Origin of the sequence: Gelidibacter salicanalis, assembly GCF_016469035.1 — a bacterium.
GTDB classification, from domain to species: Bacteria; Bacteroidota; Bacteroidia; order Flavobacteriales; family Flavobacteriaceae; genus Gelidibacter; species Gelidibacter salicanalis_A.
In genome coordinates this window covers 1-115343 of sequence record NZ_JAEHJZ010000004.1, presented here as the reverse complement: position 1 = coordinate 115343, position 115343 = coordinate 1, and the positions used below count along the sequence as shown (strand labels likewise).

General features: G+C 38.2%; 103 protein-coding genes and 1 tRNA gene (1 of these 104 running past the window's edge). 68 read left to right on the top strand and 36 right to left on the bottom strand.

Going from position 1 to position 115343, the window contains the following annotated elements:
• The 14 genes from accB to JEM65_RS02490 all read left to right on the top strand — a co-directional run.
• A protein-coding gene (gene accB / locus JEM65_RS02555; RefSeq protein ID WP_199596985.1) for an acetyl-CoA carboxylase biotin carboxyl carrier protein crosses the window boundary here: on the top strand, positions 1-166 show its 3' portion. The gene continues 311 nt to the left of window position 1, outside the view; only the last 166 of its 477 coding nucleotides appear in the window; its start codon lies off the left edge, out of view; it ends in the stop codon at positions 164-166.
• 99 nt (positions 167-265) lie between these two features.
• Positions 266-1618, top strand: coding sequence for an acetyl-CoA carboxylase biotin carboxylase subunit (gene accC, locus JEM65_RS02550; RefSeq protein WP_199596984.1), 1353 nt, complete (start codon positions 266-268; stop codon positions 1616-1618).
• 168 nt (positions 1619-1786) lie between these two features.
• Entirely contained in the window at positions 1787-2902 is a 1116-nt protein-coding gene (locus JEM65_RS02545; RefSeq protein WP_199596983.1) for an NAD(P)/FAD-dependent oxidoreductase, read from the top strand.
• A gap of 79 nt (positions 2903-2981) precedes the next feature.
• Positions 2982-3680: a monofunctional biosynthetic peptidoglycan transglycosylase gene (gene mtgA / locus JEM65_RS02540; RefSeq protein ID WP_199596982.1), complete on the top strand. Its 699-nt coding sequence runs from the start codon at positions 2982-2984 to the stop codon at positions 3678-3680.
• Entirely contained in the window at positions 3670-4131 is a 462-nt protein-coding gene (locus tag JEM65_RS02535; protein WP_199596981.1) for a 3-oxoacyl-ACP synthase, read from the top strand. Before mtgA ends, JEM65_RS02535 begins: the two co-directional genes overlap by 11 nt.
• A gap of 238 nt (positions 4132-4369) precedes the next feature.
• The gene (locus tag JEM65_RS02530) at positions 4370-5479 is read left to right on the top strand and encodes an NAD(P)/FAD-dependent oxidoreductase (protein WP_307810538.1); all 1110 of its coding nucleotides are present in this window, start codon (positions 4370-4372) and stop codon (positions 5477-5479) included.
• Complete coding sequence (locus JEM65_RS02525) at positions 5476-6195, top strand: methyltransferase domain-containing protein (RefSeq protein ID WP_199596980.1); 720 nt, start codon at positions 5476-5478, stop codon at positions 6193-6195. Before JEM65_RS02530 ends, JEM65_RS02525 begins: the two co-directional genes overlap by 4 nt.
• Before the next feature lie 259 nt (positions 6196-6454).
• Complete coding sequence (locus tag JEM65_RS02520; protein ID WP_199596979.1) at positions 6455-7507, top strand: type III polyketide synthase; 1053 nt, start codon at positions 6455-6457, stop codon at positions 7505-7507.
• Between the two features lie 42 nt (positions 7508-7549).
• On the top strand, positions 7550-8347 hold the full coding sequence (locus tag JEM65_RS02515; protein WP_199596978.1) for an SDR family oxidoreductase: 798 nt from the start codon (positions 7550-7552) through the stop codon (positions 8345-8347).
• 39 nt (positions 8348-8386) lie between these two features.
• A complete protein-coding gene (locus JEM65_RS02510) occupies positions 8387-9616 on the top strand; it encodes an ElyC/SanA/YdcF family protein (RefSeq protein WP_199596977.1) in 1230 nt (409 codons plus the stop codon).
• A 66-nt stretch (positions 9617-9682) separates the two neighbouring features.
• Positions 9683-10132 (top strand): 3-hydroxyacyl-ACP dehydratase FabZ family protein, encoded by a 450-nt coding sequence (locus tag JEM65_RS02505; protein WP_199596976.1) that lies wholly within the window; start codon positions 9683-9685, stop codon positions 10130-10132.
• Complete coding sequence (locus tag JEM65_RS02500) at positions 10125-11393, top strand: beta-ketoacyl-[acyl-carrier-protein] synthase family protein (RefSeq protein ID WP_199596975.1); 1269 nt, start codon at positions 10125-10127, stop codon at positions 11391-11393. Before JEM65_RS02505 ends, JEM65_RS02500 begins: the two co-directional genes overlap by 8 nt.
• Positions 11394-11426: 33 nt before the next feature.
• The gene (locus JEM65_RS02495) at positions 11427-11678 is read left to right on the top strand and encodes an acyl carrier protein (protein ID WP_199596974.1); all 252 of its coding nucleotides are present in this window, start codon (positions 11427-11429) and stop codon (positions 11676-11678) included.
• Positions 11678-12259, top strand: a complete 582-nt coding sequence (locus JEM65_RS02490) for a 4'-phosphopantetheinyl transferase family protein (RefSeq protein ID WP_199596973.1) — start codon at positions 11678-11680, stop codon at positions 12257-12259. Before JEM65_RS02495 ends, JEM65_RS02490 begins: the two co-directional genes overlap by 1 nt.
• Here JEM65_RS02490 and JEM65_RS02485 read toward each other — a convergent pair.
• The 6 genes from JEM65_RS02485 to JEM65_RS02460 all read right to left on the bottom strand — a co-directional run bounded on the left by JEM65_RS02485 (position 12240) and on the right by JEM65_RS02460 (position 19080).
• Positions 12240-13166: an ABC transporter ATP-binding protein gene (locus JEM65_RS02485; protein WP_199596972.1), complete on the bottom strand. Its 927-nt coding sequence runs from the start codon at positions 13164-13166 to the stop codon at positions 12240-12242. The two genes, JEM65_RS02490 and JEM65_RS02485, sit on opposite strands and share 20 nt — an antisense overlap.
• A gap of 73 nt (positions 13167-13239) precedes the next feature.
• Entirely contained in the window at positions 13240-15408 is a 2169-nt protein-coding gene (locus JEM65_RS02480) for a prolyl oligopeptidase family serine peptidase (RefSeq protein ID WP_199596971.1), read from the bottom strand.
• 143 nt (positions 15409-15551) lie between these two features.
• Positions 15552-16541, bottom strand: coding sequence for an aspartate-semialdehyde dehydrogenase (locus tag JEM65_RS02475; RefSeq protein WP_199596970.1), 990 nt, complete (start codon positions 16539-16541; stop codon positions 15552-15554).
• Between the two features lie 126 nt (positions 16542-16667).
• Positions 16668-17069 (bottom strand): large conductance mechanosensitive channel protein MscL, encoded by a 402-nt coding sequence (mscL, locus tag JEM65_RS02470; RefSeq protein WP_199596969.1) that lies wholly within the window; start codon positions 17067-17069, stop codon positions 16668-16670.
• A gap of 276 nt (positions 17070-17345) precedes the next feature.
• Entirely contained in the window at positions 17346-18452 is a 1107-nt protein-coding gene (alr, locus tag JEM65_RS02465) for an alanine racemase (RefSeq protein WP_199596968.1), read from the bottom strand.
• Positions 18445-19080: a thymidine kinase gene (locus JEM65_RS02460; protein WP_199596967.1), complete on the bottom strand. Its 636-nt coding sequence runs from the start codon at positions 19078-19080 to the stop codon at positions 18445-18447. The genes alr and JEM65_RS02460 overlap by 8 nt, the downstream gene beginning before the upstream one ends.
• 103 nt (positions 19081-19183) lie before the next feature.
• On the opposite strand from JEM65_RS02460, the gene JEM65_RS02455 reads away from it, so the two are divergent.
• The 7 genes from JEM65_RS02455 to JEM65_RS02425 all read left to right on the top strand — a co-directional run bounded on the left by JEM65_RS02455 (position 19184) and on the right by JEM65_RS02425 (position 26745).
• Positions 19184-19951, top strand: a complete 768-nt coding sequence (locus tag JEM65_RS02455) for a hypothetical protein (protein ID WP_199596966.1) — start codon at positions 19184-19186, stop codon at positions 19949-19951.
• A 3-nt stretch (positions 19952-19954) separates the two neighbouring features.
• Positions 19955-20632 carry a 16S rRNA (cytidine(1402)-2'-O)-methyltransferase gene (gene rsmI / locus JEM65_RS02450; RefSeq protein ID WP_199596965.1) on the top strand — a complete coding sequence of 226 codons (678 nt, stop codon included), beginning with the start codon at positions 19955-19957 and terminating at the stop codon, positions 20630-20632.
• A gap of 80 nt (positions 20633-20712) precedes the next feature.
• Positions 20713-22071: a dihydrolipoyl dehydrogenase family protein gene (locus JEM65_RS02445; protein WP_199596964.1), complete on the top strand. Its 1359-nt coding sequence runs from the start codon at positions 20713-20715 to the stop codon at positions 22069-22071.
• Between the two features lie 8 nt (positions 22072-22079).
• Complete coding sequence (locus JEM65_RS02440) at positions 22080-22673, top strand: uracil-DNA glycosylase family protein (RefSeq protein ID WP_199596963.1); 594 nt, start codon at positions 22080-22082, stop codon at positions 22671-22673.
• Between the two features lie 479 nt (positions 22674-23152).
• Complete coding sequence (locus tag JEM65_RS02435) at positions 23153-23575, top strand: OsmC family protein (RefSeq protein WP_199596962.1); 423 nt, start codon at positions 23153-23155, stop codon at positions 23573-23575.
• A gap of 83 nt (positions 23576-23658) precedes the next feature.
• Positions 23659-25350 (top strand): single-stranded-DNA-specific exonuclease RecJ, encoded by a 1692-nt coding sequence (gene recJ / locus JEM65_RS02430; protein ID WP_199596961.1) that lies wholly within the window; start codon positions 23659-23661, stop codon positions 25348-25350.
• A 114-nt stretch (positions 25351-25464) separates the two neighbouring features.
• Positions 25465-26745, top strand: coding sequence for an MFS transporter (locus JEM65_RS02425; protein ID WP_199596960.1), 1281 nt, complete (start codon positions 25465-25467; stop codon positions 26743-26745).
• Here JEM65_RS02425 and JEM65_RS02420 read toward each other — a convergent pair.
• Positions 26742-27494 carry a UDP-2,3-diacylglucosamine diphosphatase gene (locus JEM65_RS02420; RefSeq protein ID WP_199596959.1) on the bottom strand — a complete coding sequence of 251 codons (753 nt, stop codon included), beginning with the start codon at positions 27492-27494 and terminating at the stop codon, positions 26742-26744. The two genes, JEM65_RS02425 and JEM65_RS02420, sit on opposite strands and share 4 nt — an antisense overlap.
• Positions 27495-27620: 126 nt before the next feature.
• Positions 27621-28070, bottom strand: coding sequence for a 6-pyruvoyl trahydropterin synthase family protein (locus JEM65_RS02415; protein ID WP_199596958.1), 450 nt, complete (start codon positions 28068-28070; stop codon positions 27621-27623).
• Positions 28071-28186: 116 nt separating this feature from the next.
• On the opposite strand from JEM65_RS02415, the gene JEM65_RS02410 reads away from it, so the two are divergent.
• Entirely contained in the window at positions 28187-28828 is a 642-nt protein-coding gene (locus JEM65_RS02410) for a 2OG-Fe(II) oxygenase (RefSeq protein WP_199596957.1), read from the top strand.
• Between the two features lie 127 nt (positions 28829-28955).
• On the opposite strand, the gene JEM65_RS02405 is transcribed toward JEM65_RS02410, so the two are convergent.
• Both JEM65_RS02405 and JEM65_RS02400 read right to left on the bottom strand, forming a co-directional pair.
• Complete coding sequence (locus JEM65_RS02405) at positions 28956-30290, bottom strand: MATE family efflux transporter (protein ID WP_199596956.1); 1335 nt, start codon at positions 30288-30290, stop codon at positions 28956-28958.
• Entirely contained in the window at positions 30287-30787 is a 501-nt protein-coding gene (locus JEM65_RS02400) for a GNAT family N-acetyltransferase (RefSeq protein ID WP_199596955.1), read from the bottom strand. The genes JEM65_RS02405 and JEM65_RS02400 overlap by 4 nt, the downstream gene beginning before the upstream one ends.
• A gap of 42 nt (positions 30788-30829) precedes the next feature.
• On the opposite strand from JEM65_RS02400, the gene JEM65_RS02395 reads away from it, so the two are divergent.
• The 5 genes from JEM65_RS02395 (at position 30830) to JEM65_RS02375 (ending at position 34981) form a co-directional block, all read left to right on the top strand.
• On the top strand, positions 30830-31627 hold the full coding sequence (locus tag JEM65_RS02395; protein WP_199596954.1) for a universal stress protein: 798 nt from the start codon (positions 30830-30832) through the stop codon (positions 31625-31627).
• 215 nt (positions 31628-31842) lie between these two features.
• Positions 31843-32085, top strand: a complete 243-nt coding sequence (locus JEM65_RS02390; protein ID WP_199596953.1) for a GIY-YIG nuclease family protein — start codon at positions 31843-31845, stop codon at positions 32083-32085.
• 94 nt (positions 32086-32179) lie between these two features.
• Complete coding sequence (locus tag JEM65_RS02385) at positions 32180-32422, top strand: GIY-YIG nuclease family protein (RefSeq protein WP_199596952.1); 243 nt, start codon at positions 32180-32182, stop codon at positions 32420-32422.
• A tRNA-Ala gene (locus JEM65_RS02380) sits at positions 32413-32486 on the top strand. The genes JEM65_RS02385 and JEM65_RS02380 overlap by 10 nt, the downstream gene beginning before the upstream one ends.
• 122 nt (positions 32487-32608) lie before the next feature.
• The gene (locus JEM65_RS02375; RefSeq protein ID WP_199596951.1) at positions 32609-34981 is read left to right on the top strand and encodes a hybrid sensor histidine kinase/response regulator; all 2373 of its coding nucleotides are present in this window, start codon (positions 32609-32611) and stop codon (positions 34979-34981) included.
• Here JEM65_RS02375 and JEM65_RS02370 read toward each other — a convergent pair.
• The 4 genes from JEM65_RS02370 to JEM65_RS02355 all read right to left on the bottom strand — a co-directional run bounded on the left by JEM65_RS02370 (position 34978) and on the right by JEM65_RS02355 (position 43662).
• Complete coding sequence (locus JEM65_RS02370) at positions 34978-37737, bottom strand: PD-(D/E)XK nuclease family protein (RefSeq protein WP_199596950.1); 2760 nt, start codon at positions 37735-37737, stop codon at positions 34978-34980. The two genes, JEM65_RS02375 and JEM65_RS02370, sit on opposite strands and share 4 nt — an antisense overlap.
• A gap of 66 nt (positions 37738-37803) precedes the next feature.
• A complete protein-coding gene (locus tag JEM65_RS02365; RefSeq protein ID WP_199596949.1) occupies positions 37804-39165 on the bottom strand; it encodes an OmpA family protein in 1362 nt (453 codons plus the stop codon).
• 124 nt (positions 39166-39289) lie between these two features.
• The gene (kbl, locus tag JEM65_RS02360) at positions 39290-40486 is read right to left on the bottom strand and encodes a glycine C-acetyltransferase (RefSeq protein WP_199596948.1); all 1197 of its coding nucleotides are present in this window, start codon (positions 40484-40486) and stop codon (positions 39290-39292) included.
• A gap of 23 nt (positions 40487-40509) precedes the next feature.
• Entirely contained in the window at positions 40510-43662 is a 3153-nt protein-coding gene (locus JEM65_RS02355; RefSeq protein WP_199596947.1) for a UvrD-helicase domain-containing protein, read from the bottom strand.
• A 210-nt stretch (positions 43663-43872) separates the two neighbouring features.
• Here JEM65_RS02355 and JEM65_RS02350 point away from each other — a divergent pair, with 210 nt between their 5' ends.
• Positions 43873-44481: a superoxide dismutase gene (locus JEM65_RS02350; RefSeq protein ID WP_199596946.1), complete on the top strand. Its 609-nt coding sequence runs from the start codon at positions 43873-43875 to the stop codon at positions 44479-44481.
• Between the two features lie 553 nt (positions 44482-45034).
• Here JEM65_RS02350 and JEM65_RS02345 read toward each other — a convergent pair.
• From JEM65_RS02345 to purN, 4 genes are all read right to left on the bottom strand, one after another.
• Complete coding sequence (locus tag JEM65_RS02345) at positions 45035-46933, bottom strand: amidophosphoribosyltransferase (RefSeq protein WP_199596945.1); 1899 nt, start codon at positions 46931-46933, stop codon at positions 45035-45037.
• Between the two features lie 277 nt (positions 46934-47210).
• Positions 47211-48143 carry a PfkB family carbohydrate kinase gene (locus tag JEM65_RS02340; protein WP_199596944.1) on the bottom strand — a complete coding sequence of 311 codons (933 nt, stop codon included), beginning with the start codon at positions 48141-48143 and terminating at the stop codon, positions 47211-47213.
• A gap of 87 nt (positions 48144-48230) precedes the next feature.
• A complete protein-coding gene (locus JEM65_RS02335) occupies positions 48231-48872 on the bottom strand; it encodes a ribonuclease H1 domain-containing protein (RefSeq protein ID WP_199596943.1) in 642 nt (213 codons plus the stop codon).
• 18 nt (positions 48873-48890) lie between these two features.
• On the bottom strand, positions 48891-49466 hold the full coding sequence (purN, locus tag JEM65_RS02330) for a phosphoribosylglycinamide formyltransferase (protein ID WP_199596942.1): 576 nt from the start codon (positions 49464-49466) through the stop codon (positions 48891-48893).
• A gap of 268 nt (positions 49467-49734) precedes the next feature.
• On the opposite strand from purN, the gene JEM65_RS02325 reads away from it, so the two are divergent.
• The 6 genes from JEM65_RS02325 (at position 49735) to JEM65_RS02300 (ending at position 54581) form a co-directional block, all read left to right on the top strand.
• Entirely contained in the window at positions 49735-49968 is a 234-nt protein-coding gene (locus JEM65_RS02325; protein WP_007647141.1) for an acyl carrier protein, read from the top strand.
• A 12-nt stretch (positions 49969-49980) separates the two neighbouring features.
• Positions 49981-51231 carry a beta-ketoacyl-ACP synthase II gene (gene fabF / locus JEM65_RS02320; protein ID WP_199596941.1) on the top strand — a complete coding sequence of 417 codons (1251 nt, stop codon included), beginning with the start codon at positions 49981-49983 and terminating at the stop codon, positions 51229-51231.
• 7 nt (positions 51232-51238) lie between these two features.
• Positions 51239-51985, top strand: coding sequence for a ribonuclease III (gene rnc, locus JEM65_RS02315; RefSeq protein WP_199596940.1), 747 nt, complete (start codon positions 51239-51241; stop codon positions 51983-51985).
• A gap of 128 nt (positions 51986-52113) precedes the next feature.
• Positions 52114-52593: an IPExxxVDY family protein gene (locus tag JEM65_RS02310; RefSeq protein ID WP_199596939.1), complete on the top strand. Its 480-nt coding sequence runs from the start codon at positions 52114-52116 to the stop codon at positions 52591-52593.
• A gap of 3 nt (positions 52594-52596) precedes the next feature.
• On the top strand, positions 52597-54039 hold the full coding sequence (gene pyk / locus JEM65_RS02305) for a pyruvate kinase (protein ID WP_199596938.1): 1443 nt from the start codon (positions 52597-52599) through the stop codon (positions 54037-54039).
• A gap of 146 nt (positions 54040-54185) precedes the next feature.
• Complete coding sequence (locus JEM65_RS02300; protein ID WP_199596937.1) at positions 54186-54581, top strand: hypothetical protein; 396 nt, start codon at positions 54186-54188, stop codon at positions 54579-54581.
• A gap of 27 nt (positions 54582-54608) precedes the next feature.
• On the opposite strand, the gene dinB is transcribed toward JEM65_RS02300, so the two are convergent.
• Complete coding sequence (gene dinB, locus JEM65_RS02295) at positions 54609-55718, bottom strand: DNA polymerase IV (RefSeq protein WP_199596936.1); 1110 nt, start codon at positions 55716-55718, stop codon at positions 54609-54611.
• Between the two features lie 43 nt (positions 55719-55761).
• Here dinB and JEM65_RS02290 point away from each other — a divergent pair, with 43 nt between their 5' ends.
• Genes JEM65_RS02290 through JEM65_RS02280 form a run of 3 tightly spaced genes read left to right on the top strand, consistent with a single transcriptional unit; the run spans position 55762 to position 57435 of the window.
• Positions 55762-56430, top strand: coding sequence for an NAD(P)H-binding protein (locus JEM65_RS02290; protein WP_199596935.1), 669 nt, complete (start codon positions 55762-55764; stop codon positions 56428-56430).
• Complete coding sequence (locus JEM65_RS02285; protein WP_199596934.1) at positions 56414-56893, top strand: CYTH domain-containing protein; 480 nt, start codon at positions 56414-56416, stop codon at positions 56891-56893. The genes JEM65_RS02290 and JEM65_RS02285 overlap by 17 nt, the downstream gene beginning before the upstream one ends.
• A gap of 23 nt (positions 56894-56916) precedes the next feature.
• Positions 56917-57435, top strand: coding sequence for a YciI family protein (locus JEM65_RS02280; RefSeq protein WP_199596933.1), 519 nt, complete (start codon positions 56917-56919; stop codon positions 57433-57435).
• Positions 57436-57564: 129 nt separating this feature from the next.
• Here JEM65_RS02280 and JEM65_RS02275 read toward each other — a convergent pair whose 3' ends face one another.
• The 3 genes from JEM65_RS02275 to JEM65_RS02265 all read right to left on the bottom strand — a co-directional run bounded on the left by JEM65_RS02275 (position 57565) and on the right by JEM65_RS02265 (position 61686).
• Complete coding sequence (locus JEM65_RS02275) at positions 57565-58011, bottom strand: heavy-metal-associated domain-containing protein (RefSeq protein ID WP_233530491.1); 447 nt, start codon at positions 58009-58011, stop codon at positions 57565-57567.
• A gap of 252 nt (positions 58012-58263) precedes the next feature.
• Positions 58264-60339, bottom strand: coding sequence for a M16 family metallopeptidase (locus JEM65_RS02270; protein ID WP_199596932.1), 2076 nt, complete (start codon positions 60337-60339; stop codon positions 58264-58266).
• Between the two features lie 27 nt (positions 60340-60366).
• Positions 60367-61686 carry a M16 family metallopeptidase gene (locus JEM65_RS02265; RefSeq protein ID WP_199596931.1) on the bottom strand — a complete coding sequence of 440 codons (1320 nt, stop codon included), beginning with the start codon at positions 61684-61686 and terminating at the stop codon, positions 60367-60369.
• 190 nt (positions 61687-61876) lie between these two features.
• Between JEM65_RS02265 and JEM65_RS02260 the strand changes: the two genes are divergently transcribed.
• The 4 genes from JEM65_RS02260 (at position 61877) to rpmA (ending at position 64916) form a co-directional block, all read left to right on the top strand.
• Positions 61877-62362 carry a DUF4199 domain-containing protein gene (locus tag JEM65_RS02260; protein ID WP_199596930.1) on the top strand — a complete coding sequence of 162 codons (486 nt, stop codon included), beginning with the start codon at positions 61877-61879 and terminating at the stop codon, positions 62360-62362.
• A gap of 42 nt (positions 62363-62404) precedes the next feature.
• Complete coding sequence (locus JEM65_RS02255; RefSeq protein ID WP_233530490.1) at positions 62405-63643, top strand: ATP-binding cassette domain-containing protein; 1239 nt, start codon at positions 62405-62407, stop codon at positions 63641-63643.
• 240 nt (positions 63644-63883) lie between these two features.
• Complete coding sequence (rplU, locus tag JEM65_RS02250; protein ID WP_199596929.1) at positions 63884-64627, top strand: 50S ribosomal protein L21; 744 nt, start codon at positions 63884-63886, stop codon at positions 64625-64627.
• A 28-nt stretch (positions 64628-64655) separates the two neighbouring features.
• A complete protein-coding gene (rpmA, locus tag JEM65_RS02245) occupies positions 64656-64916 on the top strand; it encodes a 50S ribosomal protein L27 (RefSeq protein ID WP_199596928.1) in 261 nt (86 codons plus the stop codon).
• A 113-nt stretch (positions 64917-65029) separates the two neighbouring features.
• Here rpmA and JEM65_RS02240 read toward each other — a convergent pair whose 3' ends face one another.
• From JEM65_RS02240 to JEM65_RS02215, 6 genes are all read right to left on the bottom strand, one after another.
• Positions 65030-66799, bottom strand: coding sequence for a MutS-related protein (locus JEM65_RS02240; RefSeq protein WP_199596927.1), 1770 nt, complete (start codon positions 66797-66799; stop codon positions 65030-65032).
• A gap of 17 nt (positions 66800-66816) precedes the next feature.
• Entirely contained in the window at positions 66817-67749 is a 933-nt protein-coding gene (locus tag JEM65_RS02235; RefSeq protein ID WP_199596926.1) for a M28 family peptidase, read from the bottom strand.
• Positions 67750-67850: 101 nt separating this feature from the next.
• On the bottom strand, positions 67851-68597 hold the full coding sequence (locus tag JEM65_RS02230) for a succinate dehydrogenase/fumarate reductase iron-sulfur subunit (RefSeq protein WP_199596925.1): 747 nt from the start codon (positions 68595-68597) through the stop codon (positions 67851-67853).
• Between the two features lie 66 nt (positions 68598-68663).
• Complete coding sequence (locus JEM65_RS02225) at positions 68664-69041, bottom strand: four helix bundle protein (protein WP_199596924.1); 378 nt, start codon at positions 69039-69041, stop codon at positions 68664-68666.
• A 33-nt stretch (positions 69042-69074) separates the two neighbouring features.
• Complete coding sequence (locus tag JEM65_RS02220; RefSeq protein WP_199596923.1) at positions 69075-71072, bottom strand: fumarate reductase/succinate dehydrogenase flavoprotein subunit; 1998 nt, start codon at positions 71070-71072, stop codon at positions 69075-69077.
• Between the two features lie 12 nt (positions 71073-71084).
• Positions 71085-71756 (bottom strand): succinate dehydrogenase cytochrome b subunit, encoded by a 672-nt coding sequence (locus JEM65_RS02215; protein WP_199596922.1) that lies wholly within the window; start codon positions 71754-71756, stop codon positions 71085-71087.
• A 270-nt stretch (positions 71757-72026) separates the two neighbouring features.
• On the opposite strand from JEM65_RS02215, the gene JEM65_RS02210 reads away from it, so the two are divergent.
• The gene (locus JEM65_RS02210; RefSeq protein WP_199596921.1) at positions 72027-73319 is read left to right on the top strand and encodes an aminopeptidase P family protein; all 1293 of its coding nucleotides are present in this window, start codon (positions 72027-72029) and stop codon (positions 73317-73319) included.
• Between the two features lie 69 nt (positions 73320-73388).
• Here JEM65_RS02210 and JEM65_RS02205 read toward each other — a convergent pair whose 3' ends face one another.
• Entirely contained in the window at positions 73389-74711 is a 1323-nt protein-coding gene (locus tag JEM65_RS02205) for an aspartate kinase (protein WP_199596920.1), read from the bottom strand.
• Between the two features lie 104 nt (positions 74712-74815).
• Here JEM65_RS02205 and JEM65_RS02200 point away from each other — a divergent pair, with 104 nt between their 5' ends.
• Complete coding sequence (locus JEM65_RS02200) at positions 74816-75472, top strand: hypothetical protein (protein ID WP_199596919.1); 657 nt, start codon at positions 74816-74818, stop codon at positions 75470-75472.
• Here the strand turns inward: JEM65_RS02200 and brnQ are convergent.
• On the bottom strand, positions 75450-76733 hold the full coding sequence (gene brnQ / locus JEM65_RS02195; RefSeq protein ID WP_199596918.1) for a branched-chain amino acid transport system II carrier protein: 1284 nt from the start codon (positions 76731-76733) through the stop codon (positions 75450-75452). The genes JEM65_RS02200 and brnQ overlap by 23 nt on opposite strands.
• 81 nt (positions 76734-76814) lie before the next feature.
• Between brnQ and JEM65_RS02190 the strand changes: the two genes are divergently transcribed.
• Positions 76815-77591, top strand: coding sequence for an alpha/beta fold hydrolase (locus JEM65_RS02190; protein WP_199596917.1), 777 nt, complete (start codon positions 76815-76817; stop codon positions 77589-77591).
• 61 nt (positions 77592-77652) lie between these two features.
• On the top strand, positions 77653-77916 hold the full coding sequence (locus JEM65_RS02185) for a hypothetical protein (RefSeq protein WP_199596916.1): 264 nt from the start codon (positions 77653-77655) through the stop codon (positions 77914-77916).
• A 418-nt stretch (positions 77917-78334) separates the two neighbouring features.
• Here JEM65_RS02185 and thiL read toward each other — a convergent pair whose 3' ends face one another.
• A complete protein-coding gene (gene thiL / locus JEM65_RS02180) occupies positions 78335-79384 on the bottom strand; it encodes a thiamine-phosphate kinase (protein WP_199596915.1) in 1050 nt (349 codons plus the stop codon).
• A gap of 172 nt (positions 79385-79556) precedes the next feature.
• Here thiL and JEM65_RS02175 point away from each other — a divergent pair, with 172 nt between their 5' ends.
• From JEM65_RS02175 to JEM65_RS02110, 14 genes are all read left to right on the top strand, one after another.
• Complete coding sequence (locus JEM65_RS02175) at positions 79557-79886, top strand: HesB/IscA family protein (RefSeq protein WP_199596914.1); 330 nt, start codon at positions 79557-79559, stop codon at positions 79884-79886.
• Positions 79887-80015: 129 nt separating this feature from the next.
• Positions 80016-81464 (top strand): Fe-S cluster assembly protein SufB, encoded by a 1449-nt coding sequence (gene sufB / locus JEM65_RS02170; RefSeq protein ID WP_199596913.1) that lies wholly within the window; start codon positions 80016-80018, stop codon positions 81462-81464.
• A gap of 121 nt (positions 81465-81585) precedes the next feature.
• On the top strand, positions 81586-82338 hold the full coding sequence (sufC, locus tag JEM65_RS02165; protein WP_199596912.1) for a Fe-S cluster assembly ATPase SufC: 753 nt from the start codon (positions 81586-81588) through the stop codon (positions 82336-82338).
• Between the two features lie 36 nt (positions 82339-82374).
• Positions 82375-82764: a four helix bundle protein gene (locus tag JEM65_RS02160; RefSeq protein ID WP_199596911.1), complete on the top strand. Its 390-nt coding sequence runs from the start codon at positions 82375-82377 to the stop codon at positions 82762-82764.
• A 57-nt stretch (positions 82765-82821) separates the two neighbouring features.
• Positions 82822-84135, top strand: a complete 1314-nt coding sequence (gene sufD, locus JEM65_RS02155) for a Fe-S cluster assembly protein SufD (protein ID WP_199596910.1) — start codon at positions 82822-82824, stop codon at positions 84133-84135.
• A 146-nt stretch (positions 84136-84281) separates the two neighbouring features.
• Positions 84282-85496: an aminotransferase class V-fold PLP-dependent enzyme gene (locus tag JEM65_RS02150; protein WP_199596909.1), complete on the top strand. Its 1215-nt coding sequence runs from the start codon at positions 84282-84284 to the stop codon at positions 85494-85496.
• 190 nt (positions 85497-85686) lie between these two features.
• Positions 85687-86730 (top strand): zinc metalloprotease, encoded by a 1044-nt coding sequence (locus tag JEM65_RS02145; protein WP_199596908.1) that lies wholly within the window; start codon positions 85687-85689, stop codon positions 86728-86730.
• Positions 86731-86856: 126 nt separating this feature from the next.
• Entirely contained in the window at positions 86857-87507 is a 651-nt protein-coding gene (locus JEM65_RS02140) for an META domain-containing protein (RefSeq protein ID WP_199596907.1), read from the top strand.
• 44 nt (positions 87508-87551) lie between these two features.
• Positions 87552-88010: a hypothetical protein gene (locus JEM65_RS02135; protein WP_199596906.1), complete on the top strand. Its 459-nt coding sequence runs from the start codon at positions 87552-87554 to the stop codon at positions 88008-88010.
• A 40-nt stretch (positions 88011-88050) separates the two neighbouring features.
• Positions 88051-88473 (top strand): SufE family protein, encoded by a 423-nt coding sequence (locus tag JEM65_RS02130; RefSeq protein ID WP_199596905.1) that lies wholly within the window; start codon positions 88051-88053, stop codon positions 88471-88473.
• Between the two features lie 86 nt (positions 88474-88559).
• Positions 88560-88883 carry an iron-sulfur cluster assembly protein gene (locus JEM65_RS02125; RefSeq protein WP_146891890.1) on the top strand — a complete coding sequence of 108 codons (324 nt, stop codon included), beginning with the start codon at positions 88560-88562 and terminating at the stop codon, positions 88881-88883.
• A 204-nt stretch (positions 88884-89087) separates the two neighbouring features.
• A complete protein-coding gene (locus JEM65_RS02120; protein WP_199596904.1) occupies positions 89088-90923 on the top strand; it encodes an ABC transporter ATP-binding protein in 1836 nt (611 codons plus the stop codon).
• 204 nt (positions 90924-91127) lie between these two features.
• The gene (locus JEM65_RS02115) at positions 91128-91637 is read left to right on the top strand and encodes a DUF2480 family protein (RefSeq protein WP_199596903.1); all 510 of its coding nucleotides are present in this window, start codon (positions 91128-91130) and stop codon (positions 91635-91637) included.
• A 79-nt stretch (positions 91638-91716) separates the two neighbouring features.
• Positions 91717-92658 carry a DUF3078 domain-containing protein gene (locus JEM65_RS02110; RefSeq protein WP_199596902.1) on the top strand — a complete coding sequence of 314 codons (942 nt, stop codon included), beginning with the start codon at positions 91717-91719 and terminating at the stop codon, positions 92656-92658.
• 71 nt (positions 92659-92729) lie between these two features.
• Here JEM65_RS02110 and hflX read toward each other — a convergent pair whose 3' ends face one another.
• Positions 92730-93947, bottom strand: coding sequence for a GTPase HflX (hflX, locus tag JEM65_RS02105; RefSeq protein ID WP_199596901.1), 1218 nt, complete (start codon positions 93945-93947; stop codon positions 92730-92732).
• Positions 93948-94020: 73 nt separating this feature from the next.
• Here hflX and JEM65_RS02100 point away from each other — a divergent pair, with 73 nt between their 5' ends.
• Positions 94021-95016, top strand: a complete 996-nt coding sequence (locus JEM65_RS02100) for an endonuclease/exonuclease/phosphatase family protein (protein ID WP_307810537.1) — start codon at positions 94021-94023, stop codon at positions 95014-95016.
• Positions 95017-95043: 27 nt separating this feature from the next.
• On the opposite strand, the gene JEM65_RS02095 is transcribed toward JEM65_RS02100, so the two are convergent.
• The 3 genes from JEM65_RS02095 to JEM65_RS02085 all read right to left on the bottom strand — a co-directional run bounded on the left by JEM65_RS02095 (position 95044) and on the right by JEM65_RS02085 (position 99814).
• On the bottom strand, positions 95044-95418 hold the full coding sequence (locus tag JEM65_RS02095; protein ID WP_199596900.1) for a hypothetical protein: 375 nt from the start codon (positions 95416-95418) through the stop codon (positions 95044-95046).
• Positions 95419-95611: 193 nt separating this feature from the next.
• Positions 95612-97036 carry a DUF5689 domain-containing protein gene (locus JEM65_RS02090; RefSeq protein ID WP_199596899.1) on the bottom strand — a complete coding sequence of 475 codons (1425 nt, stop codon included), beginning with the start codon at positions 97034-97036 and terminating at the stop codon, positions 95612-95614.
• 15 nt (positions 97037-97051) lie between these two features.
• Positions 97052-99814, bottom strand: a complete 2763-nt coding sequence (locus tag JEM65_RS02085; protein ID WP_199596898.1) for a carboxypeptidase regulatory-like domain-containing protein — start codon at positions 99812-99814, stop codon at positions 97052-97054.
• 209 nt (positions 99815-100023) lie between these two features.
• Between JEM65_RS02085 and JEM65_RS02080 the strand changes: the two genes are divergently transcribed.
• Together JEM65_RS02080 and JEM65_RS02075 are read left to right on the top strand one after the other, a co-directional pair.
• Positions 100024-101076 (top strand): endonuclease/exonuclease/phosphatase family protein, encoded by a 1053-nt coding sequence (locus JEM65_RS02080; protein ID WP_199596897.1) that lies wholly within the window; start codon positions 100024-100026, stop codon positions 101074-101076.
• 131 nt (positions 101077-101207) lie between these two features.
• Positions 101208-102110: a transposase gene (locus tag JEM65_RS02075; RefSeq protein ID WP_199596896.1), complete on the top strand. Its 903-nt coding sequence runs from the start codon at positions 101208-101210 to the stop codon at positions 102108-102110.
• Positions 102111-102185: 75 nt separating this feature from the next.
• Here the strand turns inward: JEM65_RS02075 and amaB are convergent, their stop codons facing one another.
• On the bottom strand, positions 102186-103739 hold the full coding sequence (amaB, locus tag JEM65_RS02070; RefSeq protein WP_199596895.1) for an L-piperidine-6-carboxylate dehydrogenase: 1554 nt from the start codon (positions 103737-103739) through the stop codon (positions 102186-102188).
• Between the two features lie 119 nt (positions 103740-103858).
• Here amaB and JEM65_RS02065 point away from each other — a divergent pair, with 119 nt between their 5' ends.
• The 6 genes from JEM65_RS02065 to JEM65_RS02040 all read left to right on the top strand — a co-directional run bounded on the left by JEM65_RS02065 (position 103859) and on the right by JEM65_RS02040 (position 115025).
• Positions 103859-104944: an isoaspartyl peptidase/L-asparaginase family protein gene (locus JEM65_RS02065; protein WP_199596894.1), complete on the top strand. Its 1086-nt coding sequence runs from the start codon at positions 103859-103861 to the stop codon at positions 104942-104944.
• Between the two features lie 69 nt (positions 104945-105013).
• Positions 105014-110593 (top strand): alpha-2-macroglobulin family protein, encoded by a 5580-nt coding sequence (locus JEM65_RS02060; RefSeq protein ID WP_199596893.1) that lies wholly within the window; start codon positions 105014-105016, stop codon positions 110591-110593.
• 181 nt (positions 110594-110774) lie between these two features.
• On the top strand, positions 110775-111242 hold the full coding sequence (locus JEM65_RS02055) for an endonuclease domain-containing protein (protein ID WP_199596892.1): 468 nt from the start codon (positions 110775-110777) through the stop codon (positions 111240-111242).
• 88 nt (positions 111243-111330) lie between these two features.
• Positions 111331-111699: an endonuclease domain-containing protein gene (locus JEM65_RS02050; protein WP_199596891.1), complete on the top strand. Its 369-nt coding sequence runs from the start codon at positions 111331-111333 to the stop codon at positions 111697-111699.
• A gap of 245 nt (positions 111700-111944) precedes the next feature.
• Positions 111945-114296, top strand: coding sequence for a penicillin-binding protein 1C (gene pbpC / locus JEM65_RS02045; protein WP_199596890.1), 2352 nt, complete (start codon positions 111945-111947; stop codon positions 114294-114296).
• A gap of 291 nt (positions 114297-114587) precedes the next feature.
• On the top strand, positions 114588-115025 hold the full coding sequence (locus tag JEM65_RS02040) for a hypothetical protein (RefSeq protein ID WP_199596889.1): 438 nt from the start codon (positions 114588-114590) through the stop codon (positions 115023-115025).
• Positions 115026-115343: the final 318 nt, after the last annotated feature.

The following is a 115343-nucleotide window of genomic DNA, read 5'->3' as shown; positions in this document are numbered from 1 at the left end:
AGTAGGTACTGCAATAAAAGAAGGTGATGTCTTATGTGTTATTGAAGCAATGAAATTATTTAACGAAATTGAATCTGAAGTATCAGGTAAAATCGTGAAAATTTTAGTTGATGATTCTTCTCCAGTTGAATTTGATCAACCATTGTTTTTAGTAGATCCATCATAACCAATTGGAAATTCCAATAAACAAATCCCAAAATCCAATACATGGAATTTGGTACTTGGTCTCGATAGCTATCGGGAGAAATTTTTAATTTGAAATGTTATGTTTAAAAAAATATTAATAGCCAATAGAGGTGAAATAGCATTGCGTGTTATTAGAACCTGCAAGGAAATGGGCATAAAAACAGTAGCGGTGTATTCTACAGCTGATGCAGAAAGTCTACATGTAAAGTTTGCTGATGAAGCCGTTTGTATAGGACCTCCTGCAAGCAGCGAGTCTTATTTAAAGATGTCCAACATTATTGCTGCAGCAGAAATTACAAACGCTGACGCCATACATCCGGGTTACGGGTTTTTATCTGAAAATGCTAAATTTTCAAAAATATGTGAAGAGCACAATATCAAATTTATTGGTGCTTCTCCAGAAATGATTGAGAGAATGGGAGATAAGGCATCGGCCAAATCCACCATGAAGAAAGCGGGTGTCCCTTGTGTGCCCGGAAGTGAAGGTATCTTGAAATCTTTTGAGCAAACCGAAATTTTGGCTACTGAAATGGGGTATCCTGTGATGTTGAAAGCCACTGCAGGTGGTGGAGGTAAAGGAATGCGCGCCGTATGGAAGGCAGAAAACCTTAAAACAGCCTGGGATTCTGCGCGTCAGGAAGCTAGGGCAGCTTTCGGAAATGATGCGATGTATCTCGAAAAACTTATTGAGGAGCCACGTCATATCGAAATACAGATTGTTGGTGATTCTCGCGGAAAAGCGTGTCATTTATCAGAACGTGACTGCTCCATTCAGCGCCGTCATCAAAAGCTGACTGAAGAAACGCCATCTCCATTTATGACCGATGAACTTCGTACTGAAATGGGATTAGCCGCAGTAAGAGCAGCAGAATATATTAAATATGAGGGTGCAGGAACTATAGAGTTTTTGGTGGATAAACACCGTAATTTCTATTTTATGGAGATGAATACCCGTATTCAAGTAGAACATCCAATTACAGAACAGGTGATTGATTTTGACTTGATTAGAGAGCAAATTATGGTGGCAGCAGGCATCCCAATCTCTGGAAAAAATTATACTCCAAAATTACACTCTATAGAATGTCGTATCAATGCGGAAGATCCGTATAACGATTTTAGACCTTCACCAGGAAAAATAACCACACTTCATGCCCCTGGAGGCCATGGTGTGCGATTGGATACACACGTATATTCAGGATATACAATACCTCCAAACTACGATTCTCTGATTGCGAAGTTGATAACCACGGCGCAAACGCGTGAAGAAGCTATCAATAAGATGAAACGTGCGTTAGATGAATTCGTGATAGAAGGTATCAAAACAACCATTCCGTTCCATAGACAATTGATGGACCATCCAGACTATTTAGCTGGTAATTATACCACCAAATTTATGGAAAGCTTTAAAATGGAAGCACCGGTTGAAGAATAACATTAAAACTCCGAAAGTCATTTTCGGAGTTTTTTTATGCTCGTGTGCCAACGTTGAGAAATAAAATTCTTACTAAATTTCTAACCTCCTAAACTATCTAATAAGTACAATGATTTTTTAAAGAGCGAGTTTATAATTCTTACTTTTATAACCTTAAATACTACCACTATGAATCTTTCCTATTGGGAAATAAAGAGCTATCTCTCCAACATTGATTACACTATTGTGGGCAGTGGCATTGTTGGACTCAATTGCGCATTACGATTGAGACAACGGTTCCCGAAAGCCAATATTCTCATTTTAGAACGAGGCTTTTTGCCTCAAGGCGCGAGTACAAAAAATGCAGGATTTGCCTGTTTTGGAAGTCTCAGTGAGATTCTGGATGATTTAAAATCGCATTCAGAGGAAGAGGTTGTGGATTTAATCCGAAAACGACGTAGCGGTTTAGACCTGTTGAGACAAAGCCTATCAGATATTGCTATTGGTTACAAACAACATGGCGGCTATGAGTTATTCGACCATAAGGATGATGAAGGCTATCACCGTTGCATGTCGCAAATGGGAAACGTCAATGCAATATTGAAACCTTATTTTAAGGGTGATGTGTTTGAAGTTAAAGAAAATACGTTCAACTTTAAAAACATTCAGAAACAACTTTGTTTTACACCCTTTGAAGGGCAAATTGATACCGGTAAAATGATGCGCTCACTTACGGATTTGGTGTTGCGTAAAGGGGTATTAATTCTTAATTCAGTGTCTGTTGAGCATTTTGAAGAGTTGAATAATCGAGTGCAGATCAAAACCAATCACTTCGAATTTCAATCGAAACAACTGTTAATCTGTACCAATGGTTTCGCATCAAAACTAATTGACGTCCGGGTAAGACCAGCCAGAGCACAAGTTTTGATTACAAAACCTATCAAAAATCTACCTATTAAAGGCACATTTCATCTCGATGAAGGGTATTATTATTTTCGTAATATTGATGATCGAATTTTATTAGGTGGCGGACGTAATCTGGATTTTAAAACTGAAGAGACAACAGAAATGGCCCAAACGGAACTTATCCAAAACAAATTGATATCACTTCTAAAATCAACAATTTTACCACAGACTCCGTTTGAAATTCAGCACCAGTGGAGTGGAATCATGGGAGTTGGTAGCACTAAAAAACCTATTGTAAAACCCTTAAGTACAAACGTCTTTTGCGGCGTCCGTTTAGGAGGTATGGGTATTGCCATAGGAAGTCATGTGGGAAGGGAATTGGCTGACTTGGTGAATTGACGGGTTATTATACTTGCCTAAATTTTTTAATTATTGGTCGTAATAGTTCCACACAAATCGTTTGAATCCATTCATTATTATGATAAAAAAGACACTCAAATTCTTCTTTAAAGTTATTTTATGGCTTTTGGCTATACCACTCATGGGGGTTGTCATTTACAAATGGGTGCCTGTACCTGTAACACCTTTAATGGTGATCAGATATATTGAACAAAAGGGAGCAGATACCAAAACCGTTTGGAAACATGATTGGGTGCCCATTGAAGAAATTTCTAAAAACTTACAGTTGGCGGTAATTTGTAGTGAAGATCAAAATTTTGTAAAACATAATGGTTTCGATATGGAGGCCATTGAGAAAGCTTTTGATAATAACCAAAAAGGAAAGAAGGTGCGAGGTGCCAGTACCATCAGTCAACAAACGGCCAAAAACGTGTTTTTATGGCCGCAACGGAGCTGGGTCAGGAAAGGAATGGAAACTTACGTCACATTTCTAATCGAGTTGATTTGGACCAAGGAGCGTATTATGGAGGTATATTTGAACAGTATAGAAATGGGCAACGGTATTTATGGTGCTGAAGCGGCATCGCAGTATTGGTTTAAAAAATCGGCTTCAAAATTAACCAAGAGTGAGGCAGCTGCTATTGCGGCAATTCTGCCACGACCTTTAAAATACCGTGCCAATCCAGCCACACCTTATATTGCGGGGCGTAAATTATGGATTGTTAGACAAATGGGTTATCATGGGGGTTTAAATTATGATTTAAAAGATGAAAAGTAACTCCCCACTGAAGCAAGAGCTATACGCCCAATGCGTTGATTTTGTAAAAGCACGCTATACGAACATACACACCCAGATCAGGGAAATTCAAGCAGCGCTGACTTCGGAAACCAAGAGTAGTGCCGGGGATAAGCACGAAACGGGAAGAGCAATGCTACAATTGGAGCGTGAAAAAGTGGGGCAGCAATTGGCGGAGATAGAAAAAGTTATGGAAAATTTATCTAAGATTGATATTACCAAATCAACAGAACTTGTCAGTTTAGGAAGTATTGTGTTCACCTCTCAATCCAACTATTTTATAGCAGTTAGCGCAGGACAATTTAGAGTTAATTCCGACTCTTTTTACGCCATCTCACCCAATACACCAATTGGTTTAGCACTTACTGGAAAAAAAGAGGGAGACCAGATTATTTTTAGAGACCAACAATTTATTATAGAGGCTATAGAATGAACAACCTCGACCCAGGGTACGAGGTATCAAGTATAAGTTCNNGCTTCGCAACTTTTAAAAATTCAGTTTCACTAATTAAAATTCAGCTCGCATTTGTCTTCTGTTCTAGTGATTTGAAACTAAAATAAAACACTATTCTCTGACTATCACAGTATCTTTTTTAGTAAAAACCCTTTATCTTTAATAAAAATTAATTGCTAAATCATCTTGTCTGGAAAATAAAGGAACCACTTTTGATGTGCTGATTATTGGAGGCGGATTAGCCGGTCTTACAGCAGCGATCCATTTACAAAAAACAGGAATTAGTGTCGTTCTCATTGAAAAAAATACCTATCCCAAGCACAAAGTTTGTGGGGAGTATGTTTCCAATGAAGTGCTGCCGTATTTACGTTTTTTAGGGATTAATGTCTTTGATTGTGGAGCGAAAAAAATCAACAGACTCCAAGTGTCGAGTGCCAAAAGTCAATTAATTTCAGCTGATTTGCCTTTGGGCGGATTTGGAATCAGTCGCTACGCTTTGGATGAGGCACTATTTTTAAAGGCTAAAGAAGAAGGTGTGCATATGGTTCAGGATACAGTAGTGCAAGTGCAGTTTTTGGATGAAAAATTTACTGTAGACACCAAAGAAAACGGACGCTATAAAGCGAAAATCACCATTGGCGCCTACGGCAAACGCACTAACCTAGACGTTAGTTTAAATCGTACGTTTATCAAAAATAAATCGCCTTATTTAGCCGTAAAAACGCATGTAAAAGGCGACTTCCCTGATGATGTGGTGGCGTTGCATAATTTTGAAGGGGGTTACTGTGGGGTGTCTAAAGTGGAAGATGACAGTATTAATGTGTGTTATATCACCAATTTAGCAGCGTTTAAAAAATATAAGGACATTGAGGAGTTTCAACAACAGGTACTTTATAAAAACAACCACATAAAAACGATTTTTGAAAATACCACGCCAGTGTTTGATATCCCATTAACCATCAGCCAGATTTCGTTTGACCGCAAACCACCGGTAGAAGAGCATATGATCATGTGTGGCGATTCCGCGGGAATGATTCACCCTCTTTGTGGCAACGGCATGAGTATGGCTATTAGAAGTGCTCAAATAGCCTCAGAACTTATTCTTGACTATTTTAAACATACCATTTCCAGAAGCACTTTAGAAGTATCCTACGCGAAAGCTTGGAATCAAAATTTCAAAAATCGGTTGAAAGTTGGTCATTTCGTTTCTAAATTATTCAACAATAGTACACTTTCAGAAACAGCGCTTATTACACTAAAAAAAATGCCCTTCTTGATGCCTTTTATTATTAAGCAAACCCACGGAAAACCGATGCTTGTAAAATGAGTTTTTTAATCGACACTAGGCATCGGACTGAAGCGGAAGAGATCATGGATGATTTTTCCATTCATGGCCCTGTACTTAATGATACGCTAAACAAATTGGCAACGATTAATAAATTTTTAGGTGGGAATGCGGTGACTATTAATGGACTGAAAATACTTTTGAAAGACCAACCAAAAACGCAGCCTATCACAATTATCGACCTGGGTTGTGGGGGTGGTGATATGTTGAGAGCCATTGCAAAATATGCTAAAACCGAAGGGTATCGGTTTCAGTTGATAGGCATAGATGCCAATAAAAACACTACGGATTATGCTAAAACTATTTCTGCAGAGTATGAGAATATTGAGTTTCTTAATATTGATGTGTTTTCTGAAAGATTTAAAACGCTGCATTATGATATTGTGATTAGCACGTTATTCCTGCACCACTTTAAGGAACATGAATTGTTGCAACTATTACGTCACCTATTTAAAATAGCAACGATTGGCATCGTGGTTAACGATTTACACAGACACCGATTGGCGTTTTATTTGTTCAAGCTGATCACAATTCCTGTAAACAATAAAATGATTATTGAAGATGGGTTGACGTCCGTATTGCGGGGCTTTAAAAGAAAGGAACTGGTTGAATTATCATCACAACTAAATAGTAAGTATCAACTCAAATGGAAATGGGCGTTTAGGTATCAGTGGGTGCTTAGGAGGTTTGAGGTTTGAGGTTTGAGGTTTGAGTTTCAGGTTTGAGGTTTCAGGTTTCAGGTTTGAGGTTTCAGGTTTCAGGTTTCAGGTTTCAGGTTTCAGGTTTCAGGTTTCAGGTTTCAGGTTTCAGGTTTCAGGTTTCAGGTTTCAGGTGAATGAAAAAGACATTGAAGTTAAAACAAAAATGTGAAATTTTGGCGCATTTTAACTTCATAAAAATCAGTTTAATCAGCAGTATCAGCGTCATCAGCGTTCCATTAAAAATTGTATCAAACACATGAAAGTAAAAATAACATCGGTTGCCAAGCAATTGCCAAAATATTCTAGAGACACAAAGGACATCATTCCGTATTTAAACGTGTGGCTAGATGGGCAGGAGGAGCGCTTTCAACGTAAAGTGATCAAATTGTTTGAAAATGCAGGGGTAGATAAGCGGTATTCTATTATGGATGCGGAAGAAGTGTTTTTGAATAGCTCTTTCGAAGAAAAAAATGACATTTATATCCGAGAAGTTATAACCTTAGGAGAACAAGCCTTATTGAAATCGCTAGAAAAAGCCAAGCTTCAGCCAACTGATATTGACTATATTATCACGGTCAGTTGTACAGGCATTATGATTCCGTCCTTAGATGCCTATCTGATCAATCGGTTAAAAATGCGACAGGATATTATCCGTTTGCCAGTAACTGAAATGGGTTGTGCCGCAGGAGTTTCAGGGATTATTTATGCCAAGAACTTTTTAAAATCCAATCCCAACAAACGTGCAGTGGTCATTGCGGTTGAATCGCCTACCGCTACCTTTCAGCTTGACGATTATTCCATGGCGAATATTGTAAGTGCCGCCATTTTTGGTGACGGTGCCGCAAGTGTAATTTTGTCTTCGTATGAAGATGATAAAGGTCCGGAAATTCTCGATGAGGCCATGTACCATTTTTATGATGCGGAGCAAATGATGGGATTTAAACTCGTCAATACGGGGTTGCAGATGATTTTGGATAAAGCAGTCCCTGAAACCATTTCAAGCCATTTTCCGCAAATTGTCCATCCGTTTTTAGAGCGCAACCAGATGAGTATTGAAGATTTAGACCATCTTATCTTTCATCCTGGAGGTAAAAAAATAGTACAAACGGTGGAGGAGCTGTTCGGTACTTTGGGAAAAAATATTGATGATACCAAAGAAGTTCTTAAATTGTATGGCAACATGAGTAGCGCGACGGTGTTATATGTGTTGGAACGTTTCATGGAAAGAGACTTGCCCAAAGGCGATATCGGATTGATGTTAAGTTTCGGTCCAGGATTTTCAGCGCAGCGGATTTTACTGAAATGGTAGTTGATAACCAAGTAAATCGGAATAATTTACAGAACAATTGATATGATTAATGAGTTTCAAAATAAAAATTATTGGGCCCTTATTTTGGGCGGCTCTAGTGGTTTGGGTTTGGCTACGGCCAAAACTTTAGCCCAACACGGCATGAATATTTGTATCATTCATCGTAATCCGCGAGCCCAAAAAGACAGTATTGAAACAGAATTTGATACCATTCGTAACACCGGCGTACAGTTTAAAGCCTTTAATGCAGATGCTTTTAAAATTGAGAAACGAAACGAATTAATCTCAGAATTAAAAGAGCTTTGTGGCGCAGAGGGACGTATTCGGACCTTGGTACACAGTGTTGCCAAAGGCAATTTAAAACCGATGCTTTCAGAGGATCAGCCTATTTTAAGTACTGACGATTTCAATTTGACTATCAATGCCATGGCCATTAGTTTGTACGACTGGACGCAAGCAATTTTTGAAGCAAAATTATTTGCTAACGATGCCAGGATCATCAGTTTTACGAGTGAAGGCAATACCAAAGCATGGAAGAATTATGCGGCAGTATCGGCTGCTAAAGTGACCTTGGAGGCGATTACAAGAAATATTGCTTTAGAATTTGCACCTTTCGGAATTCGGGCCAATTGCATACAAGCAGGCGTGACAGATACAGCATCTTTACGAATGATTCCAGGTAGCGAAGAACTAAAGGCACATTCCTTAAAAAGAAATCCTTTCAAGCGATTGACCACACCAGAAGATGTAGCCAACGTTGTATATCTGTTAAGTAAAGACGAAGCAAGCTGGATCAACGGCTGCGTGATTCCTGTGGATGGTGGCGAACATATCTCATAAACGGAGCTTATTGATTAAAATAAAAAACACCTTATGATTATGAAGTTTTTAATTGATAGAATCTGGATTGTAACACTGCTGTGTTCTCTGGTAAGCCTTGGTCAATCCATTGAAAATGACACTTCAAAAACAATACTACTCATACTGGGGTCTGGGAATTTAAATACGTCTATAGAACGGGCAGAAGTTGGTTTTAATGTTTATAACTCAAAAAAAGACGTCGACTATATTATTGTGTCGGGTGGTTGCGGGGCGCATAGTTCCAGTATTTGTGAGGCTACCATTATGGCTGATGTTTTAATCGCCAAAGGGGTTCCTGAAACTATAATTTATAAGGAAGAAAAGTCGAAAAGTACGGCTCAGAATTATTGCTACAGTCGCAACCTAAAACATTCAGATGGCACGAAATTAATTAATGACGGCGATCGGCTTTTTGTAGTGTCCAACCATTGGCATGCCATGTCGGTGTCAGGATGCTTTAGTGACAAAGATTTGGTGCATTCAAAGTATATCATTGAAGGTGATATTACTCCCAAACCAGATCATAAAACGGATTATGGCGCTATGTATGAAAACTGCATGAATAACCCAAATTACTGTAAATCTGTGCTTTGGCCTAAAATTGATGCTGCGTACAGTTTAAAAGACAAAAGGCGAGGTGTAGATATCCACAGTAAGTTTATTGAAGATATTCTGATAAGGGGTCAAGACTCTAGTGCTAGCTATTCCACAATAGCAGCCGCCCTTCCTGAATTTCTGGAAGATTGGAACTCAAATTTTGACGCAGCGTACTATAACAAATTCGAAAATCTTATTTATATATTTAAAGGTGAGCACTATGTCGCTTTAAAACCGGGATCTTCAACTATTGAAGATGGGTATCCCAAGCCGCTAAACACGTTATTTCCTGATCTATCAAATTATTGGCGGATGGGCCATTGGGATGCGGCCTTTTTTAATCCAAAAACAAAACATAGTTATGTTTTCAAAGGGGACCAATATCTTAAAATACCTTATAGAAAGAACAAATTACAAATCGTTGAAAGCCCTAAAATGATTTCAGATTTAGTTGTGAATTGGCCTTTTAATTGGGGGAAAGGAGATATTGATGCAGCCCTGTATACTGAAGCTACAAATGAAGTTTTGCTCTATCGAGGGCAAGAAATACTCAGACTTAAATTTGAGGGGGATCATTTGATCATTTTAAATACATCACCTCAAAAACTAAGTTTGGAATGGCCAACCGAATTTTTGGGAAACAGAAATTAAGTATTTTGTTAGGAAGCCTTAGAAAGTTGTGAATTCACCTTTTACAAAGAAAAAATAAAACTATAAATGACCTCAAAAGACATTATATCTTTATTGCCTTATGCAGATCCGTTTCTGTTTGTAGATGGTCTTTCCATAATTTCAGGAGAAGGCGCCACTGGGTACTATACATTTAAAGAAGCGGAATATTTTTTTAAAGGTCACTTTAAATCACATCCCATTACCCCAGGTGTTATTTTAACGGAGTGCATGGCGCAAATTGGTGTGGTATGCTTGGGGATATATCTGCTGAAAGATGATATAACTGAAAATTTTAAACCGCAAATTGCATTAACGTCAAGCTACGTGGACTTTTATCTACCCGTTTTTCCGGGGGAAACGGTGACCGTTATTTCTGAAAAAGAGGTGTTCCGATTCAATAAATTAAAATGCAACGTAAAACTTTTTAATGAAAAAGGCGAATTGGTATGCAGAGGCACCATTTCAGGAATGCTAAAATCTAAAAACCATGACTAGAGTTGTTATTACAGGAATGGGCGTTGTGGCACCAAACGGTGTGGGCTTAGAAGCGTTTAATGAGGCGATTAAACTCGGAACCTCAGGGGTTACCTATCACGACAATTTAAAAGCTGCTAATTTTTCGTGCTGTATTGGTGGGATTCCGCAGGTTTCAGAAGAAAAAAAATTGGAATATCTCACGCCTTTACAACTCCGAGGGTTTAACAGTTCAGGCATTTTGTATGGTTGTATGGCTGGAATGGATGCTTGGAAGGACGCCGGTTTTGAGATCGATCCTGATAGTGACTTGGATTATGAGTGCGGTTGCATTTTTGGTACCGGTACTTCAGGCGTTGAAAAATTCCGCGAAGCCATTTATAAAGTGGATGCCGGCGAGGTGAAGCGTATGGGTAGCACGGTCGTACTGCAAACCATGGCCAGTGGCATCAGTGCCTATCTTGGTGGGATTCTGGGTTTGGGTAACCAGGTTACAACCAATTCCTCAGCTTGTACAACCGGAACGGAAGCTATTTTAATGGGATTTGAGCGGATCAAGAACGGACATGCCAAACGAATGTTGGTAGGTAGTTGTAGTGATGATGGCCCTTACATTTGGGGCGGATTTGATGCCATGCGCGTCATGACTTATAAACATAATGACTCACCACAAAAAGGATCGCGACCGATGAGTGTTTCAGCAAGTGGTTTTGTGCCCGGAAGTGGCGCCGGTGCCATGGTTTTAGAATCTTTAGAAAGTGCTATAGAGCGTGGCGCGTGTATTTACGCGGAGGTTTTGGGAGGTCATGTTAATTCTGGTGGCCAACGCAATGGGGGTACGTTGACCGCGCCCAATCCGGAAGCTGTACAGCGTTGCATAACAAGTGCCATTGAAAATTCAGGAATTGAAGCCAAGACTATTGACGCGATAAACGGGCATCTGACCGCCACTTCAAAAGACAGTCTCGAAATTGAAAACTGGACCAAGGCCTTGGGTCGGACTGGGGCTGATTTTCCGTATATCAACTCGTTGAAATCGATGGTGGGTCATTGCCTCGCTGCTGCGGGAAGCATTGAAAGTGTAGCTACCGTGTTACAATTAAAGGAGCAGTTTGTGTTTCCAAACATCAATTGTGAGGATGTGCATCCTGAAATTCTGGAATTGATTGCTGATGAAAAAATTCCGAAACAGCTGTTAAAAAAAGAGTTGACCATCGCCGCAAAAGCTAGTTTTGGTTTTGGTGATGTCAACGCATGTATTATCTTTAAGAAGTATAACTAAATTATTCAAAAGGCTCTAGAGCTTATAATTTGTATGAAAAACGAAGAATTAATTGCCAAAATGAAAGCCATCGTCCAACCTTATGTTCAGGATGAAGGCGCTTTTAATGAGCTGTCAGAAGAGACGACATTTGTGGGCGATTTAAAAATAAATTCAGCCAATTTGGTAGACATTATTTTGGATGTGGAGGACGAATTTGATATCCGCATTGACAATGAGGAGATGGAGCAAATGCTTTCCGTAAAAGCGGCCATGGCAATTGTCAATTCCAAAATCGCTACCTAATGATTGGTAACGATATTGTCGATTTAGAATTTGCAAAATGCAATTCCCGTTGGCAAGAACAACGCTTTTTAGATAAGCTATTCAATACTGATGAACAGGATTTCATTCGTTCTGACGACCAGCAATTTCAAAATATCTGGCGTTTATGGACAATGAAAGAAAGCGTTTATAAAATCACTTCCAGAGCCGGTGGAAGGGTTCGGTTCAATCCGAAGGATTTTAAATGTGCTGTCATAAATTCCATCCAGGGACGGGTCTTTTATAAGAATGTTTCAGTGTCAACATTCACAAAAACACATCAGAAATTTATCCAAACTACTGCTTTTTTAAAGTCGCAGTGGACTTCAAAAATATTTCAATTTTCAAGTGCTGATTATAATGCCCAACACTCTGAAAGTGTTAGACATGCTTCAAAAGCGTATGCTGCTTATAAAAATGTTCCTAATAAGTCTGTTACGATTATTAAAAACCCCACAGGCATCCCACAATTTTATATTAATGGAGAAGTGCAAAAAGAACAACTCTCACTTACGCATCATGGCCATTATGGCGCGTGTGCATTTAACGTTCTAAAATCTTAAGAAAAACTTTCAAATCTACTTCTAAAGCTGTGGGATGCTCAAACCTTAGGATCGCATCCTCGTGTTCAGCTTCAATTAAATAATTCGGCCCTTTAAAATAATTTTGAACTACGCGTGCTTTAAGATCAGAATCTGCAACAGCCTGTAATTGGTGTGCATAAATGATTTGATCATTAAGCATATTTACTTCGCCAAAGAAAGACGCAATTAATGGGGTTTCTGGGTTGCGATACAACTCTTGAGGAGAATCATTGGCGATGATTTTAGAATCGTGAAGTACCAGCATTCTATCCGCAAAACCTAACACGTCTTCCTTATCATGGGTGGCGACAAGGCAGGTGATTTTCTTTTCTTTCAGGTATTTAAAAACACTTCGGCGTAAGGATTGCTTCTGGAAATTATCAATGTGGCTAAAAGGCTCATCCAAAAGGATAATCTCCGGTTGTTTTGCCAAGGCTCTTGCCAAAGCCACTCGTTGCTTTTGCCCCCCACTTAAAGTTTTGACTTTCGTTTTTGCAAAATCTTGGAGTTCTACAACATTTAAAAGCTCTTTAATACGCTCCTTCTTCTCTTCCGGAAAAAAGTTGGACAGGTGTTTGCCCACATTTTCTTCAACGGTGATAAAGGGCATCAAATCAAATTCCTGAGCCACATATTTCATATACTCGTAGCCAACTACAAGATTGTATTTAGGACCTAAGATCTCATTGTCTTTCCAGAAAATCTGTCCTTCATTTAAGTCATATTCGCCGTAAATCAATTTTAGGAGTGTTGATTTTCCAGAACCACTTTCCCCAATAATGGACAAGTGATCGCCTTGTTCTACCGTAAAGTCTAAATCTTTTAACACAGGAGTTTCCGTGTGTTTGGGGTTGTATGAAAAAGTGATGTTTTTTACGTTTAACATAGTGTAGATAAAAGAAAACCTTTCAATCCGTAAAACATCAGACTGAAAGGTTTTTATAGTTTAAAAATTGATGTTATTTGCCTTTAACCTTCGTCATGGTTTTATTTGGTAACTCTTTATAGCCCATATTGTAAAGCGTGAAACCGAAAATATCAGCATACTGCTCAATGGTTTTGCTTACAGGAGTTCCTGCACCGTGGCCTGCATCAGTTTCAATTCTGATTAAAGTTGGATTCATGCCAGTTTGCTTACTCTGTAATTCCGCTGCAAATTTAAAACTATGCGCAGGAACCACACGATCATCATGATCTCCAGTAGTAATCATAGTTGCAGGATATGCCACGCCCTCTTTCACATTATGGACTGGCGAATAGCCTTTTAAATAGTCAAACATTTCTTTGTTATCTTCAGACGTTCCGTAATCATAAGCCCAACCTGCACCTGACGTGAATGTATGGTAACGTAACATATCCAACACCCCAACTGCTGGGATGGCAACTTTTACTAAGTCTGGACGTTGCGTCATGGTCGCACCAACTAAAAGTCCGCCGTTTGATCCACCACGAATGGCTAAATAATCTGATGAGGTATACTTGTTGTCAATCAAATATTCTGCAGCAGCGATAAAATCGTCAAACACATTTTGCTTTTTAAGTTGAGTACCGGCATCATGCCATTTTTTACCATACTCTCCACCCCCACGAATGTTAGGAACGGCATACACACCACCTTGCTCCATCCAAACGGCATTGGCAATGCTAAACGATGGCGTCATTGAAATGTTGAAGCCGCCGTAACTGTATAAAATGGTAGGATTTTTACCGTTAAGTTCCGTACCTTTCTTATAAGAAATAAGCATCGGAATTTTTGTGCCGTCTTTTGAAGTGTAAAACACTTGCTTGCTTTCAAAATCCTCAGGATTATATTTAATTTCTGGTTTTTTATACACCCCAGAAGCCCCAGTTTTAGGATTGAGTGTGTAAATTGTGCTTGGTGTGATGTAATTAGAAAACGAAAAATAAACTGTTTCATCATCCTTTTTGCCTCCAAATCCACCGGCACTTCCTACGCCTGGAAGTTCAATTTCTCTCACCAATTTACCATCGTAATCGTATTGTTTTACTTGAGATACAGCATCCACCATATAACTTGCAAAAATATACCCACTACTTGTTGAAGCGCTTAATACATTTTCTGTTTCAGGAATAAAATCCTTCCAATGTTCTGGACTCGGATTTGAAGCATCTACAGTGACTACTTTTTGGTTTGGTGCATTTTTATTGGTGATGATATATAAAGTGCTGCCCACATTTTCCATAACAGAAGAATCCGTATCAAAATTGTTTAAAATCGTTACGATTTTACTGTTAGGTTTTGACAAGTCTTTCATTAATAATTTTGAACCAGACGTTGAACTTCTAGGGTAGATAAACAAATATTTTCCGTCTTCAGTAACGCTTCCGCTTACATAACGGTGTTTTTCTTCTGGTGTCCCACCGTAAATCAACTGGTCTTGCTTTTGAGACGTTCCTAATTTATGATAGAAGAGTTTATGTTGGTCAGTTTTTGCAGAAAGTTCACTCCCTTTAGGTTTGTCATAACTTGAGTAATAGAACCCATCGTTATTTTTCCAGGAGATGCCGCTGAATTTAACATCAACCAGGGTGTCTTCAATCTGTTCTTTGGTTTCAATATTCATTACGATGACCTTACGCCAATCGCTCCCACCTTCTGAAATGGAATAGGCCAAAATTTTGCCGTCTTTAGAGAAACTGATGCCGCCTAAAGAAACAGTGCCATCATTACTGAAGGTATTTGGATCTAAAAAAACCTCTTCTTTATCATCGTCATTCTTCTTTCTGTAAATCACTGATTGATTTTGAAGTCCGTCATTTTTATAGAAATAAGTATAATCGCCTTCAATAAAAGGGGCGCCAACTTTTTCATAGTTCCAAATCTCTTCCAAACGGTCCTTAAGCTCTTGGCGGTATGGAATATGAGCTAAATAATCGCCAGTAACTTTATTTTGGGCTTTTACCCAATCCCCGGTTTCTTCACTTCTATCGTCTTCGAGCCAGCGGTACGGATCATTTACTTGTTCTCCAAAATAAGTATCTACACTGTCCACTGTTTTTGTTTCAGGATACGTCACAGCAATTGCATTGGAATTTTTGAGTTCATTTTCGTTTTTGCAGGCGGTAATTGTAGTGAGAATTATTATAGCCAGCGCTAAGTTTTTCATAGGAGTAACGGTGTTTAGTGTTGTGTTCCAAAAATAAACAAAAAAGCCCCTACAAACGGATGTAGAGGACTTTTTAATATTTTCTTAAGAAATATCTTAATACGTTTAATCTTAAAAGTATTCCTTACAATTAGAGGCTAAGGCTAAAGGAGTTTATTAGCCATCAGGTATTCAGCAATCTGAATGGTATTGGTAGCGGCACCTTTTCTTAAGTTGTCACTTACAATCCATAAATTAAGTGAGTTTGGCTGTGATTCATCACGACGGATCCGTCCCACAAAAACATCATCTTTTCCATTAGCGTAAATTGGCATTGGATAGGTGTTTACATCAATATTGTCCTGAACTACAACACCTGGGGTCTGACTTAGGAGTTTACGGATTTCCGTCACATCAAAATCATTTTTAAACGCGATGTTTACCGATTCACTGTGACCTCCTTCTGTAGGGATTCTCACTGCAGTTGCAGTAACTGCAATAGAACGGTCGTCAAGAATTTTTTGAGTTTCTCTGACCAGTTTCATTTCCTCTTTGGTGTAACCGTTTTCTTCAAATACATCGCAATGTGGAATGGCATTTTTATGAATTGGGTAAGGATAGGCCATCTCACCTTGGACACCTGCCAATTCGTTTTCTAGTTGTTTAACAGCCTTCAATCCAGTGCCTGTAATAGATTGGTAGGTAGAAACCACAATCCTCTTGATACTGTATTTTTTATGAAGCGGTGCCAAAATCATCACCAACTGAATGGTAGAGCAATTGGGGTTCGCGATAATTTTATCTTCTTTGGTCAGCTGATCAGCATTGATCTCTGGTACAATTAACTTTTTAGACCCGTCCATTCTCCAAGCGGAAGAATTGTCAATAACGGTGGTACCCACTTCTGCAAATTTGGGAGCCCACTCTAAAGACGTGTCTCCTCCTGCAGAAAAAAGTGCAACGTCTGGCTTATTGGCAACAGCTTCCGCCAAACCAATTACCTTATAGGTCTTATCCTTAAACTTAATTTCTTTACCCGCAGACCTTTCTGAGGCTACGAGCATCAATTCTGTAAATGGAAAATTACGTTCTTCAAGAACTTTTAACATTACTTCGCCAACCATTCCAGTGGCACCAACAACGGCTACTTTCATAATTCAAAATTATTTAAGGAGCTAATGTAACCATAAATTGAGAGCGATTAAAGAAGATTTTAAAAAAAAAAGAACCCGATCCATTTGAGGAATCGGGTTTAAGTTAGGATATGAGGTGTAGCGGAATTATTTTTTTAATGCGTCTCTGATTTCCTTCAGCAAGTCAATTTCAGTTGGTCCTGCTGGTGCAGGTGCGGCTTTTGGTTTTTTAGTTTTATTATACGCTTTAACAATTATAAACAATACGAAACCAACAATTAACAAGTTAATGATAGAGTTGACCCACTTCCCATACATAATTGCATTTTCTGGTTTGGTGATTGTGCCATCAGCAGCAATATCAGCTGGAGATAAGACATATTTCATATCGGCAAAATCAACGCCTCCCGCAAAGTTACCTACAATAGGCATCATAATGTCAGTTACAAATCCATTTATCACTAAGCCAACGGCACCTGCAAGAATAACGGCTACGGCTAAATCTATAACGTTGCCAGTCATAATGAAATTTTTAAATTCTTTCCACATAATACATTGATTTAAGTTAGTTGTTAATTGCTAATGTATGAAAAATTGAGAAATGTTAAATTTCTAGGAATGTTTTATTCTCTAGTTAAAGGTTAAAGCCCTGCAATTCCATTGCAGTTACTTTAGTTTCTATAAATATTTTAGCCACGAACCTGCCCGTCCGTTCAGGCGGGTACACAAATAATTATGTGTTTTTTCCTATTCTTTATCGGCTATTTCACGAAACAGACTTTCAGTCTGCAAATATAAAACTATGGATTTCCAATTCATAGTGGTTTATTTTATGATGATGCGCTTTACCCGTTGCGAAATTGCGGTAACAAGCTCATAGGAAATGGTGTTTGCGGTATTGGCTAGGTGTTCTGCGGTATGCGACGTATCAAAAATAATGACTTCATCACCCTCTTCACAGACAATACCCGTAATGTTGACCATGATCATGTCCATACATACATTGCCAACAATAGGTGCTTTTTGGCTCTTAATAATCACATATCCTTTGCCTTGTCCGTATTGCCGTCCAATACCATCAGCATGACCAATAGGAATGGTGGCGGTGGTAATTGCTTCTTCACTTTTAAAGGCCCGATTATAGCCTACCGTTTCTCCTTTTTCAATGTGATGGATTTGAGAAATGACCGACTTTAATGTTGCTATCGGTTTAAAATTTTTATTTTCTTTTTCAGAATTACCGAAACCGTAAAGACCTATTCCGCTTCTGACCATATCGAGATGAGCATCAGAATAATTTAAAATTCCTGAGGTATTGCTGAGGTGAAGCAAAGGTTTATAATCAAAAACTTTCTCAAAGGTTTCGGTGATGTTCTTAAACGACTGTATTTGTTGCTCTGTAAATGCTTTTTCGCTTAAATCTTCACTCGCTGCCAAATGCGAAAAGATTGATTTTATATGTATCGTTTCTGACCATTGTAGTTTAGAATGTATTGTTTGGATATCCTCAAGATCAAACCCCAGTCTATTCAGGCCGGTATTAAATTTGAGATGGATGGGATACTGCTTTTGATTTTTAGCGGTAGCAACTTCTAAAAACGCGTTTAACACCTTCCAATTGTAAATGCTGGGTTCTAAACAGCGCTCTATAATGGTATGGAAACTTGTTGGTAACGGATGCAGTACTAAAATGGGTTTGGTAATCCCCGCATTTCTTAGGGCAACGCCTTCACCGGTATAGGCCACCGCAAAATAATCAACACCCAAATCTTGAAGATAGAGTGCTATAGTATCCGCATCATTGCCATAAGCAAAGGCTTTTACAACGGCTAAAAATTTAGTATCCTTTTGGAGTTTTGATTTGAGATATTCAAAATTGTGTTTTAGAGCAGAAAGATCAATTTCGAGTACAGTTTCTTGCGCTTTAGGCATTGGAATCTTTTAGTTTTTCAGTATCATTCACTTTCTTGGGACTCATTTTGTCTTTTGCCATGGCCTTGTAAAAAGCACCACGACTTAAAGGCTCATATTCATCCACTTGGCCCAACATAACCAGCGCATCATTTTGAGATTTTCTGTAACTGTATTGTGCCAAATTTCCGGTGCGGGTGCAAATAGCGTGCACTTTGGTAACATACTCGGCAGTAGCCATTAAATTGGGCATGGGGCCAAACGGATTGCCCTTGAAATCCATATCTAATCCCGCAACAATTACCCGAACGCCTTTGTTGGCCAAATCATTGCACACACGAACAATTTCATCATCAAAAAACTGGGCTTCGTCAATCCCAACCACTTCACAACCATCAGCCAAAATAGGAATATTTGCTGCGGCGGGAACTGATGTCGAACGAATTTGGTTAGCATCATGAGACATTACCATGTCTTCGTCATAACGTACATCAACAGCGGGTTTAAAAATCTCCACTTTTTGTTTTGCAAACTGGGCACGTTTAAGACGCCTGATCAATTCTTCGGTCTTACCAGAAAACATTGATCCACAAATAACCTCAATCCACCCAAATTGTTCTTTAGGATTTACTGTATTTTCAAGAAACATTTCGTAATTTTAACACTAAAACAAAGCTCATCCTCGTTTTATATAAAGGTGGCGTAAATTTATTAAAAATCATAAGCATAAATTAGAATTAAAGTTAAAAGTTATGAAGAAGAAGTTGGAGTCGGAATTAATGAGCATTGCGCATAGAATTCTTAAATTGAAGGGGAAAGAGAATGTTGCCGAACTGCATCGTGAAACAGGTCTTTTATATGAAAAATTGAGTGTTTTGAAATTTGCCAATGAAAACCTGGAACAAGGCTTACCTACTATAGGAGTGGATTCTTCATTCTTTGATATGTTAGATGTTGCCTTCAATAATAAAATAAGTGATAACATTGAACGTGGTGATAAAATATATGTCAATCTTGATGAAATAGAAGATGACGGCATCATGGAGCCCGTGATGGAGAAAATTAAAGATTTGGTGGCACAAATGCCTCACGAAACGCATGAAGTTGATGCCTTTTTTGAGCAGACACCGCCTCCAGCATCCGCTCCTACATCTCCTCCCCCAGAGGCGCTAGAGCCTAAGGACGATTTTGATGAATTGACTGCAGGTTTTAAAAATATGCCGGTGTTTGATCCTGTATCTGCATCCAAGTCTAAAGAGCAACTGAGAAAAACTTTGAATGATAAACTCAAACATGGCCTTAATATTGGTCTCAATGATAAAATAGCGTTTATAAAACATCTTTTTGATGGCCAGCGTGAAGATTATGAACGCGTCCTGTCTCAAATCAATACCTCTAGTTCTTTTGAGGAGGCACGGAATTTAATCCAGAATATTGTCAAGCCAGATTATAACAATTGGGAAGGTAAAGAACCAATTGAAGAGCGTTTTATGGGGATTATTGAAGGTAAGTTTGATTAATAGATGAGTAAATTATTTATTGTACCAACCCCTATCGGTAATCTCAAGGATATGACCTTTAGAGCTGTTGAGGTGCTAAAGGAAGTCGATCTGATTTTGGCTGAAGACACGCGCACGTCTGGAAAACTCCTGAAACATTTTGAAATTGCTACCCGTTCGCAATCGCATCATATGCACAATGAACATAGAACGGTAGAACATTTAATTGAAAAAATTAAATCCGGGACGACCATTGCTTTAATTAGTGATGCGGGTACGCCTGCCATTTCAGACCCTGGATTTTTATTGGCACGTGCCTGCATTGAGCACGGTATTGAAGTAGACTGTTTACCGGGAGCCACTGCATTCGTCCCTGCTTTGGTGAACAGCGGTTTGCCCAACGACAAATTTGTTTTTGAAGGGTTTCTTCCGGTCAAAAAAGGCAGGCAAACACGATTCTTACAACTTGCAGAAGAAACACGAACCATGATTTTTTATGAGAGTCCGCATAAACTCATCAAAACCTTAGCGCATTTTTGCGAGTATTTTGGTGAAGATCGGCCTGTTTCCGTCTCTCGGGAATTGACAAAACTCTATGAAGAAACCATAAGAGGCACCGCTAAAGAAGTGCTGGAGCATTACACTCAAAAACCTCCTAAGGGCGAAATAGTCATTGTAGTAGGTGGCAAACCTAAGGAGTAATCAATTTCTTATAACTTTTAGATTTTCCCTAACATATTCTGGTAAGAACTTTAGTATCTTATTAGCCATATATAGAGATTATGAAAAACAAACATTACAACGTTTTTATCATTGGTAGTGGTGTTGCCGGGCAAACGGCAGCTGAGATATGTGCCGAAAATGACTTGAGTGTCGCCATTGCTGACAATAGAGAATTTGGAGGCACCTGTGCGAATAGAGGCTGCGATTCCAAAAGAATAGTATTGCAGTTTTCAAAACTGATTTACCAAAGTCGGAATTTGAAAGGGTCAGGAATTCAAAAAATGCCCAAATTGAATTGGAAGAAAGTCCAAAAATTTAAACGCTCATTCTCTAATCCCATTCCGCCAAATACTGAAGAGAAAATGAAAGGCTTCGGCATTGCAATGTACCATCAATCGCCAAAATTTATCAGTAAAAATGAAGTGGAAGTCGAAGGTAAAGTGGTTTCTGCAGATTATTTTGTGATTGCCACAGGAAACATTCCTAGACCACTTGATATTGATGGGAAGGAGTACCTAAAAGTAAGTGAAGATATTCTGAATTTAAAGAAAATCCCAAAATCCATCACATTTATTGGATCAGGATATATCACCATGGAGTTTGCATGTATGTTGGCCACATTGGGTTCAAAAGTTACCGTTCTGGAAAGCGCTGAAACGGCGCTGGGAGACTTTGATCAATTTCTGGTTAAAAAATTGATTGCGAAGTTGGAAAGCTTAGGTGTGAAATTTGTTTTTAATGCTGAGGTTACAGCAGTTGAGAAATTGAAGAAGAATAAAAAGGTTTTTTATAGCTATAATGGGAAAACCAAAACCCAAAAATCCAGAATGGTCATTAATGCAACGGGAAGAATTCCTGCCATTGAAGCTTTAGAACTGGATAAGGCCGGTATTGATGCTGATAAAAATGGTATTGTAGTCAATGATTATTTACAAAGTAAATCCCACCCAAAGGTTTATGCCTGTGGAGACGTTTCTAATAAATCGCCGTCATTAACCCCACTTTCGGGATTGCAAGGTTATATTGTTGGGAACAATGTGATAAAAGAAAAATCAAAGACCTTAGATGTCCCTTGTGTGCCGTCCACAGTGTTTACAACTCCAAATTTATCTTCAGTAGGGTATGGTGAAGAAGACGCCAAGGCGCGTTACAAAAATATCAGGGTCTATCAAGGCGATTCTAGTGGTTGGTATAATGCCAAAAAAGAGAACGAAGACACCTATGCGTATACCATATTGGTGAATGAGCGCACGGATGAAATTGTGGGCGCTCATATTTTAAGTTCGGAGGCGAATGAAAGCATCAATGTATTTGCAGCCGCTATTTATAATAGTATGACCAGCAAAGAATTTAAGCGGATGATGATGACCTATCCGTCGTTTGGTATGGACATGAAAAAGATGATGGAAAATAAGTAATCATTGGGATGCAAGATTTACGTCAAAGCATAAAAAACTGCATGCTGTGTAAAGCGCATTTACCGCTAGGACCAAGACCGGTTGTTACCTTCAATTCCACTTCTAAAATTGTGATTATTGGACAGGCGCCGGGTACCAAAGTGCATGCCTCTGGAATTCCTTGGGATGACGCCAGCGGGAAGCAACTGCGAAGTTGGTTAGGCGTAACCGCTGAAGAATTTTATGATGAAAGGAATTTTGCCATCATTCCGATGGGCTTTTGTTATCCAGGACGAGGGAAGGGCGGCGATTTACCACCACGACCAGAATGCGCCCCGCAATGGCATACTCAACTTTGGGAGGTGATGCCAAATGTAAAATTGGTGTTATTAATTGGAATGTATGCCCAAAAATATTATTTAAAGAAAGACGCTAAAAAGACCTTGACGGAAACGGTGGATAATTATCAAGAGTATTTGCCCAGATTTTTTCCGTTGCCGCATCCCTCACCGCGAAATCGGTTTTGGTTGACGCGGAACCCTTGGTTTGAGAAGGAGGTTGTGCCGGAATTGAAGCAATCCATACAATCCATATTAACGAATAGTATTCAAGATGGAGATTAGTTTATCTGTTTGAAAAACTATAAGATAAAACAGACCGCAGGACATCGGGAGTATAACCCAAAACACAAAAAATTTGAGACACTTTAATGTGTGCTTTCCTTTGAGGTTTATTGTAATTAGTCCCATGTTTAGGTTATTTAATATCAAAATAGAGTTTTGCTTGACTGTGTTTCTTTTATCGGAATGACTATTAAAAAATTCTTTCTATTCATTTGTTAAGCAAATCTACCTTCATTGATAATTTTCTCTCGTTACAAATAATAAAAATAAGGATTTCGTCATAAGTTAAATTATCGAGGAGTCTGGTTTCAAATGAACCTCTTCTTCATGGGATTGGAAGCAAACTTTGTTAGGTTTCTCAAAATTATGTATTCTATCGGGACTCAAATTTATTGCCATCTACCAAAGAGGTAATCTTGATATTTAGTAGTATTTTTGGATAACGAGATTAAGAACATAAAAATTTAAAATACACATACATGGATCATAAAGTTATTACCCATTGGAAAGGAAATTCTCAATTTGAATCTGATAATCCGAGCGGAAAAACCCTATTAATCGACACTTCAGAAGAAGATGGCGGCAACAATTCTGGTTTACGTCCAAAAGCGATGATGCTTTCGGCTTTGGCGGGGTGTTCAGGTCTGGATGTGGTTTCTATCCTAAAGAAAATGAAAGTTGACATTTCAGATTTCAGAATGGATACTTATGGCGAATTGACGGAAGAACACCCGAAAACGTATCACACGGTGTCTGTAGAATATCACTTTTATGGTAACGATTTAAATGAAGATAAAATCAAAAAAGCAGTGGATTTATCTATTGAGAAATATTGTGGCGTTATGGAAATGTTTAAAAAGTTTGCCAAAGTGAACACGTCTATTCATTATCATAATAACTAAGTTTTATACCAAGACCTCACAGGTTTTTAAAACCTGTGAGGTCTGATCTATTATAAATCATCCAACCATAAATCATTCCCAACATGCGCTGGACCTTAAAACCCAAACCAGAGCTTTCCAAAATAAAGGATCTAGCGGAAGCCCTTCAAGTGGGGGATTCTATTGCGTCTTTATTGCTGCAACGAGGCATTGAAACCTATGAGTCCGCCAAACAGTTTTTTAGGCCAAGTCTAAGCGATCTTCACGATCCCTTTTTAATGACTGATATGGACAAGGCTGTAGCACGCATTGAGCAAGCCTTTGCCAAGGGTGAGAATATATTGGTTTTTGGCGATTACGATGTGGATGGCACCACCTCAGTAGCCTTGATGTCGTCCTATTTAAAAACGAGAATCGATACTGTGGCTACCTACATTCCGGATCGGTATGGAGAAGGTTATGGGGTGTCTATAAAAGGCATCGACTTTGCGGATGACAATGACTTTTCTTTAATCATCGCGCTAGATTGCGGGATTAAAGCCATTGATAAAGTCGCCTACGCGAAAGAAAAAGGAATCGATTTTATTATTTGCGACCATCACAGGCCCGGTGCTCAACTCCCGGATGCCGTTGCCATCTTAGATCCTAAACGTGATGATTGTAACTACCCCTATGACGAGTTGTGTGGTTGCGGGGTTGGTTTTAAATTGGTTCAGGCCTTAGCGTCAAATGATGGTAAATCTATTGAAGATTTGATAGCCTATCTTGACTTGGTGGCCACTGCTATTGGCGCGGATATTGTTCCAATTACGGGAGAAAATAGGACTTTGGCGTATTTTGGCCTACAAGTAATTAATGAGCATCCGCGTGCGGGCATCAAAGCAATTATTGATCAAACCAAGAAAACCGAAATGACCATTACTGATGTGGTTTTTATCGTCGCGCCAAGAATCAATGCTGCAGGGCGGATGAAACACGGTAATTATGCTGTCACTTTATTAACAGAGGAAGACCAGGAACTTGCACAAACCTATGCCGCACAAATTGAACAATTCAATTCTGATAGAAAAGAAGCCGATCAACAAATAACCCAAGAAGCCTTACTCCAAATAGAGGAATTTAAAGAACAAGAACGGCTCACCTCTGTGGTATATCATGAGTCTTGGCATAAAGGGGTGATAGGGATTGTGGCGTCTCGATTGATTGAAACCTATTACAGACCTACCTTGGTGTTTACCAAAAGTGGCGATAGATTAGCTGCTTCGGCACGCTCAGTTAGTGGTTTTGATGTGTATAACGCGCTTGAAGCCTGTAGCCATCATATTGAACAATTTGGGGGTCATAAGTATGCGGCAGGGTTGACCATGAAATCTGAAAATTATGACGCGTTTAAGCAAGCTTTTGAAGATGAGGTTTCCAACACTATAGATAAAGCGCTATTGACTCCAGAAATTAGAGTAGATATGGCGATCGACTTCAAAGATATTACCCCGAAATTTTACCGAATTCTGAAACAATTCGCTCCTTTTGGACCCGGAAATATGGCGCCGATTTTTATGACCGAAAACTTACAGGATACTGGCTATGGTAAATGCGTGGGTGGCGATGATAAGCATTTAAGAATTACCGCCAAGCAAGGACACTCCCAACAAATTGTAGGTATTGGGTTTAATTTGGGTGATAAATGTGAACTCATCACTGATAAAAAACCGTTTAAGGCCGTGTATTCCATTGATGAGAACCATTGGCAGGGTAATGTGAGTTTGCAATTGAAGTTAAGGGATATCAAACTCTGATTTTAATTTATTCGCTTCCAGAAATTAAATTAATGGCAGTTTGTTTTATTTTTGTGTCAAACTTCAATCGCCTTTCAAGATGCACAAGCCTGTATTGCGAAAGGACTGACACTTATGGAACAACAACCAATTAAGAAAGATCCGTACGCCGCACTCCGCATCAAGGAATTCAATATTTTTTTATTAGTTCGTTTTGCACTCGTCTTTGCCTGGTCTATGCAATTTATTGTGATTGAATGGCAAGTGTATTCCATAACAAAAGATCCGTTGTCATTAGGACTTATCGGACTCATGGAAATTGTTCCGGCCTTGTCCATGGCACTTTTTGCAGGACATATTGTGGATCAAAGTGAAAAACGCGGACTGCTTATCAAATGCATTGTTGGATTCTCAATCATCAGTTTAGGACTCTTTTTATTGACTTGGCCTTTAGTGGTGGACAATTGGTCCACCACTATGGTACTCTATAGTATTTATGCCTTAGTATTTATGGGAGGCTTGGTGCGGGCGTTTATCGGACCCACGGTGTTTTCATTAATTGCTTTGATTGTGCCTAAAAAATTATATCCCAATGCGGCCACTTGGAGCAGTTCTACATGGCAAGTGGCGTCGGTTTTAGGTCCAGCTTTGGCGGGTTTTAGTATCAGCTGGATTGGTGTGCATTGGTCCATGTGTCTAATTTTGGCGTTCGCCTTGTTGGCTTTGGTCAACTTGCTTCGTATTCCTAAAAAGCCGATTTTAAATCCTAAAATTGGCGAACCTGTCATGCAAAGCTTAAAGGAGGGTGTCAAATTTGTGTTTAAAACAAAAGCGGTATTGGGAGCTTTGACGTTGGATATGGTCGCGGTGCTTTTTGGAGGTGCTATTGCCCTATTGCCCATATTTGCGCAGGATATTCTTGAAGTGGGCTCTGAAGGATTTGGTGTGTTACGGGCCGCACCGGCAGTAGGTGCATTTCTTACAATGTTAATTACAGCCTATATCCCGATCAGTAAAAATGCAGGAATGAAACTCTTGGCGGCTATTTTTGGTTTTGGGGTTTGTATTATCGTGTTTGGTCTGTCTTCCATCTTTTGGGTGTCCGTTGTCGCCTTGTTTTTCAGCGGGGTGACGGATGGCGTTTCTATGGTGATTCGTCAAACCATCTTGCAGTTAAAAACACCGGATCATATGCGTGGGCGGGTAGCTTCAGTAAACTCCATGTTTGTAGGATCTTCCAATGAGCTTGGCGCTTTTGAAAGTGGCGTGACCGCAAAGCTGATGGGAACTGTGACTGCCGTTGTTTTTGGAGGTACGATGACCATACTGACAGTGGTAACTACAGGGCTTGTTTCTCCGTCATTTAGAAAATTGGATCTGAGAAAAGATTTGGAAGCGCACGAAAAGGAAGTTTAGTAGGTTTTTAACTCAAATGTCTCACCGTCAAAAACACCATAGGTAAAATACTGAATCCAATCGCCTAAGTTGAGGTAGGTTGAATGGTCATTTAACTTTATTTCCAGAGGTAAATGGCGGTGACCAAATACAAAATAGTCGCGGTGCTTATCTTCTAATTTTCGTTTGGAATACTGAACCAACCACTCTTTTTCTTCGCCTAAAAATTTGGCATCGCCATCTCCCGAGATCAATTTATTTTTTACAGAGAGATGTTGGGCAAGTTTCACGCCTAAATCAGGGTGGAGCCATCTGAAACACCATTGAAAAAACGGGTTGGTAAACACTTTTTTCATACGTTTATAGCCTTTATCGTGAGGGCCCAAACCATCACCATGACCTATAAAAAAGAGTTTGTCATTAAAAATGAACTCCTTCGGTTTATGAAATACCTCAATATTAAGCTCTTCCTCAAAATAGCCATGCATCCACAAATCGTGATTGCCCACAAAATAATAGATGGGAATGCCAGAATCACTGATTTCGGCGAGTTTCCCTAAAGTCCGTGTAAACCCTTTCGGGACAACGGTTTTGTATTCAAACCAAAAATCGAATAAATCGCCCAGAAGAAATATAGCTGCTGCATCATCTTTGATGTCGTCTAACCAAGCCACAAATTTCTTTTCACGCGGAAACGATTGTGCATTGGTAGGCGCTCCCAAATGGTTGTCAGAAGCAAAGTAAATTTTTTTTCCTTTGGGAATATTCATCAAACAAAGATATTAATTCCTGCCAAAGCAAGAATTTCATAATTAAACACTAGAGACTGAAGACTGCCAACTTTAGACTGCCAACTGATTACTGCCAACTGTAAACTGAGCACTGCCAACTAAACACTAGTTATCACTCGCAAACCATTCTGCAAAACTGGTATCAGTTTCCTGAAGTCTCAAAGCATACAGTTGTATGGTTTCTGGTAAATGTTTTTTAATCTTTTGCGCAAAATCAATCACCATCATTTCACTGGTAGGCTGGTAATCGACTAAAAGCACGTTGTGGTCTCTATCTGCCAATTCTTTCGCCAATTCTACATGTGGTGTGTTTTTATTGAATACAGTGGCATGGTCAAAAATATCCACAATTTCGGATTTAACAATTTTTTTCAAATCAGAAAAGTCAATCACCATCCCGTATTTAACGTTAGAAGGATCACTTATTGGCGTACCAATAACGGTAACCGATAATTTATAACTGTGTCCGTGCACATTTTTGCACTTGCCATCATAACCATAAAGGGCATGGCCGGTTTCAAAAGAAAATTGTTTGGTAATTCGGATTTTGCTCATATAGCGTCAATTTACTGCAAAGATATTCAAATTGTAAAAGGAAACCGTTTTTAGATTACATTTGGTCGAGAATCGTCACGTATTTATTTGAATTTCTCCTTTTAATTTGCTTTTAAATGAATCAACTTTTTGAAGAGATTGCCTTTGTTGAAAATCCTTTATACGAAAAGATCATAGAGGATATTATTGCGCAAAAGTATGCCATTGTTGAAGATTTTTTTACTGATGAAGAGGTCCAAATGTTGCGGCAATCTTTAATTGACAAACACGAAGAAGATGTGTTTAAAAAAGCCGCCATTGGCAATAGAGTCAATGAAGTTATCGTAAAATCCATTAGAGGCGATGTCATCTTATGGATTGACGAGGCGCATACCAATGCTGCAGAACATCTATTCTTTAATAAAATTAATAGTTTGATCAATTATCTTAATAAGACCTGTTTTTTAGGAATTCTTCGTAAGGAATTCCACTATGCCGTATATCCTCAAGGCACGTTTTATAAACGTCACTTAGATACGTTTCAAAATGACGACCGTCGAAAACTTTCGTTTGTATGTTATCTGAATGAAGCGGGTTGGTTGCCAGAAAATGGTGGCGAATTGGTGTTGTATTTAGATGACAACGGCAAGGAAGTGGAAAAGGTAATTTATCCGTTTCCAGGTAGGGTGGTTATTTTTGAAAGTCAAATCCTTGAGCACGAAGTAAAACCCGTCCATACCCAAAGATTGAGTATTACAGGATGGTTAAAAACGCGTTAAGATTATTTGTTTTTTCTGCGGTTATAAACATAGACCACAATCAACACAATAGCTAAGATTAAAAACAAGCCATTACCACCTAAAAAATTTAGAAATTCCATAGTTTTTTAATTATTCGTTGTCAAAGTTAATCGTTTTGAGGAGTTGGCAAAAAGAGTTGTCTAAATTTTATGATCAATGGTAAGCCTCTTGCAAGCATCCAAAAGGTCATCGCTATAAAAATGGCGTAGAGTTGATATTCCAAATAATCTAAATAGAGGAGGATTGGTAAAAAGACTAAGAATGTCGCACCTAACAAGACATTCCGTAGGTATTTCATACGCCCTAATCCTTTAAACATGCCATCAAAAATAAACGCTAAGGCACAAATGGGCTGCATCACAAGAACAATCCAAAACACCTCATAAAAGGCTTCTAAAACCGCAGGATCATTAGAAAATAAATTGCCCAAAGGATAGTATAATAGTGCTCCAATGGCCGCCAACCCAACACCTACCAAAATCCCATATTTTATAAGCTTATTACTTAGGGCTATTAATAAGTCTGGTCTGTTTGCTCCAAACAATTTTCCTGAAAGAATATTTCCTGCACTGGCATAGCCATCAATAATAAATGCGCCCAAAAACCATAAATTAATAGCAATGGTATAAGCAGCAATGTATTCTTTTCCGTAGCTGGTAGCATAGGCGTTTGCAAAATATAGGGTGACGTTTAAGGCTAAGGTTCTGACGAAGAGGTTGGCAATCATCAATAAAAATCGGTTGATTTCTTTATTGAATGGAAAGGTTATTTTTAGAGGAATAACCGTTTTTGTGAGTAAAAAATAAGCGGAACATAGAGCCATTAGAAATTGGGCAGCAACACTGGCATAGGCGGCACCTTCAATATACATGGGCTCAACGTAGCCACTTACGCCATACACGAGTATGATGTCTAAAATAATATTTGTAGAGGCCCCTATAATAGCAATAATCATAGGGTAGAAGGTGTTTTGTAAACCTCTAAAAGCTCCAAATACGGCAATGGTAAACAAGGTAAATGGAAAACCAAAGACGCGAATTCTATAATAGGTAACGCAATACTCTAAAATTAAATCGGAGGCATTATAAAGCTTAAAAATAAATTGCGCAAACGGGTAGGTGCCCAAAATAATCAAAACGCTTAATGACGTAATGATGAAAATGGCCTGTGCCGGCAAGGATTTGATGTCGTCCAATTGGTCTGAGCCCACATATTGCGAGACAATTGACGAAATAGCGCTGCGGGTTTGGCCCAACACCCAAATGAGCATGGAGATGAAGGCGCCAACAATGCCTACGGCTGCTAAAGACTCTGTGGCATTTACATCAATATTGCCCACAATTGCCGTATCTGTGATTGACAAGATTGGTTCTGATACCCCGGCAATAAGGGCAGGTATGGCAATGCGGTTGATATTTTTTAAACTGATGGTGGAATTCACAGGATGTATTCGTAACAATAAAATGGATGTTCACTTTGTTTAGGAAAATAAATGGATCCTAAACGCTTATAGCCGCGAAGTTCGTAAAATTTTTGGTTTCTATGGTTCTGGGAAAAGGTATCCAAGCGTATAGAAGCAAAACCATTTTCTTTACCAAAATTTTCAGCAAAATCCATCAGTTGCTGTGCATACCCTTGACCTTGATAATCTGGATGCACGGACAGACGGTGGATATATAAATTGTTTTGGTTGGGAGTTAACCACACTATCGGTTCATATTCCGTGTCCATCAAGGTAGAAATCACAATCGATCCAATAACAGTCTCTTCATGAATTAAAACATAGAGTTCATCTCTTTGGATATCTTTTTCAAAGGCAGTGCCGCTTGGGTAATGCTCATTCCATTGATAAATACCTTTGTGTACCATCGTGATGGCGCAAGCCTTAGTAACAACTAATATTTCGTCAATATCTTTAGAGGTTGCTTTCCGAATCATTTTAATGTCTATTTTTGCCCAAATTTAGTATTAAAATTACACATGAAGACTATTTTAGTTCCAGTAGGATCGTCAAAAAATGCCGTAAGCCATTTGCAATATGCAGTTGATTTTGCCCGAGCATTTGGCGCTAAGTTATATGTTGTACACATCTTTAATGTCACTACCAAAACGGGTGCCAACATAAAGGGTGAAGCCCTCATTGAGCGCGAAAGTATGGATTTTTTAAAGGCGCACGTCGCTAAAGTTGATACCACCGGTGTTGCCGTGGTTGTAAAAACCTTTAAAGGGAAATTGATACCAACATTAGAACTTGTTTGTCAGACTGCGGATATTGATTTAATCTTGGTGGAACCAAGAACAAATTCTATTAAGGAGGAAGTGTATTTAGGTAAAACTTCTGGTAAAATTATTAAACAAACTAATATTCCAGCTCTAATAGTACCAGAGGAATTTACGTTTAAACCCATAGACACTATTTTAATTGCTTTAAAATCAGCCGTCATTAAAAAAGATGATGTGTTTACGCCATTAATTTCAATAAAACGGCAATTCAATTCAAAAATTAATTTACTTTTGATCCAGACTCCGTTCTATAATGAAGGCGACTTTGTTATAAATAAAGAGTTGGCAGATTTGTTAAGCCACACAACATATAGTACAAATGCTACAACATTTCAGGGCGTTTTGGAAAATTATAAGGATAGTAAACCCAATATGCTATGTGTGGTAAGACGAAAAAGAGGATTTTTTACGAAGATTTGGGAGAATAATACCATTCTTAAAAAAGATTTTAATAGCTCCACACTGCCAGTGCTGGTTTTAGGTGGTTTAAAATAAAATTTCAAACCATAAAAGCGAGAAGAACGAGAGAAAAGTATTTAAAATCTGCCGCTGGTCGAAGGTGGCGTAAACATAATTTGGGGATGTAGCCCGCCTAAACGAATTTTATTCGGGCAGGCCCGCCTGAACGAATTCATTGGGGCAGGCTCAGTTGGCTACCCGCCCGAACGTACCGTTCGGTACGGGCGGGGAGCGCTTTAAGGCTGGACATTATGTATGTTGTTTATATCATATATAGTATTAAATTTGACCGCTATTATGTTGGTATGTCATCAGATTTCAAAGAGAGACTGAAAACACATAATTCTGGACAAGTAAAGTCAACGAAGGCATTTCGGCCGTGGGATTTGTTTCATTTAGAAGAATTTGAAACGAGAACAGAGGCTAGAACGAAAGAAAAGTATTTAAAATCTGCCACTGGTCGAAGGTGGCGCAAACATAATTTGGGGATGTAGCCCGCCTGAACGAATTCATTGGGGCAGGCTCAGTTGGCTACCCGCCCGAACGTACCGTTCGGTACGGGCGGGGAGCGCTTTAAGGCTGGACATTATGTATGTTGTTTATATCATATATAGTATTAAATTTGACCGTTATTATGTTGGTATGTCATCAGATTTCAAAGAGAGACTGAAAACACATAATTCTGGACAAGTAAAGTCAACGAAAGCATTTCGGCCGTGGGATTTGTTTCATTTAGAAGAATTTGAAACGAGAACAGAGGCTAGAACGAGAGAAAAGTATTTAAAATCTGCCGCTGGTCGAAGGTGGCGTAAACATAATTTGGGGATGTAGCTCAGTTGGCTAGAGCGCTTGGCTGGCAGCCAAGAGGTCGTCGGTTCGAGCCCGATCTTCTCCACGGGAAAAGCAATGCGAAAGCGTTGCTTTTTTGTTTTTATGTTGTTCTAACGCTATTTAATCTTACATTTAAACCATATCTATTGTTTTTTCGTAAGTTTAAAGTGTTTAAAGGCCCCAACCATGAAACAAAAACTACTCCTACTTTGTGCCTATTTTATATGTGCTGGCTTGTCAGCTCAAAATCTTATTTATAATTCTTCAACCAGCAAGGGAGAACTTTATGAATACGCTGATTTTATCAACGTTGGAGAAAATGATTACAGCCTAGCTGAGTTTCTTCAACAACAGGACACATTTACAGGATTCAACAGTCTGAAATCTGAAAATCACAGTGTTGGGTTTACATCTGACCATTATTGGATGCGTTTTAAAATGCAGAACATCACTGATGTCCCAATTGTTTATTATTTGGAAACGGCACGTCCTGTCACTGACAAAGCTGATTTGTATCAAACTTTAGACTCTGGTATCATCCATTTTCAAAGTGGTGATCAAATTAAGTTTGAAGACCGCCAAATACCACATCGTTCCACGGTTTTTAAAATTATGTTATCCCCTCAAACAGTACAGCAATTCTATATTCATTTAAAGAGTGATGGTGAAACAATTAATTTACCATTGGCTCTGTATTCAGAAACAGCATTCTGGATCATGAACTATAAGCAACAGTTATTTCTTGGACTGTTTTATGGTATGCTTTTTTTAGCGGGAATCATCTACTTATTTTTTTATATAAGTTTAAAAGCTAAATCTTTTTTGTACTATGGCATTTATGTGTTTTCAATCGGCTTATTGCAAAGCACATTGGACGGCTTTATTTTTCAGTATATATTCCCAAATGGTGGCTTTTTTAATGATAAAGCTGTGTTGTTTACGGCATTGGCCACCAATTTTTTTCTCCTAAAATATTGCGAGCATTTTTTAAGTGTCCAAACACAGCTCAATTCTTCCTATAAATGGTACAAATTTTTCTATGTAGTGATAGGGATTTTACTTCTAATGGTACTTATAAGCCCAAAAATGATGGCTTTTGTGTATCCGTTGAGTAATATAAACGGATTGATAAGCTTGTCTTTAATTCTGACAACGGTTTTTGTGATGCGCTACAAAGGTATGGCAGTTGATTCATTTTTTTCTATTGGAATATTCTTTTTAGTAGTAGGGCTTTTAGGATTTGTCATGAATAATTTGAGTTTGTTGCCGAATAATTTTTATACGCTTAACAGTGCTAAGTTTGGAAGTGGTTTGGAAGTTATATTTTTATCGTTATCCATGACGAATCTTATCAAAAGGTTGAGAGAAGAAAAAGAGACTTCCCAAGAAGAAGCTTTGACAAATTCAGAAGAAATAAGCCAACTAAAAACGTATTTCATGTCAAATATGAGCCATGAATTACGAACACCTATTAATGCCATTATGGGTATTGCAGAAATGCAATTAAGTAGCCGTTCTGACCAAGAGCATAAAAAGAATTATGAGATTATCAAAAACGCATCGTTGAGCTTATTGAGCAACATCAATGACATATTAGATTTTGAAAAAATTGAGACTAATGCACTGGAGTTAACCATGGAAGATTTTGATCCTTCAATTGCGCTTAATCAGATTAGCCGTAATTGGAAACTGGAGGCAGAGAGAAAAGGGTTAAAGTACCACTTTGAGATTGATCCTGAGATTCCAGCAATTGTTAAAGGTGATGCTGTACGGTTTGTGCAAATTATCAATAATGTATTGTGCAACGCTGTAAAATTCACAACTATAGGGCAGGTAAAGTTCACTCTAAAATGTACCTTTCAGTCCAAAAATCACTCGCGCTTTTCTTTTCATATTGCGGACACTGGTATTGGAATCAAAGATGACATGAAAAGGTATATGTATGACAGTTTTAGTCAAATGCGTTTAGATCATAAACGCCAAATTGGGGGCATTGGCCTTGGGCTTACGATTGTAAGGCAGCTAGTGGGCCTTTTTAAAGGAACAATTAAATTTGAAAGCAAGGAAGGAGAAGGCACTAGTGTTTTTATCGACTTGCCTATTGAAGTGGTTGCTAGACATAGGGAATATGCGGACGAATCAGTCTTAACAATAAGCTTATTCCCAGAAATGCATATCTTGGTTGTAGAAGATAATGTGCTCAATCAAATGGTGATGAAAAAGTTGTTAGGGTGTTCGCAAAACATCAGTTTTGTTGTTGTAGACAATGGACAGAAGGCTGTGGAAGCTCTTGAAAAAGATGCTTATGATCTTATTTTAATGGATTTGCAGATGCCTATTATGGATGGTTATGAAGCGACACAAATTATACGCAGCGGGATCTTGGGATCCGAAATTGAAGACATCCCCATAATTGCAGTTACTGCAGACGCGATGCAAGAAACACGTCAAAAAGTGTTAGAAATTGGGATGAATGATTATATGACCAAACCTGTTGATAAGGAAGTGCTTATGAAAAAAATTTACCAGCTACGAAGTTTAACATCCAAAACGGCCTAATGTTCAACATCTTTTTCAATAAAATCCAGGTCAGAATTACAAATCTCCAAAATCAATTTTTTAAGTTCTATATAAAACGCCTCTAATGTTTCTGGTGAGATGTTGTGTTCTTTGTCCCTGCTTCTCGCCGATGGTTTTTTTCCAAATTTTAAAAAATAGTCGCCCTGAAGGTTCTTGAAAGAAATAATCCCTGCTTCAATAGGTTGGGCAAATCTTTCAGTTTCATTGAGCATATAGGCATAAGCCAAGATTTGAAAACTTTTACTGTATTTCGTATAATCTGAAGTCATGTCTTCCCATTCGACTATTTCTACTTGCCCTTGGCTGACTTTTCCTGTCTTATAATCAATAATCCTCAGCGTACCATCAAACTCGTCAATTCGATCTACAGAGCCTCTTAAATGAACAGGAAATGCCAGTTCAGGAATGTTGAGTTCAATGTTCAGTTTTTTTTCTAGATCGATAATCTTAATTTGATGTCCCGCTTTTAAGGTTTCCATTTCCTTACTGATAAAATTGGACACATAGCGTTTTGCAACTTCAAGAATGATCAGATTCTTCCCTTTGGTCATGTCGCCTTCCTTATACAACGACTTAAAATGATGTGTGACGCTTTCATTAATCAAGGTTTTCATTTGCTTTAAATGGGCTTCTGTCAAGAATTGACCTTTATAAGGGGTATAAAAGTCCTCCAAAGTTTGATGAATTACACTTCCTAAGGTGTTGGCTGCAACTGTTTCTTCTACATCTTCAAAGCTCTGAATCTTCAGCACCTTTTGATAGTAAAAGTCGATAGGATTTCTGATATAATTGGTGAGAGAGGATGGCGAAAATCCGTTGGTCGCAACTTGCTGTAATTGTTGGGAAACGGATTCGGTTTTTGTAATAATTATGGGCGATTTTTGGGCCACCTCCACTTTAGGAACCACGATACTATGTTTGATGGCGTGGATATTTTCTATTTGAAGCTGCGTGATAAAACGACTTTTCTCACCACCGTTTAACACATCAGGTTCTGTATTATAAATGATATACACGTTTTTGGCACGTTGTAAGAGTCGGTAAAAATGATAGGTATACACCGCATCTTTTTCTTTATAGGTGGGTAAGCCATTCTCAAGTTTAACATCAAAAGGAATAAACGAATTTGTACTTTTTCCAGCCGGAAGGATGCCTTCGTTAACGGAAGAGATAATCACCGTTTCAAAATCGAGCACACGAGATTCCAACATTCCCATAATTTGAAGACCTTGTAAAGGTTCTCCTTGAAAATCTAAGGTTTCACTGCTTAAAAGTTCTCTGTAGAGATAGTAGAGGGTGGTACTGTTGCTAATGAGTGCGTACTTGGTATTGTAACGTTGGAGTTCATTGAAAATCTGGTTGAATCGATACAGGTATTCCAAGGCCAATAGATGTTTTGATTTATCTACATCGAGATGCGCTTTTAGGGTTAAGATGAGTTGAGAGCAGTTTTTAAGTGCTTTTTCTGGGTCATTATGCCAAGATTGAAATAAGAGCCTCATAACATCTTGCTTTGACTCTGCCAACCCAATTAGTTTCTCAACGGTTATGGTTACAATATTGTTGCTCTGGATGTAATTGATAATCTGACTGCTGTAATTGATGTTGTTGTGCGTTAATACAGATTGTATAGAGGCGTGCGATAAAATGGCAACCACATCCTTATAATAAAGTTCATTGGTATGATTTTTTTGAACCTTAAAAAGGGCATCAAATAAGGAAGCCAGAGGCACGGATTTCAAAGGAAGGCCCATGGTAATATTAATGGCCTCTACTTTTTCAGGTATAGAATTGAGTAGTGGCATTAAAAGCGTTTCATCTCCTAACACAACTGCGGTCTTTTTTAAATCGGCCAGTGGTAAACTATCTAACAACGCTCCAATATATTTAACTTGGCCAATGTTTTTTGGAACAGCAATGGTATGAATGTCCTTTGCTACACTGTAATTGTTACCTATCCATTGAATGTTATGATGTTTAAAATAGGGCCAATTTTTAAGATGTTGTCTTATAAATAAGCCGGCATCATGGATCGGGTTGTTTATAAATGCCTGGTCAATATCCCAATAAATGCTGGCTAATTTGTGTTGCAGCAATTCTTGGATAATGCGTTCTTCAGCTTTATTTAGGGCGTTAAAGCCAATAAAAACATGTTGTTTGTTTGGGTTGGAAGCTATGTAAGGTTCAATGCCGTTTACTGCTTCTCTATAGACTAAGCCTTGATATCCTTTTTTGTTTAAGATTAACTCGGCTTTAAATTTAGTGTAGTAAACTTTAAGACGGTTCCAAAAAGATAGATAGTTCTCAATATACGGCGTCTGCGGCTCTGATAACGACCAATGATTTAGTTCTTTAATCGATTTTAGGTATTCAAAAATATAGTCTGGTTCTATAAGGAACCGATCGATTTCATTAAAATCTTGAAGTAGGAGTTGGCCCCATTTAGAAAACTGATCAAAGGTTTCTTGTTGAGGTTCTGGTGTGAGTTCTTTGTAAATCTTGTAGAACTCAAAAAGGAGCTCGGTGTTGGTGGCGTAATTAAGTTCAGACAATTCTTCAACGAATTCTTCAATTGATAAAATTTCTGGCGCAAAAATAGTTTTCGAGATGCTTTGGGAAAGAATGTTCTTTAAGAATGTGCCCGCCCTTTTACTGGGCAAGATAAAGGTCAGATTTGCTATATCCGTCTCTTCTTTTTGTATGTGGTCTATTACTTCTTTTAGAAAACTTGTCATGTTATAAATATAAAAAACGCCCCGAATATCGGAGCGTTTTTTCTAAATATTATTAGGTGTTAAAACTTAGTTTGTAAGTTTTACTTCTACACGTCTGTTGTTAGTTCTACCAGCAGCAGTTTTGTTAGAATCAATTGGATTCTCTTCACCAAAACCTTTCGCTGTTAAACGCTCTGTTTCAATTCCATTTGCAATTAACCAATCTTTTACTGCAGTAGCTCTTCTTTCTGACAATAATTGGTTAGATCTTTCTGATCCAACACTATCAGTATATCCTTCTAGAACGAAAGTTGCTTCTGGATATTTGTGGAAGATAGCATGCATAGACTCTAACGTTTGGATAGATTCTTTTTTGAAGGTAGATTTACCTGTATCAAATAAGATTGTTCTAGCGTACTCGTTAAGAGTTTTCATTTCTTCAACAGTTGGCTTAACTTCAGGACAACCATTGTTTGCTACTGTGCCAGCTTCGTTAGGACATTTGTCATCTTTGTCTAATACACCGTCGCCGTCTGTATCTTTCCAAGGACATCCTTTGTTTGCAGCAGGACCAGCTTCATTAGGACATTCGTCATCTTTATCAGCTACACCATCGCCATCAGCATCAGGACAACCGTTTAATGCTTTCAAGCCAGCAACTGTAGGACATTCGTCTTTGTTATCTGGAACACCATCACCGTCAGTATCAGGACAACCGTTAAACTCAGCTAAACCAGCTTCGTTAGGACAATCATCTTTAGAATCTTCAATACCATCGTTGTCAGAATCTGGACAACCATTAAAAGCTGCTAAACCAGGAACATCCGGACAAGCGTCATCTTTGTCATATACACCGTCTCCATCAGTATCTTTTCCACCGAATTTAAGAGCTAAACCAACAGTATGTTGGAAATGTGTAGCTAAATAGTCTTCAAATGAATGCTTGTAAGCAGACTGTACAGTCATACCGATATTTTCAGAAAACCATAAGTTAAAACCTAAAGTTCCGTTTAAAGTACCTGCACCAATGTCGTCAACCCATGTGTAACCACCACCTACGCCTAAATAAGGCTCAAAAACAGGAGAGTTTACAAGACTTGCAAAACTGTATCTAACTGTACCATCTAATCCATAGTAAGATAAATCATCAGCTGAACTATCTCCAATTTTACTGATTTCGTTGATAGTACCTGCTGCGGTTAATGTAAATCCGTCAGATAGGTATCTAGAAACAGAGATAGAAGATAAAGAAGGCAAGACGTTGTAGTGATCTCCAAAATTGAAGTATTCATCAAAGATTTCACCTTGGCCGTCTTCGCCTGTTGGATAAAAGTCAACTGCGTTCACACCAACCCCAATTGCCCAAGGGTTGTTTTCGTCTTGCGCGTTGGCGTTGCTAAAGCTCAATACAAGCAACATAGCGAAAAATAATCTGCTAAGATTTTTCATATTCTAATAATTTAATTTTAAGTGTTAATTAATGGACAAAAGTAAGTTGTAAAATTTTATTAACAAAGACAAATATATAAAATATTATAGTAATTTTCTTAAAATATCAGTGTTTGGACTGAATTTAAATAATCTCCAAGCTTTTGCCAACCTTAATAAAAGCTGCAATGGCCTTATCTAAATGCGCTTTTGTATGAGCGGCTGAAAGCTGAACTCTAATTCTGGCTTTGTCTTTTGGAACCACGGGAAAAAAGAATCCTATTACATAAATTCCTTCTTGCAGAAGCATGTTTGCCATGGTTTGAGATAATTTTGCGTCATACAACATGACCGGTACAATTGCTGAATCTCCATTGATAATGTCAAATCCTGCTTTTTGCATGCCTTCTTTAAAATAGGCAGTGTTTTCTGCCAGTTGATCTCTTAGCGTGGTATCGTTGGCCAGCATCTCAAATACCTTAATAGAAGCACCAACAATAGCAGGCGCAAGAGAGTTAGAGAACAAATATGGTCTTGAGCGTTGACGCAATAAGGCTATAATTTCTTTTTTACCTGTAGTATAACCACCCATGGCGCCTCCCATAGCCTTACCTAAGGTGCCTGTAATAATGTCAATACGATCCATCACTCCCTTCTCTTCTAAGGTGCCACGACCTGTTTCGCCAATAAATCCAGTAGCATGACATTCGTCAATCATGACCATCGCATCATATTTATCAGCTAAATCACAAATTTTATCCAATGGTGCTACGATACCGTCCATAGAAAATACGCCGTCTGTTACAATAATCTTAAATCGGGCGCCCTTTTCATTGGCAGCGATAAGTTGTTGTTCAAGATCTTCCATATTGCTATTTTCATAACGATATCGAGCTGCTTTGCACAAACGCACCCCATCAATAATGGACGCATGGTTTAAAGAATCTGATATAATAGCGTCATTGGCATCCAATAAAGGTTCAAACACACCACCATTGGCATCAAAGGCCGCAGCATACAAGATGGTATCTTCAGTACCGTAAAATTCGGCAATTTTTTGTTCTAATGTTTTATGGATGTCTTGTGTACCGCAAATAAAGCGTACTGACGACATTCCAAAACCGTGTGAGTCCAAAGTGTCCTTGGCAGCCTTCACGACTTCTGGGTGTGAGGAAAGACCTAAATAATTATTGGCACAAAAATTTAAGACTGTCTCACCAGTGTTCAGTGTGATTTCTGCACCCTGAGGAGAGGTGATAATGCGCTCTTCTTTATAAAGTCCAGCTTCTTTAATGTCTTTAAGTTCTTTTTGTAAGTGTTGTTGTAGTTTGTTGCCGTACATGATGTATTTGATTTTATGCAAAGTTAAAATTCTTTTATTTGAATGTCCTCATTTATGTAAACAAGTATTTTTTTTGCCACACTAAAACCCATTTCTTCGAGAATAGTTTGGTATTCGTTAAGTTGATTATGATGGTTTATATGGGCAGTGCCCGTTTTGTAATCAATGATAACCGCTTGACGCGCGTTGTTGACTACAATCCGGTCTGGCCTTAAAATAAGACCTCCGGAGGCTAAAATGTCTTTTTCATTATAAACCTGCAATCCTGACTTAAAATACGCTTTTAATTTGTCATGGTGAACAATGCTGAGTATTATAGGTCTTAGTTCCACACATTGTTGAGCGGTTAAATCGCCTTTATTTTGAAACGCTTCAAAAACCACATCGATATCTGTGTCTGACTCTATTTTTGACATGATCAAATGGACCAGATTTCCTTTTTCTATAGCCGCTTCTTGTTGCGTATCCCATAAGTATCCGGCATTGGTGACAATCTTTAAATCATGATCTTCTTTGGCGACAGAAATAAAATGCTCTTGAGTTGTTGAAGTTTCTATTTTTTTGGGAGACAAGATGCGCGTGGGAGAGCCAAACGTATAACTCTTTTTGGAACTATCCCAAACGCCTAAAGATTTAAGGTAACTGATGAACAATCCTGAATACCACCCAAGCTTTTCGTTTTGTGCTTTATCAACATCATATTCTGAGATAACGTAAAGTTGCTCTACGGCGCGAGTGAGCACTACATATAACAGGTTCATACTGTCCAATTCTAATTGCGTCCTATATTCAGTGTACATGTTTTCACCTAAGGGGCCCAGCTCCTGCAACTCTTTATTGAGGTTAATAAAAACGTTAGAAAATCCGTTAAAAGCTTCTGGTGCTACGGGGAACCACACTTTTGGAGACCTATCAAAATAAATGTCTTGGTTAGCATAGGGGAAAATAACAATCGGAAATTCCAAACCTTTTGATTTGTGAATGGTCATAATCTGCACCGCATTATTGCCTTGTGGAGAGGTTATGGAAAGTTTCTCTTTTTTAATGTCCCAATGGGAAGTGAAACTTGAAAATCCCGCATTGTATTTCTGTGAAAAATCTAACACTTCATCCAGAAAAAATTGAATGTATGCATTGGATGTCTTATTGAGGTGAAACTGCCTCACTAAACTCTCTACTGCCTCATAAAAGGGCAATTGTAAAAATTGATTGAAATTGAAATACAAGTCGTACTCTTGGAGTCTTTCAAACATGTCAGAAGCCTCCAAATGCACCAGACCGTTAAAAAACAAATGTTTATCATTCAGATGAAGTTGGTGGTCTGCCAAATAACTCAGCGTTTCAATTTTCAACATGTCATTATAAGGCTGTGAAGCCAAGGCGATGATGCTGGTTAAAAATTGTACTTCAGGCGAATTTTTGAGCAGTAACGATTCCGAAGAAATGATAGGCACACCTTCAATACTCAAATATTCAGCAAGCGCAATGCCTTCTTTAGCTTTTCTTGTAATGATGCAAATGTCGCGCAATTCAAATTTGTTGTCCTGCGCTTTTTTGATCGCTTGCAGAACGTTGAATCCGTAGGTTTTATCCTTTTCTTCAGGTTCAAACTCTAATAAGGACAATTCTATATAGCCTTCTCCCTTTAAAAACGGCTGCTGATGGCTGGCTTCATAAATTTGGCGATGGGAAGGGTTCGTAACCACGAAGGAAGACAAATGCTTAAATAAACTATTGTTGAAATTTACAATGGTTTCTAAACTCCTATAATTGGCGGGTAGATTTTCAACGTTCTGTGGTGTTTGAAACGGCTGCTGCTTGGCTGTATATAAATCTATAAATTGTTCTGCCTTTCCGCCGCGCCATCTATAAATGGCCTGTTTGGCGTCTCCTACCAACATTGCGGAGCCGGTTTCGCCTTTTAAGTTTTGACCAGAGATGGCATTGTCTATTAAAGGAATTAAATTTTCCCACTGTTTTACGGAGGTGTCCTGAAACTCATCAATAAAGTAATGCTTGAATTTTTCACCCATCCGCTCATAAATAAAGGGCGCTGGTTGCGACTTTATTTCATTGCTGATTAAGCTGTTGAATTCTGAAATGAGTACCAGATCTTCATCGGCCTTAATATCTTGAAGACTATTATAAATAGCATTCAAAACGGATAAGGGAGTGATGTTTTTGAGAACATTCCTCAGAAATTTAAATTGGACAATGGCTTGCTTGGTTTCTTCAAACGCTGTATTGATGCTCGGTTGAAGATTGTCAATGGCAGTCATTTTATAGGCATCCAATCGTTTTTTGGGATACAATGGATTTCCGTCGCTTAGATCCTGTTGCCACTTTAAGCCAAAACTGACCTCAAAATTGCTTTCAGATAATTTTAAAAAATGTTTGGGTAGATAGCTGCTCGAGAAATCAGTAAACTGCAACCCATTGGTTTCAAAAAGCGATAAGGTTTCTTGTGCAGTTTGGGCAATAGCAGTTTCTAATTGACCAATTTGCGCAATAAGTTGTGTTTTAAGATTTTTAAAATCATCTAGCGTTTTATCTTTTAACAATTCAATATACGGGAGGTCATTTTCATTAATCAGTAATTGTGCAATCTGATTAAAATCAAAAGCCACATCCCAGCTTTTATCATCGTCAGCCTTTTCAATCGCAAAATCGACTAATATTTTGGTGAGTTCCTTTTCCGTTCCCGCTTTGTCAATAAGTTGATCTACCGCTTTGGCGAGAATTGTTTTGGTGTCTAACTCTACTTCAAAATTTAGCGGCAATTTTAAGTCATGCGCAAATGTCCTGATCAGTCTATGGTTAAACTTATCAATGGTAGAAATGTCGAAGGCCGCATAGTTATGGGCAATAGTATTTAAAATAATCTTGGCCTTTTCATGCAGTTCTTTGGAATCCATTTGGAGTTCTTCAGAAAGTATAGTGAACATTGGCGTAGGCTTCTCCAAAATGGATGGATTTGCAAAAGCAATAAGCATGTCTACCACACGAGCCTTCATCTCAGCAACCGCTTTGTTGGTAAAAGTTAGGGCCAATATGTTTTTAAACGCATTCTTTTGACTGGAGGTCAATAAGATTTTTAAATACACTTTTACAAGTGTAAAGGTTTTGCCACTTCCTGCCGAAGCATTATATATTGAAAACGGATGTTGGATGTCCATGTTTTGGATTTTGAGACAAGATAAAAACTAAAGCTGATTTATTTGGATAATTTTAAAGAATTCCATGGGTATGGACTAACTATACCTTACTGGTTGCCAACGTTAAACTTTTCTTAACTCTTAGATACGAAGCGGTTAATATTTTTAAATGCACAGTATTATGTGTAAATTTGGGTAGAATAAATATTAACACTTAAAAACATATACATTATGGCTTTCGAATTACCGAAATTAAAATATGCTTATGATGCTTTAGAGCCTCATATTGATGCAAAAACAATGGAAATACATCATACTAAACATCATCAAGGTTATACAGATAAACTGAACAGCGCTATTGAAGGAACTGATATGGCTGGAAAAACTATCGAAAATATTTTGATCAACTTAGATATGGATAATAAAGCCGTTAGAAATAATGGTGGTGGCTTCTATAACCACTCTCTTTTTTGGGAAGTGATGAATCCAGAAGGTAAAGGACAGTTGTCTGGAGACCTAAAAGCTGCAATTGAGTCTGAGTTTAAATCCGTTGATGCGTTTAAGGATGAATTCAGTAAAGCAGCTGCAACCCAGTTTGGTTCTGGTTGGGCTTGGTTGTGCGTACATAAAGGTGGAAAAGTTGAAATATGCTCCACACCTAATCAAGATAATCCATTAATGCCTGGTGCTGGGTGTGGAGGAACGCCAATTTTAGGATTGGATGTTTGGGAACATGCTTATTATTTAAAATATCAAAACAAAAGACCAGATTATATTAATGCATTTTTTAATGTGATTAACTGGAACGAAGTTGAAAGACGTTACGCAGAAGCGAAATAAGTTTCAATTATATCTTATAGAAGAGCAAACTCAAAGGGGTTTGCTTTTTTTTTTGGTTTAGATGGAATGTAATTGGGGTTCTAAATTAGAGATACCTGCGTTCGCAGGTATTCATGAAAAAAGGTGGACGAGTGTCCACCTTTTTTGCCCCAAATCTACCATAAACTTAACCTACTTATGTTATGGTGAAACAAATATAGGTAGACTAAAAGAGAATTCTTACATATATTAGATCAACGGCGAATAAATTAGGCTGAATGAAGTTTTAGGTTACAATTATATTATTAATTATACTATGATATTTATCAGTATTTTTTGAAAATATTATGTGGAACTTCATCAAACTAAATTTAAAAAGTAGGAGCATAAAAAAAGGTAAACCTAAGTTTACCTTTTTTTGCCCCAAATCTACCATGAACTTAACCTACTTATGTTATGGTATTGCTAATGTATATTGAATTTTAATAACTCTAATATTTTTTAGATTAACTGCGGAATTATCCGATTAAAAGAATATATTTCGGGCAATCCGCATAATCATCTCGTTTTCAAACTAGTAGGCACGGGCATTATTTCCTTCATAGAAATTGATAAATGCTTTATTGACTACACGATTTCCTCCCGGTGTTGGATAGTTTCCTGTGAAATACCAATCTCCAAGATTTTTTGGACAAGCCAGATGTAAATTTTCGATGGTTTGAAAAATGGCCTTCACCTCAGTTTTAACAGATGTATCGCAAATAAGCACTGCAATTTTATCTGAAATTTGTTCCGCAGTAAATTGACTGTAGAGTTCTTTAACAAAATTCCGAACCTCTTTATCTTCCAAATGCACCTGTGCAATACATTTAGTATACACTTCTTTTATAAGATGATATTTGTTGTTTTCTTTTAGTAGCTCAAGCATGGCTCTGAAAGCAATAAGATCTTCCAGTCTTGCCATGTCAATACCATAGCAATCCGGATAACGAATTTGTGGAGCAGAGGAGACCACCACTATTTTTTTAGGGTGTAGTCTGTCCATCATCTTAATAATACTCTTTTTAAGTGTGGTACCGCGTACAATACTATCATCAATAATCACCAAATTGTCTGTAGGTTTAATGACGCCGTAGGTCACGTCATACACATGTGCTACTAAATCATCCCGACTGCTGTCTTCCGTAATAAAAGTTCTAAGCTTAACATCTTTAATGGCAATTTTTTCTATCCGAGGTCTCTCTGATAAAATTTGTGTCACCTTATCTGCAGAGAGTCCACCGTTGCCTTCAAGAATGGCTTTTGTTTTCTTTTTGTTGAGGTGGTCCTCAAGCGTTTCAATCATTCCAAAAAATGAAGTTTCTGCGGTATTTGGAATATAGGAGAAGACACTGTTTTTAGTATCATAATCAATGGCCTCCAATACTTTTGGCATCAATAATTTCCCTAACTTTTTACGCTCCTGATAAATTTCGGCATCACTTCCTCTTGAAAAATATATGCGTTCAAATGAACATGCTTTACGTTCTAGCGGTTCTAATATTTTTTTAATGGCCGTTTCTCCTGATTTCTTGGTAATTATTGCATGCCCTGGCGGAAGCTCTTGTACTGCATCAAATTCTACATTAAAAACAGTTTGAATTACTGGACGCTCAGAAGCCACTACTACAATCTCGTCATCTTGATAATAGTATGCAGGTCTTATGCCAGAAGGATCTCGTAATACAAAAGAATCGCCATGGCCTAACAATCCCGCCATGGCATACCCGCCATCCCAATCTTTTGCGGAGCGTTTCAATATTTTTGCAACATTGAGACGGTCAGCAATCAATGGCGAACATTCATTTTTATTATACCCTTCATTCTTCAGTTGCTTATATTTTTTAGCAACGGCATCATCTAAAAAATGACCTATTTTTTCCATGATGGTCACTGTGTCTGCCTTTTCCTTAGGATGTTGTCCTATTTTTACCAATCCTTCAAATAACTCATTAACATTGGTCATGTTGAAATTACCTGCCAGAATTAGATTTCTATGCATCCAATTGTTTTGCCTTAAAAATGGATGTACACTCTCCACGCTGTTTTTTCCGTAAGTGCCGTAACGTACGTGGCCTAAAAGCAGTTCTCCAATATATGGGATATTCTTTTTCTGCAATTCGACATCATCCGCATATTCTGGGTGTTCTGTCAATTCTTTATTGATGCGCTCGTTAATTTGCGCAAAAATATCCTGAATAGGTTGTTGTGCAATGGAGCGCACGCGACTGATGTACCGTTCTCCAGGAGCAGTGTCGAGTTTGATACTTGCAAAACCAGCGCCATCCTGCCCGCGATTGTGCTGCTTTTCCATCATCAAATACATTTTATTGACCCCGTAAAAGGCACTACCGTATTTCTCTTTGTAGTAATCTAAAGGTTTTAAAAGTCTGATGAGTGCAATTCCGCACTCATGTTTTAACGCATCACTCATTGGGTTGTTTTAATTTTAGATGTCTTTAATAGTAAATTTTGTCGTAATAGAGTTGAGAGTATTACAAACAACGGGTATTTAAAAACGCGCTCCATTTGGAGCGCGTCAGTTTATTGCAATTCAATTGTATATCCTTGAGATAATTGTTGTTTATAGATCATGTCAAATAAATGTACTGTCATGGTTTTTAAACGTTTTTGGCAAGAACAATGTGATATGAATTTTTAATTTGTGATTTAAACATCATAGTAAATTGTCTTGTGTTATTGATTAGTGATTAATTGTTCTCTAAGACGATTTCAAATTGGGTCAATTGCTTGAATTGATCCAATCGTCGGTAAATTTCTTTGTCTTGAAGTGTTTGCATGCGTTCTGTTCCAAATTTCTCCACACAAAAAGACGCTAAAGTAGAACCGTAAATGACCGCATTTTTCATATTTTCAAAAGAATAGTCTTCTGTTTTTGCCAAAAATCCAGCAAATCCACCAGCAAAGGTATCTCCGGCGCCAGTTGGATCAAATACTTCCTCTAAGGGAAGGGCAGGGGCGAAAAACACATTCTCATCGTGGAATAACAGTGCGCCATGTTCTCCTTTTTTGATCACGACGTATTGTGGACCCATTTTTTGGATTTTACGGGCCGCCACCACAAGAGAATACTCGCCCGTCAATTGGCGAGCCTCTTCGTCGTTAATAGTAATGACATCTACTTTTTTAATGACAGCTTTTAACGCTTCAAGAGCGCAATCCATCCAAAAATTCATAGTGTCCAAAATCACCAGTTTTGGCTTCTTTTTCATTTGCTCCAAAACACTCATTTGTACTAAGGGGTGCAAATTACCTAACATCACCACGTTGGCATCTTTGAAAGCTTCTGGAACTGCAGGATTGAAATCAGCAAGAACATTTAATTCTGTTGCCAAGGTATCACGCGTGTTCATATCATTGTGGTATTTGCCACTCCAAAAAAAGGTTTTGCCTTCTTTGATGATTTCAACACCTGAGATGTCTATATCCCTATCTGATAATAAATCTAAATACTCTTGAGGAAAATCTCCACCAACAACCGACACAACGGCTGCATTAACGTTAAATTGGGACGCTGCCAAACCTATAAAGGTTGCGGCGCCGCCTAGTATTTTATCAGTTTTCCCAAAAGGAGTTTCAATAGCGTCAAAAGCAACGGTACCTACAATTACTAATTTGCTCATAGTGAGGTTTAAAATTTGCTGCAAATATAAGGTTTTTTAGCTACGAATTGGGCACAGTTTTCTGATAAAATAATCCTAAAGAATTGATTATTTCCTCCCAAAATCCGCAGGAATCTCACCCCAGGCTTTGGTTTCCCATTTAACCACAGTAGTGGTGTAAGTGTTAGTTTTAAGCCAATTTACTGCTCTATCTACCAACACAAAAAGCGCTTCGTTTTTAGAGTTTCGGGGTAATTTGGTATTACAGATTTTCTTTCTGACCCAACTCATGGCGGTTCTAGAGTCAGTGTAAATAATGCGTTGGCTCCCATTTTTTTTAAGCAAAGCCAAACCGTGTACGATGGCCAAAAATTCGCCAATATTATTAGTGCCTTCAGGGAATGGTCCTTGAATAAATAATTGTTTTTTGGTTTTGGTGTCCACACCTCTGTACTCCATAATGCCAGGATTGCCGCTAGAAGCCGCATCTACAGAAATAGAATTGAAATTAGGCTGACCAATTTTTTGCAGTTCAGTTTCTGAGAGTCCGCTCTTGAAACTTTTGGACTTACCAATATAATCTTTATAGTTGCCGTTCAATGCTTTTTTTGCCGCTTCAAAGGTTTCAAAAGATTTATATTGAGCACCTTGGTAATCTTTGATTTGGGCTTTGCAGTCGTTCCATTTCTCAAAGATTCCAGTTTTATGGCCTTTCCAGACGGTATAATATTTTTTCTTTTTTTTTGACACGAATTTCACGAATTTACACTAAAGCTTTTCGGATAAAAGCAATTTTTCAACCACTTTTGGAAAATGTTGCATTTCCAAATCATGTATTTTAGCCGCTACCGTTTCTGCAGTATCTGTTAGACTGACCTCACATTTTTCTTGAAAAATAATAGCACCTTCGTCATAATGTTCATTCACATAATGAATGGTGATGCCTGTTTCAGTTTCTTTCTTGGCAATTACAGCCTCGTGCACAAAACCGCCATACATGCCTTTGCCCCCAAACTTTGGAAGCAATGCCGGATGAATGTTGATGACCTTATTTGGAAACTCATGAAGTATAAACTCTGGAAACTTCCATAGAAACCCTGCCAACACGATTAAATCGGGTTGTGATGCCTTTAAAATATTCAAGACGTCATGGGTTTGGGTAAAAGCAACTCTGTTAAACGACAGTGCGCTAACTTTTAAGGACTTACAACGGTCTAAAACTTTGGCATGAGGATTGTTAGTCAATACCTGAATGACAGAACCCGTTTTTCTGTTATGAAAAAAATTGATTAAATTTTCAGCATTAGTACCACTTCCGGACGCAAAAATTACAATACGTTTCATCTGCTACGATCTCTATTTATATTATTGTCAGATGCTATTCGCTATCAAATTAAAAAATGTTCAGCAAAATTCCGTAATCTCATTTCATTTACAGATATTCGCTTCAATATTCGAAACAAAAAAAAGAATAAATATTAACAATTGGGAGCTAAAATAGAAATACTTCAATGTATATTTACTAAATTACAAACACATTGTAGAAATAAAAATGGGTTTTAAAGTAAAGTTTTTTATTTTTGCCAATTAATAAAACTTAAAATTAAAGATTATGTCAGACATTGCATCAAGAGTAAAAGCGATTATAGTAGACAAATTAGGTGTAGACGAGAACGAAGTTGTCACTGAAGCGAGCTTCACAAATGATTTAGGAGCAGATTCTTTGGATACTGTAGAATTGATCATGGAGTTCGAAAAAGAATTCGATATTCAAATCCCAGATGACCAAGCAGAAAACATTGCGACAGTTGGTCAAGCTATCTCTTACATAGAAGCAGCGAAATAAGTAACAGACTTTATGGAATTAAGGCGAGTTGTAGTTACGGGTTTAGGTGCGCTTACACCAATCGGGAATACCAAAGATGAATATTGGGAAGCCTTGATTAGTGGCAAAAGCGGTGCCGGGCCAATAACTTATTTTGATGCTGAAAAGTTCAAGACTAAATTCGCATGCGAATTAAAAAACTTTGAACCAACCAAATTTATTGATAGGAAGCTCGTCAACAGGATGGACAGGTTTACGCAATATGCTATGGTGGCTTCTGATGAAGCTATTTTGGATGCGAAACTTGATTTGAGTGTTGTTGATAAACTTCGTGTCGGTGTTATTTGGGGTGCTGGTATTGGAGGGTTGGAGACTTTTCAGGACGAAGTTCTAAATTTTGCCGCTGGTGATGGAACTCCGCGTTTCAACCCTTTCTTTATTCCAAAAATGATTGCTGATATAGCTCCAGGAAACATTTCCATAAAACATGGATTTATGGGTCCTAACTATACCACGGTTTCGGCCTGTGCATCCTCTGCCAATGCAATGATTGATGCTCTAAATTATATTCGTTTGGGGTATTGTGATGTTATTGTTACCGGTGGAAGTGAAGCGGCGGTTACCAAAGCAGGAATGGGTGGCTTTAATGCCATGCATGCCTTATCGACCAGAAATGAAAGTCCAGAAACAGCTTCGAGACCGTTTGACGCCACCAGAGATGGTTTTGTCTTGGGTGAAGGTGCTGGGGCCATTATCTTGGAAGATTATGAGCACGCAAAGGCTAGAGGCGCAAAGATCTATGCGGAAGTACTAGGAGGCGGATTGTCTTCAGATGCGTACCACATGACTGCACCACATCCGGAAGGAATAGGAGTTATTGCCGTAATGAAAAATTGTTTGGACAATGCTGGATTGAAGCCTGAAGATGTTGATCATATCAACACACATGGTACATCCACACCTTTAGGTGATGTTGCTGAGCTAAAAGCTATTACGGAAGTTTTTGGAGAACATGCCAAGAAAATTAATATCAATTCAACAAAATCCATGACGGGGCATTTGTTGGGTGCTGCCGGTGCCATTGAATCTATTGCTGCTATTTTGGCAATGGAACACGGTATTGTGCCTCCAACAATTAACCACACGGTAGTTGATGAAAATATTGATCCGCAATTAAACTTAACACTTAACAAAGCTCAAAAGAGAGATGTTAGAGTGGCTATGAGTAATACCTTTGGATTTGGCGGTCATAACGCCTGCGTATTATTTAAAAAATTAGACTAAATCCCGAATGAACTACATTCGTAACATATTAAATTCCCGTTCTAAAAATGACGGGAATTTTTTTTTGCAAATCCAAAAGATTGTAGGGTATAAACCAAAAAATAAAACACTTTACGTTAAAGCGTTTACGCATCGTTCCATGAATGTGAAGGATGAAAAGGGAATAGCACTCAATTATGAACGTCTTGAATTTGTTGGTGATGCTATGCTAGGGGCCGTTATTGCTTCTTATTTGTATAGTGAAGTGCCTGATGGTGATGAGGGCTATTTAACAAAAATGCGCTCAAAAGTTGTCAGTAGAGAGCACCTCAATGAATTGGGCAAAGAATTGAAGCTCATTGACTTTGTGGAATCGAAAATTCCAAAGAATAATTTTGGCAGTAACATTCACGGCAATTTATTTGAAGCATTGGTGGGCGCTATATTTTTAGATAAAGGCTATAAACAATGTGAAAAATTCATCTACAAAAATGTCATTGATAAGCACATTGATATTGAGACCCTGGAAGGGAAGGTGATCAGTTATAAAAGTTTATTGATTGAATGGTGTCAAAAGGAAAAGAAAACCTTCGACTATAATGTTTATGAAGATACTGGAAATGACAATATGAAGCATTTTTCCGTTAAACTCTCCATCGATGGGAAAATAGTGGCAAAAGGCAGGGCCACTTCCAAAAAGAAAGCTGAAGAGAAAGCTTCCAAACGAGCTTTTTTCGCCTTTCAAAATAGAATTAATCAGTCATTTAAGGAATAGTTTACGGACTTTTGATAAAAGTTACTAACTATAACGATTTCGTGCAGTAGAACCAGTTAAGAATTACTAAAACTTCACAATGCCGTGGAGATAAAAGTACTATCTTTACAGTTCATGTTGTTATTACTATGGCGTTACACAAACTACTTGTAGATGATTTCTATGACGCTTCCTACTCGCTTTTAGCCGTACATTGTAGGTTGGAAGATTACAGACTAGCCTATCTTCTCAATAAATATTTGAATCTGAATTTAACACGTCAGCCTCAAGATTTAGACTATAAGTATTTTGCCGCAACCTATCCAATTTATGAATGGTTTGATGAAAAGCTATTTACAACCTGGCACATGGTAGCAAACGTTTGCAAAAAGGAAGAAGACAGTTTACAAAGCTCGGGTTCCTTATTTTCAACCAGTGAGAAAGTCTTAAAAACCTATCATTTTTTACCAGAACTTAAAAATGTGGATTTTTTAATTAAGATCACCAATGAAGACCGGTACCTAGATGAAAAGGATATCTTAGAAAAAATACAAGCTATACCGCAAGTCATAACAACTTATACCATAGACATAGACCAACTAAAGTCTAAAGACAACTTAATTTTTTGATTAATGCAGAAACGTAAAAAAACTAAAATAGTAGCCACTTTAGGGCCAGCAACAAGTACTAAAGCCGTATTAAAAGCAATGCTTGATGAAGGGGTAGATGTGTTTAGAATCAACTTTTCACATGCTGATTATGCTGATGTGGAAGAACGCATCCAAATGATCCGTGAACTTAATGATGAATTTGGGTATAATGCAGCCATCCTAGGTGATTTGCAAGGTCCGAAATTACGCGTTGGGGTCATGAAGGGTGAAGTTGTGGTAAATGCAGGAGATGAAATCATCTTTGCAACTGGAAAGAAATTTGAGGGCACAAAAGAACGTGTCTACATGACCTATGATCGATTTCCACAGGATGCCAAACCAGGGGAGCGCATCTTACTTGATGATGGAAAGTTAATTTTTGAAGTGGTATCTACAGATAAAAAATCAGAAGTTAAAGCCCGCGTTATTCAAGGCGGACCTTTAAAATCCAAAAAAGGCGTCAACCTGCCAAACACCAATATCTCACAGCCCGCATTGACAGAAAAGGACATTGAAGATGCCATTTTTGCCATTAAGATGAAAGTGGATTGGATGGCCTTATCTTTTGTACGTCACGCAGAAGACTTAATGCAACTGAAAGAATTGATTGAAGAACATAGCGATCATAAAATTCCAATCATAGCAAAAATTGAAAAGCCCGAAGCTGTTGAAAATATTGATAAAATTGTGGCCTACTGTGACGGATTGATGGTGGCACGTGGCGATTTGGGTGTGGAAATTCCTGCAGAGGAAGTTCCATTAATTCAAAAGCAATTGGTATTACGCGCTAAGCGCGCAAGAATTCCTGTAATTATCGCTACGCAAATGATGGAAACCATGATTTCTAGTTTGACACCAACACGAGCGGAAGTGAATGACGTTGCCAACTCCGTAATGGATGGTGCTGATGCGGTAATGCTTTCTGGAGAAACTTCAGTTGGGCAATACCCTGTGCAAGTAATCAGACAAATGAGTAATATCATTAAAAGTGTGGAAGATTCTCCGTTGATTAAGGTGCCACAATCGCCCCCACATATTCGTACAAAACGTTATATTACCAAATCAATTTGTTACCATGCGGCCAATATGGCCAATGAAATCAATGCCAAAGCTATCTCTACCTTAACCAATAGTGGGTATACGGCATTTCAAATTTCAGCATGGAGACCAAGTTCTCATATTTTAGTATTCACGTCTAACAAACGTATTTTAACCCAACTCAATCTATTATGGGGTGTAAAAGCGTTTTTCTACGATAAATTTGTCAGTACTGATGAAACTATTGAAGATGTAAATGCAATTGCCTGTCAGAAAGGATATCTTGAGGCGGGAGACATGCTCGTTAGTTTGGCCGCGATGCCAATCCAAGAAAAAGGAATGGTCAATACCTTAAGAGTTACAGAAATTACGAGTTGTAGTTTTTAAACAGCAATAAGAATTTGATATTACAATATAAAACCTCAAAGTCACTAAGACTTTGGGGTTTATCGTTTTAAAAGGAGATTTGATATGATATGATCTGAGCGCAACCATTGAACAGTAATCGCATCTATTAGTTAAACCGTCTCCTTATGATTCAAAAGTTTCTGATTCCGTTTCTCATTCTATGCTGTTTGGGTTGCGGCAAAAATGACCTTTCTACCCAAAGTTCAATTACTTTAAAAGTAAACGATTGTGTGACTGCGTTAGAAAACGAGGTCCGTATTTGCCTAGACTCTGTTTTTAATGATTCCAGATGTGCCAAAGGGCTACAATGCGTTTGGGAAGGCGATGCTACGGCGGCTTTTACCTTAAATAAAAATAAAGTGAGCAAAAGCTTTAGTTTGCATACTAATAATGGGTTTCAAAATGATACGGTTATAGATGGTCTATCAATCAGGCTGCTTAACATTACACCATATCCAATTGCCGATGGTACAATCGAGGCTTCTGAATATAAGGCTGAGATAAGTGTGAGTGCATATTAGAGTAGCATATTTGAAATAGAAAAGACACTAAAACCCAAACTTCAGCTGTACACTGACACTTTTTTCTTTAAGTTCAGTTGCTTTAGAAGTACTGTCCTCAGTATTCAAATTGGACAATGAAATTCCCAGTAATCTTACTGAATTGCTCATCTTTTCCTGATATAATAAATCTTTGGCGGTGTCAAGAATGATGTCTTTATTACTTATAAAATAGGGTAAGGTTTTACTTCTGGTTTGCAGGGTGAAATCGCTATATTTTATTTTTAGTGTGATGGTTTTACCGGCCACTTTACTTTGCTCCAAACGTTTGGCTACTTCGGTGGCAATGGTATCCAACCGTTGGAGCATAAAAATTTCACTGGATAAGTTTTCGTTGAAGGTGCGCTCAGCAGCCAACGATTTTCGGATGCGGTTGGGTTTAACTTCGCTATTGTGAATCCCTCTTACAAGATTGTAATAGTAACTTCCAGATTTTCCAAAATGATCTTCGAGATAGTCTAAAGTTTTGGACTTTAAATCGCGTCCCGTAAAAATTCCCAATTGGTACATTTTATCTGCCGTGACTTTGCCTACACCGTGGAATTTCCGAATGTCCAAAACCTCCAGAAATTCTAAAACGTCTTCCGGATTAACCGTTTTTTGTCCGTTAGGTTTGTTGTAGTCGCTGGCAATCTTAGCTACAAATTTATTGACCGATATCCCTGCAGAAGCGGTGATACCAACTTCTTCTAAAATCCGTACCCTAATTTCTTGAGCAATCAAAGAGGCACTGGGATTCCCGGTTTTATTCACCGTCACATCCAAATACGCTTCATCCAAAGAAAGCGGTTCCACCAAATCTGTATACTCGTAGAAAATGGCTCTGACTTGTTTGGAGATGTCTTTATAACGGTCAAACCGTGGTTTTACAAAGATCAATTCCGGACAGTTGCGTTTGGCTTGCACACCACTCATAGCACTACGCACCCCAAATTTCCGCGCTTCATAACTCGCCGCTGCCACAACTCCGCGTTTCTCGCTCCCACCAACAGCCAAGGCTTTCCCTTTAAGTTCAGGATGGTCCATTTGCTCTACAGAAGCGTAAAATGCGTCCATATCTACATGAATGATCTTTCTTATTGGTAAATCGTTTGGCATGCCGTAAATTTATAACATCTAAGCGGAACAGAAATTATAAAAGATGGCAAAAACAGCGATTGTTTTGGGTGCAACAGGACTCACAGGAAACATGTTATTAAAAATGCTCCTGGATGATGAACGGTATGGTCACGTGACGGTTTTTGGAAGGAATAGTGTTGAACTAAAACATCCTAAATTAGAGGAATATATCATTGACCTTTTTCAACTCGAACACTATGCCAATAAATTTAAGTCTGATGAAGTGTATTGCTGTATTGGGACCACCAAAGCCAAAACATCTGATAAGGATACCTACGTCAAAATAGACTACGGCATTCCTGTAGCTGCGGCAAAATTATGTAAGGAGAATGGCATTGATACCTTTGTGGTCATCTCTGCTCTGGGTGCCAAAAAGAACAGTAAGGTGTTTTATAACAGGACCAAAGGCCTCATGGAAGCAGCGGTTTTAGATTTACAAATCCCCAAAACTTATATTCTTCAACCCTCTTTAATTACCGGAGAGCGGGAGGAATTTAGGTTAGGCGAACATATATTTAAAATTATAATGAATTTTATCAAGCCCATATTCCGCTTTGGAGATTTAAAGCGTTACCAGCCTATTGCTCCAGAAACCATTGCAAGATGTATGGTGTGGTTAGCGAATAATGACCATGATGCCGTACGTATAAAATCAAAGAAAATTCAGGAACTAGGTGAGCAAATTAATTGAAATAGAACGTAAATTTTTAGTCCTTTCTGATCAATTTAAGTCGGAGGCATTTAAGAAGACACGGATAGTACAAGCGTTTTTAAATTCTGATAAAAGCCGAACGGTGCGCGTCAGATTAAAAGGCGATCAAGGGTTTTTGACCATCAAAGGAGAAACTTCAGACGACGGCGTGTCGCGTTTTGAATGGGAAAAGGAAATTTCAAAATCTGATGCTGAAGCGCTTTTACAGTTATGCGAAGAAGGTATGATTGACAAAATTAGATATGAAGTTCAATCTGGAGAACATGTGTTTGAAGTGGATGAGTTTTTTGGGGTTAATGAAGGACTTGTAGTGGCTGAAGTAGAGCTCAATGAAGTGGCTGAAAACTTTCATAAACCAAATTGGCTGGGAGAAGAAGTGACGGGACAGTTAAAATATTTCAATTCTCAATTGGTAAAGCATCCATTTAAAAATTGGGATTAATATAAATCGATAAAAAGAAGCGTATGAAAACAATAGTTTATATACTAGGGGTATTGTTTGTGTTAACATCTTGTAGCGAAAAATACCGAAAAATAGATAAAGATGATGTGACCATCAGCTCAGAACGTTTAGATTCTGTAGTTTCAGAACCCAAAACTAAAACACAGCTCAGAAAAGATTTGCTCGATAAAGGCTTTGAGATTTTTGATGTGATCGATGAGAAAACCAAGGACACGATTATTATGCAGCAATATTTTATTGCTTTTTTGAAGAGTGGCTCAACTAAAATACAAAATGAAGAAGAATATAAACGGTTGCAAAAATTGCATCTAGAACATTTGAAAAAGATGTACGATATGGGCTATGCTGATATTTCTGGTCCGTTTGGGGATGTGGGTGAAATCATGGGGATAACGATCTATAACGTTCCAACGATAAAACTAGCAGATAGTTTGGCCAATGCGGACCCCTTGGTAAAAGCGGGAAGTCTAGAAATTGAAATCCACCCTTGGTGGGCGCCTAAAGGTTATGCTTTAAGGTAAGTTCATAAAAAAACCACTGTGTTGTACGGTGGTTTTTAAGTTATATATAGAAAAGTCATATTTCTCTTTCTTAGGACAACAGACTTTTTTACAATCTGCATCACAGGACATCTTGTCGCGGGCTTAATCTCACATCTTTTTATGAGGACAATTCGCCATGCATTCTGCATCACAAGTATGTTGTTCAGAAGAAAAGGCATCCACTGTTTTCATGCTATTCACGCTGTAGGTGTCTGAAACCGATACCACAGCCTCTTCAAGCGCATTTGGGGTAACCTTGGCGTTATCATATTCTACCATAGCCAAACGTCTGTCAAAATCGACCGTAGCAGATTTTACGCCTTCCATTTTGGCAATTTTCTTTTCAATGGTTTTTGCACAACCCATCACGCAAGTCATCCCTTCAATACCAAACTCTGCCTTTGCATAGGTCGCGTTAGGATCCAACGTTAATTTTGAAGCCATCTCTGGTTGCTCCATCTCTACTGTCTTGATCTCTGGTTGCGCATTGTCTTTACAACTTACTGAAACGAGCGCTAGTGCAGATAGCAATACAAATGCTTTAAGTGTTTTCATAGTGATAGATATCTTGAATTTTATAGGGGTTGTTGTATAAAAAGCTTAGAAAGATCAAAATTAAGGAATTATGATCTTTAGTGTGCCAAAATTCAACATTTTAACCTAGAAAAGTCTCGTTTCAATTTTGCTAAATAGGATTCAATTCTTTCAAGGTAGGCAGTAGAGGCTGTGAATCTTCCTCATAGCATAAACAATAAGAAAGCCTGAAGTATATGTCTTCAGGCTTTAAATAAATAAGGTTATATGGTATTAGTTGAAATCTGCTTCAGTAACACCTTCATTAACTCTATGATTGGTGACATTCATTTTAACTACTTGTGGCCCTGTAGTTACAGATATGCTGTACGGATACATCATTTCTTTTACAGGCGAGTAGTTACCGTAATTTTCTACAGTAGTAAATGTTTGACCTTGTAATTCAGACGTTTTTTCGACTCTTACTAAGTAACCCGTTTCTGCATCATAATAACGGAATGAATCTTTTCCATTTTCAGACACTTTAATCTTGTAAGCATCACTGCCATCAATACTGATAACACTTTCTAACGCTAAATTGCTTGGCTCAAAATACAATTCTGGGAAGATGGCATGCGTCGCTTTTTGCTCTTTAATTTGATCTTCAGTCAAGTCTTTTTTGGCACCTTGTTGCTCAATGTATCCAGTGGTGCCATTAAATTTTTGTTTCATGATGAGACCCATACCTTCTATAGTCATTTCCATAGAGGTTTTGTTTGGTGTCATCGCTTTCATTTCTCCCATTGGAGAAAACGGAGCCCCTTCAATGGTTACATTTGCGGTAGTCCATACAGACTTCACCGCTTTTGCTTTTTCTTTTCCACCAACGGCTTTAAAATAAGCATCCATTACGGTGGTTGTAGTCACGCCATCAGGGATTGGTTTTGTGAATTTTGGTTTGTCAACTGGGTTTGCATAGGTGTCAAAATACAAGATTGGAATACCTGTTTTTTCAAGGTTCTCTAATACATCAGCACCTTTACCTACAATAACGATACGTGCGTTTTCTGGTTTAAAATACGTGTTTGCAACACGGTTTACATCTTCAGCAGTTACAGCATTGATTTTTTGCAAAAACGTTTCGTAGAAGTCTTTAGGCAAATTGTTTAATTTAATGTTCAATGCATATCTAGCCACCGTTTGTGGACTTTCTAAAGCCAATACAAAGTCTCCTACATACTTTGCTTTTGCATTTCTAAGGTCTTCTGCACTTACAGGTTCTGATTTGATACGATTAATTTCCTTTAAGGTTTGAACCACCGCACTGTCAGTAACCATATTTCTTACCGCAGTACTTGCAGTAAAACGCCCTACATACTTGTCAGCATCCACCCCAGAACGCGCGCCATAGGTATAGGCGTGCTTTTCACGTAAATTCATGTTAAGGTAGCTCCCAAAGCCACCACCCAAGATTTTATTGGCGATTAACACCGCGTGATAATCAGGATGGTTCATTTTCAAATCGACATTGTTAGATAATGAAATGTTCGACTGAACTGCATTTGACATGTCTACAAAATTAATTTGTGTGTACTGAACATTTGGTCTTGCATCTGGAACACTAACTTTAACGTCTACAGATTTTGTAGAACTCCCAAAACGTTTTTCAACTTGCGACTTGATTTCCTTAAAGTTTACATCGCCCACAACTACTAAATACGCATTGTTTGGGTTGAAGTTTTCTTCGTAGAATGCGCTAATATCTTCAAAAGTGACATTATTAACAGATTCCGTAGTGATAAATTCTCCGTAGGGATGGTTAACCCCATAAGACAATGCTCTTCCTACACGTCCTGCAACAGCATCAACACTTTTTTCTTGAGATTTTAAGCCTTCAATAAGTCTTTCTTTTTCTTTATTAAACTCTTCTTTAACCAATAATGGATGCATAGCAGCATCTGCCATGAGTTCTAAAATACGATCAGAGTATTGAGAGAGTGCACTTGCGTACGCTCCTGAAGAACTAAAGCTCAATCTGGCACCTAAGAAATCAATTTCTTCGTTGAATTTTTCTTTTGAGATAGATGTTGTTCCATTGCCCAACATGCTACCAACTAAACTAGAAACTCCAGCTTTAGCGCCTTCAGTTTCTGGTTTGTTGTCAATGGTTAAGCTAAAAGAGACTCTAGGTAATTTGTGGTTTTCTACAACCATCACCTTCATACCGTTTTTAAGGGTAAATTCTTGAGGCGACTTTAAATCGATTTTTGGAGCAGGTCCAGGTTGCGGTTGTTTTGAACGGTCAATTTGTGCATGTACAGAAAAAGCCATAAAAAACACCATTAAGAACGCTGATATATAAGTTTTCATATGATTCAATGTTTGTTTAAGTTTTAATTATTGGTCATCTTTTTTTGGAAGATAGTCTAGTTCTAAACGTTGGTTAGGACTTAGGTACTTTTTAGCAACGTCTCTAATCTCTTCTCTGGTAATAGAGCGGTAGATTTCAATTTCGCTATTAATAAGGTTAACATCACCTTTTAATAAATAGTTAGTGGCTAAATTTTCAGCAATACCTTCTACGCTAGAATTGGAGTTGACGTAACGGTTTTCGAATTGGTTTTTCAGTTTTTGGTAATCTCTTTCTGAAATCAATTCGTTTTGAAGTGTTGCGATCTCCTCATCCATTTCACGCAATAAAGCGTCTAGGGTAACATCACCTAAAGGCAACGCTAAAATGGCAAATACACTGTAGTCCATTTGCCCAATGTTGATAGCTTGTGCTTGAAGGGCCATCTTTTTATCGTCAACCAATTTTTTGTAAAGCACTGAGCTTTTTCCACCACTCAAATAACTGGACACCATGTCTAAAATATACGACTCACGATCCTTAAAGCCTGGCGTACGGTAAGCCGCAATAACTGCAGGAATTTGAATATTGTTGTCGTAAGCTGTGGCCTTAATGGTTTCAGTGATAGGGGTTTCTTTAGAGAAATTTCTAACCACGTCAGCACCTCTTGGGATCTCACCAAAGTAATCCTTTACCATTTTCTTGGTTTTGGTCTTGTCAATATCACCAGCAACTACCAAAACAGCGTTGTTTGGGACATAATATTTCTTGAAATACGCTTGGAATTCCTCTAAAGTAGCGGCATCCAAGTCTTCCATTTCACCAATGTTTTTTTCTTTGTACGGATGCACTTTAAATAAGTTTTCTCCAACCGCCCCTAAGAATCCACCGTATGGCGCATTGTCATAACGCAATCGTTTCTCTTCCTTAACCACTTCATTTTGGGTGTCTACACCAATTTGATTGATGATAGGGTGCATTAAACGCTCAGACTCCATCCATAAACCCAATTCTAGATTGTTTGATGGGAACACTTCGTAATAATAGGTTCTATCTAAAGAGGTATTGGCGTTGTTGGTCCCTCCGTTTGAAGAAACAACGTTAAACCATTCACCTCGGGCAATATTTTGAGTGCCTTCAAATAAAAGGTGCTCAAAGAAATGGGCAAAACCTGTACGGTTAGGCTCAAAATCCTTTCCACCAACATCATACATGACTGAGGTAATTACCACGGGAGCTGAATTGTCCTGATGAAGAATGACGTGCAAACCGTTATCTAAATCAAACTCCTCAAATTCGACCTGTTGCGCATTGGCAAATGTGCCAAGAAGCAGCAAAGAGGCCAAAGAGAATAAACATTTTTTCATTGTTTTCTTTTTAATATTAATTATCATATACTGTAAGTAGCATTTAACTAACAGTTGTTACACTTAAACTCAAAAATATGAAATGATTGTAGTATTTAAGCACTTAAGCTATAAAATAAGTCTTAAAAATTGTGTTTATAAATAAATTTTTACGAATTTTAAGATTCATAAGCCTAAATATCGAACATCCATGAACAGATCTTTGTCAGTAGCTTTAAAATATGGATTATTTATTGCTGGTAGTTTAATTGCGTACTTCTTAATCTTAAAGTTGTTTAATTTACATAACAATATATGGTTGCGCTTGGCTAATGGTCTTTTTATGGCAGCGGGCATCTATTTCTCCATTAAGTATTACAAGTTTAAATTCAATTCAGAATTTTCATATGTCGATGGTTTTAAGACAGGATTGCTCACAGGCTTTATAGCCACAGGAATATTTGTTGTATTTATGGCGGTATATATGTTCCATTTGGATCCTGAATTTCCAGAAACTGTTTTAAGGGGCTGGTTTGATGATACTGGTCAGGGAGCAGGTTTGTTAATACTTATTATCTTGATGGAAGGATTGGCCTCAACAGCTGTGTTGACCCTCATGTTTATGCAAATTTTTAAGAAAAGTCAACATGTTGGCCAGCAGGAAGATTTAATTGATAATAGTCCGAAATTGAAGTAATAGAAGATAATTTCCATTTATTTGCAAGTCAATCCCAAATCCTTGAACCAAAGCGTTGTGCATTTTGGAATGTTATTATCCAATACTGTCAATAAAATAGTTTTTATAAACACGATTCTATCCGGTAAATCTAACGGAGGCTTAAGTGTTTTTAATGACTGCAAAGGTGTATTGTTTTCTGATTTGACAATTGCTCAATTTATCGAAAAGGAGCACCGATACGATAGTATTGAAATTTCAAAATCTGAAAACAGACAATTGCATACCTTTTCTTCGGGTGAACGCCGAAAAGTGTTGTTAGAATATTGTTTAGCCCAAACACCAGACTATATTATTTTAGACAATCCCTTTGATCATTTGGATCAGCAATCACGGATCGATCTATCAAATCAACTTGTTGAATTATCAAATTCTATTTCAATAATTCAATTGGCAAATCGCGAAGAAAATTTACTGCCATTTATAAATAGAAAAGGATATGTATATGATAATTCCTTCGACATTTTTGACATCCCTAACCCCTTCCAAACTCAACAAAGTAACGTAGCACCTATATTTCCTAGTTCATTATTATCCTATAATAAGGTTTATGAAAAAATCATAAAATTTGATCAGGTTCGCATAGATTATGATGATCAGCCCATTATAACAGATATTACATGGGAAGTTAAGCACGGTGAGTTTTGGCAATTAATAGGGCCTAATGGCTCAGGAAAAAGTACAATATTATCTTTAATTAATGGTGAAAACCCAAAGGCCTACGGTCAAAACATCACGATTTTTGACAAAAAAAAAGGAAGTGGCGAAAGTATTTGGAACCTCAAAAAGAAAATTGGTCATTTCTCTACCCATTTAGCCGAATTGTTTAAGAAAAATCATACAGTAGAACAAATGGTTTTATCTGGCTTTTTCGATTCCGTTGGCTTGTATGTAAAACCTAGTGGGTTGCAACAGGAAAAAGCAATTCAATGGTTGGAAGTCATTAATATAAGGCATTTAAAAAATGTCTATTTCAACAGATTGCCCTTAGGTCAACAAAGATTAGTATTGATAATTAGAGCATTAATTAAACAGCCACCTTTATTGATTTTGGATGAACCTTTTGAAGGGCTTGACCAAGAAAACACCAATTTGGTGGCGCAATTGCTAAATACTTTAATTGAAAGGACCGAGATAACCGTCATATATGTGTCCCATACGATAGAAAAATCATTGGTTCCGTCTCATATTTATGAATTAACACCCACTAAAAACGGTTCTATTGGACGAATAAAATCGTAGTTTTAAATAAAAGGCTGCTCTATGAATCTGTCTGGAAGACGGTAAGTTTAGGGCTTTTTTTTATTCGTTAAGTGTTGTTTTATTTGAATTTATTTGTTTTTGGAAAACGTATGATTCTGATTTTTCCGCTTTTATTCAAAATAATCAACTCTCCGGCCATAAAACGTTTGTAGATTAATTATTTAGGTGTATATTTGCACCCATTTTATAACAAAAATTAACTAATTTAAACGTAACGCTATGTACGCAATTGTAGAGATAGCAGGGCAACAATTCAAAGTTGAAAAAGACCAGAAAGTGTTTGTTCACCGTTTAGCAACAGAAGAAGGAAAGACCGTGTCTTTCGATAATGTTCTTCTGATTGGTGATGGTGACAATATTACTTTAGGCGCCCCAGCTATAGACGGAGCTCAAGTAGGAGCAAAAGTCTTAAGTCACCTTAAAGGTGATAAAGTTATCGTTTTCAAAAAGAAAAGACGTAAAGGTTACCGTGTAAAAAACGGACACCGTCAATCTCTTACTGAAATCGTTATTGAAAGCATTCTTGCTTCAGGAGCTACTAAAGCTGAGAAAACTGTAAAAGCAAAACCAGCAAAAGCTGAAAAAGCTGCTCCAGTTAAAGAAGCTAAAAAAGTAGAACCTAAAAAAACAGCTAAAAAAGAAGTTGAGGTCAGTGAAAATTTGGTTTCTCGTGCTGAGAACAGAGCTGAAGATGCACAGATTAAAATCAACATTGACAAAGTGCTTCATAGTATCGGAACTGCTCTAAAAGGAGATGCTGATGATTTGAAATTGATCAACGGAATTGGTCCTGTTTACGAAGAGAATCTTAATGAATTAGGGATCTATACGTTTGAGCAAATCAGCAAATTGAAAGCTGCTGATAGAGAAGAACTTTCAGCTATTGATGGCATCACCCGTGATAAAATCGAATCTGATGAGTGGGTAAAACAAGCAAAAGCTTTGTTGAAAGACAAAAAATAATAAAGTAAACAATTAAAACCTTAAGACAATGGCTCATAAAAAAGGAGTTGGTAGTTCTAAAAACGGTAGAGAATCAGAATCAAAACGCTTAGGTGTTAAGATTTTTGGTGGACAAGCTGCTATTGCTGGAAATATCATCGTAAGACAAAGAGGCTATACACATCACCCAGGTGAGAATGTGTATGGTGGAAAAGATCACACTTTACATGCACAAGTTGATGGTCTAGTCAAATTTACAAAGAAAAAAGACAACAAGTCTTATGTGTCAATTGAACCGTTTGAGGTTTAATTTTCATAAATTCTTTTATACATCAAAAAACCCTTTCTGTTAGTTATCAGAAAGGGTTTTTTAGTTATAGATCAGCCCTCACAGGTTTCCAAAACCTGTGAGGGCTTTTTGATTTATACAATCTGCATCTTCTTCAACAAGAAACTTGCATTCATATTCTTGCACACGCCTGTTTTAAATGTGTAATCAAAATGCAATTCATCATCAATGATTTCAGCATCAAAATAATAGTTTTTAACGTCTTCCAGTTCCTTCTCTATTTCGCATAAGCTTAAATCGTGTGTCGCAATGATTCCCGTGGCATTTGATGCTACAAGCTTTTCTACAAACTTGCGGGAGCCAATAGCTTTGTCTGTACTGTTGGTGCCTTTCAGTATTTCATCCAAGATGATAAAATACGGTTCTTGCTGTATAGCGTCTACAATGAATTTTAAGCGTTTCAATTCTGAAAAGAAGTAAGAGCTATCATCAGTTAACGAGTCGCTGGTACGCATGCTTGTAATTAGTTTTACGGGGTTGTAGCTGCTCGACGTGGCACAAACCGGCAGACCAACATTAGCCATCACAATATGAAGGGAGACCGTTCTCAAGAATGTGCTCTTACCAGCCATATTAGCACCTGTGACAATAAAAAATTGTTCATTTTCAATACTTAAGTCATTATCCACCCGCTTCTCCGTTTTTAGTAAGGGGTGACCTAAATTGATCGCATTGATAACGTATTTGTCAGTGGTAATGGTTGGAAAAACGTACTGTGGATGGTTAAATGCATAATTGCCCAAACTATTGTAAGCGTCAAAAAAGGACACCACCTCAAACCAATCTTCTACTTTGTTTTTATAAGCAGCTAGCCATTGCTCTACCTTGTAACTGTTTTTTAAATCGGTTAAAAAATAACCGTTTCCAAAAAGCGCAGAAATAAAATTGCTTCTATTATCGAGCGCGTCTAAAGCTTTTGAAAACTTATTGAAAATAAGTGAGGCCTGTTCTGATTCTGATTGAATTTGTTTTTGCTTGGCTATGAGCAATTCAGAGGTAAAGGTTTCGTTTTCAATTTGCTTGAGGAGCAAGGCGTATTGTTTAAAAGTGTCCTTCACTTTTCCTGTATGAAACGCCAAGTCATTAACTTTTTTCACATAAATTCCAGTAATCGCTAATCCTATTAAAAGCCAATAGCCTAAAAAGTCAATACTGAGTAGTTTTAAAAAGAATAATGCGAATAAGATGACGGTGCCTCCAAAGAACGCCATCGGAATCCATTTCATCGCTTTTGGTAAAAAGATCGTATGATCTTTTAGCCAAGTGATGATGACATGTGCAGAAGTTTCTACTTTTATCAAACTTGCGGTAGCGGAATATAATTGGCGCCATTTAGGTTTTGAAGCGAGTTCTTTTATGGCTTCCTGACGTTGTTCAATGCCGTCAACCGTATTGGCTTTTAACGCAGCAGCTAGTTCCTGTGTGCCTTCCTCAATAACCGTTCTATTGATAAATTGAAAGAATGAACCCCGTCCAAACAAATCGATGTCCAGACTGTAAAAATGTAAAGGATCTTGAAATATTACCCCTTGGTCTCTTGCATGAAAATTGCCAGAACTAATGTCCAGCTCTGTTTGATTGATTTCTGTTAAGGATTTTTTGAGCGCTCTTTGTGCTTTAAGGTCTGTATACCTCGATAATAGGAATACAAATACCAGGATGCCCACAACCGCGATTCCTGCAGCAATTTGCCAATTATAAAAGGTCAAATAAACACCAACTCCCGTAAGTATAAACACCAAAATACGGAGTGTGCTTAAAACGGTCATCTTTTTATGTAAAGCATTCGCTTCAGCCTGAAAGCGTTCTGAGTGTTGCTGGTAATAGGTATTTGGATGATCCATAAATAAAAAAGTTAAGTCTAAAAGTGCATCGCGTCTAATGTAGCGAAAATTGAAATGATGGTATTAACGGCCATAATGTAAAATTCTGGATGCATATTTTCAAAATCATCAGTAGGCTCGTGATAGTCCTTATGGTCTTCTACTCCGAAGTATAAAAAGGGAATGTTTTTTTTATGAAACGGGGCGTGGTCTGAAGACATCGTCCAATTTTGTAATCCGTCTTTACCGTCATGACCCATCAAAAGTGTCAACTCTTTAGGATTTTTAAAATTGGAAATGACTGTTTTTAAGGTGTCATTAAACGCTGTTCCCACTGCATAAAGTTCATTGTTGTCATTACGACCAATCATGTCCATATTAATATTGAGTTTAATATGTTGTAAGGGTACGATTGAATTTGCAACAAAATGGTGCGACCCCGCAAGACCCAATTCTTCGGCATCAAAAGCGGCCAAGATGACGGAGTGCTCTGGCGGATGGGTTTCGAAATACTCAGCAACTGCAAATAATGCGGCAACACCCGAAGCGTTGTCATCAGCGCCATTATAAATTTGATTGTTTTTTATGCCTTCGTGGTCATAATGCGCACTGATAACAATATAGTTTTCGGGATGTTGAGAGCCTTTGATGAGCCCTAAGACATTCACCCCATTATAAGTTTTGCCCCGAGCCGTAAATGAAAAAGGCTGCTGATAGTCTGGCACAAAGGGAAGTACATTTAAGTGTGTATATTTCTCAATGATGTAATTCTTGGCTTTTTCGGCGCCAGAGGTACCTGTACGTCGGCCTTCAAAAGCATCAGATGATAAGGTTTTGATGTGAACTAATATACTGTCCGCATTAAAAAGATAGGGGACCTGAATCGCGATTTTTTGATCGAGTTTCTGTGCGCAAGACCCGATAGTAAGACTAAGAACTGCAAAAAGTGTAAGCCACAATTGGTGCTTCATAAAGGATGGGGTTTAAAATATAAAGAAACAAAAAATCCCAATAAAGCATTGGGATTTTAATTGAAATTAATGACTTCCTAAGGGGGAAGTTGACTATAAGATTATCCTTTTAAGCTTGCCGCTAAATATTCGCGATTTAGTCGGGCAATATTTTCAAGGGAGATGCCTTTAGGGCATTCAACTTCACAAGCCCCAGTATTGGTACAGTTACCAAAACCTTCTTCGTCCATTTGCTTCACCATGTTTAAAACACGTTCAGTAGCTTCAATTTTTCCTTGTGGCAATAACGCGAACTGAGACACCTTAGCACCGACAAATAACATGGCGGAAGAATTTACACAACTCGCAACACAGGCACCACAACCAATACAGGTAGCAGATTCGAACGCCGTGTCCGCATCGTGTTTATTCACCGGAATAGCATTGGCATCAATGGTATTCCCAGAAGTGTTCACAGAAATAAAACCACCCGCATGCTGAATACGGTCAAAAGAAGTACGGTCTACAACTAAATCTTTAATGACAGGAAAAGCAGTTGCTCTAAATGGTTCAATATGGATGGTGTCTCCGTCATTAAACATACGCATATGCAATTGACAGGTTGTGATCAAACGGTCAGGCCCATGAGCTTCTCCATTAATGTATAATGAGCAAGTACCACAAATACCTTCACGACAATCGTGGTCAAATGCTACTGGTTCTTCGCCTTTATTAATGAGTTGTTCATTCAAAACATCCAACATTTCTAGGAAAGACATATCACCTTCAATACCATCAATTTGGTAATCTACTAGCTTTCCTTTGGTGTCAGCGTTTTTTTGACGCCATATTTTTAATGTAAGCTTCATGCCTTCAATATTAAGTTATTAAGTAATTGATAAATTGTGTTATTCGGTAACTCAAAATTCAATAGTCTATTTTTCTTTTTGTGTCTTAAGATATTTAATGTAGCCATTAAGTATCAAAAGTGTTTTATTGTGAATTGTTCGTAAATCGTTTAAAGTATCTGTGGAAATGTAATTTTCATCGAAAGCCACAATGCCATGGTCTAAAGTTTCAAATAATGAACCTCTTGCAATTCTGCAAAATTGTATGTTTTCTTGATAATGAAATCTGCCATAACCTTCAGCAATATTGTTTCCAACTGAACGAGATGATCGCCTTATCTGATCAATTAATACGTACTTTTCAGAACTTGGTAATTTTGAGATGATTGCGTTACTTACAAATAGTCTTAAACTTCGCGCTTCTTTCCAGCAGGCAAGTTCTTCAAAAGATCTATAATTATCCATGTTATGGCCTTAATAACTCACTCTCTCAATAATTTATTTATAACTTCTCTCTTTCACTTCAATATTCTCGTACTCCAATTCTTCCTTATGAAGGATAGCATCTTTAGGTTCTCCTTGAAATTCCCATGCCGCAACATATTGAAATTCTGGACGTCTTAAGGCTTCTCCTTCTTCAGTTTGGTATTCTTCTCTAAAGTGTCCACCAGCAGATTCTTCTCGTTGTAAAGCATCCTTAGCAAACAATTCGCCCAATTCTAAGTAATCTGCTACACGCATTGCTTTTGCCAATTCTTCATTGAATTCGTTTTGGGTTCCCGGCACTCTAACATCTTTCCAAAATTCCTTACGAAGCTCAGCAATTTCTACAATAGCTTCTTGTAAACCTTGTGCATTACGAGCCATTCCACATTTGTTCCACATGATTTTTCCCAGTCGTTTATGGAAATGGTCAACAGAATGTGTTCCTTTATTAGTGATTAAGTGATCCAAACTGTCTTTAACGTTTTTCTCTGCTTGATCAAATTCTGGTGAATTGGTAGGGATTTTTCCTGTACGAATATCCTTTGATAGATAATCACCAATAGTATATGGCAATACAAAATAGCCATCTGCCAAACCTTGCATCAATGCCGAAGCACCAAGACGGTTAGCACCATGGTCAGAAAAGTTGGCTTCTCCAATACAATACAATCCTGGGACGTTGGTCATCAAGTTGTAATCTACCCAAAGTCCACCCATGGTATAATGCACCGCAGGATAAATCATCATTGGCATTTCATACGGGTTTTGATCTACGATTTTTTCGTACATCTGGAATAGGTTACCATATTTCTCTCTGATAACTTCCTGTCCTAATCTTTTTACTAAAACGGCATCATCTTCATTTAAACCTCTAACATGAGCACGTTCCTTTCCGTAACGTTGAATGGCAGAAGCAAAATCCAAATAAACAGCTTCACCGGTTTTATTAACACCATAACCTGCATCGCAACGTTCTTTTGCGGCACGGGAGGCGACATCACGAGGTACTAAGTTCCCGAATGCTGGGTAACGACGCTCTAAATAATAATCTCTATTTTCTTCAGGAATCGCAGTCGCTTTTAATTTTCCTTCTCTAATAGCCAATACATCATCCATGTTTTTTGGTACCCAAATACGTCCGTCATTACGGAGTGATTCAGACATCAAAGTCAGTTTTGATTGATGGTCTCCAGAAACAGGAATACAAGTTGGGTGAATTTGTGTGTAACATGGGTTGGCAAAAAAGGCACCACGTTTGTGTGCTTTCCAAGCAGCAGTAACATTACTTCCCATTGCGTTGGTTGACAAGAAGAACACGTTTCCGTAACCGCCAGTTCCTAATACTACAGCATGGGCAGAATGACGCTCAATCTCTCCAGTGACTAAGTTTCTTGCGATAATACCTCTCGCTTTTCCTCCAACTACAACAACGTCTAACATTTCGTGACGGTTGTACATCTGGATTTTACCACGACCAATTTGACGGTTCATGGCAGAATAAGCACCTAATAATAATTGTTGTCCTGTTTGTCCTGCAGCATAAAATGTTCTTGATACAAGAACCCCTCCAAACGAACGGTTATCTAATAGTCCACCGTATTCACGTGCAAAAGGAACCCCTTGAGCCACACATTGGTCAATAATGTTTGCAGAGACTTCAGCCAAACGATACACGTTAGCTTCACGAGAACGGTAATCGCCACCTTTTACAGTGTCATAAAATAAACGGTATGTAGAATCCCCATCACCTTGATAGTTTTTGGCAGCATTGATACCGCCTTGTGCCGCAATAGAGTGGGCACGACGTGGAGAATCTTGGAAACAAAACGCTTTTACGTTATAACCTAATTCAGCCAAAGTTGCAGCGGCAGAACCTCCAGCCAATCCAGTACCAACCACAATAACATCAATGTTACGTTTGTTAGCTGGATTGACAAGATCAATATGATTTTTATAATTGGTCCACTTGTCCGCCAGTGGGCCTTCAGGTATTTTAGAATCTAAAGCCATATTAGATGTTTTTTAGTAATTAAAATGATGATAAAGTGCGATAAAAATAAATCCTAATGGGATAATGATTGCATAAGCTTTACCAAACCCTCTTAATCCTCTTGTATATTTATTGTTGGCTCCAACCGACTGAAATGCGGAACTGAACCCGTGTAATAAGTGCAATGCTAAAAACACAAAGGCAAGGCAATAAAGCGCCACGCGCCATACATCTACAAACTTGTGCTGCAATTCTTCGTAATAGCGGTATTCGCCATTGATCATTCCGGACATGTCGCCTTCAATGAATTTGGTGTTGATCTCCGGTAACCAGAAATCGTAAAAATGAAGTCCGAGGAACAACAAAATCACCCCACCTGTCCAAATCATGTTACGGCTCATCCAAGTAGAATTGGCGTTGCCGTTATTTTTGACATAGGCAATTTTTCGTGCGTTTCTATTTCTTATTTCCAAGATCATCCCCATCACAAAGTGAAAAATGACGCCCAAAATTAAAATGGGTTGGAAAATATATTGCACTACCCAAAAGGTTCCCATAAAATGAGACGCCTCATTAAATGTGTCTGCACTGAAGACCGATAGGATATTAATTGCAAAATGTTGTACTAAGAAAATCATGAGGAAGAATGCCGAAAGCGCCATGGCAAACTTTCTTCCAATTGAAGAATTTAAAATTCCGCTCATCTTTTGAAGGTTAGTTTAATGTTAGACAAAGATACACTTCAATCGTTTGAAAGCCAAAAAATTGATTTATTTATACTTATTTGGAATGATTTTAATTAGAAGAAGGTGGATTGGTTTTATATAATAATTCAGAATTTTAGGTAAACAGGGTTTTTTTAAAAATCCGTCCAATAAGTGTATAGCTACAAATTTGAGGTTAAAAGTTTCACAAAGCCTCAGAAGATTTTTTTAAGCAACCCGAAAACTGTAATTTTGAAAAAACTACACATTATGAAATACGATCAAATAGACAGCAAACTTTTTATAAAAAACAGAAAAAACTTTATGGCTCAAATGAAGCCGAGCAGTTTAGCTGTTTTTAACTCCAATGATATTTACCCTATTAGTGCTGATAGTACGATGCCGTTTCAGCAACACCGTGATATTTTTTATTTGAGTGGCGTGGATCAGGAAGAAAGTATTTTAGTGCTTTTCCCGGATTGTCCAAAAGAAAATCATCGCGAAATTTTATTCTTAAAAGAGACCAATGACCATATTGCTGTTTGGGAAGGCGAAAAACTGACCAAAGAAGCTGCATTTGAAACTTCAGGAATTAAAACGGTGTATTGGTTGAAAGATATGGAGAAAATCATGTTTGAATTGATGACCCAATGTGATACGGTTTATATCAATACTAATGAGCATTACCGCGCCAATGTAGAAACCGAAACCCGTGAAGATCGTTACACAAAATGGTTAAAGGAGAAGTATCCTGCGCATTCTGTGGCGAAGAGTAACCCAATTTTACAGCGTTTGCGTTCTGTAAAAGATCCCATTGAGATTGATGTGATGCAAAAAGCCTGTAACATTACAGAAAAGGGCTTTAGAAGACTTCTCGATTTTGTTAAACCAGGAGTTTGGGAATATGAGATTGAAGCAGAACTAATGCACGAATTTTTGCGTAACCGCTCCAAAGGTTTTGCCTATACGCCAATTATTGCTTCAGGTAATAATGCCAATGTGTTGCATTATGTAGTCAATAATCAACAATGTAAAGATGGTGATTTGATCTTGTTGGATGTTGGAGCAGAATATGGCAATTACTCAAGTGATATGACGCGTACCATTCCTGTTGGCGGCAGATTTTCAAAACGTCAGAAGGAAGTTTACAATGCGGTTAATCGCGTTAAAAAAGACGCTTCTAAACTATTGGTTCCAGGAACGGACTGGGCAGAATATCACAAAGAAGTGGGCAATATGATGACGTCAGAATTATTAGGTTTAAAATTGTTGGACAAAGCTGACGTTCAAAATGAAGATAAAGACTGGCCAGCATATAAAAAATACTTTATGCATGGTACTAGCCATAATATTGGTTTAGATACGCATGATTACGGTATTTTAACGGAACCAATGCAGGAAAACATGGTGTTTACGGTAGAACCCGGAATTTATATTCCTGAAGAAGGCTTTGGCATCCGATTGGAAGATGATTTGGTGATCCAAAAGAAAGGCGAGCCTTTTAACTTGATGGGGAATATTCCTATTGAAGCTGAGGAGATTGAAGAGATCATGAATTCATAAAATAAAAGTAGAGGCTCTTGAAAAAGAGCCTCACTTATTTTATACAATTATAACCTGATTGGTTTTTTATTAAGCCGGGACCAAATCAAATACATAACGGTTGAGCTTTCTTAAGGTTTCAATCTTATCACTGGTGTTGATCAATAATGAAATGTTATTATTGCTACCGCCATAAGAAATCATTCTCACACTCACATCCTGCAATATCTGAAACAGCTTTGGTGTGTCAGGATGGTAGACAATTTGGTTGCCCACTAAACAGACAATGGTTCTAAATTCATCGACTTCAACCATCGCAAATTTTTCTAATTCTTCAACAATGTCAGAACGATGTTTGGTGTCGTCTATAGTGAGCGATACCGCAATCTCTGAAGTAGTAATCATGTCAATAGACGTTTCATACTTCTCAAAAATTTCAAAAACCTTTTTTAGGAAACCATGGGCTAAGAGCATTCGGGCCGATTTAATTTTAATGGCGGTAATCCCATCTTTTGCGGCAATGGCTTTAATGCCTTCACCGTGAATGGCATTGGTAATTAAAGTGCCGTGGGAAGAAGGTGACATCGTGTTTTTTAAGCGCACCGGAATGTCCAATTCCTTTACCGGCGTGACGGTTTGAGGGTGTAAAATTTTGGCTCCAAAATACGCCAACTCCGCAGCTTCATCAAAAGACAGATTGGAAATGGCATGGGTATCTGGCACAAAACGCGGGTCATTATTATGGAACCCGTCAATATCCGTCCAGATTTGTACTTCTTTCGCTTTTAGCGCGGCACCAATAATCGTCGCGGTATAATCGCTTCCGCCGCGTTGTAAATTGGCTATTTGGCCATCAGCATCCAAACATATAAACCCTTGGGTGATGTAAATGTCTGCGTCTGGTTGGTTTTCAACAATACGGTTAAAGTTTTGACGGATATAGAAATTATCTGGTTCGTTAAATTTATCAATCCGCATAAATTCCAAAGCAGGCAGTAAGCACGCTTTTAGTCCTTCTTGTTTTAAAAAACGACTGAAGATAAACGTAGAGAGCAATTCGCCTTGTGCAATAATTTTATTGCTTAATAAGGATGAATAGTTGGCAATGGCAGCTTCCTTTAACGTTGCGAAAATAGTGTTGACATAAGCCTCTACTTCCAGTTTTAAGGTGGTGTCATTAATTAAATTCTGCACCGTATGTTTATAAGTGGTGTGTAAATCAGAAATGAGATCTAAGGCGTTTTCCCGTTCCTTAAACTTAATACACTCCGAAATTGTAACCAAGGTATTGGTGGTTCCTGACATAGCAGAGAGCACCACAACTTTGCGTTGGCCATCATTAATGATATTCTTAACATTGGTCATATTATCAATTGACCCAACAGAGGTACCTCCAAATTTTAAAACAAGCATAATTATAAGGTATTTAGGTGAGCTAAAATAAGTGGCTTACATTATAAAACCATAAGAATTAAAAATTTTGACTAATTTTGCACAAAATGTTATATAATTAACAAATGAGAACTATTGCCGCTTGTGTACAGGAAATTTTAATTGCGCAACCCTTCTTGGAAGAGGCCTTATCTCGAGGCATCATCAACTATTCAGCCCTTGCGGAAGAACTGGTAGTGCCTATTGGTGAACTGCTCAAAAAACCCGTAAAAGCAGGGGCGGTTATGATGGCATTGCGGCGGTACCAAGCGCCTGTGGACTTTGGAAGTTCAAGAAAGCTCAAACGCGTCATGCAAAATTTGGGGGATATTACGGTACGTTCCAATCTCACTGATTTTACGTTTCAGAACTCCAAGACCTTAATCCATAGCCATTCTAAAATAATGCGCGAAATGGATGGACTTTCTAACGTATTTTATGCTTTTACGCGGGGTATCCACGAAAGCAATATCATTATTTCATCCTCGCAAAGATTTAACGTCTTAAAAAGTTTTCAATATGAACTTTTAATTGGAGAAAAAGCGGAGCTCTCTGCAATCACTATCAGTTTACCGTCAGACAACAGTAAGGTGACAGGCCTATATTATCAAATATTTAAGCGTTTGGCGTGGGAAGGCATCGCACTTTATGAAGTAGTCTCAACAACTAATGAATTTACTATTTTGGTAGAGGACGAAGTGGTAGACCGTGCGTTTTCTGTTATGAAACGCTTGAAGGATTAAAATGCCTATACATATTAAGTATGATGAACATAAAAAGGGATGGGATAATCCAACCTAAATTATAAGGTCCTAAGGGGATGGTGCCAATAATACGATCTAAGTTTTCAGAAGGCATCAAAATCTTCAAAAAATCTGGAATGCTAAAGATAAAGGCGGTGATGACCACGCCTCTAAAAACAAGTGCTGAGGCCCATTTTTCGGGGATGACATTCAATAAAATCAAGATAATCGTGATGGGATAGATAAACATAAGAGCAGGAATGGCCACATCTATAATGTACTTGACGTCAAATTGTCCCATGACAATACCCATTAGACTCCCAATAATGGCCGTGATGGTGTATACGGTTTTGGAATTATTAAACAGGCCCTTTACATAATCTGCTGTACCGGTTACAATTCCCACGGCAGTGGTAAAACATGCCAAGGCAATTAAAATGCTCAATAAACCGGCACCCGAAGCTCCTAAGGTTTTATTGCCCAAACCGAGTAACAATGCGGATCTTGAGACATCATCTGGAAATTCTGAATTGTGCAATGACCCAATTAAAATAAGGCCTGTATAGATGATAAACAATCCAAAACCAGCTAATAGTCCTGATTTAAAGATGAGTTTTTGCTTTTCTGCTGCAGGGCTGGAATTTCTCAAATTAATAGAGATGATCAACACGGCGCCCACAACCATGGCTGCAATGGCATCAAAAGTTTGGTAGCCTTCTAGAATGCCATCAACAATTGGTGTGCTGAATTGTGTGGGTTGGACAACACCAGCCGATGAGAATATGGCAATTCCTATAATCGCCATTAATATGACAATGATGATGGGCGTAAGATATTTACCCAACAAGTCTAAGACTTTGGACCGATTCATCACAAAAATAAATACCAGGATAAAATAGATGGTACTGGTTAAGAGGCTGCTGCTATTGAAAAATGGGGCAATGGCCATTTCATGAGTTACAGAAGCTGTTCTTGGGCCGGGAAGCAGCAAGCAAATGCCGTACACTATAAAACAATAAATGATACTGAAAATTGGCGACACTTTTTTTCCGAAATCGTACATCGTGCCTTGTAATTTAGCATGTGCAACGATGCCTAAAATTGGAATAATAACCGCAGTAATGACAAAACCAATGGTGACCAATAACCATGCTTCTCCGGCCTGATATCCTAAAAAGGGTGGCAATATTAAGTTTCCAGCTCCAAAAAACATTGAAAATAGGGCGAAACCGGTAATAAAGATGTCCTTGGTTTTATTCATAGTATATAATTTTATTTTGATAGCCAACCCATTAGGGTCAACCAAAGACTAAAACATATATTTGCCGAATATAGATTAAATATGATATTAGAATACAAAGATATCCCAGTTTTTTACGAGGAACAAGGTCAGGGAACCCCCGTAGTTTTACTTCATGGCTTTCTAGAGACTTCAGTAATGTGGCAGGAGTTGATTCCGGCAATTGCCCAGAACTCTCGAGTTATTTCTATAGATTTATTGGGGCACGGTGCCACCGGTTGTTTGGGGTATATCCATACTATGGAGATGATGGCCGATGCTGTACTATTTGTCTTAAATCATTTGAAGATTGAAAAATCGATAATCATAGGCCATTCTATGGGCGGTTATGTGGCCTTGGCGCTTGCTGAAGCACATCCAGAAAGAGTAGAGAAACTGTGTTTGATGAATTCATCGCCATTTCCCGATTCATCAGAAAAGCAAATCAACAGAGATCGGGCTGTTGAGGCTGTAAAATACAATCACAAGAATTTCATCCGGATGTCCATTGCCAATTTATTTAGTCCCGATAATAAGGAACGCTTTGACGGAGAAATAGAGATTATTAAAATGATTGCCATGGATTTACCTATACAAGGGATTGTGGCCGCTCTTGAAGGAATGAAAATAAGGAAGGACAGAAGTATGTGGCTTAAACAACTAGCACTGCCAAAATTAGCGATTCTTGGCCGTAAAGATCCTGTTTTAAACTATGACAGCCTGCGACCACAATTGGAAGACTTGGGAGTTGAAATTATTGATTTTCCGGACGGACATATGTCGCATATTGAAAATAAGAAAGAATTGACTTACAATTTATTGCGTTTTGTCGAAATATAGAGTGCTTTAGCGTCAATTATGGTAATTTTCAGTAAGTTAGACCTCCTTAACCTACAGAACCATGAAAATACACAAAAAAGCACCCCGTCCACGGAAGCTCTACTGTCATCTCTTTGGTCATCAGTATCACGTGTCTAAAAAAGTAACTTCGCATGTCAATGAATATACTTGTGCCTGTTGCAAAAAACAATTGACTACCAATAGTGATGGCGACTTGACCGAATTAACCCCAAAGTTCAGAGAAATAAATTCCATATTAGAAAATATGTATATGCGCAAACGTGAACGTTCAGGGTCGCCTGTCTTCAGTGCTTCTGGCTACTAAATAATTTGTGTTTAAGCATGGGTAAAACCAAAGATAAATTCCGCCAAACAGAGCAAACGGTATTGAAAACTGCCTATATGTTTTGAAAGACAACCTGAGTCTGATTGACTTATTTTAAAAGGCTGTTTTAGTAGAATATTAACACATAATTTTTTCGGATTTCATTCGTTTTGATTACCATGTTGGATATTCTAAAAGCATGAGTTTTGAAAAATTTATATTGCAGATTATTTAATCACCAATTCGTCGTAAAAAACGACATTACGAAGTTCGTTAAGGAATACACCTGTTTACATTGCGGCACACAGTGCACCACTAGCGATCAAGGGGAACTAGTCCCGTTGACCGAGAAAAGGCGCGAAATCAATCAGGAATTGAAGTCGCTTTACAACAAGCGCAGGAAACGTAAAACGAACGCTTATTGATCTTTTAGTGCGTTCCAGCCTTTTGCTATTAATGGCACAAGCGTTTCGCCGCGGGTTACCAAATGCATCCCTTTTTCTTTTTCAGTCATATAGCCGATAACCGTTAAATTAGGGTTGCCCTTAATTTTAGGAAAATCTTCTTGAGAAATGGTCATTAATAATTCATAATCTTCCCCACCATTCAAGGCAATAGTGGTACTGTCCAGATTAAACTCTTCACAGGTGGAAATAACTTGTGGATCCAAAGGAATTTTATTTTCGTACAATTCTGCCCCAACATCACTCTGTTTACACAAATGAATGATTTCTGAAGAAAGCCCATCACTAATATCAATCATAGATGTTGGCTTTACTTGTAAATCTTTAAGCAACTTCACAATATCTTTTCGCGCTTCAGGCTTGAGTTGTCTTTCAACAATATAGGTGTACGGATCCAAATCGGGCTGATTGTTGGGGTTGACCTTAAACACTTCTTTTTCTCTTTGTAGGACTTGGAAGCCCATATAAGCAGCGCCTAAATCGCCAGTTACAACAAGGAGATCATTAGGTTTTGCACCGCTTCTATATACCACATCCTTTTTATCCACCTCGCCAATAGCCGTCACTGAAATGATCAATCCGGTAGTGGAAGATGTGGTGTCTCCACCAACAATATCCACTCCATACATGTGGGCAGCAGCTTCAAAGCCAGTATACAATTCTTCAATAGCCTCTAATGGGAACCTGTTGGATACGGCAATAGCTATTGTAACCTGCGTGGCTGTGGCATTCATAGCATAAACATCAGATAAATTGACCATAATGGCTTTGTAGCCCAAATGCTTCAGTGGCATATAACTTAAATCAAAATGGACATGCTCTACCAATAAGTCCGTTGTAACGACGATTTGTTTGGATTTAAAATCTAAAACAGCCGCATCATCACCGATGCCTTTGACGGTCGATTTTTGCGTAATTTGAAAATGTTTAGTCAAATGGTCTATCAGTCCAAATTCGCCTAAATCAGACAAGGCCGTGCGTTGTTGGTTTTTATCTTCTATCATATTGCAAATTTATTAATTAGCCCAGTAATACAAGCGTTTTTATCACAAAATTATGAAAGCCAGTACCTGTATTACCCTATAGTGCCATTTACTAATATAATGTTAGGTTGTATGGTTATACACTTCTTAAGTTGTATATTTGTGGTCTATTTAGAAATAATCTATATAACGCATGATAAAAGTATCTGAAACAGCTAAAAAGAAGGTCGTTGAACTGATGACTGAAGAAGGCTACAACTCGTTAACCGACTTTGTACGCGTTGGTGTGAAAAGTGGTGGATGTTCGGGTTTATCATATGATTTGAAATTTGACAAATCACAAGAAAATGAGGATAAGGTTTTTGAAGATAATGGGGTTAGAATTATTGTCGACAAAAAAAGCTTTTTATACCTCATTGGTACAACCCTTGAATATTCAGGAGGGTTGAACGGTGCAGGCTTTGTTTTTAACAATCCAAATGCCAATCGCACCTGCGGATGTGGGGAATCGTTTTCGTTGTAACCACAGAAATGATGTCTTAGGAATTTCTAAGCAATACTTGAAACAATTGGAAAAAGAAAATAAATTAAATCATAAAAAGTGTTGATCGAACATGGATTTTAGCTTTTTAGATTTTTTAGATAAATGATAATGACGAAATACACAGAAGACGATTTAAGAGAAGAATTAAAAACCAAAGAATACGAATACGGTTTTTACACAGATATTGAGTCTGATACATTTCCAATCGGTTTAAATGAAGATGTCGTTCGCGCCATTTCATTGAAAAAAGAAGAACCACAATGGATGACAGACTGGCGGCTGGAAGCGTTCCGTGCATGGGAAAAGATGATTGAGCCAGAATGGGCAAACGTGAAGTACGTAAAACCAGACTTTCAATCCATTTCTTACTATTCTGCACCCAACACAAAACCCAAATATGACAGTTTGGATGAGGTGGATCCAGAATTATTGGAAACGTTTAAAAAACTCGGAATTTCCCTTGATGAACAAAAAGCATTGGCGGGTGTGGCGATGGACGTGGTTATTGACTCCGTTTCAGTAGCGACAACCTTTAAGAAAACCTTGAACGAGAAAGGGATTATTTTCTGTTCTATGAGTGAGGCCATCAAAGAATATCCTGAACTTGTAAGAAAATATATTGGTACTGTGGTACCGCAAAAAGACAATTTTTATGCAGCCTTAAACTCTGCTGTTTTTAGTGATGGTAGTTTCTGCTACATTCCTAAAGGCGTACGTTGCCCAATGGAGTTGTCAACTTATTTCCGAATCAATCAAGCCAACACGGGTCAGTTTGAAAGAACGCTTGTTGTTGCTGATGAAGGGAGTTATGTAAGTTATTTGGAAGGATGTACCGCACCAAGTAGAGATGAAAATCAACTGCATGCTGCTGTGGTAGAATTGATTGCCATGGATGATGCTGAGATCAAATACTCAACTGTTCAAAACTGGTACCCAGGAAATTCAGAAGGTAAAGGTGGTGTTTTTAACTTTGTGACCAAAAGAGGATTGTGTGAGAAAAACGCTAAAATCTCTTGGACACAAGTAGAAACAGGTTCCGCAATTACCTGGAAATATCCAAGTTGTATTTTAAAAGGCGACAATTCAGTAGGAGAATTTTATTCCATTGCAGTTACCAATAATTTCCAACAGGCAGATACAGGAACAAAAATGATCCATTTAGGTAAAAACACCAAATCGACCATTATTTCAAAAGGTATTTCAGCTGGTAAATCCCAAAACTCGTATAGAGGTTTGGTTCAAATCAGTGCAAGAGCTGAGAATGCGCGTAATTTCTCGCAGTGTGATAGTTTGCTGATGGGGAATGATTGCGGCGCACATACGTTTCCATACATTGAAGTGAAAAACAAATCGTCCATTATAGAGCACGAGGCAACCACCAGTAAAATTGGTGAAGACCAGATTTTTTACTGTAATCAGCGGGGCATTGATACTGAAAAGGCAATTGCGTTAATTGTTAACGGCTTTAGTAAAGAAGTATTAAATAAACTCCCAATGGAATTTGCGGTAGAAGCGCAAAAATTGTTGGAGATCAGTTTGGAAGGATCTGTTGGGTAATCTCACATTTTCGTCATAAAGAGTCGTACAAATTTATAAAATAAAATAGTTCATTTCTGAAAGTCAACCTTTAGGAGGTGGTCCCGGAAGTTGTCGGGGTAATAATTGAAAGTTAAATCATATGTTGAAAATTAATAATTTACACGCAAGTGTTGAAGATAAAGCCATCTTAAGAGGCATTAATTTAGAAGTAAAAGCGGGCGAGGTGCATGCCATTATGGGGCCAAACGGTTCTGGAAAAAGCACCTTGGCATCTGTTATAGCGGGTAAAGATGAATATGAAGTGACCGAAGGAGAAATCCTTTTGGAGAATGAAAATATTGATGAGCTGGCGCCAGAAGAACGTGCTCACAAAGGGATTTTCTTGTCATTTCAATATCCTGTTGAAATTCCTGGTGTATCAGTGACCAACTTCATGAAAACAGCTATCAATGCAACCCGTAAAGCCAACGGTCTTCCTGATATGCCAGCTAATGAAATGCTGAAAATGATTCGGGAAAAATCTGAAATGCTAGAGATTGACCGTAAATTTTTATCCAGATCCCTAAACGAAGGTTTTTCAGGTGGAGAAAAGAAGCGTAACGAAATCTTCCAAATGGCAATGTTGGAGCCAAAATTAGCAATCCTCGATGAAACTGATTCTGGTTTGGATATTGATGCCTTACGTATTGTAGCTAAAGGCGTCAACAAATTGAGAAGTAAAGATAATGCAGTTATTGTCATTACGCACTACCAACGTTTGTTAGATCATATTGTCCCTGATTTTGTACATGTATTGTTTGAAGGACGTATTGTGAAATCTGGTGGTAAAGAATTGGCACATGAGCTTGAAGAAAAAGGCTACGACTGGATTAAGGAAGAAGTGAACGCATAGTTAGTTTGAAAGGTTTCTTGTTTAAAGTTTCAGGTTATGGCAACCATAAAAAAGTTTGAAGATTTAGAAATTTGGCAAGAGGCACGAAAATTATCTAACGAGATAAAGGAAATCGTTTTATCAACGGAATTGAAAAATGATTTTAAACTGAGAGATCAACTAAAAGGCAGTTCAGGTTCAGTAATGGACAATATTGCAGAAGGTTTTGAACGTGATGGGAATTTGGAATTTAGACAGTTTCTATCCGTAGCAAAAGGTTCAGCAGGAGAAACGAGATCTCAATTGTATCGCGTATTTGACTACGGATACATTACAACTGATACGTTGGAGAGATTAGTTCTTGAATATGAACAACTCAGTAAACGAATTTCCAATTTTATAACATATTTAAACAAACAAGATTTCAAAGGAAACAAATTCAAATGATTATAAAGCCATAATCAACTTGAAACATGAAACAAAAGAAACTTGAAACCTTACAGAATGGAATTAAAAGAAAAACTCATAGCCTCATTCATGGCATTCGAAAATCTAGTGGATATCGATTTGCCAGTACATGATGTGCGTAGTGAAGCGATAAAAGAATTTGAAGCTCAAGGGTTTCCATCCAAACGTGATGAAGCTTGGAAATACACGTCTTTAAACAGTGTTTTAAAGCACGATTATAGCGTATTCCCAAAACGCGAGAATCATATAGATTATAATGATATTAAAAAATATTTCATTCACGATATTGACACCTATAAGATTGTCTTTATCGATGGAAAATATTCGTCACACCTCTCTGAAACCACGCATGATGGTATTGATGTATGTTTGATGTCATCAGCATTGACAAAGCCTAAATACAGATTGATTATTGAAAATTATTTCAATAAAGTGGCTACAAAAGATAGCTTATCGTCTTTGAATACGGCCTTTTCTCAAGAAGGTGCATATATCCACATTCCTAAAAACAAATTGGTAGCCAAACCAATACAGATCGTTCATTTTTCAACAGGAAACGAAGCAGCATTACTAGTGCAACCGCGTAACTTGATTGTGGTGGATGAAAATTCACACGTTCAAATTATTGAGCGTCATCAAAGTCTGACTCAAAATCCTGTGTTGACCAATAGTGTTACTGAGATTTTTGCCAACAAACGTGCCATCGTTGATTATTATAAAATCCAGAACGATAATGAAAATGCCTCTTTAATTGACAGTACGTTTGTCAATCAGAGGCAAGAAAGTATTGCTTCAGTACATACCTTCTCTTTTGGAGGAAAACTGATCCGTAATAATCTCAATTTTTATCAAAATGGAGAGCGTATTGATTCTACTATGAAGGGGATTACCATTATTGGGAACAAACAACATGTAGATCACAACACCTTAGTGCACCATATTGAACCAAATTGCGAAAGTCATCAAGACTATAAAGGTATTTATGCTGACAGTAGTACAGGGGTTTTTAATGGGAAAGTACTGGTAGACAAAGAAGCTCAAAAAACCAACGCTTTTCAAGCCAACAATAATATCTTGTTGAGTGACAAAGCAAGTATTAATACCAAACCGCAATTAGAGATTTTTGCTGATGATGTTAAATGTTCTCACGGCTGTACCATTGGTCAATTAGATGAAAGTGCGATGTTTTACATGCGTTCTAGAGGTGTTCCAGAAAAAGAAGCGAAAGCCTTATTGATGTTTGCTTTTAGTAATAACGTTATGAATTCGGTTAAAATTCCAGAAATAAAGCAGCGCATTACCAAGATTATCGCTAATAAATTAGGGGTTAATATTGGGTTTGATCTATAGTTCCCACGATCCCGATAGCTATCGGGAGGGAATCTCATAAGTTAATTTCATTTTTTTTATTTGGAGCTATTTCCAGCTTTCGGCAGTCGCTCTCTCTGAGGAGCTCCAACAAATGCCTCAATCTGGGCTATGCAAAAACGATACCTATGTTCAACGTAGAAACCATAAGAAAAGATTTTCCAATCCTTCAAAGAAAAGTCAATGGAAAACCATTGGTGTATTTTGATAATGCTGCCACCTCACAAACCCCACAACAGGTTATTGATGCTATTGTAGAGTATTATTCATACTACAACGCCAATATACACCGAGGGGTTCATACCTTAAGTCAGGAAGCCACTGACAAATACGAACAAGCACGACTCAAAATACAAAAGCATTTCAACGCAAAGGCATCCCATGAAATTATCATGACCTCAGGCACAACACATGGTATCAATTTGGTGGCCAATGGCTTTGCCTCGCTACTTGAAAAAGGCGATGAAATTATCGTGTCGGCTTTAGAGCATCATAGTAATATCGTGCCTTGGCAAATGTTATGTGAACGCAGTGGTGCCATTTTAAAAGTCATTCCGATGAATGATGAAGGCGCGTTGGTCATGTCTGCTTACGCTGATTTACTGTCAGAAAAAACGAAACTTGTCTTTGTCAATCATATTTCAAACGCTCTAGGAACTATAAATCCTATTGAAGAGATTATTCAACAGGCTCATGCCGTAGGTGCAGCAGTGCTGATTGATGGGGCGCAAGCGTGTCCTCATGTGAAGCCTGATGTACAAGCTTTGGATGTCGATTTTTACGTGGCATCAGCACATAAAATGTGCGGCCCAACAGGTGTTGGAATGTTATATGGCAAGGAAGAATGGCTCAAAAAACTACCTCCTTATCAAGGTGGAGGCGAAATGATTGCTGAAGTCACCTTTGAAAAAACCACCTATGCCGATTTGCCACACAAGTTTGAAGCCGGTACCCCAAATATCTGTGGCGGTATTGCGTTTGGAGCTGCAATCGACTATATGAACGCCATCGGTTTTGATAAGATTGCCACTTATGAGCATGAATTGTTAGACTATGCCACAGCCCAGCTCTTAAACATACCAGGCTTAAAAATTTACGGGACATCAAAACAAAAAACATCGGTGATCTCTTTTAATTTAGCAGGGATCCATCCTTATGATGTTGGTACCTTGCTAGATAAAATGGGAATTGCCGTTCGTACAGGACACCATTGTGCTCAACCAATCATGGATTATTTTAAAATTCCAGGCACAATTAGAGCATCTTTTGCTTTTTACAATACTAGAGATGAAATCGATGCCTTGGTTACTGCCGTACAAAAAGCTCAATTAATGCTGTCTTAATCCGATCTAAATCCATATAAATAATAAGTTATAGTAATAGAAACACCCGAAAGGGTGTTTTTTTATGGGTATTATCGACCGGCCCGTATTGTGTAGTTTGTCGAAAAAGTATCAAATAATTAAATAGATCTGAATAATTAATATTTAAAAATCATAAATTGGGAAATCTTTAACTTAAAAAATATATTATATGAAAAAATTTTTCTTAGGAATGGCTGCTTTGGCACTAGTCCTAACTTCTTGTGATAAAAACGAGGAGGCAATAAGTCAAGAGCAAGAAAGTGTTGATATGAGTGACTTTAGCTTGTACACAGATATTGCCGTTACAGGAGAAGCGAAACCATCAGCCGATGGAAATTTGAAAAATTGTTTTTCAATGGCAAACCTGAATAGATTATTGGACGACACTCCTGGCTTATACAAAAAAATGTATGATGTGGAATATCAAACAAGAGTTAAGCAAGTTGGTAAAGGCAAGCCTGGCAGTGGAGGCGGAGAAGAACCAACACCACCAGATGACAATTTAGGTGTGATCACTATTCCTGTGTATGTACATGTGGTGTACAGTAATTCTAATGAGAATATATCTGATGCGCAAATTGCTTCTCAAATGTCAGTGTTAAACCAAGATTTTAGAAAAACAAATGCTGATAGCAATAGTATTCCTTCAGAATTTGCAGGCCTTGCAGCAGATACGGAAGTGCAATTCAATCTAATCAACACCTTCAGACACGTTAATTCAAAAACATCATGGGGTACTAATGACCAAGTGAAAAGCACTTACCCACCTGTAACACCACAAACGCACTTGAACATTTGGGTTTGTAATATTGGTGGCGGTATTTTGGGTTACGCGCAATTTCCTGGAGGCCCAGCAGCAACTGACGGAATTGTAGTAGGTCCTAACTATTTTGGTACTACAGGTTATGTGTCTTCACCTTTTGATAAAGGAAGAACGACAACACACGAGATTGGACATTATTTAAACCTACGTCATATTTGGGGTGATGGCAGATGTCAACAAGATGATTATGTTGCTGATACACCGTCTTCTGATGGACCAAACTACGGCTGTCCATCGTATCCAACGGTTAATTGTAGATCTACTGATATGACCATGAATTATATGGATTATACCAATGATGCCTGTATGAGCATGTTCAGCAAAGGACAGAAATCAAGATTGCGTACTATTTTTACCGCAGGAGGTCCAAGAGCCGCTATGGCAAATTAATACCTTCACATATTTTATAACAAGATGCCTCTTAATGGGGCATTTTTTGTTGACAAAATTATATGATCTTTAGCTTAAGATCCTTGTCTTAAATTAAGACCTTTGTCCGCTGTAAAGGTTTTAACTATGAAAGTGCGATTGGCGTCTGTTGTTCTATTGTTTTGTTGTTTTTGGCTCGCATCTTGCGAAGTGGTGCCCTCGGATAAAATCATCTATATTAACAATACTTTGATAGCGTGTGCTGACGGTGCCTCTGAAAAGTGTTTTCAAATTAAAATTACTGAAGATGGCGCGTGGCAGGCATATCCGGGCACCATTGAAGGTTTTGAATATGAGGAAGGCCTTTTTTATAAATTGAAAGTGTCTGAAAACGCTACCGATAACACTTCTGCGGAAGCAGAACTACCGTCGTACTCCTTGGTGGAAGTCCTAGAGAAAAGCAATACTACCTTGACCGTAGATAATGGCTATTGGATTGTGGTTGATATCTTAGACACTTCAAAACTTCCGAGAAATCCAGTATTTAGCGTTACCGAGAATACCATTGAAGGCAATACAAGTTGCAATAAGTTTTCGGGTACCCTCGAAATTGATAAACACACATTTAAACCGAACATTGTTAAATCAACAGAAATGGGATGCAACACATTATCTGTTGAACAGCTATTTCTTAAAACATTACAGGAGGTAGAGCGTTATAAAATTGAAGGCGACAGTTTGTTGCTCATGGATAAGCATAAGAAAAAAATTATCACCTGTGTTTATTCTCATGAATAATCCCGAAATTACACTTCATATCACAACTTTTTAAACGATACGTTATGAAATTTCTAATAAGCATAGTGGCATTGATGGTGTTCTCCAATCAATGCGGTCAGAGAAATGATACTACTAATACGGATTCACCCTCCACATCAGCTCAAGAGGAGTTAGCCATTATTTATGAAGCACAGTCCAGAGGGTTTTACGAAAAGCTGTGGGTAGATCAGTCCAGTATTTCTTTTGCAGATAATCGCGACTTAAGTAATGTTAAAACAAGGCCTATCTCCAAGGCCGACTGGGGTGAACTCGTTGCGCTTAAAAACGCACTCAACCTTAAAACTTTGCCCAATTTAAAAGCACCTTCTGAAAAACGATTCTCTGACGGGGCAGCAATTGGTAGTTTGACAATTAAAACGAAGCAGGCTGAAGTTGAAAGCAGCGAATTTGATCACGGCAACCCACCCAAAGAGCTCAAATCATTGTTAAATAAGTTGTTAAGCATCAAGGAAAAGCTCTGAAAAACAATAGATAAATCGTAACTTTGTATAAACTTTTAGAATGACTATAAAATCCATACAAGAAGACCTTATTGACGAGTTTTCAATGTTTGAAGATTGGGAAGAGCGTTACCAATATATGATCGATCTTGGTAAAACCTTGCCGCTGATTGATGAGCAATACAAAACTCAGGATAACATCATTAAAGGCTGCCAAAGTAAAGTTTGGGTCCATGCTGAAATGGAAGATGACAAAGTTGTATTTACAGCAGATAGTGATGCGATTATTACCAAAGGGATTATCGCGATACTAATTCGCGTATTTTCCAATCAACATCCAAAAGATATTATTGAAGCCGATACTGATTTTATTGATGCCATTGGTCTTAAGGAACATTTGTCGCCAACACGTGCCAACGGATTGGTGAGCATGATCAAACAATTAAAAATGTATGCAATTGCATATCAAACACAGTTGAATTGAGCTAAGAAGTTTTAAAATTTAGTTGGTATTTATTTATCTGTAACCCCACTAAACTCCTAAACTCTTAACTCCTAAACTTTAAAAAAATGAGTGAAACAATAGATGTGAACGCCTTAGGCGAAAAAATAGTAAGAGTTATAAAAACAATTTACGATCCAGAGATTCCTGTAGATATTTATGAACTTGGTCTGATTTACGATGTGTATGTCAACGAAGATATGGATGTCAAGATTCTGATGACCTTAACCACACCAAATTGTCCTGTAGCGGAGACTTTGCCATTGGAAGTTGAAGAAAAAGTAAAATCCATAAATGAAGTGAAATCTGCAGTTGTAGAAATCACTTTTGATCCACCGTGGACACAAGAACTCATGAGCGAAGAAGCGCGTTTGGAATTGGGGATGCTATAGGGGAGTTTTTAATTTGCAGCCTTCAGTTTGCAGTTTTCAGTTGACAGTCTTTAGTATATATAGTCTGCACCTTTTGGGCGTGGGCTTTGGTGGCCATAAATGCCCCGTTATGGGGCAATCCCATCTGTTTTTAACTGTCCATTAGCTGTGTATTGGCGCTAATGAAAATTTTAATATACACTTTTTGAACCTTGAAACCCCATAATGCCAAGACCTAGTCCCAAATCATTAAAGGATAAAGACAAAACAAGTTTAAGAAAGTCTTTTAGTGCCTTGGTATTTATTCCGCGTTTCTTTAAGGAAATTTGGGCAACCAATAAAAGACTGTTTCTTTTGTCTGCGTTTTGCCGACTCATTGGTGCGGTTTTACCCGTCATAATTTTATGGGTCGGGAAATTGATCATTGATGAGATCATCCTTCAAACCAAGATCGATTCTTCAGACCTCACGCAACTGTGGACATACGTAGCGATTGAATTTGGGCTAATTGTACTATCTGATTTGATGAGTCGCGCCATTTCTTTAACCGATGGTCTTTTGGGTGACGCCTATTCCATCGATTCGTCCGTTACCATCATTAAGAAAACCAATCAAATAGATATCAGTCTCTTAGAAGACTCTGAATTCTATGACAAATTGGAACGTGCTAGAGTCCAAACGGCGGGGCGAGTAGGACTCCTATCTAACGCGTTGGGCGAAGTGCAGAGTTTAATTTCCATAGCAACCCTGGTGGCCGGTTTGATTTATTTTGAACCCTATTTGATTATATTGTTGGTGCTGAGCATCATCCCGTCATTCGTCAATGAAATTTGGTTCAGTCAGCAGCAATACTCTTTGGCCCGAGGCTGGACGGCAGAACGACGCGAACTCGATTACCTTCGATTTATTGGTGCGAACAATGTCACCGCAAAAGAAATCAAACTTTTTGGGTTGACTGATTTTATCGTTGATCGTTTTAAAAATCTCTCTGAAGAATATTTTGAACTGAATAAAAAACTGGCGATAAAACGTTCGGCTTTAGGTTTTGTGTTCAATGTGTTAGGAACCATTAGTTATTACGGGGCCTATATTTTTATCATTTATCGCGTCATTTCTGGCGTGATCACGCTTGGAGAATTGACCTTTTTGTCAGGATCTTTTAATCGATTGACGCGTAATCTTCAGGAATTCTTTTCAAAATTTACTAGAATTACCGAAAGTGCGCTGTATTTGAAAGACTACTTTGAGTTTATCGACATCTCCATCGAACCAAAATATAATGAAGATCAGTCCTTACCTGAAAAAATTCAGACAGGATTTGAATTTAGAAATGTCCGGTTCTCGTATCCAGATTCAGATAATGAAATTTTAAAGGGTGTGAGCTTTAAAATTGCAGTGGGAGAAAAAATGGCGTTTGTGGGTCAAAATGGTGCAGGAAAGACAACCCTTACCAAACTGATGTTGCGATTTTACGAACCCACCTCAGGAGAAATTTTATTGGATGGCATCAATATTAACCGCTATAAAAGAGATGAATATCAAGAGTTTTTTGGAGTAATTTTTCAAGATTTTTTCCGATATGAATTTACGGTTAGAGAAAATATTGCCATTGGCGATATTTCGCAATTGGAGAATCAGGAGAAAATTGAAAATGCCGCCCAATTGAGTTTGGCTGATGAAGTCATCTCAGATTTAAAGAAAGGTTACGATCAACAATTAGGTAAACGTTTTTATAAAGGTCAGGAACTCTCAGGAGGACAATGGCAAAAAGTAGCCTTGGCAAGAGCATATATGAAAGATGCCGAGGTGATGATTTTAGATGAGCCTACGTCTGCATTGGATGCCAAAGCCGAAAGTGATGTTTTTAAACGCTTTATAGGCTTGACGCAAGGTAAAACCAGCATTATCATTTCGCATAGGTTTAGCACCGTAAGACAGGCGGACCGTATCTTGGTTTTGGAAGAAGGCAAAGTTTTAGAAATCGGCACCCATGTTGAATTGATGGCAAATAATGCCTTGTATGCGCAATTATTTCAATTGCAGGCGGAAGGCTATCAATAATGTAGGGAATCTTCAGAAAGCTTTGACAATTTCAATAGTAAAATGGAAACAGAATGTTTTAGTTTACTGTTTTATGACGATAACTTGGCTACAAGGATCCGTCTGTCATACCTCAATTTAATTGAGGAATAATCCTCTATGGAGACATAGGATTGCATCCTTTTCAAAATAGAATGTCATTAATAAATAGCTTAATTTTGCGGTATGGAAGATGAAATTATCAATAGAGTAGCCAATAGTAAATTATTGGTAGTAGACCTTGAAGATTATTACCCGAAAGGCCAACGTACCGTTCTCGATATTAAAGAATGGTTGTTTCAAGAACTGGTATTGCGGGAAAAAGACTTTAGAGAGCATGTAAAACAACACGACTGGGCACAGTATCAAGACCATTATGTGGCATTGACCTGCACGTCCGATGCTATTGTGCCGGCTTGGGCGTTTATGTTGCTCACCGTGCATTTGGAACCCTATGCCAAAACCATCGTCATAGGAAGTTTGGAACAATTGGAATCTTCAATTTATCAGGAGGTTATTCATAATTTGGATACTGCGGCTTTTGTAGATCAACCGCTGATTATAAAAGGATGTGCCCATAAACCCGTTCCAGCCAACGCGTATATTATGCTATCCCAAAAGTTAAGACCCATTGCAAGGTCTATTATGTATGGAGAAGCTTGCTCTTCTGTACCATTGTATAAAAGGAAGTCATAATCCCTTTGATGTCATATCGATTATATTATATCTTTGCACGTTTTTTAAAATTAACCCATTAAATTTAAAATCGTAAATTATGAAAACTAAAGTAGTTTTAACCTTTGTCTTGATGTTGACTATGACGTTTGGTTTTGCACAAACCAAAGAAGAGTTACAAGCTCAAAAATCAGAAAAACAAGCCGTAGCTGATGCAGCACAAGCAGAAGCAAATGCAATCCAAAAACAAATAGACGCACTTCCGGGATGGAAAAAAGGTGCTTTTGGTGTCATTGGTGGCAGTTTTTCCAATTTCAACAATTGGTACTCTCAAGGAACGCCTAACAACAGTACAGGTAATATTGGTATTAACTTTAATGCTTATGCCAACAAATTGGAAGAGACCTATTTTTGGAGAAACTCCTTAACGGTTAACCTTGCTTGGGTTAAGTTTGATGACAAAGATGATGCTACTGATGATGATAGCTTCAGACCAACAACGGATGTATTCAATGTGTCTTCTTTATACGGAAGAAAACTGAACGCTAAATGGGCTGCTTCTGCTTTAGGAGAATACAGAACGACCATTCTTGATAATTTTAATGATCCAGGTTATTTAGACTTGGGTGTTGGTTTTACCTGGACACCAATGGATAATTTAATCGTGGTGATCCATCCGCTAAACTACAACTTTGTATTTGCTGATAGTGATACTGTTTTTGAATCGTCATTAGGTGCTAAAGTTGTGGCCGACTATACCAGGCAAATTGGAGCTATTGCTTTTAAATCGAACTTGTCAGCATTCTATAGCTACGAAGATTCAGATTTATCTAACTGGACCTGGACTAACGCCTTCAGCTACACACTTTGGAAAAAAATTGGTGTAGGTTTTGACTTTGCTTTAAGAAGCAACAAACAGGAAGCTTTAAACTATGCTTTAGCTGGATTGCCTGCAGATTTTACTGGCGAGCAACCTAATTTTGACACTGTAGATAACGATTTGCAAACATATTATACGGTAGGTTTGACTTACAAATTCTAAACGCCATCATAAGTTCATAAAAAAATGCTACCTGTTGGGGTAGCATTTTTTGTTTGTAAGTGTTGAAGTTTTTATTCTTCTTCCTCTTGTTGGTAATCAGGATATAGAAAATTATTATAAGGGAAGCGCGCCACGTGAATGTCTCGCACTTCATCATAAACACGCTTTTTGAACGCCTCCATATTCTCTTTATTCAACGCTGAAATAAAAATGGCGTCATTCCCAATTTTATTCATCCAGGTCTTTTTCCACTCTTCCAGCGAATAATTTTCTTTGGTTCTCACCGCAATCAAATCATCCTTATCAAATGGTACGGCCTCATAAGAGTCAATTTTATTGAACACCATGATGGTTAGTTTATTTGCACTATCAATTTCTCCTAAAATTTTATCGACGCTGGCAATTTGATCCTCAAAGCTAGGGTGTGAAATGTCTACCACATGTAATAACAAATCGGCTTCCCTTACTTCGTCCAAAGTACTTTTAAAGGATTCTACCAATTGGGTGGGCAGTTTTCTGATAAATCCAACCGTATCCGTCATTAAAAAAGGCAGGTTGCCAATGACTACTTTCCGTACCGTGGTGTCCAGCGTTGCAAACAGTTTATCTTCTGCAAACACTTCGCTTTTGCTGATAACGTTCATTAGGGTTGATTTCCCAACGTTGGTATAACCCACCAATGCCACACGCACCAACTGACCTCTATTGCCACGTTGTACGGACTGCTGACGGTCAATGGTTTTGATCTTATCCTTTAACAGAGAAATCCGATCTCTAACAATACGCCTATCCGTTTCAATTTCGGTTTCTCCAGGACCACGCATTCCAATACCCCCTTTTTGACGTTCCAAGTGGGTCCACATCCCTTTTAAGCGTGGTAGTAAGTATTCGCATTGCGCCAATTCAACCTGAGTCCTGGCGTAACTTGTTTGTGCACGTTGTGCAAAAATATCGAGGATAAGGTTGGTTCTATCCAAGACCTTACATTCTAATAACTTACTGATATTACGTTCTTGAGCTGCAGATAACTCGTCATCAAAAATTGCGGTTCCAATGTCGTTCTCTTTGATAAATTCAGCCACTTCCTGCATTTTCCCTGTGCCTATAAAGGTCTTGGGGTTTGGCATTTCCATTTTTTGTGTGAAGCGTTTTACTACTTCGCCGCCTGCTGTATAGGTTAAAAATTCCAGTTCATCTAAATATTCTTTAGATGTCTCTTCATTCTGTGTTTTGGTGACAACACCAATTAAAACGGCCTTTTCTAAATTAATATCTTTTTTCTCTAACATAAATCTGATTAAAAGACAAAGTTACATAATTGATTGGCTATCATTTAGTATTTTTAAGACTTAAATTATCGATGTGAGCCTGCAACACCCAAATTCTGATACCCATACCATTGCTTTTTATAATACAGAGAACTTATTTGATCATCTAAACGATCCACTCATCATGGATACCGATTTTTTAGAGAAAGCAAATAAAAAATGGAATAAAGATCGATACGAAACAAAAGTCTATAAAACGGGAAAGGCCATTTCCAAAATAGGGTTTGATGATCTTCAAAAACCACCTTCCTTAATCGGATTGGCTGAGGTTGAGAACGATAAGGTTTTGACGGATTTGGTCCAAAGCACGCATTTGAAAGACCATAACTACGGATTTGTACATTACAATTCACCTGATGAAAGAGGGATTGATGTAGCCTTGTTATATGATAAAAACAGCTTTAGGTTAGAAACTTCTGAAACGATTACGTTGCATGTAGAGAGTAAATTGGGGGTACGAGACTATACGCGGGACATTCTTAAAGTGAGTGGCTATTTGAGGGATGAAAAGATCCATGTTTTAGTCAACCATTGGCCATCCAGACATCAAGAGTCAGATGCTACTGGGCATAAACGCATGTATGCGGCTCAAAGAGTGATAGGACTCATGAACGACATCCGAGATGCGGATGTTGATGCGAAAATTATCGTGATGGGCGATTTTAATGATAATCCCAAAAATGAAAGCATTCAATTTTTAAAGAATGAGCAGCGGCTTTACAATCCTATGGAAACGCTGCTATCTTATACAAGAGGCAGTGCCAATCATAATTATAAATGGATTTTATTTGATCAGATTTTAATGACTGATAATTTGTTGGCGCCCAAGAATGGGGGACTTCAATTTTTAAAAGCAGATATTTTTGATGATTCCTTCTTAACCCAATTTAGTGGCAAATATAAAGGGCAGCCTTTTAGAACCTATGTGGGAAAGAAATACAAAGGTGGCTATAGCGACCATTTTCCGGTGTATATTCAATTGAAAGAACAACAGCCTTTAAATGGTAGTGATCTGCATTCTGAAACTTAAAATTATTTTTTGGCTCTGAGATAACGACTAAACTACTTTCAAGAACAGCACTGCCAAAAACACCGCCACCACAGGAATTAACCACAAAGTAAAAATACCATACCCGGTTTTCTTTTTTTGATTGGCATTCATGATCTTTCGTTTTTTACCACTGTACTGGATCCAATTTGTAAAATACAGAATGAAGGAAGCAACGGCGAGCAATACCCAAGCATTAGTTCTGGACATGGTGTCCACATGCATTTGTTGGAAAAACTCTCCAAAAAAGACACCTAAAACAAGCAACAGGGAAGCTTGTACAAGGGTGATGTATATAATAGCAATACGGTTTGCCTTATTCTTATAGGCAGTGTTCTTATAGTAATTAAAACTATTGAAAAACAATTGGTCAAAAATCGTCATAGGCAGCAAAAATAATCAAATTAAGCTGTTCAAAGTAGCGTTATTTTAAATTAGTGAAACTCAATTTTTAAAAGTTGCGCAGCAATGAATTAAAAATTGTTAGTTGAACTAATCCCGCTTTTTAGCGGGATNNCTGCGTCGAAATAAAAAAGGAGCTTCTACTTGATACCTCGTACCCTTGGGTCGAGGTTGTTCATTTGGAGGTTAATAATAAAACATCATCAATTTGGTAGGCGCCATCCATAGTGGTGTCCGTCCCAGAGCCAGTCACCTTAAATGCCACATGAAATGTTCCTTTATATAGAGACAGATTGATCAAACCAGAGTCCACAAATTCATACCACGAGTTGCTTTGTGATGGTATGGCAGCTTCTATAGGCGTCCAGGTTGCGGTAAGCACATTGGTGCCATTATAATTTGTAGACACCAAAACTTCTAGGCTGTTATTGGGAGAGTCCAAATGGTGTTGTGCCGCCCTGAAATTTAGATATATATTAGAATTGTTGTCCATATTAAATCTTGGGGTAATCAACCAGGCAATATTTACTGGGCTCCGCGTACCAAACGTGCCAAACTCTGTATAGCCGTTGCCCTCTATGTTTTTTTCTCGCCATTTAGTAGTGCCGGCTTCTGCAAAATTAGTCCAACCTTTAAAGTTGAGATTGGTGTTATGTTTGGCAGATTCAAAATCTTCTTTGAATAAGGTCGAAAAATTTTCCAGACCTAAAGGTGTGCATCGGCTGTTGGTCATCACAACATCGCTTAGCGTATTTAGGGCAACAACCAACTTGCTGCCATCATAGGTTTTTGAAACCACTCCTGAAATAATTCCATTTCCGGTTGGGAGCAGCACGTCTTTAAAATCGGCATAGGAGCTGGTTTCCAAAATAAAATTTGAATAACCGATGGTTCCCGAACAGCTCTGTAATTGCCGTAGCGTATCAAAATCCTGTACGGGGTCAAAGTAGCGTTTACCTTCTAAATTGGGTACAAATTCGACACCGCTAAACTTGGCATAAATCCCGATATGAGAGCTGTTAACTTGAGAAAACGTGAGTTCTAAGGGTGTTAATTCAAGCGTAGTTGCGGTACGGAAGATGTTTTTAGTTCTTTGATTCTCCGTAAGTCGTACTACAGTAGTACCAAAGTTGTTGGTTTGGGTGCTTCCTCCAATGGTTGTCACACCATTTCCAACCCGTTCCTCTCCAATATAGAGACCTTTTAAGTTGATATAGACTTCTCTTCCAAGGTTGTATTGGTTGTTGGACTCTACTTGATTCGCAATCAATTTGATGCCAACTGTAGGGTTTTCTGGAGCATTCTGAATAAAAATTTCCTTAAAAAAGTTTCCGGATTTATCTGAAGAACTCACAACGCCTTTAATAAAAATGTTTGTGTCAATAAGGACTGGTAACGAATTGTTGTGTGTGTATTTTGCTTTTAATTCAGGGATGGAAATCTCAGTAGCTCCGCTGGCTAAAAGTGCTTCGAGACCTTTGTTCTCTTCAACCCCTAAGCCTTCTGGAATAGAAAAATCATCGTCCTGAACACATGATATAACAGTAAGGAGCACTGCCAATCCTGAGAGAAATGCTGTTAATTTAAGTGTTTTAATCATGGTTGTTGTATTAATTTAAAATCTCACATAAACATTTAAAAAATAAGTCGCACCGCGTCCGTACCAGTATTTTGAGCCAAATACGGGCGTATCGCGACCAACGTCTTCTTTTAGTTCTCTGTAATTGGCATTTCTACCTTGTTCAAACCCTCCGGTTTTGTGCACGGTGTCTAAGAGGTTATTGATACTTGCAAAAAAGCCTAAATAGTACTGCTTTATTTTCCACGACTTCCCACCCACCAAATTCACAATCATATAATCATCAAATCTCTCTTGTTTTAAAAGTTTTCGCGCCACCTCAGCGTCATAATCATTAAAGGGCAGTCCGTCAGCATCCGAATAGAAATTACGTGTTCTAATTAACGGGCTGATATCTACATAGGTGTTTTCAAAAAAGTTGGCCGTTGCACCAAACCACCAATATTCAGGATCACGGTATTCAAAACCTGCTGAATATGCCGTTTGAGGTCCACCCGCCAGTTTGTAGTTTTTTAATAAGGCCTTTCCATAATCAATGCCGCTAGGGTTGGTGAAACTTGAAGAGGTTAAATACAAATTTGGATTGTTGCTATAGGTAAATTGACCTACAGAGCCGGCACCTTTTATTTTAATGGTAGTTGTGAGTTGCGCCTCAAGCCCTAATTCTGCGCCAAAATGTTGTTTGTCAATGCCCTGTAAGATCTCCTGGACAAATGCTGAGGTCTGGTTTTCTGAAATCTCAAAACTGCTCAAACCATCAGCGTAGTAAAACGAAATTTCATTAGCATCTTCAATTTTAGAAAAGTAGCCAGTTAGTTTTGCTTTTACTATGGAAGAACGGAAAATATAACTGACATCGGCTGAGGTTATCTTTTCTTCTGATATGTTTTTGACTACATTTTGATTTTCTCTAGAGTTGGAATAGGTGTTTCGAAGTGAAGGTGCTTTTGTAAGGTAGCCAACATTAAAATTCAAAACATGCTTTCCTGTGATTTTATAGGTAAGTCCAGCCTTTGCGCCCACACCTATAAAATTTAATTTTTCGCCCTTTCCATAAGAATTATCGGGATAAATTTCGTGCTGATAAATTCCGTCACGAAGATAGGCTGTATGCGCAGCACTTAGTGCAGCGAAAAATTCCCATTGCGTGTATTTAAATTGTGCCTGCGCAAATCCAGAAATGACGTTGGCCTCAAGAATGTAGTTGTATCGGAACCGATCACCTTCACTAACAATCCTATTCGGATTTTTCAAGTCATATTGGATATTATCAAAAGCATCCATATTTAAAGCGCCGGTAGCCCCTAACAAATCGATAACTTCCGCAAAATTATCAGATTTTAATCGGGTGTAGTTGAGTGCTCCGTTTAAGGTGATATGGTCAGTTATATCAGAAATAAGAACAGTGTTGGCGGTGATTTGGGAATCATCATTGCGATCTTCATATAACAGATAAGCTGCCGTAGCGCCGCTACTATGTTTGGTTAAAATGGCATCATAGATTCGGTTCCAATCAATTTGGCCATCTTTCAAGAATTCCTGTTCCAACTGATAGGCGGTGGCATAATCAGGGCCATTGGAATTGGCCAAAGCGTAGCTTGGTAATTTTTGATAATAGGCACTATTCGGATTGCCGCCTCCCGGATAATCCAAGCGGCTATTGCCGGTTTTACCAAACTGGTAGGCCACATTTGTGTTTAGGGTTGTGGTGTTAGTAATATCCCAGTAATGATTCAGCATTATTATGGGCTCATTCACTTCTTTAACGCGTGAGTTGCGTTTTTCACCATCTTGATAGCCCCAGTATTCGTTATAGGTGATGCCTTTGAGATCATAAACTTCTTGAGTGTTGGGAGAAGATTTTCCTCTGCGATTGGGCGTGTAAATGGCAGTAAAATTTAAACTCTGCTTGTCATTAATTATTTTTTCTACAGATGCAAAAAAGGAATTGGAATCATAAAACGTAGCTTCTTGAAAGCCTTCATCTCCCCACCGTTTGCCAACAGAAAGTGCCACTGCCCAATCCCCCTTCATCAGTCCGGTGGCATAACTTCCAATCGCCCTATTGGTATAACTTCTGTCTGAGGAGGAATAGGTTAGACGTCCACCCTTTTTATATTCCGATGCTCGGGTGTTGATGTTCGTAGAGCCTAAAATGCCGCCAAATGTATAGTTTGATGGCGTCAAGTTGGAGGACAGTTCCTGATTTCGGAGGACATCATTCAGTCCGCCCCAATTACTCCATTGCGGTCTGCCGTTGTAAACCTTGTTCATTTCAATCCCGTTAATCAAAATGGTGCTATTCTCTGAGCTCAACCCTCTGATACTAAAAAACGATGCGCTAAATTCAAACGCAGCAGTACGTTGAAAGATGTCTTGTGAAGATTGTAAAAGACCAGAAATATTATCTGCCCCACCAATGGCGTCATCATTCAATTCGTCGTCAGAAAGGGTTATCGTAAACAAATCTACCGTATCTGCAATATTGATATCCAGCATCATGTCACTAATATCCAGAGTTTGGCCTTCATAAATGATTATGGGAAACCGTTTGGTGAGGTAACCGCTTTTCTCAACCTTTAAGATGTGATCACCTAATGGTAAATCTGCAGTAAAACTGAACTGTCCTTCAGCATCGGTTTCAACGGACTGCAGCGTTTCCTCAATGGTGATGGTAACGTTTGGTATGCGGGCAAGGGTTGTGCCGTCAATAACACTTCCCTTTACAACAGTTTGTTGCGCGGCCAAGGTTAAGACAGAAAAAAAACCAAATAAAAAAAACGTCACGCTTTTTCTCATAGGCTAATTTTTATTTGATCAGTCAGAGGTATGCTGACGTGAGGTCATTCATCACTTATTTGCTTGCATTGCTGCAAAAATTGAAACGGCACTTTGTTTTCTTTTTGTCTAAAGATGAGTTATTTAGGCCCTCATAAATGTACATTATTTCTAATATATATTTACATTTGGTTCAAAAATTATGGAAGTGAAATTAAACAATTTGTAAAATGACATTACAGACCTTACGCTTGAGCCTTGTTTTATTAGTGTTTGCATCCAATCTATGGTCTCAGGAGCCTAAAAAATTTAAGATCCATACGCTTGCATTTTATAATTTGGAGAATTTTTTCGACACCATCAATGATCCTTCAAAATTTGATGAGTCCAGCCCAATGATGGAGTTGCGTACGGGGAGGTCCGCTATTTATCATAAGAAAGTACGGAATATGGCACGTGTAATTTCGGATATCGGAGCTGATGACGCTCATAACGCTCCTGCAATCTTGGGAGTTTCGGAAATTGAAAATAGAAATGTTTTGGTCGATTTGGTCAATGATCCGCTACTATTAGCGAAAGATTACGGTATTATCCATTATGAATCTCCAGATATCCGCGGTATTGATGTTGCCTTGATTTATCAAAAGGCACTTTTTCAACCGATTTCAACCAGTAGTCATGTCGTAAAAATTTATGATGAAACGACTAGAAACCGAGTTCATACACGAGATCAGCTTTTGGTAAGCGGAAAACTAGATGGCGATTTGATTCATGTGATTGTCAACCATTGGCCTTCGCGGAGTGGTGGTGAAGAACGAAGTAGAAGCAAACGCATTGCTGCAGCTAAACTTAATAAGCGCCTCATTGATTCTCTTCAGGTCATCGATCCTTACGCCAAGATTTTTACGATGGGCGATTTAAATGATGATCCAATTAACGCAAGTTTAAAGGAGGTTCTGAACGCGAAAGCAGATAAGGATAAACTAGAATTAAAAGACATTTACAATCCGTACGAAAATTTTCATAAAAATGGATTGGGCACCACGGCGTATCGCGATGCGTGGAGTTTGTTTGATCAAATTTTAATGACGCAGCCTTTATTGGAAAAGGACTATTCGTCCTTCAGATTTTATAAAGCCTTTATCTATAATAAAAATTATTTGACCACCAAACGCGGGCGGTGGAAAGGTTATCCCTTTAGAAGTTTTTCAGATGGTGGCTTTACAGACGGCTTTAGTGATCATTTTCCGGTGTATGTATATGTGATTAAAGAGGTGCCTTAGAAACTATTAGTTAGTAATGCCAATCAAGGGTTGAAAAAAGAGTAAAAAAAGAAAGAAATTTCTTTCAAAAAATTAGTTTAAAAGTCTGATAATCAGTATATTTAAGGTGTATTCAACGCACTTTTAAATATATGATTAATCAGACCAAAGCCTTAAAATTAGTAAAAATCTACTCCATTGTATGCGATAGATTTGAAAAAGAGTTAAAATATACCTGTGAACGTTTCAGCAACAACAACAAACAAGAATTTACAGACCAAGAGATCATGACAATTTACCTATTCGCAGTGCAAGAGGAACAGCGCACGGACATTAAGCAGATCCATAGATATGCCTGTGAATATCTGCTTGATTGGTTTCCAAAACTTGGGTCATACGCTGGTTTCTCTAACCGGCTCAATCAATTGACAGAGGCCTTTAGGGGCTTTGCGGCCTCATTGTTTGATGATCTTTTGCCATCTGACTGTTCTAAAGGACAAAGCTTACTGGATTCAATGCCGATAATCACCTGTTCTGGAAAACGATCGGGAAAAGTGGCAAGGGACTTGACCAATAAGGGCTATTGTTCAACCAAAAGCCTTTACTATTATGGAGTGAAACTACATGCACTCGCCTTCAGGCGATTGAACAGCATTCCATTTCCTGAAGAAATCCTGATAAGCCCTGCTTCTGAAAATGACCTCAACGTTTTCAAAGAAGCTTGGTCAGGGAAAACCGGCAGAAGTTTTTTTGGCGATAAAATATATAACAATCTCGATTTCTTTACGGAACTGGAACAAGAAAAAAAATCGATAATGATGACGCCGATCAAAGGGGTCAAAGGGCAATGTCAAGCAATAAAAAATATGGATAAAGCTGCAAATGACCTGTTTTCAACAGCAGTGTCCAGAATTAGGCAGCCCATAGAATCCTTGTTTAATTGGCTCATACAAAAAACAGATATTCAAAGAGCAAGTAAAGTAAGGTCAACCAAAGGATTGTTGATCCATATATTTGGTAAAATTGCTTCTGCTTTTATAAGCTTAATATTTTAACCCTTGATTCGCATTAGTAATAAAAAAGCCACTTTCAAAGGAAAGTGGCTTTTTAAATTTTATGAGCTTGATCTATTACAAATCAAACTTGATGCCTTGTGCTAAAGGCAATTCGTCAGAATAATTAACGGTATTTGTTTGGCGACGCATATACACTTTCCAAGCATCAGATCCAGACTCACGTCCGCCACCTGTTTCTTTTTCACCTCCAAAGGCACCACCAATTTCAGCACCTGAAGTTCCAATGTTTACATTGGCAATTCCACAATCTGAACCCGCATAAGACAAGAATTTCTCTGCTTCTTTCAGTTCGTTGGTCATGATAGCGGAAGATAGACCTTGAGCTACACCATTTTGGGTTTCAATTGCATTTTCTACATCGCCAGAATATTTCATCAAATATAAAATAGGCGCAAATGTTTCGTGTTGTACAATTTCATAATGATTTTCTGCTTCAATAATGGCTGGTTTCACATAGCAACCACTTTCAAAACCTTCACCTTCTAAAACGCCGCCTTCAACCAAAACGTTTCCACCTTCAGCTTTTGCTTTTTCAATAGCAGCTAAATAAGTTTTTACAGAATCTTTGTCAATTACTGGTCCAACATGATTGTTTTCATCTAATGGATTCCCAATTTTGATTTGGCCGTAAGCACCAACAATAGCATCTCTTACTTTATCGTAAACCGATTCATGAATAATTAAACGACGTGTTGAGGTACAACGTTGTCCTGCTGTGCCTACAGCACCAAATACAGCACCAGGAACCACGACTTTTAAATCGGCAGTTGGTGTAATAATAATGGCATTATTTCCTCCTAATTCTAATAATGATTTTCCAAAACGTTCCGCAACGGTTTTTCCAACAATACGTCCCATTCTTGTAGATCCTGTTGCAGAAATAAGAGCAATTTTAGGATCTTTTGTCATGAATTCACCAACTTTATAATCGCCATTGATGATATTAGAAATCCCTTCAGGTAAATTATTATCTTTTAAAACGCCGGCAATGATATTTTGACAGGCTATAGAACATAAAGGTGTTTTTTCTGAAGCTTTCCAAACACAAACATCACCACAAATCCACGCAAGTGCGGTATTCCAAGCCCAAACGGCAACAGGGAAGTTAAATGCTGAGATGATCCCAACCACACCAATTGGGTGCCATTGTTCTCTCATCACGTGACCAGGACGTTCAGAAGGAATGGTTTGCCCATTTAATTGACGGGATAGACCCACTGCGAAATCGCAGATGTCAATCATCTCTTGAACCTCACCATAACCTTCTTGTAAAGATTTACCCATTTCATAAGACACAAGTTTTCCAAGAGGTTGCTTTAATTCTCTCAATTTATTACCAAATTGACGTACAATTTCGCCACGTTGTGGTGCTGGCACGTCTCTCCAAGTTTTGAATGCTTTTGTAGAAGCTTCCATCACTTTCTCGTAATCTTCTTTGGTGGTCGATTTAACCTTACCAATCAGTTTTCCATCTACTGGTGAATAGCTTTCAATAACTTCGCCGTTAGAAAAATTAGTGGAGCCTGTTGAAGTGCCTTCATTTATATCTTTAACGCCTAACGCTTTTAGGGCTTTTTCAATTCCAAAATCTGTAGCAACTGCTTGCATATATATTGTTTTTTAATTAATTAATGATGTTTGCGAAGATAACAATAATATGTCGCTTTTTGAAGCCTTCGGTCCTTAAAAATAAGCTAACTTTAAGGCTGAAATTCAATCTATACGCTATGAAAAACCTCATTTATGTCCCGCTTTTAATGCTCCTGTTTCTAAACTGTAAAAGTGATCAAAACACCATTACGGTGGAACAGGAAACAACTTCTGAAGCAGCAAAGAACAATACTTCCGAATCAAAAAAAGTGAATGAATTTGCCATTGTCATCCATGGTGGAGCGGGTACCATCTTACGTGAAAATATGTCAGCGGAAGATGAAGCAGCCTATAATGCGAAGCTGGAAGAGGCGATTCGCGTGGGGCACGAGATTTTAAAAAATGGCGGTACGAGTTTGTATGCTGTAGAGAAAACCATCAATGTTTTGGAAAATTCGCCACTGTTTAACGCAGGCAAGGGTGCGGTGTTTACAAATGCAGGTACTAATGAGTTGGACGCCTCAATCATGGATGGGAAAACATTAAATGCGGGCGCTTCTGCGGGAACTAAAACGGTTAAAAATCCGATTAATTTAGCTAGAGCGGTTATGGAAAACTCACCACATGTCATGCTCTCGGGAGAAGGTGCGGAATTGTTTGCAAAAGAGCAAGAATTAGAACTTGTAGAGCCGTCTTATTTTTACACTGAAAGCCGATTTAAAGCTTTAGAACGGGTAAAAGCGGCCGAAGCCAACAAAACTGCTCGCGATAAAACTGCATTTTATGATCCTACAATTAAAGATTCGAAATTTGGAACCGTAGGTTGTGTGGCATTGGATAAAAATGGAAATCTCGCCGCAGGAACTTCAACAGGCGGCATGACTAATAAACGTTGGGGACGTATTGGTGATGCGCCAATTATAGGTGCCGGTACCTATGCCAATAACGCTACCTGTGCTGTAAGTAGCACGGGTTGGGGCGAGTATTTTATCCGTGCGATGGTGGCTCACGATATTTCAGCCTTAATGGATTATAAAGGCTTGAGTCTTCAAGAAGCAGCGCGAGAAGTCATTCAGAAAAAGGTGCCTGATTTAGGTGGTGATGGGGGTATTGTTGCGGTAGATAAAAATGGCAACATGGTCATGGAGTTTAACACTGCAGGCATGTATAGGGCATCCATGGACGCTTCTGGAAAATTAACGGTAGGAATTTATAAAGACTGATTTGTAAGAAAATACCACTTAAATCTGCATTGGTTTTACAATCTTTGCAGCTACCCAACATCATGCGTTATGCCTTTTAAAAAAATATTTTCTTTTGTTTTCCTCCTTTGTCTAGTGGTTTCTTGTAAAAAGGATGATGCTATAAGTGAAGACACCGATAATCTCTTTAAGTTCCGAGACTATATCAGCTACACCACGGCAGGTCGTGTGTCTATCGCAGATCCTATTTTAATCAATCTCACTAATGATATAGAAGGGTGGACCGTTGGTCAGGAAATCACCGATGATATCTTAAAAATTGAGCCTAAGGTTCAGGGAAAATTGTTGGTAGAAAATGCGCACACGCTGATTTTTAAGCAGGAGAAACCACTACAATCGGATACGGAATATAAGATCAGTGTTAATTTGGGAAAACTCTATGAGGATCAACCTAAAGCATTCCGAACCTATACGTTTCAGTTCAAAACCATTGCGCCTAGTTTTAATGTGGTCACTACCAATTTACAATCTTACAGTAAAAAATGGCAGTATTTGGAAGCGACATTAAATTCGGCGGATGTTGTTTCTATCACAGATGCAAAACAGCTTGTGGAGGCTTGGCAGAATGGGAAGAAACTCAAACTGCAGTGGAATGAATCTCTAAATAGAGCAAAGGCATTCGAATTTAAGATTGATAGTATTAACCGTCTTGTAGAAGATAGTGACATCCTGGTCAAATGGAATGGTAAAGCGATTAAGGCAAACAATTCTGGTGAGCGTAAAGTGATGATCCCGGGGATCAACAATTTTACGATTGTCAATGTTGAAGCCGTGCAAACACCAGAGCAAATGGTGTCCATTAACTTTTCAGATCCCTTAAAAAAGCAGCAAAATTTTGACGGATTGGTGACCATCAAGTATTCCAAAAATCCGAAGTTTATTGTAGATGGTAACGTTCTTAAAGTGTATCCAGAATCAAAATTGGTAGGCGATGCGTTGGTAGATGTTTTTCAGGGTATTGCCAATACCGATGGTTTCAAACTGAAAAAAGCATTTTCTGAAACCATTTCTTTTGAAGATTTAAAACCTCAGGTGCGTCTCATCAGCAATGGCACAATTTTACCAAATTCGAACGAACTTAAATTCAATTTTGAAGCCGTTAATTTAAAGGCGGTGGACGTCAGGGTTATTAAGATTTTTGAAGATAATGTGTTGCAGTTCTTGCAGGACAATGATATGCAAAGTAATAATCAGTCGGCCATTAAACGAGTAGGCAGACGAATTGCCAAACAAACCATCACCTTGCAAGATGATGCGGTAGAAAATGATGGCAAATGGAAGGCGTATAGCATTGATCTGTCGAAGTTTTTTAAGGCCGATCCCGGTGCGATTTACCGCGTAGAATTGAGCATCAAAAAGGAATATTCCATCTTTGATTGTGATAATTATGCCAACATTGAAAATTCAGAGGACTCCTATGAGGACTATTATTACAATGATTATTATCAGGAGAATTACAATGAAAGTAACACGGAAGATGAAGATTTGCGTGAAGAAGAGTATTGGGACAATTTAATTTACAGTTATAGAAACTCTAACTACAATTGGGAAGAACGTAACAATCCCTGTCATGACGCTTATTTTAATGAAAACCGCGTCGTTTCTCAAAATCTAATTGCTTCCAATTTGGGTGTTATCGCCAAACAGGGTGCTAATAACACCTATTATTTTGCGGTGACTAATATTTTGGATACCAACCCTGAATTAGGTGCGACGGTAAAATTATTCAATTTTCAGCAACAGGAAATTGGGAAATTATCGACTGATCGTGAGGGTTTAGCAACATTTAAAAGTGCTAAAGTGGCCTCTTTTGCCATTGTCACCAAAGGTAAAAATACCAGTTATATAAAACTCGTGGATGGCAATTCGTTATCCTTAAGCAAGTTTGATGTTTCAGGAAACAGTTTGCAACGCGGACTTAAGGGCTATATCTATGGCGAACGTGGGGTTTGGCGCCCGGGAGATTCGTTATTTTTGACGTTTATGTTGAATGATAATGATAACAAGCTACCCAAAGGACATCCGGTTAAAATGGAAGTGACGGACCCGAGCGGGAAATTGATTTACAAAAATATCAGCACGGAGAATACCAATAATTTCTACCGATTTACAGTGCCAATAGAACCTGAAGGCAAAACCGGAAATTATAACGCAAAAGTTTCTGTTGGAGGCGCGTCATTTTATAAAGGGTTACGAGTTGAAACCGTTAAGCCAAACCGTTTAAAAATCAAAATCGATTTTGAAGACGAGGTCTTGTCCAGTAATGAGTCTCTAAATGGAACCTTAGATGTGCAGTGGTTGCACGGTACGCCAGCGAAGAATTTAAAAGCCGAAATTAAAGCCAAGTTTAGTACGTCTTACGAAGGCTTTAAGAATTATAAGAATTATGAATTTGTGGATCCTACCCGTTCGTTTTCTTCAGAAGAGATGACTGTTTTTGAAGGCAATTTAAATGAAGAGGGCATCGCAAACGTTACGAAACCTTTAAGCGTTGGCAAAAATGCTCCCGGATTATTGAACGTTCAATTTTTAGTACGCGCGTTTGAAAATGGTGGCGATTTTTCGTTGGATGCGTTCACTAAAACATATGCACCCTACAGCTCTTTTGTCGGATTGAAATCGCCAGAAGCAAACAAACAAGGATCGTTTTTTACAGATGAAAATCAAACCTTTGATGTTGTAACGGTTGATGCGAAAGGCAAACCTGTACAGCGCGAAAATCTTGAAGTTAAAGTTTATAAAATAGAATGGCGCTGGTGGTGGAATTCATCTGAAGACAACCTATCCAGTTATGTGTCTAGCACCTATCACAAACCTTATTTGGATAAAAAAGTTACGACGAATGCCAATGGGAAAGGGAAATTCTCCTTAAACATTCCTGAAAATGAACGTGGACGGTATTTGATCAGAATTACGGATCCTCAAAGTGGTCATGCCACAGGAAGAACGGCGTATTTCTATAAAAACTGGTTTCAAAATTCGCCTGATACAGATAAAGAAGCTGCCAAAATGTTGGTGTTTGCAGCAGATAAGGAAAATTATAATGTAGGGCAGTCGGCTCAAATCACTTTTCCGTCAGGTACTAAGGGTAGAGCGCTCATCAGTATTGAAAACGGATCTGAGGTGCTCTCTTATAAATGGGTCGTCACCAAGCAAGGTGAGACAACTGTAAATATTCCGATTACGAAAGAAATGGCGCCTAACGTGTTTGTCAATATTTCCTTATTACAACCACATGCAACCACGGCTAACGATTTGCCACTTCGCTTATATGGGGTTATTCCGTTGATGGTTGAAAATCCGGCGACGAAATTAAAACCAGAGCTCAAAATGCCAAATTCGCTGCAACCAGATCAGGAGTTTGAAGTGGTAGTAAGTGAGAATAATAAGAAACCAATGACCTATACTTTGGCGATTGTGGAAGAAGGCTTGTTGGATCTTACCCGATTCAAAACGCCAAATGCTTGGGATGAATTTTATGCGCGTGAAGCCTTGGGGGTTAAAACTTGGGATATTTTTGACGATGTGATTGGTGCTTACAGTGGGAGCATTGATCAGGTGTTTGCCATTGGTGGTGATGCGAATGCTGCTGCAGGTAAAAACAAAAAACCGAATCGATTTAAACCGGTGGTCAAGTATTTAGGACCGTTTAATTTAGGTGCAGGCGAGCGAAAAATACATAAAATAAAAATGCCAAACTATATTGGGTCCGTAAGAGCGATGGTGGTAGCAGGTGATGCGAAAACTGAAGCCTATGGAAGTGTTGAGAAATCCGTACAAGTAAAAAAACCATTGATGGTGTTGGCAACCTTGCCTCGAAAATTGAGTCCAGGTGAAAAGGTAACGTTACCTGTAACGGTGTTTGCCATGGAATCTAAAGTGAAAAATGTCAACATCAGTTTAAAATTAAGTGGAGGCATTTCGATAGTCGGCGCGGCATCTAGATCGCTCACTTTTGCCAGACCCGATGAGCAAATGACTTATTTTGAGTTGGATGTCAGCAAGGCAAAAGGCTTCAATACCGTTGAGGTGATTGCAACTGGTAATGGCGAAAAATCAAGTTATAAAGTAGATATTGAAGTATATAATCCAAATCCAATGACGTCGAAATCATTAGATGAAACTTTAGAAGCCAACGCTTCAAAAAGCATGGATTTTGCAACCTTTGGAGAAGCAGGTACCAATAGTGCAATAGTTGAATTTTCAACCTTGCCTCCAATGGATTTCACCAAACGTTTACACTATCTAATTCAATATCCACACGGGTGTTTGGAACAGGTTACTTCTGCAGTATTTCCACAATTATATCTGACTGATATTTTTGATCTAACCTATCAAAAAAAACAGGAAATCCAAAAGAATATTGAAAGTGGTGTAAAACGTTTGGGGAATTATCAAGTGGCATCCGGTGGCATGGGTTACTGGATGGGAGAGCATATCGTAGATGATTGGAGTACTACTTATGCTGGACATTTTATGTTGGAAGCTGAGAAAAAAGGCTTTGTATTACCCTTGACATTTAAAAGCAATTGGCTGCGTTACCAAACTCAAGCGGCAAGAGATTGGCGCCCAAGTTACAGAACTGCAAATACTGATTTAGCACAGGCGTATCGTTTGTATACGCTAGCATTGGCAGGAAGTCCGGATTTGGCAGCCATGAACCGCTTACGGGAGTTTAGTGAGATTTCCAATGACGCCAAATGGCGATTGGCAGCAGCCTACGCTTTGGCTGGTCAGAAGGAAGCTAGCCAAAAGATTTCGAGTACCGCTAATATTAATTTTACGCCGCCAAAGTATAATTATTACACCTACGGATCGGTGGATAGAAATCGTGCCATGGCTTTAGAAACCATGGTATTGACCAAAAACCCTAAAATGCGCGCGGTCGCACAGGATTTAGCTAAAGATCTTTCGAGTTCGAAATGGATGAGCACTCAAACCACTGCCTATAGCCTATTGGCCATGGCGAAAATGGTGGAAGCCAATGGCGGAAAATCGCTTAAAGTGCAATATACGTTCAACGGTAAATCTGAAACTATAGACACCAAAAGCGCTATTGCCCAACGTGAATTATCCGTTAAAAGTGGTAATAATACGTTCAGTTTTAAAAATAATCAAGATAATTTGGTCTATGTACGCGTTCTGAATTTTGGAAAATTGCCGCTTGGCGAAGAATTTTCAGAACAGCGCGGTTTAAATGTCTCGGTTGTTTACAAAGATTTAAAAAGAAACGTTTTGGATATTGGGAAGTTGAATCAAGGGCAAGATTTTGTAGCCGTGGTAAAAGTGAGTAATCTCAAAAATCAGGATGTGAATAATGTAGCGTTGACCCAAATCTTTCCTTCGGGATGGGAAATTGTAAACACGCGTTTTACTGCTTTTGGAGATACTACTACAAGTCAAGCGAGATATACCGACATCAGGGATGACCGGGTGAATTTTTATTTTGATTTACCACAGAAAGGTAAAGATGGCACAAAAACTTTTACGGTAATGTTAAATGCGTCTTATTTGGGTACTTATTATTTGCCAGGAATTCAGGTTGAAGCGATGTATGATAATGAGTTTATGGTACGAAGTAAAGGGCGGTGGATTGAGGTTATGAGGTAGATGAGAAAAATAAAACCACCTCGCCTTCATCCGGATACTCGGGCTGAATCCACTCCTCCTTGAAAAGGAGGAGAAGTTTAGATTGAGACCAAAAATTTCCTTCCCTTTTTAAGGGAAGGTGGCTTTAAGCTCCGGTAAGAGCTTAAAGCCGGAAGGGTTATTTGTTGACAAAACTCTAAAAATGAAATCAAACATCCATAACCGAAAATATCTTTTAGAAAGACGGAAGGAACTCAGAAACAATGCGACTTCTGCGGAAGCTACATTGTGGAAACACTTACAGGGAAATAAATTAGAAGGGCGAAAATTCAGGAGACAGCACAGCATTGAAAACTATATTGTCGATTTTTATTGTGCATCTGAAAAGTTAATTATTGAATTGGATGGTGCTGTTCATTTGGATTTTGCAATACAAAATTATGATTGTGAACGTCACCAAAAATTGGAGTCCCTCGGATTTAAAGTGCTGAGATTTGAGAATAAGGATGTCTTTGAAAATTTGGAAGGGTTGCTAAATGAGATAAAATTGAATTTTAAACAATGCATGAACCACCTCGTCTTTATCCCGATCCTCGGGCTGAATCCACTCCTCCTTGGAAAGGAGGAGAAGTTTAGATTGGTACTAAATTTTAAATTTCAATACAATTAAAAACTTCCTTCCCTTTTTAAGGGAAGGTGGCTTTAAGCCCCGGTAAAGGCTTAAAGCCGGAAGGGTTGTTTTTAATAAAACTCTAAATATGAAGTCAAACATCCATAACCGAAAATATCTTTTAGAGCGAAGGAAGGAACTTAGAAACAATGCGACTTCTGCGGAAGCTACATTGTGGAAACACCTTCAGGGCAATAAATTAAAAGGCAGGAAATTCAGGAGACAGCACAGCATTGAAAACTATATTGTTGATTTTTATTGTGCATCTGAAAAGTTAATCATTGAATTGGACGGTGCTGTCCATTTGGATTTTGCAATACAAAATTATGATTATGAACGTCAACAGAAGTTGGAGTCCCTCGGATTTAAAGTATTGAGATTTGAGAATAAAGATGTCTTTGAAAATTTGGAAGGGTTGCTAAATGAGATAAAATTGAATTTTAAACAATGCATATGAACCACCTCGTCTTCATCCCGATACTCGGGCTGAATCCACTCCTCCTTGGAAAGGAGGAGAAGTTTAGATTGGTACTAAATTTTAAATTTCAATACAATTAAAAACTTCCTTCCCTTTTTAAGGGAAGGTGGCTTTAAGCCCCGGTAAAGGCTTAAAGACGGAAGGGATTTAGAACAAATATTAAAAATAAAATATCAATTATTATCAGACCTCACAGGTTTCAAAAACCTGTGAGGTCTTTACTCATGAACAACAAATTAACCTACATAAAACGCCACAAATTCAAATCAACTCTAATTGTTGTAGTCCTGCTGCTGTATTATTTCTGTTTACCAAGGCAATTATTCAAAGATCCGACGGCAACAGTTATTACAAGCTCTAGGAATGAACTTTTGGGTGCAATGATTGCCAAAGACGGTCAATGGCGATTCCCGCATAATGACACGGTCCCTGACAAGTTTAAAACCTGTATCATTCAATTTGAAGATGCTTATTTTTATCAGCATCCTGGATTCAATCCGGTGTCCATAGCAAAAGCCTTAAAAGAAAATCTAACTTCTGGAGGTGTTAAAAGAGGCGGGAGTACCATCACACAACAGGTCATCCGTTTATCCAGAAAGGGACAGTCTCGAACCTATTTTGAGAAGATCAAAGAAATTGTATTGGCCACCCGCTTGGAATTTCGGGCGTCCAAAGAAAAAATTCTGTCCTATTACAGCAGCAATGCACCTTTTGGCGGAAATGTAGTAGGTCTCGACGCGGCATCTTGGCGGTATTTTAATAGAGATGCGTCCCAATTATCTTGGGCAGAAAGTGCAACACTAGCGGTATTGCCCAATGCGCGGAGTCTGATCTATCCGGGGAAGAATCAGGAGCAGCTGTTCAACAAACGAAATCGGTTATTGCATAAGTTAATGAAACAGGAAATTATTGACTCGTTAACTTATCAACTGTCCATTGCTGAGGGCTTGCCTCAAAAACCTTATCCGCTGCCACAAATTGCACCGCATCTGCTTCAAAAGGTTACCGAGACGCATTCAGGACAGTCGGTTCAAACCACTATCAAAAAGCCAATCCAAGATCAGGTCAATACCATTGTATCCAATCATTATCAAACTCTAAAACAGAACGAAATTTACAATGCCGCCGTGTTGGTTTTGGATGTGAAAACAAGGAAAGTTTTGGCTTATGTTGGCAACACGCCAACTGACAAAGCCCATCAGAAAGATGTGGATGTTATTGACAAACCACGGAGTACCGGTAGTATTTTAAAACCTTTTTTATACGCTGCCATGTTGGATGCTGGAGATATATTACCCAACACTTTGGTGGCGGATGTGCCTACTCAATTTGGAAGTTACAATCCTGAGAATTTTGACAAGCAGTATGACGGCGCGGTTTCTGCCAGTCGGGCCTTGTCGCGCTCTTTAAATGTTCCTTCGGTACGGATGCTACAGGAGTTTGGGCTGGATCGGTTCCATCATTATTTAAAAGCCTTGCATTTAAAAGACTTAACCTACAATGCCAATCATTATGGATTGTCCTTAATTTTGGGTGGCGCTGAAAGCAATCTATGGGATTTATGTAAAAGTTACGCCGCTTTATCTTCAACGCTCAATCATTTTAATGAAACTTCGAGTGAATACTATAGCAACGAATTCGCGGAGCCTACATTTCTAAATACTAAAACAATTGACTTCGGTAAAAAGACATCAGAGAAAACTTTGTTCGATGCGGCGTCGATTTATCTGACTTATGAAAGCCTAAAGGAGGTCAATCGGCCGGAAGGGAACGAAAACTGGGAATTTTATGACAGTTCCAAACAAATTGCCTGGAAAACCGGTACCAGTTTCGGGTTTCGCGATACCTGGGCCATTGGCACTACTAAAAATTACGTAGTAGGCGTTTGGGTAGGCAATGCAGATGGCGAAGGCCGGCCAGGATTGGTAGGTGTGCAAACTGCAGCGCCTATCTTGTTTGAGGTGTTTGATGTATTGCCAAACAGCGATTGGTTTTCGAAGCCCTTCGATGAAATGCAAGCCGTAGAAGTTTGCCTAAAATCTGGTTATAGAGCCTCTCCAAATTGCGATACTAAAGAAGAAAAATTCATTCAGCTATCTGGATTAAAAACGGCACCCTGTCCTTTTCATGTCTTAGTACATTTGGACAACACAGAACAATATCAAGTCAACTCGTCGTGTGAAGATTTGAGTAACGTCATCCATAAATCATGGTTTGTATTGCCCCCGCTTATGGAATATTATTACAAAGCCCAAAACCCCTTTTATAAACCCTTACCGCCATTTCGGGAGGATTGTTTGGGAGAGAACGGCGTTGTGATAGAGTTTATCTATCCAAAAGAAAACAATACCATTTTCTTGCCGAAAGATTTTGATGGTGAGACTAATGATTTGGTATTGAAAGTAGCGCACTCCAAACCCGAAACCTTGATATTTTGGTATTTGGACGAACGCTATTTAGGCAGCACCAAAGACATTCATGAATTTGCCATGAAACCAAAACGCGGCAAGCATATTATTACCATTGTTGATGAGTTTGGAAATGAAAGCAAGCGTTGGATTGAAATTTCAGAATAATGCTTCAGAATGAAGATTTAAAATCAGCAGTATCCGGTAAAACAGGTAAAAGTTTGCAAACTCCATAAAAGCATGACCTGGTTCGAGATCTTAAAAAATGACACCTTGTTTTTGAAAACCAATTTCACTAAGAGTGATTGGGCAAATTTAATTTAGAATAACGATTGTTTATCAGTCAGTTATAATCAAATCTTTGTTCTTGATTCTATAAGCGCAGCGGTCTTAATTCTTTATCGGACAATAATAATTTAAAATCACTATTTTTGTCTTCAACCATTCAAATAAAAAACTATGTACGAAACTGTAAAAATGCTGCATTCCTATTGGGCCTACTTGACCCTTTTGATGATTGTAATTGCAGCTCTTAATGCTCTATTTAAATATTTTGGAAAAAAAGAATTTCACCCTATAGATTTTAGAATCTCGTTGTTTACACTAATCGTTTCCCATATTCAGTTACTTATAGGTTTGGTTCTATTATTTGCAGGGCCTTATGTTAACGTTATATCAGAATTAGGTATGAAAGGCGTTATGGGCGATAAACTGTTAAGATCAAATATTGTAGAACATCCTTTAATGATGATTATTGCGGTGGTATTGATTACCATTGGTTACTCCAAACATAAAAAGAAACTGACCTCAACACCAAAATTCAAAGTATTGGCCATTTTTTACACTTTGGCACTCATCAGTGTATTGGCGAAAATTCCATGGAATACCTGGTTCTAAACCATCAAAGGTAATTTTAATCCACAAAAAACCAGAGCTATGAACTCTGGTTTTTTTTTGTGTTGTTGCTACTAGTTTAGATTTTTAAACATGAGTGTCCGGTAAAACAAGTAAAAAGTTTACAAAGCCTATTAAAGTAGGACCTGGTAAGAGAGATTAAAAATGGTCCCTTGCTTTTTGAAACCAATTTCACTTAGAGTGATCGGGCAAATTTAATTTAGAATAACGATTGTTTATCAGTCAGTTATAATCAAATCTTTGTTCTTTTCCCGATAGCTATCGGGACTATAAGCGTAGCGATCTTAATTCTTTATCGGA

Bases quoted from the DNA above. Each gene is read 5' to 3' on its own strand.
- accC (WP_199596984.1), top strand. From the start codon at position 266: ATGTTTAAAAAAATATTAATAGCCAATAGAGGTGAAATAGCATTGCGT.
- JEM65_RS02545 (WP_199596983.1), top strand. From the start codon at position 1,787: ATGAATCTTTCCTATTGGGAAATAAAGAGCTATCTCTCCAACATTGAT.
- mtgA (WP_199596982.1), top strand. From the start codon at position 2,982: ATGATAAAAAAGACACTCAAATTCTTCTTTAAAGTTATTTTATGGCTT.
- JEM65_RS02535 (WP_199596981.1), top strand. From the start codon at position 3,670: ATGAAAAGTAACTCCCCACTGAAGCAAGAGCTATACGCCCAATGCGTT.
- JEM65_RS02525 (WP_199596980.1), top strand. From the start codon at position 5,476: ATGAGTTTTTTAATCGACACTAGGCATCGGACTGAAGCGGAAGAGATC.
- JEM65_RS02520 (WP_199596979.1), top strand. From the start codon at position 6,455: ATGAAAGTAAAAATAACATCGGTTGCCAAGCAATTGCCAAAATATTCT.
- JEM65_RS02515 (WP_199596978.1), top strand. From the start codon at position 7,550: ATGATTAATGAGTTTCAAAATAAAAATTATTGGGCCCTTATTTTGGGC.
- JEM65_RS02510 (WP_199596977.1), top strand. From the start codon at position 8,387: ATGAAGTTTTTAATTGATAGAATCTGGATTGTAACACTGCTGTGTTCT.
- JEM65_RS02505 (WP_199596976.1), top strand. From the start codon at position 9,683: ATGACCTCAAAAGACATTATATCTTTATTGCCTTATGCAGATCCGTTT.
- JEM65_RS02500 (WP_199596975.1), top strand. From the start codon at position 10,125: ATGACTAGAGTTGTTATTACAGGAATGGGCGTTGTGGCACCAAACGGT.
- JEM65_RS02495 (WP_199596974.1), top strand. From the start codon at position 11,427: ATGAAAAACGAAGAATTAATTGCCAAAATGAAAGCCATCGTCCAACCT.
- JEM65_RS02490 (WP_199596973.1), top strand. From the start codon at position 11,678: ATGATTGGTAACGATATTGTCGATTTAGAATTTGCAAAATGCAATTCC.
- JEM65_RS02485 (WP_199596972.1), bottom strand. From the start codon at position 13,166: ATGTTAAACGTAAAAAACATCACTTTTTCATACAACCCCAAACACACG.
- JEM65_RS02480 (WP_199596971.1), bottom strand. From the start codon at position 15,408: ATGAAAAACTTAGCGCTGGCTATAATAATTCTCACTACAATTACCGCC.
- JEM65_RS02475 (WP_199596970.1), bottom strand. From the start codon at position 16,541: ATGAAAGTAGCCGTTGTTGGTGCCACTGGAATGGTTGGCGAAGTAATG.
- mscL (WP_199596969.1), bottom strand. From the start codon at position 17,069: ATGTGGAAAGAATTTAAAAATTTCATTATGACTGGCAACGTTATAGAT.
- alr (WP_199596968.1), bottom strand. From the start codon at position 18,452: ATGCCTAAAGCGCAAGAAACTGTACTCGAAATTGATCTTTCTGCTCTA.
- JEM65_RS02460 (WP_199596967.1), bottom strand. From the start codon at position 19,080: ATGTTTCTTGAAAATACAGTAAATCCTAAAGAACAATTTGGGTGGATT.
- JEM65_RS02455 (WP_199596966.1), top strand. From the start codon at position 19,184: ATGAAGAAGAAGTTGGAGTCGGAATTAATGAGCATTGCGCATAGAATT.
- rsmI (WP_199596965.1), top strand. From the start codon at position 19,955: ATGAGTAAATTATTTATTGTACCAACCCCTATCGGTAATCTCAAGGAT.
- JEM65_RS02445 (WP_199596964.1), top strand. From the start codon at position 20,713: ATGAAAAACAAACATTACAACGTTTTTATCATTGGTAGTGGTGTTGCC.
- JEM65_RS02440 (WP_199596963.1), top strand. From the start codon at position 22,080: ATGCAAGATTTACGTCAAAGCATAAAAAACTGCATGCTGTGTAAAGCG.
- JEM65_RS02435 (WP_199596962.1), top strand. From the start codon at position 23,153: ATGGATCATAAAGTTATTACCCATTGGAAAGGAAATTCTCAATTTGAA.
- recJ (WP_199596961.1), top strand. From the start codon at position 23,659: ATGCGCTGGACCTTAAAACCCAAACCAGAGCTTTCCAAAATAAAGGAT.
- JEM65_RS02425 (WP_199596960.1), top strand. From the start codon at position 25,465: ATGGAACAACAACCAATTAAGAAAGATCCGTACGCCGCACTCCGCATC.
- JEM65_RS02420 (WP_199596959.1), bottom strand. From the start codon at position 27,494: ATGAATATTCCCAAAGGAAAAAAAATTTACTTTGCTTCTGACAACCAT.
- JEM65_RS02415 (WP_199596958.1), bottom strand. From the start codon at position 28,070: ATGAGCAAAATCCGAATTACCAAACAATTTTCTTTTGAAACCGGCCAT.
- JEM65_RS02410 (WP_199596957.1), top strand. From the start codon at position 28,187: ATGAATCAACTTTTTGAAGAGATTGCCTTTGTTGAAAATCCTTTATAC.
- JEM65_RS02400 (WP_199596955.1), bottom strand. From the start codon at position 30,787: ATGATTCGGAAAGCAACCTCTAAAGATATTGACGAAATATTAGTTGTT.
- JEM65_RS02395 (WP_199596954.1), top strand. From the start codon at position 30,830: ATGAAGACTATTTTAGTTCCAGTAGGATCGTCAAAAAATGCCGTAAGC.
- JEM65_RS02390 (WP_199596953.1), top strand. From the start codon at position 31,843: ATGTATGTTGTTTATATCATATATAGTATTAAATTTGACCGCTATTAT.
- JEM65_RS02385 (WP_199596952.1), top strand. From the start codon at position 32,180: ATGTATGTTGTTTATATCATATATAGTATTAAATTTGACCGTTATTAT.
- JEM65_RS02375 (WP_199596951.1), top strand. From the start codon at position 32,609: ATGAAACAAAAACTACTCCTACTTTGTGCCTATTTTATATGTGCTGGC.
- JEM65_RS02370 (WP_199596950.1), bottom strand. From the start codon at position 37,737: ATGACAAGTTTTCTAAAAGAAGTAATAGACCACATACAAAAAGAAGAG.
- JEM65_RS02365 (WP_199596949.1), bottom strand. From the start codon at position 39,165: ATGAAAAATCTTAGCAGATTATTTTTCGCTATGTTGCTTGTATTGAGC.
- kbl (WP_199596948.1), bottom strand. From the start codon at position 40,486: ATGTACGGCAACAAACTACAACAACACTTACAAAAAGAACTTAAAGAC.
- JEM65_RS02355 (WP_199596947.1), bottom strand. From the start codon at position 43,662: ATGGACATCCAACATCCGTTTTCAATATATAATGCTTCGGCAGGAAGT.
- JEM65_RS02350 (WP_199596946.1), top strand. From the start codon at position 43,873: ATGGCTTTCGAATTACCGAAATTAAAATATGCTTATGATGCTTTAGAG.
- JEM65_RS02345 (WP_199596945.1), bottom strand. From the start codon at position 46,933: ATGAGTGATGCGTTAAAACATGAGTGCGGAATTGCACTCATCAGACTT.
- JEM65_RS02340 (WP_199596944.1), bottom strand. From the start codon at position 48,143: ATGAGCAAATTAGTAATTGTAGGTACCGTTGCTTTTGACGCTATTGAA.
- purN (WP_199596942.1), bottom strand. From the start codon at position 49,466: ATGAAACGTATTGTAATTTTTGCGTCCGGAAGTGGTACTAATGCTGAA.
- JEM65_RS02325 (WP_007647141.1), top strand. From the start codon at position 49,735: ATGTCAGACATTGCATCAAGAGTAAAAGCGATTATAGTAGACAAATTA.
- fabF (WP_199596941.1), top strand. From the start codon at position 49,981: ATGGAATTAAGGCGAGTTGTAGTTACGGGTTTAGGTGCGCTTACACCA.
- rnc (WP_199596940.1), top strand. From the start codon at position 51,239: ATGAACTACATTCGTAACATATTAAATTCCCGTTCTAAAAATGACGGG.
- JEM65_RS02310 (WP_199596939.1), top strand. From the start codon at position 52,114: ATGGCGTTACACAAACTACTTGTAGATGATTTCTATGACGCTTCCTAC.
- pyk (WP_199596938.1), top strand. From the start codon at position 52,597: ATGCAGAAACGTAAAAAAACTAAAATAGTAGCCACTTTAGGGCCAGCA.
- JEM65_RS02300 (WP_199596937.1), top strand. From the start codon at position 54,186: ATGATTCAAAAGTTTCTGATTCCGTTTCTCATTCTATGCTGTTTGGGT.
- dinB (WP_199596936.1), bottom strand. From the start codon at position 55,718: ATGCCAAACGATTTACCAATAAGAAAGATCATTCATGTAGATATGGAC.
- JEM65_RS02290 (WP_199596935.1), top strand. From the start codon at position 55,762: ATGGCAAAAACAGCGATTGTTTTGGGTGCAACAGGACTCACAGGAAAC.
- JEM65_RS02280 (WP_199596933.1), top strand. From the start codon at position 56,917: ATGAAAACAATAGTTTATATACTAGGGGTATTGTTTGTGTTAACATCT.
- JEM65_RS02275 (WP_233530491.1), bottom strand. From the start codon at position 58,011: ATGAAAACACTTAAAGCATTTGTATTGCTATCTGCACTAGCGCTCGTT.
- JEM65_RS02270 (WP_199596932.1), bottom strand. From the start codon at position 60,339: ATGAAAACTTATATATCAGCGTTCTTAATGGTGTTTTTTATGGCTTTT.
- JEM65_RS02265 (WP_199596931.1), bottom strand. From the start codon at position 61,686: ATGAAAAAATGTTTATTCTCTTTGGCCTCTTTGCTGCTTCTTGGCACA.
- JEM65_RS02260 (WP_199596930.1), top strand. From the start codon at position 61,877: ATGAACAGATCTTTGTCAGTAGCTTTAAAATATGGATTATTTATTGCT.
- rplU (WP_199596929.1), top strand. From the start codon at position 63,884: ATGTACGCAATTGTAGAGATAGCAGGGCAACAATTCAAAGTTGAAAAA.
- rpmA (WP_199596928.1), top strand. From the start codon at position 64,656: ATGGCTCATAAAAAAGGAGTTGGTAGTTCTAAAAACGGTAGAGAATCA.
- JEM65_RS02240 (WP_199596927.1), bottom strand. From the start codon at position 66,799: ATGGATCATCCAAATACCTATTACCAGCAACACTCAGAACGCTTTCAG.
- JEM65_RS02235 (WP_199596926.1), bottom strand. From the start codon at position 67,749: ATGAAGCACCAATTGTGGCTTACACTTTTTGCAGTTCTTAGTCTTACT.
- JEM65_RS02230 (WP_199596925.1), bottom strand. From the start codon at position 68,597: ATGAAGCTTACATTAAAAATATGGCGTCAAAAAAACGCTGACACCAAA.
- JEM65_RS02225 (WP_199596924.1), bottom strand. From the start codon at position 69,041: ATGGATAATTATAGATCTTTTGAAGAACTTGCCTGCTGGAAAGAAGCG.
- JEM65_RS02220 (WP_199596923.1), bottom strand. From the start codon at position 71,072: ATGGCTTTAGATTCTAAAATACCTGAAGGCCCACTGGCGGACAAGTGG.
- JEM65_RS02215 (WP_199596922.1), bottom strand. From the start codon at position 71,756: ATGAGCGGAATTTTAAATTCTTCAATTGGAAGAAAGTTTGCCATGGCG.
- JEM65_RS02210 (WP_199596921.1), top strand. From the start codon at position 72,027: ATGAAATACGATCAAATAGACAGCAAACTTTTTATAAAAAACAGAAAA.
- JEM65_RS02205 (WP_199596920.1), bottom strand. From the start codon at position 74,711: ATGCTTGTTTTAAAATTTGGAGGTACCTCTGTTGGGTCAATTGATAAT.
- JEM65_RS02200 (WP_199596919.1), top strand. From the start codon at position 74,816: ATGAGAACTATTGCCGCTTGTGTACAGGAAATTTTAATTGCGCAACCC.
- brnQ (WP_199596918.1), bottom strand. From the start codon at position 76,733: ATGAATAAAACCAAGGACATCTTTATTACCGGTTTCGCCCTATTTTCA.
- JEM65_RS02190 (WP_199596917.1), top strand. From the start codon at position 76,815: ATGATATTAGAATACAAAGATATCCCAGTTTTTTACGAGGAACAAGGT.
- JEM65_RS02185 (WP_199596916.1), top strand. From the start codon at position 77,653: ATGAAAATACACAAAAAAGCACCCCGTCCACGGAAGCTCTACTGTCAT.
- thiL (WP_199596915.1), bottom strand. From the start codon at position 79,384: ATGATAGAAGATAAAAACCAACAACGCACGGCCTTGTCTGATTTAGGC.
- JEM65_RS02175 (WP_199596914.1), top strand. From the start codon at position 79,557: ATGATAAAAGTATCTGAAACAGCTAAAAAGAAGGTCGTTGAACTGATG.
- sufB (WP_199596913.1), top strand. From the start codon at position 80,016: ATGACGAAATACACAGAAGACGATTTAAGAGAAGAATTAAAAACCAAA.
- sufC (WP_199596912.1), top strand. From the start codon at position 81,586: ATGTTGAAAATTAATAATTTACACGCAAGTGTTGAAGATAAAGCCATC.
- JEM65_RS02160 (WP_199596911.1), top strand. From the start codon at position 82,375: ATGGCAACCATAAAAAAGTTTGAAGATTTAGAAATTTGGCAAGAGGCA.
- sufD (WP_199596910.1), top strand. From the start codon at position 82,822: ATGGAATTAAAAGAAAAACTCATAGCCTCATTCATGGCATTCGAAAAT.
- JEM65_RS02150 (WP_199596909.1), top strand. From the start codon at position 84,282: ATGTTCAACGTAGAAACCATAAGAAAAGATTTTCCAATCCTTCAAAGA.
- JEM65_RS02145 (WP_199596908.1), top strand. From the start codon at position 85,687: ATGAAAAAATTTTTCTTAGGAATGGCTGCTTTGGCACTAGTCCTAACT.
- JEM65_RS02140 (WP_199596907.1), top strand. From the start codon at position 86,857: ATGAAAGTGCGATTGGCGTCTGTTGTTCTATTGTTTTGTTGTTTTTGG.
- JEM65_RS02135 (WP_199596906.1), top strand. From the start codon at position 87,552: ATGAAATTTCTAATAAGCATAGTGGCATTGATGGTGTTCTCCAATCAA.
- JEM65_RS02130 (WP_199596905.1), top strand. From the start codon at position 88,051: ATGACTATAAAATCCATACAAGAAGACCTTATTGACGAGTTTTCAATG.
- JEM65_RS02125 (WP_146891890.1), top strand. From the start codon at position 88,560: ATGAGTGAAACAATAGATGTGAACGCCTTAGGCGAAAAAATAGTAAGA.
- JEM65_RS02120 (WP_199596904.1), top strand. From the start codon at position 89,088: ATGCCAAGACCTAGTCCCAAATCATTAAAGGATAAAGACAAAACAAGT.
- JEM65_RS02115 (WP_199596903.1), top strand. From the start codon at position 91,128: ATGGAAGATGAAATTATCAATAGAGTAGCCAATAGTAAATTATTGGTA.
- JEM65_RS02110 (WP_199596902.1), top strand. From the start codon at position 91,717: ATGAAAACTAAAGTAGTTTTAACCTTTGTCTTGATGTTGACTATGACG.
- hflX (WP_199596901.1), bottom strand. From the start codon at position 93,947: ATGTTAGAGAAAAAAGATATTAATTTAGAAAAGGCCGTTTTAATTGGT.
- JEM65_RS02095 (WP_199596900.1), bottom strand. From the start codon at position 95,418: ATGACGATTTTTGACCAATTGTTTTTCAATAGTTTTAATTACTATAAG.
- JEM65_RS02090 (WP_199596899.1), bottom strand. From the start codon at position 97,036: ATGATTAAAACACTTAAATTAACAGCATTTCTCTCAGGATTGGCAGTG.
- JEM65_RS02085 (WP_199596898.1), bottom strand. From the start codon at position 99,814: ATGAGAAAAAGCGTGACGTTTTTTTTATTTGGTTTTTTTTCTGTCTTA.
- JEM65_RS02080 (WP_199596897.1), top strand. From the start codon at position 100,024: ATGACATTACAGACCTTACGCTTGAGCCTTGTTTTATTAGTGTTTGCA.
- JEM65_RS02075 (WP_199596896.1), top strand. From the start codon at position 101,208: ATGATTAATCAGACCAAAGCCTTAAAATTAGTAAAAATCTACTCCATT.
- amaB (WP_199596895.1), bottom strand. From the start codon at position 103,739: ATGCAAGCAGTTGCTACAGATTTTGGAATTGAAAAAGCCCTAAAAGCG.
- JEM65_RS02065 (WP_199596894.1), top strand. From the start codon at position 103,859: ATGAAAAACCTCATTTATGTCCCGCTTTTAATGCTCCTGTTTCTAAAC.
- JEM65_RS02060 (WP_199596893.1), top strand. From the start codon at position 105,014: ATGCCTTTTAAAAAAATATTTTCTTTTGTTTTCCTCCTTTGTCTAGTG.
- JEM65_RS02055 (WP_199596892.1), top strand. From the start codon at position 110,775: ATGAAATCAAACATCCATAACCGAAAATATCTTTTAGAAAGACGGAAG.
- JEM65_RS02050 (WP_199596891.1), top strand. From the start codon at position 111,331: ATGAAGTCAAACATCCATAACCGAAAATATCTTTTAGAGCGAAGGAAG.
- pbpC (WP_199596890.1), top strand. From the start codon at position 111,945: ATGAACAACAAATTAACCTACATAAAACGCCACAAATTCAAATCAACT.
- JEM65_RS02040 (WP_199596889.1), top strand. From the start codon at position 114,588: ATGTACGAAACTGTAAAAATGCTGCATTCCTATTGGGCCTACTTGACC.